The following is a 112,735-nucleotide window of genomic DNA, read 5'->3' on the forward strand; positions in this document are numbered from 1 at the left end:
GAGGAAGGTGATCCAGCCGAGCGTTGACTGGCCGAGCACGGAGTCGGTGTCCAGGGACTTCAGGCCCGGGAACATCGTCATGACGAGGGTGCTCAGGACCGAGGACGCGAGATACGTCTGGATACCGAACCAGGCGATGGCGACGGCGCCGCGCACCACGGCCGGTATCTTCGCCCCCCTGATGCCGAAGGCGATACGGCTCATGACCGGGAAGGGGACTCCGGTCTTGTGCCCCATGAAGCCGGAGAGGGTCAGCAGGAGGAACAGCAGGAGGGACGCGAGCGCGAAGGCGGCAAGGATGCCCCACACGTTCAGCCCGAGCGCGAAGAGCCCGGTGGCGAACGCGTAATTCCCCAGGCTGTGTACATCGTTGGCCCAGAGTGTGAAGACGTTGTAGGCGCCCCAGCGGCGCCCTTCCTTCTTCGTCGGGGCGAGATCGTACGTGTACAAACCAGAGCTGGCTGTGCCGTTGGTTTCCACGCTCGATCGGTCATCCACGGCAGTCATATGGAGCTCCGGGGAGTGGCGAAAGGGAACGTTCTAAAGTTTCCGCATAATGGAAGTGAACTTCCGTGGATCAAAACGTAGTTTTCGCCAACTCCACCGTCAAGGGCTTGGAGCTGTCTACTTGAGTGTGTTGTGGTTCTTCGCGTGTGGATGTGGTGAAGGCGCTCGATGGGGCTACGCGGCGGTCGGTGCGCCGGGGACGCGGCGGCTGCCGCCGTTGTGCTCCTGCCACAGCCGATAGACGTCGACGGCGGCGTCGCGCGGCTCGTGGCGCATGGGCAGGCGGCGCTCGGTGTAGTCCTTGGCGAACTCGCCGTAGAACGTGTCGAGTTCGAAGTACTTGCGGTCGTCCACGTAGTGCGGCTCGTAGGCGTCGCGGGTGGTGAGGAAGACGACCTCGTCGGGGGAGCAGTAGTACAGCGAACCCAGACACATCGGGCAGGGGTGGGCGAGTACGTAGATGGTCGCGCCGACCAGATGCTCCGTGCCGAGCTTCCGGCAGGCGTCCCGGATGGCGAGGATCTCGGCGTGGGCGGTGGGGTCATTGGTCTGGGCGACCCGGTTGGGGCTCTCGGCGAGGATCTCGCCGTCCTTGACGATGACGGTGGCGAAGGGGCGTCCCCCCTCCTCGACGTTCTTGCGGGCGATGTCGATGGTGTGCTGGGCGAAGTCCATGGGGTCCTCCGGGGTGGGGCGGTCGGTGCCGGACGGGCGGGGGGCCGGGGCGGGCCGGACTCGGCCGTACGGCCTCGCCCGGGCCCGCCGTGTTGTGTTGCGTGCGGGGTCAGAACGGCTTGGTGGGGAGGTACTTGCCGTCCAGGGTGATGACGGCGCGCTCGCCGCCCTCGGGGTCGGCGACCTTCTTCACGTCGAGCTTGAAGTTGATCGCGGAGATGATGCCGTCGCCGAACTGCTCGTGGACCAGGGCCTTGAGGGTGGTGCCGTAGACCTGGAGCATCTCGTAGAAGCGGTAGATGGTCGGGTCGGTGGGAATGCCGCCGGGGATCGAACCGCGGGTCGGGATGGTCTGGAGCAGCATCGCCGCGTCCTCGTCGAGGCCGAGGAGCTCGGCGACGGCGTTGGCGGAGTTCTCCGGCAGGGCGTGCTGGCCGAGCACGGCGGCGGTGACGAAGGCTACCGACAGCCCGGCGGCGTCGGCGATCTGCTCCCAGGTGAGGTCCTTGCGGGTCTTGGCCTCGACGGCGGCGCGAGCGAGGGTCTCGCGGGCGGTGGGGTCGAACTGGGCGTGTGCCATGACGGGGTTTTCCTTTCGGGGGACCGGCCTTCAGGTACGGCCGGTGGTCATTGGGGGGTGGGGGAGGGCGGTCAGGCCGCGACCCGGGCGGTGTCGACCGGCTCGACGGTCCCGGTGGGGATGTCGAACACCCAGCCGTGCAGCGTGAGTGTCCGGTCGGCCAGGGCGCGGGCCACGGAGGGGTGGGTGGCCAGGTTCTGCAGCTGCGCGGCCACGTTCGCGCGCACCAGCGTGGCCACCTTGGCCGGTCCGGAGGCGGCCGGCGCCGCGGCGGCCCGGGCCCGAGCGGCGTCCGCGTGCCGCAGCCAGCCGGCGACGACCGGTGCGGCGCTGAGGTCGTGCTCCTCCGCCAGGGCGGTCATCGCGCCGCACGAGGAATGGCCGCAGATGACGACGTCGGTCACATGCAGCACGGCGACGGCGTACTCGATGCTCGCCGCGATGCCGTCCGGGCCGGACGCGTACGCCGGGACGAGGTTGCCCGCCGTACGGATGACGAACAGCTCGCCCGGATCGCTCTGCGTGATCAGTTCGGGGACCACGCGGGCGTCGGAGCAGCCGATGAACAGCGTCTTCGGTCGGTGGGTCGTGGCCAGACTGGCGAAGAGCCCCGCCTTGGCGGGAAAGACGTCGCGGCGAAAACGTGCAAGGCCGTCCGTGAGGTCATGCATCGGTCACTCCTTTCGGTGAATGCCGCCCCGAGGGGCTGACGGAATCCACCATGCATGACCTCCATCTATAGTGTCCAAGACTTGCTATCCATGATCCCTATAGATCACATCAATAGTCTGGGTTATGCTGTGTGCATGGGTCCGGAACTACGTCACCTCCGCTATCTGATCGCGGTGGCCGAGCACGGCAATTTCACGCGCGCCGCCGAGGAGCTGCGCATCTCGCAGCCGACACTGTCGCAGCAGATCAAGCAACTGGAGCGGGCCGTCGGTGTCCAGTTGCTGGACCGAAGCGGTCGCGGCGTCCGTCCCACCGACGCGGGCGAGGCCTATGTGCACTACGCGCAGCGAGCACTGCGGGAACTGGCGGCCGCCGACCGCGCCGTCCTCGATGTGGCGGACCTCTCCCGGGGGCACCTGCGGCTGGCGGTGACGCCGACCTTCACCGCGTACCTCGTCGGCCCGCTCGTGGAGGCGCTGCACACCCACCATCCCGGCATCATGCTGGAGCTGCGGGAGATGACCCAGGACCGCATCGAGGCCGGTCTGCTGGCCGACGAGATCGACCTCGGGATCGCCTTCGAGGGATCCCATCCGCCCGGGATCGGCGCCACCGCGCTGTTCACCGAGACCCTCAGCCTCGTCGTCACCACGGACCGTGCCGAGAGCCGGGGCGACCGGCCGCTGCCGGTGAGCGACCTGGCCGTCCAGCAACTCGCACTACTCAGTGCGGACTTCGCCACGCGGAACCACATCGACAGCTATTTCGCCCGGCACCGTGTCAGCCCGCCGATCGCCGTGGAGGCCAACACCATCCAGGCCCTCACCGAAATCGTCCGGCGCACCGGCCTGCTGGCCACCGTGCTGCCCGACGCGATCGCGGACGATCACGTCCATCTCGCGCCGATTCCGCTCGACCCCCCGCTGCCCGCCCGCGTGGCGAGCCTGCTGCGCCGGGAGAACGCCTACGAGAGCGCCGCCGCGCGCGCCTTCTCCCGGCTCGCCCACGACCTGGTCCGTGTGCGCGGCTACGCACCGGCCTGAGAACCCCGTGCCGCCGAAGGCACACCCAATGCGGACGTCGAGTGATGAGAGAATTGAGGACATGACAGGGTCTGGGGACTTCGAGCCCGAGTCGGAGCGGGTCACGCGCCGGCTGCGTGACGAAATCATCGACGGCGTGCGTGAGCCGGGCAGCAAGCTCGTCGAGCGCGAGCTCGCCGCGGAGCTCGGTGTGAGCAGGCTGCCCGTCCGGGAGGCTCTGAAGGCGCTGGTAGCCGAGGGACTGGTCACGCCCAGGCCGCGTACCTGGGCCGTCGTGCGGGAGTTCACACCGGCGGACATCGAGGACCTCGACGAGGTCCGCGCGGCGCTGGAGACGCTGACCTTCCGTCTCGCCGCCCAACGGCGCACCCGAGCGGGCCTGGAGAAGCTCCGCGCGGATCTCGACGCCGAACTGAAGGCGGCGGAGAAGGGCGATGCCGTACGGGCCCACCGGGCCGCCGCGGACTTCCACGAGACGGTCACCGCGCTGGCCGACAACGAACTCCTGAACGAACTCCAGGCCGCCCTCCGCAGCAGGATGCGCTGGCTGCTGGGGCAGCACGACGACTTGTCGGGCGTCGCGAAGGAGCACGAGGGCCTGTACAGGGCGATTGCGGAGCGTGATGTCGCGCGGGTCGAAAAGCTGGCCGACGAACACCTGGTGACGGGTCGCAACGCGGCAGCGGCACGACGCAGGCACCAGGGCTGAGCGGTCCTGTTCCGCCGTTCCTCCAAGCGCCGGTGGGGGCGGCCCGCCGACGTGCGGGCCGCCCCCACCGGCGTCAGGCATAGACGATCCCGTCCGGGACATCCGGGCGGATCTCCGTACCGACGGTCCGGCCGAGAAGGTCGTCGAGCCGTTCCGGCGGACCGATGAGCGCCCGCCCGCCCGCCTCGGCGACCCGCACGGCGGCGTCGACCTTCGGCTTCATCGACCCTTCGGCGAAGGCCAGCCGGGAGATCGCCTCCGGTGACGCGGTGAGAATGTCCCGCTGTTCGGGCGTCCCCCAGTTCTCGCTGACGAAGTCACCGTCCGTGAGCATCACCAGCATGTCCGCCTCGAGTTCCGCCGCCAGCGCCGCGGAGGCGAGGTCCTTGTCGACGACCGCCTGAAGGCCCGTCTGCCGCCCCTTGCTGTCGGTCCGCACGGGCACGCCGCCACCGCCGACGCAGACGACGAGGTGACGGTTCTCCAGCAGGGTGCGTACCAGCGGCGCCTGGACGATGCGCAGGGGCGAGGGGGAGGGCACGACCCGGCGGAAGGCCGCCCCGTCGCGCGCGATGGTCCAGCGGTACTCGGCCGCGGCTTCGGCCGCGTCCTGCGCCGAGTACTGGGGGCCGATCAGCTTCGTGGGGTGCTCGAACGCGGGGTCGTTCTCGTCGACCTCGGTGGTGGTGAGCACCGCGGCGACCTCGCGTTCACCGGCGAGCGCGTTCGACAGCTCCTGCTGGATGACGTATCCGATCATGCCCTGCGTCTCTGCCCCGAGTATGTCGAGAGGGTAGGCCGCGACGTCCTGATAGGCGAGGTTCTGCAGGGCGAGGAGTCCCACCTGAGGCCCGTTGCCGTGGGTGATGACGACCTCGTGTTCGCGGGCCAGGCCGGCGAGGGCCTCGCAGGAAGTCCTGACATTCGCCCGCAACCGGTCGGCCGTCATCGGCTCCCCCCGCCGGGCCAGCGCGTTGCCACCGAGAGCCACCACGATGCGCATGGAATTCCTCCTCAGACATGTAGGCCTCTCCATCGCCAAATGGTATACCAGATGCATCACATAGCCGGGGCTGATCGTGTGCCGGCGGGCCGGGACGAGGAGGAGCCCATGACGTCCACCCGATGCGCCTCCGCGCTGCGGGCGGGCTCCGGGGACGCGGCGCTCCTGGCCCTTCTGCGCACGCCCCGGGGCGAAGGCCGTGTCGACTCCGTCTTCAGGCATGTCGTCAACGTGCTGACGCCGGAAGGGAGGCTTGTCGCACTGGCCTCCCGGTCGAGCGGCGACGCTCCGTGGACCCTCGTCGTCGACATCGAGGACTGGAGCGGCTGCGCCCTCCGGCCCGGGCAGGCCGTGCACTTCTGCGCCGACGCGGTGCTCCTTCGGGCCGCCTCGGGGGAACTCCGGATCGAAACCCGGACGGCCCGTGAATGGAATCCCATTCACGCCTCGCTGGAACACCTCGGGGCGGACCACCTGGCCGTGGCCACCCGCGCCCTCGGCCGGCTGCTGCGCGCCCACGGAGTGCCCGGCGGCATGCTCGCCGGCCCGCCGGACGCCCCGGCGATGGACGCGGCCGTCGGCCGAGCACTCGCCGCGGGACGAGCGGCACTCGTACACGCGGTGCGGACCCGGGACGAGGACGGCACACACCGCGCCGTCCTCGGCCTGCTGGGACTGGGGCCGGGCCTCACCCCGGCGGGCGACGACTTCCTCACCGGTCCGGCCCTGCTCTCGTCACTGACCGGCAGCCGCCTGCGCCCCTTCGCCCGCACCCTCACCGGGGTGCTGAGCCGATACGCCGGACGGACGACGCCGCTGAGCCTGACAACCCTGGCCGAGGCCCTGTCCGGACGCGTACGCGAACCCTGGCCCGCGGTACTGCGCGCGCTGTCCGACACCGCCGGTCAGGGCGAGACACAGGTCGTCGCAACCCTCCGCGACCCGGTCCGCCGCGCGCTGGCCATCGGCCACACCTCCGGAACCGACACCCTGTCCGGTCTGCTGACCGGACTCCACCTGGAAAGAGAACTGCGAGGTTCGCTGTGAGCATCACAGCAGTCGTCAAGAAGAACACCTACTTCGACTCGGTGTCCCTGATGTCCATCTCCACCAGGGCCAACAACCTGGAGGGGGTGAACCAGGCATTCGTGGCCATGGGCACCGAGATGAACAAGGGCGTGCTGAACGACCTCGGCCTCCTCACCACCGATCTCGAAGCCGCCACCAACGGCGACCTCATGATCGTGCTGGAGACCCGCGAGGACGTCGACACCCGGGAAGTGCTGGCCGCGGTCGGAGACCTCCTCGTGCACAAGAAGCCGGCCGGCGGGAGCGGCACGGTCACCCACCGGACGGTCGCGGCCGCCGCAGCGCACAACCCCGACGCCAACCTCGCGGTGATCGCGGTCAACGGCGCCTACGCCGGACGCGAGGCCCGCAAAGCGCTGGAGAACGGCCTGCACGTGATGCTCTTCAGCGACAACGTGCCCGTCGAGGAGGAGATCGCCCTCAAGCGATACGCGCACGACCACGGGCTGCTCATGATGGGACCGGACTGCGGCACCGCCGTCATCAACAACGTCGCCCTGTGCTTCGGCAACGCCGTGCGCCCCGGCAACGTCGGAGTCGTCGCGGCATCGGGCACCGGCGCGCAGGAGGTCAGCGTGCGCATCCACGCCCTGGGCGCCGGGATCTCCCAGCTCATCGGCACCGGTGGCCGCGACCTGAGCGAGCAGGTCGGCGGCATCATGATGATCGACGCGATCCGCGCACTGGCAGCCGACCCGGCCACCGGCGTCATCGTGCTCGTCTCCAAGCCGCCGGCCCCGGCCGTGGAGAAGAAGGTCCTCGCGGAGATCGCCACCGCCGGCAAGCCCGTCGTCGTCTACTTCGTCGGCGGCTCCCGGGACGCCGTCACCGACGCCGGCGGACATTACGCCGCGAGCAGCCAGGACGCCGCGCTCCAGGCCGTCCGCCTCGGCGGCGACCCCCACGCGGACGTCGAACCGCTCGATAGCCGACGGGTGGACGAGGTCTGCTCCCGTCTCGCTCCGCAGCAGCAGTTCGTCCGCGGCCTGTTCTGCGGCGGCACCCTGTGCGACGAGGCGATGTACTCGCTGCTCGGGGTCGGCGACAACGTATGGAGCAACATCCAGAAGGACCCCGGCCGCCGCCTCGCCGCCGACAGCCCCAGCACCGGTCACACCTTCCTCGACTTCGGCGACGACGACTTCACCAACGGCCGCCCGCACCCGATGATCGACCCCTCCCTGCGCCTGGCCCGCCTGGTCGAGGAGGCCGAGGACCCGCAAGTCGCCGTCGTCGTCATGGACTTCGTCCTCGGCTTCGGCGCCCACGAGGACCCGGTCGGCGTCACCCTCCCGGCGATCGGACAGGCCCAGCGGATCGCGGCGGAGGCCGGCCGCCACCTGGAGATCGTCGGCTACGTCCTCGGCACCGACCTCGACACCCCGGCGCTCGACGAGCAGGTCGCGGCCCTGGAGGCCGCGGGAGTGACCGTGACCCGCAGCAGCACCGAGACGGGCGAGTACGCCCGTGAGATCGCCAGGAAGGCACAGACCGCATGAGCAGCCCCGTCAACAACCTCTTCGCAGCCGACCTCGACGTCATCAACGTCGGACTGGCGATGTTCGCGGAGGACATCGCCGCCCAGGGCGCGAACGTCACCACGCTCGACTGGACCCCGCCCGGCGGCGGCAACCCCCAGATCCTCGCCGTCCTGGACAGCCTGGAAGCCTCCGACACCGCGGCACGCATCGAGGCGGCCAACGCCGAGGCCGTCGAGCGCATCACCGGCTCCCGGCCCATGCTGGCCGGCTTCGGCCGCGCCCTGGACGTCGTACCCGGGATGACACCGACCACGATCCTGCACGCGGGTCCGCCCATCACCTGGGAGTGCATGGCCGGCGCGATGAAGGGCGCCGTCACCGGAGCCCTGGTCTTCGAGGGCCTGGCCCGCGACCTCGACGAGGCGGCCGCCCTCGCTGCCTCCGGCGAGATCACCTTCTCGCCCTGCCACGAACACGACTGCGTCGGCTCGATGGCCGGTGTCACCTCCGCCTCCATGTACATGCACATCGTCCACAACGAGACCTACGGCAACACCGCGTACACCAACCTGTCCGAGCAGATGGCGAAGATCCTCCGGATGGGAGCCAACGACGAGTCGGTCATCGACCGCCTCGAATGGATGCGTGATGTCCTGGGCCCCATGCTCAAGGAGGCCATGGAGATCGGCGGCCCCATCGACCTGCGCCTGCTGCTCTCCCAGGCCCTGCACATGGGCGACGAGTGCCACAACCGCAACAACGCCGGCACCCTCCTGCTCATGCAGGCGCTCGCGCCGTCGCTCCTGCAGACCGCCTTCACGACCGGGCAGAAGAAGGACGTCCTCGACTTCATCGCCGGCTCGGACTACTTCTCCGGACCCACCTGGCTGGCCATGGCCAAGGCGGCCATGGACGCCGCCCACGGCATCGAGGGCTCGACGATCGTCACCACCATGGCCCGCAACGGCGTCGAATTCGGCATCCGGGTCAGCGGACTTCCCGGAAACCAGTGGTTCACCGGCCCCGCCCAGCCCGTCGTCGGACCCATGTTCGCCGGTTACCGGCCCGAGGACTCCGGCCTCGACATCGGTGACAGCGCAATCAGCGAGACGTACGGCTTCGGCGGCTTCGCCATGGCCACCGCACCGGCCATCGTGCCGCTCGTCGGAGGCACCGTGCAGGAAGCCATCGGATTCACCCGCGACATGGGCGAGATCACGACGGCGCGGAACCCCAACGTCACCATCCCCATGCTCGACTTCCAGGGCATTCCCACAGGCATCGACATCCGCAAGGTGCTGTCCACCGGCATCCTCCCGGTCATCAACACCGCCATCGCCCACAAGGAAGCCGGCATCGGCATGATCGGCGCCGGCATCACCCACCCGCCCGTCGAGGTCTTCGACCAGGCCCTGGTGGCCTTCGCAGCGACACTCGTCTGACCCCGCGCCGGCCCACCCAGGAGACCAGCCATGAGCAGTCGTCAACCCGCAGCGCAGGACGCCGCGCACACGGACGTCGCACCCGACTCCGAGTACGAGCACACTCCCGTTCCCACGGAGCACCGCAAGTCCCTGCTGACCGTGTCGGCCGTCTGGTTCGGATTCCCCATGATCCTGACCAACGCCGTCCCCGGAGGAGTGGTCGTCGCCGTCCTGGGCTTCTGGCGTGGGCTGGCCGCCATCCTCGCCGCCAACCTCGTCATGCTCGTCTACGTCGGGCTGCTGAGCCACCGGGCCGGCAGTACCGGCGAGAACTTCGCCCTCCAGGCCACCAGGACCTTCGGCAGGATCGGCTACGTCATCGCCTCCGGCTTCCTCGCCACGATCGTCGTCGGCTGGTTCGCCTTCAACACCGGCGCCACCGGCGCCACCCTCCACCAGGCCTTCGGCTGGCACGAACAACTCGTCGCCGTGCTGGCCGGGGCCGCCTTCATCGCGATCACCTACCTCGGCATCCGCGCCCTGTCGTGGCTGGGCGCCGTCGCCGCACCCCTGTTCATCGTCGTCGGTGTGATCGCCCTCGTCATCGTGGCCCGGGACCACGACCTCGGCGCCGTACTCGACTACCGGGGTGCCCCGGGGAACAGCACACTGACCTTCGGCGCCGCGGTCTCCCTCATCATGGCCACCTTCGCCGACTCCGGCACCATGACCGCCGACTTCACCCGCTGGTCCAGGAACGGCCGGGAAGCCGTCCTCGCCACCGCGACCGCCTTCCCCATAGCCAGCCTCGTCGCCCAGATCACCGGCGGGGTGGTCGTGGCGGCGGGGGCCATCGCCTCGGCCCGGACCGTCGGCGGAAACTTCCTGCCCATCCTCACCAGCGGTCACGGAGCGGTCCTCAGCGCCCTCGCCGCGGTCTTCGTCTTCGTCAATCTCGGCTCCGTCTGCAGCCACTGCCTCTACAACGGCGCCCTGAGCTGGTCGCACCTGACCCACACCCGGATGCGCCCGATGACCCTCGTCCTGGGCGTCATCGGCACCGCTGCCGCCCTCGCCGGGGTCTGGAACCACTTCCTGGACTGGCTGGTCGTCCTCAGTGTGTTCGTACCACCCCTCGGAGGAGTGCTGATAGCCGATCAGGTGGTTCTGCGCCGCGGCCTGGCAGACCGCCCGGAGGCCGCGGTGCGCCCCACCGCCTTCACCGCCTGGGCGGTGGGCGCCGCCACGGGCGGACTCGTCCACTGGTTCGCACCGGAGTTCTCCGACGCGGTGAGCGGGCTCGTCGTGGCCCTGGCCGTCTACGTCGTGATCGAGCGGGCCGCCGCCCGGCCCGCGGTGGTGCGGACGGCGTAGGGCCCGGGTGGGGGCGATCAACGACATCATCGACGACTCCGACCGTCCCACCGTGCTGGTCGGAGACCTCAACGCGACCCCGGACACCCCCGAGGTCGCCCAGGTGACCGAGCACCTGGACGACACCTGGCTCACGGCCGGTCAGGGCCCCGGTCACACATACGACGCACTCGACCCGCACGAGCGGATCGACTACGTGCTCGCCTCGCCCGGCATCGACGCGCACCGCGCCCGAGTCCTCGGCGCCCAGGGATCCGATCACCTGCCGGTGAGCGTCGGCATCACCCTGCCGTAGGACCGGGCCACGAGCTCGGCCGACCTGCTGAAGTCCGCGCTCACCGCGAATGCGGAGCCCTTCGCCGACCGCCGGCGGTTCTGGCTCGCCGCTATCTCCTCGCGCTGACCCATGTTCGTTCTCCCGGCCCCGCGGGATTCGCGGGGCTGCTGGTGCCGGACCGGGCGCACCGTACGGCGCGCAGGGCGCGTGAGGAGCGAGCAGCGGACGAGCAGCCTTCCACGCGCGAGGCACGGCAGCGCCGACCTCCGGCGGCCATCGCCCCACCGGCCACGTATTTGAGGAACATCGGTCACCGACCCGTGCCCGCGCGCGGGTGTCCCGGCGTCACGCCGCCCCGGCACACCGGGTCGCCACCTGGCCGATGCCCGATCATGGCCGGACAGTAGAGTTCGGCTGCGTCATCCCCTGAACACCGAGGTACCGGCCGTGACTCTCGCACCACCCGAACAACCCGTCCCACCTGCGGTGACCATCGTGGGAATCGGCGCCGACGGATGGGCGGGACTGACCGACGCGGCGCGCGCGGAGCTCGTCGGAGCACAGGTCCTCATCGGCGGTGCGCGGCAGCTGGCCCTGCTCCCGCCGTCCTGCCGTGGCCACCGGGTGCCGTGGCCCTCGCCGTTGCGGCCCGCCGTCCCGGGCCTGCTCGCCGCACACGCCGGCAGCAGGATCGCCGTACTCGCCAGCGGCGACCCGATGTTCTACGGCATCGGCCGGGCCCTCACCGAGGTGCTGGGCGCCGGTGCGCCGAGGATCCTGCCCCACCCGTCGTCCGTGTCCTACGCCTGTGCCCGGATCGGCTGGCCCCTGGAGGACACCGAGGTCGTCACCCTGGTCGGCCGCCCCGCCGCCCGGCTGGCCGCCGCGCTGCACGACGGCCGGCGGGTAATGGTCCTCAGCGCGGACGCCGGCACCCCGGCCGCGGTCGCCGGACTGCTGCGCGAACAGGGCTTCGGCCCGAGCCGGCTGCGCGTGCTCGAACAGCTCGGCGGAGCGGACGAGGCCTGCGTGGAGGGCACCGCGGACCACTGGCCGCACCCACCGGGCGACCCGCTGAACGTCATCGCGATCGACTGCCGGCGCACGCCCGGAGCACTGCGCCTCGGCGCCGTCCCGGGCCTCCCCGACGAGGCGTACGAACACGACGGCCAGCTCACCAAGCGGCACATCCGGGCCGCGACCCTCGGGGTGCTCGCACCCGCACCCGGCGAACTCCTCTGGGACATCGGCGGAGGCTCGGGATCCATCGCGATCGAATGGATGCGCAGCCACCCGTCCTGCCGCGCGATCACCGTGGAACGCGACCCGGAGCGGGCCGGACGCATCGAGCGCAACGCCGGCCGCCTCGGCGTACCGGCCCTGCGTGTGGTCACCGGCAGGGCCCCCGACGGCCTGGCCGAACTGCCCGCGCCCGACGCCGTGTTCATCGGCGGCGGACTGACCGCGCCCGGCCTCCTCGACACCTGCTGGGACGCCCTGCCGCCCGGTGGACGCCTGGTCGCCAACACGGTCACGCTGGAGTCCGAGGCGCTGCTCGCCGCAGCACACCGCGGGTACGGCGGCGAACTGGTCCGGCTCGCCGTCGCGCACGCCGTACCGGTCGGGGGCTTCACCGGCTGGCGGCAGGCCATGCCGGTCACCCAGTGGTCCGTACGCAAACCCTCGATCAGTACCGCTGCGGAAAGCTCAGCAGAAGAGCCCGCGCAACACCCAGGAGACAACAGATGACCGTGTACTTCATCGGCGCGGGCCCCGGGGCCGCCGACCTGATCACCGTGCGCGGCGCCCGCACGCTCGCCTCCTGCCGGGTGTGCCTGTACGCGGGCAGCCTGGTGCCCCGGGAACTGCTCGCCGAATGCCCCCCGGACGCCCGACTGGTGGACACCGCGCAGCTCGACATCGACCGGATCACCGCCGAGCTGACGGCCGCGCACCGGGCCGGCCACGACGTGGCCCGGCTGCACTCGGGCGACCCCTCGGTGTTCAGCGCGGTCAACGAGCAGATGCGCCGGCTCGACGAGGCCGGGGTGCCCTACGAAGTGGTGCCCGGCGTACCCGCGTTCGCGGCCGCCGCGGCGGCGCTCAAGCGGGAACTGACCGTGCCGACCGTCGGCCAGACCGTCATCCTGACCCGGATCGCCCACCGCGCGACCGCGATGCCGGAGGGCGAGGACCTGGCCACGCTGGGTCGCAGCGGCGCCCTGATCGTGCTGCACCTCGCCGCCCGGTACGCGGACCGCGTCGTCGAGGAACTCGTGCCGCACTACGGGACCGACTGCCCGGCCGCCGTCGTGGCGATGGCCTCACGCCCGGACGAAATCGTCCTGCGCGGAACCCTCGGTACCATCGCCGGGCAGGTGAAGGCGGCGGGTGTGATCCGTACCGCCGTCATCATGGTCGGCCGCACCCTGGGAGCCGAGCAGTTCCGCGACAGCCACCTCTACTCGCCCGGGCGCGAACGCCACGTCTGCTGACGGAGCCATCGCATCGGCCGGGCGGCCGGTCAGCGCACGCCACTGCGCCCGACGACCACGCCCGCCCGGTCGATGCAGATGACGTCGACGGCGACCGGCGCACCCCGCAGCACCGACAGCGCCTGGTCCCGCGCCGTCACGGCCACCAGGTCCCCGAGCGGAACACCCCGCGCGAGACACAGCCGGAGTGCCGCGAGCCCCGTGTTCGCGACCGCGACCTCGGCCGCCAGGGCCTCGTCCGCACCGCCCCGCCGGGCCAGTTCGGCCAGGAAGGGCTTGTCGACCTGGGACCGCGCGGAGTGCAGATCGAGGTGTCCGACGGCGAGCTTCGACAGTTTCGCGAACCCGCCGCAGACCGTCAGCCGGTCCACCGGGTGACGGCGTACGTACTTCAGCACCGCGCCCGCGAAGTCCCCCATGTCGAGCAGCGCGAGCTCCGGCAGCCCGTACTCGGACACCACGGTCCTCTCCGAGGTGGACCCCGTGCACCCGGCCACGTGCGTGTGCCCGGCGGCACGGGCCACGTCCACACCGCGTCGGATCGAGTCGATCCACGCCGAGCAGGAGTACGGCACCACGACACCGGTCGTGCCGAGGATCGACAGACCGCCCAGGATGCCGAGGCGCGGGTTCCAGGTGGAGCGGGCGATCTCCTCGCCGTCGTCCACCGAAACGGTCACCTCGACGTCCCCCGAACCCCGGTGCTCCGCGGCGACCCGCGCGATGTGGTCACGGAGCATCTGCCGCGGCACAGGGTTGATCGCGGGTTCCCCGATGTCGAGCGGCAGCCCGGGAAGAGTGACGGTGCCCACGCCGGGCCCGGCCCGGAACACCACACCCGAGCCCGGCGGCAGCCGACGTACGGTCACCCGGATCAGAGCGCCGTGCGTCACATCCGGGTCGTCGCCCGCGTCCTTGACCACCCCGGCCGTCGCCCGCCCCTCGGCCAGCTCCTCCACCGCCAGCGCGAAAGCGGGTGTCTGCCCCTTGGGTAGGGTGATCGTCACCGGGTCGGGGAAGTCGCCCGTCAGCAGGGCCGTGTACGCGGCGGTCGCCGCCGCGGTCGCACAGGCGCCGGTGGTCCAGCCGGACCGCAGTCCGGTGTGCTTCAGCTGGGCGCTGCGCCCGCCCTCAGTCTCACCCATGGATGGATCCGATGCATGTACTCGTACTCGGCGGCACCACGGAGGCCCGTCGTCTCGCCGAGTTGCTGGTGGAAGTGCTCCCGGCCGGTGCCGGGCTGACGAGTTCGCTCGCCGGACGCGTCTCCGGCCCGAGGCTCCCGCCGGGCGAGGTCCGCATCGGTGGCTTCGGCGGAGCCGACGGGCTCGGCGCATGGCTGCGCACGCACCAGGTGGACGCGCTCATCGACGCCACCCATCCTTTCGCCGGGACGATCAGTTTCAACGCGGCCGCGGCCGCCGCTGCCGCCCATGTTCCCCTGCTCGCCGTGCGCCGTCCCGGGTGGGTGCCCGGCGTGGGCGACGACTGGCATCCGGCCGGTTCCCTCGCCGAGGCGGCGGCGGCCCTGCCCGCGCTGGGGCGGCGCGTGTTCCTCACGACGGGGCGGATGGGGCTGGCCGCCTTCGCCGGCCTGGACGAGCTGTGGTTCCTGATGCGTTCGGTGGACGCCCCCGAACCGCCGTACCCCGCCAGGATGGAAGTCCTGCTCGACCGGGGCCCGTTCACCCTGGACGGAGAGCGCGAGCTGATCCGCCGTCATCGCATCGACGTCGTCGTCACGAAGGACAGCGGAGGCGCCGCCACAGCACCGAAACTCACCGCCGCCCGCGAGGCGCGGATCCCGGTGGTGGTGGTGCGGCGGCCGCCCGTGCCCGAGGGCATCGAGGTCGTCGAAGGCCCGGAACCCGCCGTGGAGTGGCTCCGCGAACACGTCCTCCACCGCGGGTAGCACCGGCCGTCCCGGCTCAGGCCTCCGGATAGCGGCGCGGCGTCCAGACGATCTGCTGCCCGTCACCGCGCCGCACCCAGCGGGTCTGCGAGGACCCGACGAGCAGGATCGTGCGCATGTCGACCTCGGCCGGGTCGAGATCGCCCAGCCGTACGGTCCGTACCTGCTCGGCGGGCCCGCCCACGTCGCGGCCGAGAACCACGGGGGTGTCCGGCGAGCGGTGTTCGAGCAGCAGGTCACGGGCCTTGCCGACCTGCCAGGTACGACTGCGTGACCCGGGGTTGTACAGCGCGAGCACCAGATCCGCCGTCGCCGCCGCGCGCAGCCGCTCCGCGATCACCTCCCACGGCTTGAGCCGGTCCGAGAGCGATATCGTCGCGTAGTCGTGGCCCAGCGGCGCACCCGCCCGGGCCGCGGCGGCGTTGGCGGCCGTCACCCCCGGCAGTACCCGCACCGGCACCTGCGCGTACTCGTCCTGCGAGGCCACCTCCAGGACGGCCGTCGCCATGGCGAAGACCCCGGGGTCGCCGCCGGACACCACGGCCACCCGCCGCCCGCGCCGGGCCAGGTCGAGGGCGAACTCGGCACGCTCCGACTCCACCTTGTTGTCCGAGCCGTGGCGCACCTGCCCCGGCCGGACCGGCACCCGGTCCAGATAGGTGGTGTAGCCGACCAGGTCGTCGGCTGCGGCCAGCGCCCCACGCGTCTCGGGGGTCAGCCACAGCGGCCCGGCCGGTCCGGTGCCGACCACGGTCACCTCGCCGCCCTCCGGGGCACGCTCGGGGCGCGCCGCCCCCACCCTGCTGGGCAGGACCGCGACCGCGAAGTACGGCACCGAATCGGCGTCGACCCCGGTCAGTTCGCCCACGCGTTCCCCGGCCATCGTGGCGCGCTCCACGTAACGCGCCTCGGGCAGCCGCCCGGACGTCTCGAAGGCGCGGCGCACGGCGGGGAACGTACGTCCCAGCTTCATGACCACGGCGGCGTCGGTGGCGGCGAGACGGGCGGTCAGCTCCTCCTCGGGCAGGGTGCCGGGCAGGATGGTCAGCACCTCCTCGCCCTCGACGAGCGGGGTCCCGAGCCGCGCGGCGGCCGCGCTCACCGAGGTGACGCCCGGGATCACCTCGGTCGGGTAGCGGTCGGCGAGCCGCTTGTGCATGTGCATGTACGAGCCGTAGAAGAGCGGGTCGCCCTCGGCCAGCACCGCGACCGTGCGGCCGGCGTCCAGATGCGCCGCCAGACGGGCCGCCGCCTCGGCGTAGAACTCCTCCATCGCCCCCCGGTACCCGCCGGGGTGGTCCGTGGTCTCCGTCGTGACGGGGTAGACCAGCTGCTCCTCGACATGGTCGGCACGGATGTGCTTCGCCGCGATGGACCGGGCGATGGACCGTCCGTGCCGGGCGCTGTGGTACGCGACGACATCGGCCTCGGCGATGATCTCCACCGCGCGTACGGTCATCAGGGCCGGATCGCCGGGGCCGAGCCCGACCCCGTACAGCCGGCCCGTCTTCTGCTCGCTCACGTCTACTCCTCCTCGCTGGCGATCGCGTTGAGGGCGGCTGCCGCGATGGCGCTGCCGCCGCGACGGCCCCGGACGATCAGGTGCTCCAGTCCGGAGGGGTGCGCGGCCAGGGCGTCCTTGGACTCGGCGGCACCGATGAAGCCGACCGGCACACCGATGACCGCGGCGGGGCGCGGCGCGCCCTCCTCGATCATCTCCAGCAGCCGGAACAGCGCGGTCGGTGCGTTCCCGACGGCGACGACCGCGCCTTCCATCCGGTCGCGCCACAGCTCCAGGGCGGCTGCGCTGCGCGTGGTGCCCAACTCCTTCGCGAGCCCGGGCACCGCCGGGTCGGACAGGGTGCACACCACCTCGTTGTCCGCGGGCAGCCGCTTGCGGGTGACACCGCTGGCGACCATGGCCACATCGCACAGGATGGGCGCGCCGGCCCGCAGAGCGGCGCGGGCGCGGGCGACCGCGTCCGGAGTGAAAGCGAGATCACGGACGAGATCGACCATCCCGCAGGCGTGGATCATGCGGACCGCGACCTGGCTCACATCGGCGGGCAGGCCTGCGAGATCCGCCTCCGCGCGGATCGTGGCGAAGGACTGGCGATAGATCGCCGGTCCGTCCTTCTCGTACTGGTGCACAGTGCTTTCGCTCTCTTCCTCGGGCGTGCAACGTCGGGTACAGGGGAGTGGGCGTACGGGGGTCAGCCGCGCCCGCGGCGGGCCGCGGCCACCGCCGCGGCGAGACCGCCGGGGCTGTCGGGGACGCTCACGGGAGCGCCCCGCTCCTCGCCCCGCACAAGGGAGATCCGGTGCCCGTCAGGGGTGGCGACGACATCGACCCACTCGCCGCGGGGGTGCCCGCAGCGGCGTTCGCACCCGGACCAGTACACCGGCAGCAGCCCCGCGCCCCCCACCGAGGCCGCCGCCCGGGCCCGCACATCGGCCAGCGACTTCGCACAGCCGGGCCGGCCGATACAGGCACCCACCCCGGTCCAGGGGGAGTCGGGGCCGACGACGAGACCGGTGGCCCCCAACTCGTCCAGCGACCGGGCGGCCTGCCGCCGCTCCACCCCCGGTACGACGACCCCGCGCCACGGCGTCAGCCTCAACTCACCGGCGCCCCGGTGACGGGCCGTCTCCGTCAGCGACCGCCACTGCGCCGGGGCGATGCGCCCCAGGGGGATGCCGACCGACAGGGCGGTTCCGTCCCGTGGGCCGGTCACGACGCCGGGGGCGGGGCCGTCAGAGTTCGACGGACAGGCGCGGTCCTCGGTGGATTCGGTGCCGGGCCCTGCCTCCCGCAACCGTCGTACGACCTCTTCGAGGAGGGATCCGGCGCCGCCGGGCAGATCCGGTACACGCCAGGCGCCGGTGCCCGACGCCTGCTCCAGGAAGGTCTCGGCCGCCAGGAGGGCGGCCCGCGGCGCCCGTGCGCCCGGTATCCGTGCGGTGGCCGGGGCCGTGCCGATCCGCAGCAGCGCCGTCCCGTCGTCCTGCGCCAGCAGCGTCACATCGCCGCCCAGCGCGTCCACATCGCCACGGCCGTCGTCGAGTACGAACAGGAACCTGCCCGACAGACCCGCCGTCCCTCCGCCCGCGCACAGCAGCGCGTCCAGTTCGGAAAGCCAGGGGCCGACGTCCCGCGCGCCCCGGCCGTCGAGTCCCGAGAGCGGTGAAGCCACGATGTTGCGTATCCGCTCGTGCCGAGCGGAGGGCAACAGCCCCGCCTCTCCCAGCCGGTCGGCCAGTTCGGCTCCGCAGTCCGGACCCAGCCCGCGCAACTGGACGTTGCCGCGCGATGTGAGATGCAACTCACCATCGCCCAGACTCTCCGACAGCGCCCCCAGGGCTTCTGCCTGCACCGCCGTCAGCAGACCGCCGGGAACCCGGACACGGGCCAGCCGGCCGTCGTCCGCCCGGTGCAGCCGAAGCGTGCCGGGGCAGGCGTCACCGCGGTCCCGGGCAGAGGCGTCTCCCGGCGGTGAAGGCGAAGTGGCAGGTCGGGGCATGGCGGCGAGCATACCGACCATCCGACCGGATCCGTATGTCCTCCATCGGTTGACCGGCCCTTACTATGCCTACTGACGAGCCATCCGGCACGTCGTCGCCACAGACGGCGACAGGGGAGGAAGTCCGGTGCGATTCCGGCACGGTCCCGCCACTGTGAGCCCGGCCACGGCCTGGCAAGTCAGGAACTCCCTTCCCCGAACACTCGAACCCGTTCGAGCAGGGGAGCCTCATTCCGACACCGCCCGGGGCGTGGACACCCCGAGGAAGGCCCGACGCTGCATGATCCTGCTCCTGTCGACGTCCGACACCGACCTGCTCAGTGCCCGCGCCTCGGACGGCCCGGTCCCCTACCGCTACGCCAACCCCTCCCGGCTCCCGCTCCAGGACCTGCCCGAGCTGCTCGACGGCGTCGACCTCGTCGTCGTACGCCTCCTCGGCGGCGTACGCGCCTGGCAGGACGGCCTCGACCAAGTCCTCGCCACCGGACGCCCCGTCGTCGTCCTCACCGGCGAACAGGCCCCCGACGCCCAGCTGATGGCCGCCTCCACGGTCCCCATCGGCATCGCCGCCGAGGCCCACGCCTACCTGGCCCACGGCGGCCCCGCCAACCTGGACCAGCTCGCCCGCTTCCTCTCCGACACCGTGCTGCTCACCGGCCACGGCTTCGCACCGCCCGCCCCGGCACCCTCCTGGGGCCCGCTGGAGCGCACCCCCCGGCGCACCGACGGCCCGGTCGTCGCCGTGCTCTACTACCGCGCCCACCACATGAGCGGCAACACCGCGTTCGTCGAGGCGCTCTGCCGTGCCGTCGAGGACGCCGGCGCCCGCGCGCTGCCGCTGTACGTCGCCTCGCTGCGCACCCCCGAGGCCGAACTCATCGAAGAGCTGCGCGCCGCCGACGCGATCGTGACCACCGTCCTCGCCGCGGGCGGCACCCGGCCCGCCGAGGCCTCGGCAGGCGGCGACGACGAGTCCTGGGACGCGGGCGTCCTCAGCGGCCTCGACGTACCCATCCTGCAGGCCCTCTGCCTCACCGGTTCACGCACCGACTGGGAGGACAACGACGAGGGCGTCTCCCCGCTCGACGCCGCCAGCCAGATCGCGGTCCCCGAGTTCGACGGCCGCCTGATCACCGTGCCGTTCTCGTTCAAGGAGATCGACGAGGACGGCCTGCCCGCGTACGTCGCCGACACCGAGCGCGCCGCCCGCGTCGCCGGGATCGCCGTGCGCCACGCCCGGCTGCGCCACATCCCGGCCGCCGAGAAGCGGATCGCGCTCGTCCTGTCCGCGTACCCGACCAAGCACTCCCGGATCGGCAACGCCGTCGGCCTCGACACCCCGGCCAGCGCCGTCGCCCTGCTGCGCCGACTCCGCGCCGAGGGATACGACTTCGGCACGCGGGAAGTCCCCGGCCTCGTGTCGGGCGACGGCGACGAGCTGATCCGCGCGCTGATCGAGGCGGGCGGCCACGACCAGGAGTGGCTCACCGAGGAGCAGCTGGCCCGCAACCCGGTCCGCATCCCGGCCGCCGACTACCGGCGCTGGTACGCGACCCTCCCGGCCGAGCTCCGCGAAGCCGTCGAGCGGCACTGGGGCCCCGCCCCGGGCGAGATGTTCGTGGACCGGTCGGCCAACCCGGACGGCGACATCGTGCTCGCCGCCCTGCGCCACGGCAATCTGCTCATCCTCATCCAGCCGCCGCGCGGCTTCGGCGAGAACCCGATCGCGATCTACCACGACCCCGATCTGCCGCCCTCGCACCACTACCTGGCCGCCTACCGCTGGATCGCCGCCCGGGCCGACGACAACGGCTTCGGCGCCGACGCGATGATCCACCTCGGCAAGCACGGCAACCTGGAGTGGCTGCCCGGCAAGAACGCAGGCCTCTCCGCCGCCTGCGGCCCCGACGCCGCCCTCGGCGACCTCCCGCTGGTCTACCCGTTCCTGGTCAACGACCCGGGCGAGGGGACACAGGCCAAGCGGCGCGTCCACGCCACCCTCGTGGACCACCTGGTACCGCCGATGGCACGCGCCGACAGCTACGGGGACATCGCCCGCCTCGAACAACTCCTGGACGAGCACGCCCAGATCGCGGCGATGGACCCGGCGAAGCTCCCGGCGATCCGCGCACAGATCTGGACCCTGATCCAGGCCGCCAAGCTCGACCACGACCTGGGACTCGAGGACCGTCCGGAGGACGAGGGCTTCGACGAGTTCATCATGCATCTCGACGGCTGGCTCTGTGAGATCAAGGACGCCCAGATCCGCGACGGCCTGCACGTCCTGGGCGGCGCCCCGGCAGGTGCCGACCGGGTCAACCTCGTCCTCGCGATCCTGCGCGCCCGCCAGATCTGGGGCGGCACGGCCTCCCTGCCGGGCCTGCGCGAGGCATTGGGACTCGACGAGTCCGCCGCGACCCGCGTCACCGCCGACGAGGCCGAGGAGCGGGCCCGCGCCCTGGTCCAGGCGATGGAGGACGCGGACTGGTCCCCGGACGCCGTCGCCGAGGTGGCCGCCGGCCACCCGCGGGCGGTCGCCGACATCCTCGGCTTCGCGGCCCGCGAGGTGGTGCCGAGGCTGGCCGCCACGACCGACGAACTCGACCACACCCTGCACGCGCTGGACGGCGGATTCGTCCCCGCCGGACCCTCCGGCTCCCCGCTCCGCGGCCTGGTCAACGTCCTGCCGACCGGCCGCAACTTCTACTCCGTCGATCCCAAGGCCGTGCCCTCACGTCTCGCCTGGGAGACCGGCCAGGCCCTGGCCGACTCGCTCCTGGAGCGCTACCGCACCGACAACGGCGACTGGCCCACCTCGGTCGGCCTGTCCCTGTGGGGCACCAGCGCGATGCGCACCGCCGGTGACGACGTCGCCGAAGCCTTCGCCCTGCTCGGCGTCCGCCCGGTCTGGGACGACGCCTCGCGCCGCGTCACCGGCCTGGAGGCGATCCCGCCGGCCGAACTCGGCCGCCCGCGCATCGACGTCACCCTGCGCATCAGTGGTTTCTTCCGCGACGCCTTCCCGCACACCATCGGCCTGCTCGACGACGCGGTCCGCCTCGTCGCCTCCCTGGACGAGCCCGCCGAGCAGAACCACGTACGCGCCCACACCCAGGCCGACCTGGCCGCCCACGGCGACGAACGCCGCGCCACCACCCGTATCTTCGGCTCCCGCCCCGGTACGTACGGCGCCGGACTGCTCCAGCTCATCGACTCCCGCGACTGGCGCACCGACGCGGACCTCGCCGAGGTGTACACGGTGTGGGGCGGCTACGCCTACGGACGCGAACTCGACGGCCGCCCGGCCCGGGAGGAGATGGAGACGGCGTACAAGCGGATCGCGGTCGCGGCCAAGAACACCGACACCCGTGAACACGACATCGCCGACTCGGACGACTACTTCCAGTACCACGGCGGCATGGTGGCCACCGTCCGCGCCCTGCGCGGCACGGCCCCGGAGGCGTACATCGGCGACTCCACCCGCCCCGAGACGGTCCGCACCCGCACCCTGGTGGAGGAGACCTCACGGGTCTTCCGCGCCCGGGTCGTGAACCCCAAGTGGATCGAGGCGATGCGCCGGCACGGCTACAAGGGCGCCTTCGAGCTGGCCGCCACCGTCGACTACCTCTTCGGCTACGACGCGACGACGGGCGTGGTCGCCGACTGGATGTACGACAAGCTCACCGAGACGTACGTCCTGGACCCGGTCAACCGCGAGTTCCTCCAGCAGGCCAACCCCTGGGCCCTGCACGGCATCGCGGAACGCCTCCTGGAGGCGGAGTCCCGCGGCATGTGGGCCAAGTCCGACCCGGCGGTCCTCGAAGCGCTGCGCCAGGCATACCTGGAGACGGAGGGCAACCTGGAGGGCGAGGACTGACCCCCGGGACCCGGCCATCCGGCAGCGACTTACGACCGGGCCCCGGCCGCAGCAGCGGCCGGGGCCCGGTCCGCCGTCCGGCTGTTCTCCGTGCCGGCCCGCGTCCCCGTGCCCCGGATGGCGGTGATCGCCGCACTCGGCTGTTTCCCGCCACCGCCCGGGAAAGCGTGTGTACGAGTGACATGGCGCCGAGGACACCGCCGCCGGGCATAGTGTCGCCGGTGACGTGGAAGCGATCTACGCATGACCGAAAGTGACAGTCCTCATATCTCGATGCCCAGGATCACCGTGCTGGGAGTGCAGCCCGGTGATCCGCCCTTCCGTCTGGTGGAGGTCGACGGGGAGGTTGTCAGCGCCGCGACATCGATGATGGATGTGCTCAGTGCCGCCTCGGCCGCAGGAATCAAGGTCCACGACCTCGACGACCCCGACGTGGTGCGGTGGGTGGGCGGCGGCAAGTACGTCTGGAGGCCGCACTGACAGTTCTTCCGTAGCCGACCGTGCGCGACACGGCCGAGTGGCCCGGACACCGTCGAGCCGGGCCACCGGTCAGCCCCGGTACAGCTCGCAGCCGTCCGACCGGGCACCGCCGCCCGACTCGCACAGGCTCGCGTGGGCCGGTACGGCCGCCACGGCGATTCCCGCCACGGCAGCGGCCGCGACGACGGTGGCCTTGAGCTTCCGCAGGCCGATGACCGACTCCTTCGGTGTTGCGTCGATGGCCGACCCGCTGGGACGCGCGAACACACCGACGTACGACAACACCGACGTACGACAACACCGCACACGCACACACCGACAGACGAACACACCGACACGCGAACCCCGGCGAGCCGTCACGAGCCGGTGCCGACGGCCCGGCAGGCCCCGAACTCTCGCGCCCCGCGCTGACGTTCCGCACACGTTTCGCTGACGTTTCGCTGATGTCGCAGGTGTGGCCCCGCCGCACCGGGGCCGGACCTGCGACGACGGCCTGCGTGGCCTCAGGCCAGTGATGCCGCGCGGGCGGGGTCTATGGCGTACTGGAGAGGCTCGTCATGTATAAAGCGTCGGAGTTCGTCGAGCACAAGCTCTCCGAGACGATGACGTTCGGCCCCGAGGGCGCCGCCGAGGTGGGGTGTCAGGACCACGTTGGGAAGGGTGAAGAGTGGCGAGTCATGGGCGGGAGGCTCCGGGTGCGTGACATCGAGTACGGCGGTGAGATCGGGTCTGGCGCGCAGGACCTCCGCCGCGGCGGCCTCGTCGACGAGCGCGCCACGGGCGGTGTTGATCAGCGTCGCGCCCGGCCCCAGGGAGTTCAGCAGTCGTGCCCCGATCGTGCCGCGGGTCTCGGGCAGGAGCGGGGCGTGGAGACTGACGACGTGGCTGGTGGCGAACAGTTCCTCGATGCCGACGAGCCGGACGCCCGTCCGGCGGGCGGTGTCCTGGGAGGCGAGGGGGTCCGTGGCGAGGACCTCGATGTCGAAACGCCCGAGGTGGGACGCGACGAGACGGCCGATGTGCCCGAGCCCCAGCAGGCCCACACGTGACCGGTAGGCCCCCGGCACCTGGGGGTTGTGGGGGAAGCGGCGACTGCTCGCCACCTCGCGGGTGATGCGGTGTACCTGCTTCAGCCCGAGGAGGACCTGGGCAAGGGTGAACTCGGCCACCGGGATCGCGTTGGCCGGGGCGGCGGAGACGATCGGGATGCCGCGCTCCCAGAAGGCGGGTGTGGTCAGGTGCCGCACGGAACCCGCGGCGACGAGGACCGCCCGCAGCCGGGGGGCGTGCGAGAGGAGGGCGGCATCGAGTACGGGCGCGCCCCAGCCCGTGAGCAGGACGTCCACGCGCCGCAACACCGCGGGGTCCGCGTCGAGTTGCTCCCGTGTGAGGGGCGGGCCCTGCAGATGTACGAGACGTTCGACTTCGGCCAGGACCTCAGGGGGGTAGACGTCCGCCCTGCGTTCTTCCTCCATGACCAACAGCGCTGTCGGCCTGTGTGCCGGCTCGTTCATGACGTAACGCTCCTCAGCTCCTCGCTGACAGACCATCAGCGAATCGACCCGTGGGCCCTGATCGGGCGCGTGGGGAAATGTCTGACCGGATGTTGAAGATTGGCGTGGCTTGTTCGTTGCCTTGGTCGGCGCGCTTGCAGCACGATACATCGGATGATTGAAAGGCCATCGGATGGACCTCGGTCATTCGGTGCTTGCCGCCCCGGCCGCTCTCGCGTCCGGGTGTGCTCGGCGCCCGGGTGGTTAATCACCTCTCCGGGCGGCTGAACTACCGGTTCACCAGGTAATTTAACGGGGCGTTCGATGGTGTTCGACCCTGTTGGGGAGGTGTCGGGTGGCGGGGGTCCAGCGCGGCCATGTGTCCGGCGGGGTTCTTGTGGGTTGGCGTGAGACTTTTGCATTCATCGGACTATTGACCGAAGGATTCGGACGCGGTTAGCGTCCCAGCAAGCGCTTTCCAGGCCAGCTGTGATGCGGCGAAAACAGGAGTTGTCATGCAGAGATCGCGGTGGATCGGTGCGGGTGTTCTCGCTTCCGCACTGGTCCTCACCAGCTGTACATCGGGGCCTGCGGGAGTGGATGCCAAGCAGAACTCGAAGGCACCGCTCGAACTGTGGACCCGGACGACACCGGGCGGACCGGGAGAGCAGGGAGCGATCAAACTCGCTGCCGCCTTCGAGAAGGCCACGGGCTACAAGGTCAAGGTCACCGCGATCTTCGACGACTTCGAGACCAAGCTGCAGCAGCGCGCCGCGCAGAAGAACCTGCCCGACATCGTCATGAACGATGTGACGCAACTCGGGGCCATGCACAGCCAGGGCCTGCTCCGGGAGATCGACCTGGACAAGATCAAGAACGCCGCGCAGGCCGTCGGTCAGGGGCTGGACTCCGGCAAGAGCGTGGACGGGAAGCAGTTCGGCCTGCCGTACTCGGCGCAGGCGTCCGCACTGCTCATCCGCAAGGACTGGCGGGAGAAGCTGAAGCTCGAAGTCCCCAGGAGCTGGGACGACTTCGCCGCGATGGCCGAGGCGTTCACCACCAAGGACCCCGACGGCGACGGCAAGAAGAACACGTACGGCCTCGCCGCCCCGCTGTCCACCAAGCGCGGATACGCCTCCTGGTACTTCTCCAACTTCCTCTGGGCCGCGGGCGGGGACTTCATCACCGAGACCGGGGACAGCAGGTACAAACCCGCGATGAGCACGGAGGAATCGGTCCGGGCCGTGCAGTGGTTCCGTGACCTCGGCTGCAAGTCCAAGGTCGTCCAGCCGGGCGCCGTCACCATGGAGACCCCGCCCACCAACGAGACCTTCGAGGCCGGCCGGACCGGCATGTTCGTCGTCGGCCCGTATCTGCTGCCCCGCTTCGACGAGACCCTCGGCAAGGACAAGTACGAGGTGGTGCCGATGCCCAAGGGGCCGAAGGACGCCACCGTGCTCGCCGAGGGAGGGTCCGTCTACCTCATGGCCGGCTCCGAGAACATGGCGGGCCAGGACGCCTTCGCCGACTTCGCCATCTCCGCCGAGGGCCAGAAGACCGGGATGGCGGGCGACACCGGCTTCACCGTGCAGCTGCCCGTCAACAAGACGGTGGACATCACCAAGGTCCGTCCCGACCCGCGCTGGAAGACCTACGCCGAGATCTACCAGGAATCCGGCCGGTACGCGCCGTCCATCCCCAACTGGACCCCGGTGCGGCAGACGACCGCCGAGACCGTCAACGCGCTGATGGCCGACTGCGGCCTGGACACCCGGACCAAGCTGAAGGAGCTCGACAAGCAGCTCGCCGACATCCTCAAGGAACAGGGAATCGCCGCGTCATGAGTCTTGACCAGGCGGATCCGGCCGCCCTCCCGGCGGCCGGGCCCGCCACCCGGAAAACGGGCCGCGCGGCCGGCGGGGCCGCCGGCCGCCGGGGGCACGACCGCCGGTCGGGCCGGTGGTGGACGCCGTGGCTGTTCCTCGCCCCGGCACTGCTCCTCTTCCTGTACTTCAAGTTCATCCCCATGGTCAGCGCGCTGACCATGTCCTTCCAGGACGTCCAGCCCTACCTCGGCAACAAGTGGGTCGGCACCGAGAACTACGCCACGGTCCTCCAGTCCGACGGCTTCCGCGAGGCCGCCTGGCACACCGTGGTCCTCGCCGCCGGGCAGACGGCCGGTTCGATGGCTCTCGGCCTCGCGCTCGCGCTGCTGATGGAGGGCCAGGGACGCCGACTGGGATTCGTGCGCTCCGCGGCGTTCCTGCCGGTCGTGGTGCCGATCGCGGTCGTCGCCGAACTGTGGCGGATCATGTACCACCCGACCTCGGACGGCATGCTCAACTCCATCCTCGGTCTGGTGGGACTGGGCCCCTCGGGGTTCATCAACGACCCCGACACATCGATGGCCTCCATCATGCTCACCGGCATCTGGCGGGGCGCCCCCTACGACATGATGATCTTCCTCGCCGGCCTCACCAGTGTGGACCGCGGTCTGTACGAGGCCGCGAAGGTCGACGGCGCCTCCAGACGGCAACGGGTCTGGCACGTGACGGTGCCCGGACTGCGGTCGGTGTTCTCGATCCTGTTCATCCTCGCCGCGATCCGCGGACTGCGCGTGTTCACCGAGGTGTTCCTGCTCACCAACGGTGGGCCCGACGGCTCCACCGAGGTCGTGATGACCCTGATCTACAAGCTCGGACTGGAGCAGAACAGACTCGGCGTCGGCGCTGCGGGAGCCGTCCTGCTGTTCATCGCGACGCTGATCCTCACAGTCGTCGTCCATCTGCTGCGACGGAGAGAGAGCAAATGAACGCGCCGACCGAGACCGCGCTGGGCCTGACGGAGAGCAGGAGTCCGGGCGGGCGGATCCTGAAGGCCGTCACCTATCTGCTGGTCCTGATCGTCTTCGCCGGGCCCCTGCTGGCCCTGCTGGTCAGCGCCTTCAGCCAGGTCAAGGACCCGACTCAGCTGAGCGTCATCCCCTCGGGTGCCACCCTGGACAACTTCAGGATCGCCTTCGACCAGGGCGTGCTCGCGTACCTGCTGAACTCCTTCTTCGTGGTCGGCTTCGGCCTGCTGCTCCAGGTGGCCGTCTCCGTACTGGCCGGATACGCCCTGGCCAGGAAGGTCTTCCCGGGGATGACGCTGGTGCTCGTCGCCATCCTGGCGACGCTGATGCTGCCCGAGGAGATCCTCGCCCTCCCGCTGTCCGTGATCCTCTCCGACCTGCCGGTCGTCCACTTCAACCTCATCGGCACCCTGGCCGGAATGATCGTTCCGCTGGGGGCCTGGGGATTCTCCATCCTCGTGATGACCGAGTTCATGAAGGACGTGCCCCGGGAACTCGAAGAGGCCGCCCGCATCGACGGCGCCGGGGACCTGCGCATCTTCGCCCAGATCATCCTGCCGATGTGCAAGCCCGCACTCGGGGTCATCGGAGTCTTCGGCTTCACCATGATCTGGGACCAGTACCTGCTGCCCCTCCTGGTCTCCACGGACTCCTCCTCGTACACGCTCCCGCTGGCGCTGCGGACCCTGCGGATCGACCCCGCCGTCACTCCCGGAGTGGTGATGGCCGCCTCCCTGCTGGCCCTGCTCCCCTCCGTGATCGTCTTCCTGTTCTTCCAGCGGTCCTTCGTGCACGGCCTGTCCTCCGGCGCCCTGAAGGGCTGACCGGCAGGCCGCCCGCACACGCCCCGTACCACCAGCCCTCCGGCGGCGCACCGCACACGCCGCCGGACGCCGACGACAAGGAACGATGCCCCATGACCCCGAGCGCCGAAACCCCGGCTCCCGCGCCCGCCCCGGACACGACCTGGTTCACCACCGACCGGTTCGGCATGTTCGTCCACTGGGGCCTGTACTCGCTTCCCGCACGGCACGAGTGGGTCAAGAACCGCGAGAAGCTGACCGACGAGCAGTACCAGGTCTACTTCGACCACTTCGACCCCGACCGCTACGACCCGGTCCAGTGGGCCAGGGCGGCGAGGGCGGCGGGCATGCGGTACGTCGTCCTGACCACCAAGCACCACGACGGCTTCTGCCTGTGGGACAGCGCCCTCACCGAGTACAAGGTCACCAACACCCCGCACGGCCGCGACCTCGTCGGGCCGTTCGTCGAGGCATGCCGCGCCGAAGGGCTCAAGGTCGGCCTCTACTACTCCCTCATCGACTGGCACCACCCGTCGTTCCCGGTGGACGGAATCCATCCGCAGCGCGACGACGAGGAGTTCAAGGCCGCGGCCGCCGGCCGGGACATCCGCGAGTACCGGCGTTATCTGCACGGCCAGGTCCGCGAGCTGCTGACGTCCTTCGGCCGCGTGGACTACCTGTTCTTCGACTTCTCGTACGCGGGCCGGATCTGGTGGGGCGGCAAGGGGCCGGACGACTGGGACTCCCCGAAGCTGCTGTCGATGGTCCGCGAACTCCAGCCGCACGTCCTCGTCAACGACCGGACCGGCCTGCCCGGCGACTTCATCACCCCCGAGCAGTACCAGCCCTCGGGCCCCATGACCAAGGACGGCCGGCCCGTGCTGTGGGAGGCGTGCCAGACGCTCAACGGGAGCTGGGGCTACGACCGCGACAACCTGGACCACAAGAGCGCCGACCTGCTGATCCGCATGCTGGTCGACGGGGTGTCCAAGGGCGGCAATCTGCTGCTCAATGTCGGCCCGACGGGCCGCGGCGACCTCGAACCGCGTGCCGTCGCCGTCCTCGGGGAGATCGGCCGGTGGATGGACCTGCACGAGCGGTCGGTCCGCGGCTGCGGCCCGTCCCCGTACACCGCACCCGCCGAATGCCGGTACACCCAGCGCGGCGACCGGCTCTACGTCCATCTGTTCGCCTGGCCGCTGCGCCATCTGCACCTGCCGGGGCTCGCCGGCCGGGTGCGCTACGCCCAGTTGCTGAACGACGCCTCCGAGATCACCCAGGTCCACATCGACCCGGACCGGGCCGCGCTCAACACCGAGATGGGCGGCCAGCCCGCCGGAACGCTCACGCTGGAGATCCCGGTCCAGCGCCCCGACACCGCCGTGCCCGTCATCGAGCTGTTCCTGGACGCTCCGGCCGACCCGGCCGACGGCTGAGCCCACCGACCACCGACGGCCTGCACGGCCGACGGCTGATGCGGCCGACCGCCGGACGGGCCCGGCCCACGATCCACCACCACACTCACGGAGGCATCATGCAACGCCGCACGTTCCTCATGGCCACCGCGGCAGGGGCGGCGCTGACCGTCGTCCCCACCGGCGGTCTGCCGACCGCGAGCGCGACGGCCCCGGCCACCGTCGGCTCGCTGGACGAGCTCCAGGCCGCGATCGACCGGGCACGACCGGGCGACCGCATCGTCGTGGCCGACGGCGGATACACCGTCCCGTCGGGCCGCCCCCTGACCATCCGGAACAAGCAGGGAACCGAGCGCGCGCCCATCACCGTCGTCGCCCGGACCCCCGGCGGCGTCGTCCTCGACGGTGAACAGAGCTTCGTCCTCGACGCGTCCAGCCACATCACCATCAGCGGCTTCTCCTTCCGCCAGAGCAGCACCCTGGACATCCCGCCGAACTGCTCGCACATCAGGCTGACCCGCAACGACTTCCAGCTCGCCGACATCGAGGGCCTGCACTGGGTGATGGTGCGCGCGGACGACAGCAAGGTCGACCACAACCACTTCCACGGCAAGTCCACGCTCGGCATCTACCTCGGCATCGAGGGCGCGGGTACGGAGGAGATGGCACAGCGCGTCCATGTGTTCAGGAACTACTTCTCCGACCACACCTTCGCCGGGGACAACGGCGGGGAGCCGATCCGGCTCGGCGTGAGCCCCCGGGCACTGTCCAGCGCCCACGCGGTCGTGGAGCACAACCTGTTCGAGCGCGCCAACGGCGACCCCGAGGCCATCTCCGTCAAGAGCTCGGACAACATCATCCGGCACAACACCATCCGCGACAGCCTCGGCGGGATCGTCCTGAGGCACGGCAACCGCAACCGGGTGGAGGCCAACCATCTCGTCGCCGGCACGGAAGGCGTACGGATCTACGGCAACGACCATGTGATCGTCAACAACCACCTCGCGGGTCTGTCCGGCCGGGCCCTGGTGATCGGCAGCGGTTCGGAGCGCGACCACCTGCCCGGCGAGACACCCGAAGCGCGCCGCGGCAACGACGCACCCGACCGGGTCCTCATCGCCCACAACACCCTGGTGAACAACAAGGGCACACTCTCCGGCGAGAGCCAGCGCCCCCACGAGCCGCGCGATGTGACCGTCGCGGACAATCTGTTCGTCGGGGACTCGGGCGAGCTGGTCGCGATGGCGAACACCGTACGGTTCACCTGGTCCGGCAACATCCTGTGGGGTGCCGCCGCCGACGGCAACATCCCCGCCGACGGCTGCACCCGCGTCGACCCGAAGCTGGTCACGGGCCCGGACGGGGTGGCCCGGCTGGCCGCTGACAGCCCGGCGATCGGCGCGGGCACACTGAGGCGGTCACCGGTCACCCACGACATCGACGGGGACCCGCGCGGCCGGCACCAGGACGTGGGCGCCGACGAGTACGCGAAACGGGCACCCAGGCACCGGCCGCTGACCCCGGCCGACGTCGGTCCGCACGCCCGCTGACCACCCGCCCGAACGGGACAGCCGGCCCGGTCCGCCACCGGCTGTCCCCACCATCACCGGTCGGCCGGCGACGTCCAGCGCGGGGGCTGTACGGACCGGCCCGTCACGTACTTGTCGCCACAGGAGGCATCATGCAACGACGCACGTTCCTCAGGGGCACCGCGGTGGCAGCACTCGCCGCTGTGCCCCTCAGCACCTCGATGTCGGTCGACGCTTCGGCGGCCGACACACCGGTCAGCACCCTGGCCGCACTCCAGAGCGCGATCAACAGCGCCGCACCCGGCGACCGGATCATCATGGCCGACGGCACATACACCGTCCCGTCGGGGGGTGCGATCAACGTCTCCGGCAAGAACGGCACCAGCGCCGCGCCGATCACCATCGTGTCCAAGACCCGCGGCGGCGTGGTGCTCAAGGGCGAGCGCAGCTTCGTCTTCGCCGATTCGAGCAACATCACCGTCAGTGGCTTCGCCTTCCGGCAGAGCACCACGATGGAGATCCCGGCGAACTGTTCGTCGATCCGGCTGACCCGCAACGACTTCCAGCACGCGGACGCCGGCGACCCGTACTGGCTCGTCGTGCGGGCGAACGACACGAAGATCGACCGGAACCACTTCCACGACAAGACCACCACCGGCATCTTCCTCGTCGTCGACGGCCCCGGCTCGACCGACATGGCCCAGAACATCCACATCTTCCGGAACTACTTCTCCGACCACTCCTTCGCCGGGGACAACGGCGGTGAGTCGATCCGCCTCGGCGTCAGCGGGCGGGCGCTGTCCGCCGCCCACGCGGTCGTGGAGTACAACCTGTTCGAGCGTGCCAACGGCGACCCCGAGGCCATCTCGGTGAAGTCCTCCGACAACATCATCCGGTACAACACCATCCGCAACAGCCGCGGCGGGATCGTGCTCCGCCACGGCAACCGCTCCCGGGTGGAGAGCAACTACCTGATCGGTGGAGAGGAGGGAGTGCGGCTCTACGGCAACGACCATCTGATCGTCAACAACTACCTCGCTGGACTCTCGAAGCGGGCCCTGGTCGTCGGCAGCGGCACCACCCGCGACCACAACTCGGGCGAGACGCAGGACGAGCGGCGGGGCAACGACGCCTGCGACCGCGCGGTGATCGTGCACAACACCCTGTTCGGAAACTCCAGCATGCTCTCGGGCGAGAGCCGGGCGTACGAGCCCCGGGACGTGGTCATCGCCGACAACCTGCTCGTCGGTGACTCGGGAAGCCTGGTCGCGATGGGGACGACCACCGACTTCACCTGGCAGAGCAACATCCTGTGGGGTGCGGCGTCCAACGGCAACATCCCGTCCGGTGGTTACACCCGTGTGGACCCGAAACTGGTGACGGGCACGGACGGTGTGGCCCGGCTGTCCGCCGGCAGCCCGGCGATCGGCGCGGCCACGCTGCCCGACCCGGGCGTGACCGACGACATCGACGGCGATTCGCGGGGCAGCACGCGCGACATCGGCGCCGACGAGTACGCGACCGCGGCCGCGCTCCGTCGCCCCCTCACGACCGCGGACGTGGGCCCGAACGCATCGTGAGAACTCACCGCTGATCCGGTCCGCCCGCCCGCTCGCCCGGGCGGGCGGACCGAAACCGCCCGGCACGGGCGGAGGAAGAGCCGCCGCAGGACGGCCGGAGGAAGGAAACGCCGTGACAGGCAGGGAGAGCCAGGACCGCGAGGAGCGGGGGCGCGGCACGGTGGACGGCGCTCCGGGCGGTCCACCGGCCGGGCCGGGTACGCCCGTGATCAGGCCGGGGCTGTGCTCGGTCACCTTCCGGCGGCTGCCCGCGCCCGAACTCGCACGCCGCGCCGCCGACGCGGGCCTGGAGGCGGTCGAGTGGGGAGCGGACGTGCACGCGCCGCCGGGGGACCCTGACGCCGTCCGCGTGGCCCGCGAGGCCTCGGACGGACACGGGCTCACCTGCTGCTCGTACGGTTCATACTTCCGCGCCACACCGGACGAGGCCGCCGGGTTCCCCGCGATCGCCCGCGCCGCGGTGCTCCTCGGGGCGCCGCGGGTGCGGGTCTGGGCGGGCGGAGCCGGCTCGCGGGACGCCACACCCGAGGAGCGGAGCGGGACCGTCGCCCGCCTGCGGGAGGCGGCCCGGACCGCCGCCGACCACGGGCTGGAGCTCGCGCTGGAGTTCCACTCGAAGACCCTCACCGACACTGTCGAATCGACCGTCCGACTGCTGGACGAGGTGGGCGCGGACAACCTCCGTACCTACTGGCAGCCACCGCAGGACGCTCCCGACGAGGAGGCACTGGCGGGCCTCACCGCGCTGGTCGACCGGGTCAGCGCGGTGCACGTCTTCTCCTGGTGGCCGGGCAACCACCGACTTCGGCTGGAAGACCGCGAGGCCCTGTGGGCCCGGGTCTTCGGCCTCCTGGACGAACGGCGCGTCCCCATGGACGCGCTCCTGGAGTTCGTGCCCGGCGACGACCCGGCCGTGCTCTCTCGCGAGGCCGGTACGCTGCGGCGCGTCGCGGCTCAGCGCTGAGCGGCGCCCCTACCGACACCCGACATCAGGACGGCACACATGCACATCAAGGAAACCGGCACACTCCTCTTCGTCGGTGACTCCATCACCGACGCGGGCCGCGACCGCGGTGACTCCGCGTCGCTCGGCGGCGGCTACGTCAACGAGATCGCCCGGACCCTGCGTGCCAGGGCGGGCGACGGACCCGTCCCCGCTGTCATCAACCGGGGCATCAGCGGCAACCGCGTGTACGATCTCGAAGCCCGCTGGACCACCGACGTCATCGACCACCGGCCCGACGTGGTCACCGTCAAGATCGGCATCAACGACACCTGGCGGCTCTACGACAGCCAACTCGCCAGCCCCGTCGACAGGTTCGAGGCATGCCTGGACGGCCTCCTCGCGGACACCGTGCGGAAGCTGTCCGCTCGACTGGTCGTCATCACCCCCTTCCTGCTTCCGGTCACCCCGGATCAGGAAAGCTGGTTCGAGGACCTGACGCCCCGTACCGAAGCGGTCCTGCGCGCCGCGGCGGCCAACGGAGCCACGGTGGTCCGCGCGGACCTCGCACTGCGCCGCGCCGCGGAGACGAAGGAAGCCGCGGAGCTGGCCCGGGACGGGGTCCATCCGACCCCCCTCGGCCACCGGATCATCGCCGACGCCTGGCTCGCCGCCGTGGACTCGCGCCTGTTCGGGGAGTAGCAGGGGGAGGTCCACCTGAACATCGATGCGGCAGGCCGTGTTCCGGCGTGCGCGGTGTGACCAGGAGCATCCGGGCGGCCGCGATGCCGCGCCGGCCGAATTCCGGGGACGGCCGGGTGCGACGGCAGGGCCCGGCCGGGACACGCGGGCATCGGCGCGGTTCACCCGCGGCTGCGCGGATCCGGGTCGTACGGTGGCGCGGCCCCACGAAGCGGCGTGAGGCGGGTCACTTTCCGTCGTGATCAGGGCATGGTTCTTCGGACCCGGGGCAGGCGGCCAGCTCGCCGGGGTGTGACCGGCGCGCAGAGCGAACCGGAACCGAAGGGCCAAATACGACGTGTCGGCAGCACAGCAGACCATCCACGTGGGCGGGGAGTGGCGTTCGGCCGTCTCCGGTGCCACGCGCGAGATCATCGACCCCGCCGACGCAGACGTCTTCGCCGTGGTGTCAGAGGGCGGCGTCACCGACACCGATGACGCCGTCGCCGCGGCGCGGGCCGCCTTCGACGACGGCTCCTGGCCGCGTACACCCGTTGCGGAGCGGGCCGCGCTGCTGCGCCGCGTCGCGGCACTGCTGGAGCGGGACCGGGAGAGGATCGGCGTCCTGGAGAGCCAGGACGCGGGCAAGACCCTCGAAGAGGGGCGCGTCGACGTGGACTGTGTGCGCGACGCCTTCGTCTACTTCGCCGACCTCGTCATGAACGAGAGCGGCGGACGCGTCGTCGACGCGGGGTCCGACGAGATCCACAGCGTCGTCGTCCACGAGCCGGTGGGCGTGTGCGCGCTCATCACCCCATGGAACTATCCACTGCTCCAGGCAAGTTGGAAGATCGCCCCGGCGCTCGCCGCCGGTAACACCTTCGTGGTCAAGCCCAGTGAGATCACCCCGCTCACCACGGTCGCGCTGATCGGACTCCTGATGGAGGCCGGACTGCCCCAGGGCGTCGCCAACATCGTCACCGGTGCCGGTGACACCGTCGGCGCCCGTCTCGCCGAACACCCGGACGTCGATCTCGTGTCGTTCACCGGCGGTCTGGCCAGTGGTACGAAGGTGGCCCGCGCCGCCGCCGACACCGTCAAGAAGGTCGCCCTCGAACTCGGCGGGAAGAACCCCAACATCGTCTTCGCCGACGTCTGCGCCACCGACGCGGGCTTCGACACCGCCGTCGACCAGGCGCTCAACGCCGCCTTCATCCACAGCGGCCAGGTCTGTTCCGCCGGTTCCCGCCTCATCGTCGAGGAGCCGCTGCGCGAGCGTTTCGTCGCCGAACTCGCCCGCCGCGCCGGGAGGATCCGCCTCGGCCGCGGCACCGACCCGGGCGTCGAGTGCGGGCCGCTCGTCTCCGCACAACAGCTCGCGAAGACCGAGGACTTCGTCGCATCCGCCCTCGCGGAGGGCGCCGTGCTCCGGGCAGGTGGCTCACGGCCCGAGGGACCCGGCTACTTCTACCGCCCCACCGTCCTCGACCGGTGCGACCGCCGGATGCGCGTCGTCCGCGAGGAGGTCTTCGGCCCCGTGCTGACCGTAGAGACCTTCCGCACCGAGGACGAGGCCGTCACCCTCGCCAACGACACCGAGTACGGGCTCGCGGGCGCCGTGTGGACCGCCGACGCGGGCCGCGCCCGGCGCGTCGCGGGACGGTTGCGCCACGGCACCGTCTGGATCAACGACTTCCACCCCTACCTCCCGCAGGCCGAATGGGGTGGCTTCGGGAAGTCCGGCATCGGCCGCGAACTGGGCCCCACCGGACTCGCCGAGTACCGCGAGGCCAAGCACATCTACCAGAACCTCGCTCCGCGCCCCGTGCGCTGGTTCGCGGGCTGAGACGCGGGCGACAGACGCCACGCACATGCCGCACGTGACGCGAGGCGCACGGGCATGGGACGCGACAGACGCGACAGACGCGACGGACACCAGGCGGGCAACCGGTGCGATCCGGCGAACAGGCGCACCCCGCACGATCGAAGCAACGCACGCAACCGAAGCAACCGCGCCCAACGGAGCAGAGGGAAACGAGCACATGACCGAGAACCACGTCTACGACTACGTCTACGACTACGTCGTCATCGGCGGCGGCACCGCCGGATCGGTGATCGCCTCCCGGCTCACCGAGAACCCGGACACCACCGTCGCCGTCATCGAGGGCGGCCCCACCGATGTCGGACGGGACGACGTCCTCACCCTGCGCCGCTGGATGGGCCTCCTCGGCGGTGAACTGGACTACGACTACCCGACGACCGAGCAGCCGCGCGGCAACTCGCACATCCGCCACAGCCGCGCCCGGGTGCTCGGCGGCTGTTCGTCCCACAACACCCTCATCGCCTTCAAGCCCCTGCCGGCCGACTGGGACGAGTGGGCCGACGCGGGCGCCGAGGGATGGGACGCGGCGTCGATGGACCCGTACTTCGCCAGGCTCCGCAACAACATCGTTCCCGTCGGCGAGGCCGACCGGAACGCCATCGCCCGCGACTTCGTCGACGCCGCACAGGCCGCGCTGGGCGTGCCGCGCGTCGAGGGTTTCAACAAGCGGCCGTTCCACGAGGGCGTCGGTTTCTTCGACCTCGCCTACCACCCGGAGAACAACAAGCGCTCCTCGGCCTCCGTGGCGTATCTGCACCCGTTCCTGGACCGGCCCAACCTCCATATCGCCCTGGAGACCTGGGCGTTCGGACTTGAGCTGGAAGGGACCAGGGCCACCGGTGTGCGGGTGCGCACCGAGGACGGCGCGGAACACCTCGTACGGGCCCGGCGCGAGGTGCTGGTGTGCGCGGGCGCCGTGGACACGCCCCGGCTGCTGCTGCACTCCGGCATCGGGCCCCGCGCCGATCTGGAGAAGCTGGGCATCCCCGTCGTGCACGACCTGCCGGGCGTCGGCGAGAACCTCCTCGACCACCCCGAGTCGGTCATCGTCTGGGAGACCGACGGGCCGATTCCGGAGAACTCCGCGATGGACAGCGACGCGGGTCTGTTCGTACGCAGGGACCCGGAGGCCGACGGGCCGGACCTGATGTTCCACTTCTACCAGATCCCGTTCACCGACAACCCCGAACGGCTGGGCTATCGGCGGCCGCCGCACGGAGTGTCGATGACCCCCAACATCCCCAAGCCGCGCAGTCGCGGACGCCTGTATCTGACCAGCGCCGACCCCGAGGTCAAGCCCGCCCTCGACTTCCGGTACTTCACCGACGAGGACGACTACGACGGCCGCACCCTCGTCGACGGCATCCGCATCGCCCGCCGCATCGCGGCCCAGGAACCGCTCGCCGGCTGGCTCGGGCGCGAGGTCTGTCCGGGGCCGGAGCTCACCTCCGACGAGGAGCTCGGCGAGTACGCGCGCAAGGTCGCGCACACCGTCTACCACCCGGCCGGGACCTGCCGGATGGGCGCCGCTGACGACGAACTCGCCGTGGTGTCACCCGATCTGAGGATCCGTGGCCTGGACGGCATCCGGATCGCCGACGCCTCCGTCTTCCCGACGATGACGACCGTCAATCCGATGATCGGCGTGCTGATGATCGGGGAGAAATGCGTGGACCTGCTGGGAGGCAACGCCTGATGACCACCGAGCCGCCCGTCCTGTCCGGGCAGTCCGTTCCTTCCGGGCCGCCCGTGTTCTCCGTACGCGAGCTGTGGAAGGTCTTCGGCCCGAAGGCCGGCCGCGTGCCGGCGGATCCGGATCTCGCCGCGCTCGGCACGGCCGCCCTGCGTGAACGAACCGGCTGTACCGCTGCCGTGCGCGATGTCTCGTTCGACGTCCGCAAGGGGGAGGTCTTCGTCGTCATGGGTCTGTCCGGCTCCGGGAAGTCGACGCTGGTGCGCTGCCTGACCCGGCTGATCGAGCCCACCTCAGGCTCGATCGCGATCGACGGCGAGGACGTGCTGTCGATGGACGCCTCCCGGCTGCGCCGGCTGCGCCGCCACCGGGCCGCGATGGTCTTCCAGCACTTCGGGCTGCTGCCGCACCGGACGGTCCTGGACAACGTCGCGTACGGACTGGAGATCCAGGGAGTAGCGCGCGCCGAACGGCGGGAACGGGCAGCGGAGTTCGTCACCAAGGTCGGCCTCGAAGGCATGGAGCACCGCCGGCCCGCCCAGCTCTCCGGCGGCCAGCAACAACGGGTCGGGCTGGCCCGGGCCCTGGCCGTGGACCCCGAAGTGCTGCTGTTCGACGAGCCGTTCAGCGCACTGGACCCATTGATCAGACGCGACATGCAGGAGGAAGTCGTACGGCTGCACGGCGAGGAGGGCCGCACGATGGTCTTCATCACGCACGACCTCGGGGAGGCGCTGAAACTCGGCGACCGGATCGCGCTGATGCGGGACGGCCGGATCGTGCAGCTCGGCACACCCGAGGAGATCGTGGGCGCGCCCGCGGACGACTACGTACGCGACTTCGTCCGCGACGTGCCGCGCGAACAGGTCATGACCGTGCGCTCGGCGATGCGCCCGGCCGGGACCGCCGAGACGGACAACGGGCCGGCGCTGGCTCCCGACGCGACGGTCCACGAGGCCATCGAGGCCGTCGTCCGCAGCGGCGGGACCGCCCGCGTCGTCGAGGACGGCCACTGCCTGGGCGTGGTCGGCCACGCGGACCTGCTCGGCGTGGTCGCGGGAATCGCCCCGCGGAAGGAGGCGGCCTGATGCCCGCGCACACCACCTGGGGCCCGCCGGGCCCGCGCCCCGCGCGCGCGGCCGCGACCGCGCGTGCGGCGGACACGACGGGGAGGCGGACCCGATGAGCACCACCGCCACCCCCGCCGGGACCGGCGCACCGCTGACCGCCGTCGTCGCCCGGCACCGCAGCGCACTCGTCGCGGGCACGGCCCTCGTCGCGCTCCTCCTGGGCGCCGTACTCCTGGACGGCGGCGGCTGGCCCGCACGCCTCGGCGTCGACCTGTCCGGGCCGCTCGGCGACGCCAGCGACTGGATCATCGACAACCGGGACAGCCACCCGCTCTTCCTGTACTTCTTCGGCCACATCAGCAACGCCGTGGTGCTCTCCGTGCGCGCCGTCTACCTGGTGCTCCTCGCCGCAGGCTGGGCGGGGGTCACGGCCGGGGCCGGCCTCGTCGCCTGGCGCCTCGCAGGCCTCCGCCCTGCGCTCACCGCCGTCGCCGCGTTCGCCGTGTGCGGGCTGCTCGGCATGTGGGTCCCCACCATGCAGACCCTCGCGCTGATGGCCGTCGCCGTGGCCGCGTCCGTGCTGCTCGGCGCGGCGCTCGGGCTCGCCGCCGGACTCTCCGACCGTGTGCACCGGTCACTGCGCCCGGTGCTCGACACCATGCAGGTGCTGCCCGCCTTCGCGTATCTGCTCCCGGTCGTGCTGGTCTTCGGCATCGGCGTGCCGGCCGCGGTGCTCGCCACCGTCGTCTACGCGGCCCCGCCCATGGCCCGGCTGACCGCGCTCGGCCTGCGCGGCGCGGACGCCGGGGTGATGGAGGCCGCCGCCTCGCTCGGCGCGACCGGCCGGCAGCGGCTGCTGACCGCCCGGCTCCCGCTGGCCCGCAAGGAACTCCTGCTCGGCGTCAACCAGTCGATCATGATGGCGCTCTCGATGGCCGTGATCGCGTCCGTGATCGGCGCGGGCGGTCTCGGTGACCGGGTGTACCAGGCCCTCGCCTCCGTCGATGTGGGTGCGGCGCTCGCCGCCGGTGTGCCGGTCGTCCTGCTCGCCGTCGTCCTCGACCGTGTCACCGGCGCGGCGGGGGAGCGGATCGGTGCCGGGCCCGCCCGGGGCACCGGCCTCGGCCGGGCCGTCGCGGCGGCCGGCACGGTCGCCGCCGCGCTCGTCGGCCGCCTCACCGGACGGCTGTCGTGGCCGGACGCCTGGACGGTGGACATCGCGGATTCGGTCAACCGCGCCGTCGACTGGATGACCGCGCACCTGTACTCCGGGATCCCCGTGATCGGCGGCACCGCCGACTGGGCCGCCCGCTTCACCACCTGGGTCCTCGACCCGGTGCGCGACGGCCTGCAATGGCTGCCGTGGTGGGCCGTACTGGTCCTGGTGGGGCTCGTCGCGCAGCTCATCGGCACCTGGCGCACCGCGCTGACCGCCGTGCTCGCGATGGCCGCGATCGGGGTGCTCGGGGTGTGGGACCCGGCGCTGGACACCCTCTCGCAGGTGCTGGCCGCGGTCGCCGTCACACTCCTCGCCGGAGTCGCCACCGGTGTCACCGCGGCCCGCATCCCCCGTCTGGAGCGGCTGTTGCGGCCCGTGCTCGACGTCTTCCAGACGATGCCGCAGTTCGTGTACCTCATCCCGGTGGTCGCGCTGTTCGGTGTCGGCCGGGCACCCGCCACCGCCGCGGCCGTGGTGTACGCGCTGCCCGCCGTCGTCCGCATCACCACACAGGGCATGCGTGCCGTGGACCCGGTCGCGCTGGAGTCGTCCCGCTCGCTCGGGGCGACAGGCTGGCAGCAGCTGCGACAGGTCCAACTCCCCCTGGCACGACCGGCGTTGCTGCTGGCCGTCAATCAGGGTGTGGTCCTCGTCCTCGCCGTCGTCATCATCGGAGGCCTGGTCGGCGGCGGTGCGCTCGGCTACGAGGTGGTGTTCGGGCTGGCCCAGGGCGACCTGGCGACCGGTCTCGTCGCGGGCGCGGCGATCGTATGCCTCGGGCTGATGCTGGACCGGGTCACACAGCCCGCCGGGAGGGAGAGCCGGAATGCGTAGACGCACCATCGCCGCCGCCACCGCGTTCGGGCTGCTGGCCCTGACGGGCTGCGGTGCCGCGGACATGACCAAGCAGTCGTCCCCGTACGCCGACGCGCACGGCGCGAGGACCGTGACCCTCTCCGTCCAGTCGTGGGTGGGCGCGCAGGCCAACACGGCCGTCGCCGGATACCTGCTGGAGCACGAGTTGGGATACCGCGTCGACACCGTCCAGATCGACGAGGTCCCGGCCTGGGACGCGCTCAGCCAGGGCCGCGTCGACGCGATCCTGGAGGACTGGGGCCACCCGGAGCAGGAACAGCGGTACGTCGCCGACAAGAAGACCATCGCGCCGGGCGGCGAACTCGGGGTGACCGGCCACATCGGCTGGTTCGTACCGAAGTACTTCGCCGAGGCCAATCCGGACGTGACGGACTGGAAGAACCTCGACAAGTACGCCGGCCGGCTCCGCACCGCGGAGAGCGGCGGCAAGGGCCAGCTCCTGGACGGCTCGCCCTCCTACGTCACCAACGACAAGGCACTGGTGCGGAATCTGGACCTGGACTACCAGGTGGTGTTCTCCGGCTCCGAGGCGGCGCAGATCACGCAGATCAAGCAGTTCGCCAAGGAGAAGAAGCCGTTCCTCACCTACTGGTACAAGCCGCAGTGGCTGTTCGAGCAGGTCCCGATGACGGAGGTGAAGCTGCCCGCGTACACGGAGGGTTGCGACGCCGACCCGGAGAAGGTGGCGTGCGCGTACCCGCACACTCCGCTGCGGAAGTTCCTCAACGCCCGGTTCGCGGACGGGGGCGGCGGGGCCGCCGAGTTCCTGAAGAAGTTCCGCTGGACGACACGGGCACAGAACGAGGTGGCGCTGATGATTGCCGATCAGAAGCTGTCGCCCGAGGAAGCCGCGCAACGGTGGGTGAGGAGGAACGAGTCCGTCTGGCGGGCGTGGCTGCCCCGCTGAGCACCGGGTTCCGGGCACCCGGACGGATGCCGGGCCGGTCGTCGGCCCGGCATCCGCCCAACGGCGCGTCGGGCCCGATGCCCGGATCAGGTGCTGGTGTGCAGCGGAACCGTCAGCTGCTTGAGCCAGGTTCCGGTGGTGAAGTCACGGGCCTTGATGACGACGGAGTGGGGACCGACCTCGACCTGGAGCCCCTGGTTGAACGCATCGCCGAGGGAGACCTCGCCGCCCTTGCCGTCGTCCATCCAGCCCACCTGGACGGCCGAGGTGTTCACCACGGTGAACCCTTCGAGGTTGCCGGTGCCCGGGACGACCCGGCGCACCACCCAGTCGGACAGGTTGAGGTCCCAGTGGGTGTGCCCGGAGAAGAGGAACACGTCCTTGTGGCGGCCCAGGACCGACAGCAGCCGGTCGGGCTGGAGGTAGTCGTTGAGGTAGAGCTTGTTGTGCGTGCCCGACACCGTGTTGGGCAGCGGGTGGTGGGTCAGCACCATGACGGGCCTGCGGCGGCGCGCCCAGTACGCGAGCCGGTCCTCCAGCCACGTGAACTGCTCGTCGCTGATCCACACCTCGTCCCACAGCTTCGCGTCGTGGTAGTGGGAGTAGCGCTCGGTGCCCAGGCTGAGCACGGGGATGCTGCCGAACGACGTCTCCGCGTACACCTTGTTGCGCTCCGCGAAGCTGTAGAAGCTGCGGAAGAGGGAGTCCTCGGTGGTGCCGTTGGGCCAGGTCGCCTGGGCGAGCGTGTTGGGGTCGCTGTACTTCGGAACGTAGAACTCGTGGTTGCCGATGGCCCACGCGATGTTCTTGGGGTGCGGGTGCCGGCCGAGGGTCTGACGGACCGCCGCGTACTCGAAGTCGTAGCCGCGAGGTGTGATGTCGCCGGCTATACCGAGGCCGGCGCTGTCGGGGTTGATGCGGTGCAGATCGTCCAGGGCCTTGCCGAAGTCGGCGAGATCGCCCTGGATGTCACTGATGATGTTGAACCGAACCGTCCGGCCCCTGTCGGGCCGGTGCTCGGCGGCCTCGGCCGCCGGCGCCGTGAGCCCCGCGCCGGCGGCGAGCGCACCGCCCACCAGCGACGCGGTGCCTGTGGTGGCCATGAACGATCTGCGATCCATCGGTACTTCCTTCGTCTGTGCGCCCCCGTGCGAATGGGACGCGGGGAGTGTCGCCGCTCAGGATGGCCCGATGGGATACCGCGGATGGCCGTGGCCTGAACTGTCCGGCCCGGCGATGGTCAGCCCTTGACGGGCCTCAGTCAAGATCCTCCGGCGATGGAGTCATTCCGTGCGGTACGCGTCGACGACGGTCTGGGTGAGGGTGCGTCCGCCGGTGTCGGTCAGTTCCGCGCGCAGCGAGACGCCGGTGCCCGCGCCGGGGTTGTGGACGATGACGGCGCCGCGCTCGACCGGCACCCGGGTCCACGAGGAGCCGCCGTCCACGGAGACCGACACGGCCAGCGAGCGGACGTTCCCGTTCGCGGCGGCGCCCTGCACGGCGACCGGGACACGGAGCGCCGCGCCGGCCGCGGCGGTGCCGGTGGGGCTGAGCGAGGGGGAGAACCGAACGGCGCTCACCGGGACCGGGGCCGGACCGGTGGTCGTTGCCGAGGCGAAGGTCCACGAAGCGGTCACACGGGTGGCGGCGCCGGGCGCACCGGTGCGCTTCACCGTGCTGGTGAGCCGGTACGCCGCCTGCCCGGGCGGCACGGTGAAGTCGGCCCGCCCGGGCGCACCGGCCTGCGTGCCCACGAGCACGCCGTCGCGGTGCAGTGTGGTCGAGGCAGTGGCGTACGGCGGCGACGACGGCACATGGCCGCCGCCGTCCATGAGCAGTGGAACGTCCAGGGTCAGCCTGTCGCCGTCGCGCACGACGGCGGGGCGGCCGGTGAGGCCGGGGCCGAAGACGGCGTTGTCGAAGACGTGGGTGGTGGTGCTTCCGGCCCGCACCACGATGTCCTCCGCGGAGTAGCGGTTCGTCGCCGCGCCGGGTGCGCGGGGAGCCATGTAGGTGATGTCCCAGGCGCCGCGTTCGGGGGTTACGAGATAGGTGGCGGTGCCGGGAGTGACCAGGGCCCGGGAGGCCCCGACGGTCAGTCCGGTACTCGGCTGGAGGTCGACGGAGCCGGTTCCCGCGGTGCCCGGCCGGGCACCGCCGAGGACCTTCACGGTGGCGAGGTCCTCGGCGCAGGGGTGCCGGGTGAGCCCGGTGAGGGCGCGGGTGCCGGTGAAGATGTACCCGAGCCCGTAGTCGGCGCCCGCGGACGTCCAGTACGCGTCGAACCACTGCTTCACCGATCCGGCCTCGGCGTCGGGGCCCAGGTGGGCGACGCGGAGATTCGCCGTGGAGGAGATCAGGTTGACGAGCCGTTCGGCGCCCTGGTGCCCGACCTCGACGACCATCGCGCTGTGCAGGAAGCGCGCCGAGGGATCGGGCGGCCGCACGTCGACGGGGGCGGTGGTCCGCGCGTCGACGGTGACGGTGGTGTCGCGGTCCAGGTCCAGACGCGGCTGAACGATCCAGTCCGTGCCGCCCGCGCCGTCGCCGGAGGTCAGCGAACTGCTCAGCAGATAACGGCCCTTGGGCAGGCGAACGGTGACGGTGCCGGAGGCGTCGTACGGCTGGACGGCCTCGTCGGCACCCGCACCGGAGATCCCCGTCACGGTGGTCTCGTACGTACCCGTCGGCCGGCCGGTGCGGTCGAGGTGCTTGATCGTGAGGGTGTAGGTCTGCGGTTCCGCGGCGAAAGCGGCGGTGTCCAGAGCGGGCGTCGCGCTGCCGACCACGGCCACGGCGACAGCCATGGTCCGCAGCACACTGCGGCGGGGCAGGGAGGAATTGTTCATGACCTGCACTGCTCCGCCGGGGCGCGGAGTTCCCGTGAGCCGTGTCACACCGGACGAGACGTCACGGATCCGGGGCAGCGCGTGTGGTGCACGTCACGGGAACCTGCGCAACGGACGTGGCAGAGCAGAGTGTGGAATCACTCATGAGGAATCGCTTCCGCCGCGGGGACCGCAGCGCCTTGGGAGAGCTGTACGACGAGCACTCCCAGGTGCTGTACCGCTATGCCCTTCGCGTGACCGGCGACTGGGCGGAGGCCGAGGACGTCGTCTCGGCGACCTTCCTGGAGGCCTGGCGCAGCCGGGAGAAGCTGCACCCCGAGGGGGACAGCCTGCGCCCCTGGCTGCTGGGCATCGCCACCAACATCATGCGCCGCAGCGCACGCTCACGCCGGCTCCGGGACATCGCACTCGCCCGCGTCCCGGAACGCGGCTCCGTGCCGGACTTCGTCGACGACCTCGTCACACACCTCGCGAATTCCGAGCAACTGCTCGCGGCCCACACCGCGCTTGCCCGGCTGCGCCGCCACGACCGGGAGGTCTTCACCCTCGTGGTGTGGGAGGGCCTGGAGTACGCGGCCGCCGCCGAGGCACTCGGCGTACCGGTCGGCACCGTCCGCTCGCGTCTGTCCCGCGCCCGCACCCGACTGCGTGAACTCGCCGACGCCGAGGCCCGGTCCGCACGTGCGCGCTCCCGGCGGTCCGAAGCCGGTCGCCCGGCCACGGAGGCGGGCGGCGAAGCCGGTGCCACCCCCGACAAGCCCGCACCGGGCCGCATCCCCGCGGCCCGCTCGTTTCGCCAGGAGAACCACGGATGAACGCCACCCCGCGGCACCCCACGGACCACCCGTCCGAGGAGAACGAACGCCTCGCCCTCACCGGTCTGCTGCCCCCGCCGCAGGTCCCCGGTCTGACTCCCGACCGTGAACTGCTGCTGAAGCGGGCACTGCTGGCCGAGGCCGCCGGCCCGGCCCGCCGCCCCGCGCGCCCGCGCCGACCATTGCTCCGGGTCCTGGCACCGGTCGTCGTCTGCGCCCTGGTGGCCGGCGTCGTCGTGGTGGTGAACCTCCCGGACGCGCCCCGACGGGGCCCCGCCACGGTCGCGGGCGGCGGCGCCTCCCGTGCGACCGAAGCGACACGCCTCCTCGACCGCATCGCACTCGCCGCCGCCACCGAGCAGCGGACGGCGGTCCGTGCCGATCAGTTCGTGTACATCGAGAGCAAGGTCGCCTACGCGGCGCAGAGCGCCGGGGGAGGCCCCGTGACGATGCCTCCCGTGCACACACGGCAGGTGTGGCTCTCCGCCGACGGCAGCCGCCCCGGCCTGCTGCGCGAGGCGGGCGAGCCCGACACCCGGCTCGGCGCCGACGGACCGGTCGGCACGGTCGACGGCCCGGGGGCAACGCCCCGTCCCGGCACCCTGCACGCTTCGGGCCCGTCGGTCGGCAACCCCACCCACACCTACGTCGCGACCCTGCCCACCGACCCCGACGCCCTGCTGGAACTGATCCGGGACGAGACCCGGGGACAGGGCCAGGACCCGGACCAGCGGGCGTTCACCGCGATCGGTGACCTGCTGGCCGAGACCTGGGCACCACCGAGGGTCGGCGCCGCGCTCTACCGGGCCGCCGCGAAGATCCCCGGGGTCACGGTCGTCCGCGCCGCCGGCGACGCCGCGGGACGCGAAGGCGTCGCCGTCGCCCGTACGGCACAGGGGCGGCAGACGCAGTGGGTCTTCGACCGGACCACGTACGCGTTCCTCGGGGAACGCACGGTCCTCGCCGAAGCCGGTGACGCCGGTCCGGCCGGAACCGTCCTCGGCACCTCCGCGGTCCTCACCGCGGCCGCCGTCGACCGCGCGGGCGAGACACCCTAGCGGTCGAGCGCCAGGGACCCCGAGGCCCGGCCGGCCGACCGGTGCGGCCGGCCGGCCGGAAGGGACGGCGTACGGAATCCGGCCGTCTCAGGACTCCTCGTCCTCCGCGCGGCGCTCGCCCTCCGCCTGGGACGGCTGGGTGCGCATGGTGGCGGGGTGTCGCTCATCTGCGGGATCCCGGTCCTCGTCCAGCCTCTCGCCCTCGGCCTGGGACGGGGTCGGGTACTCGATGTTCTCCCTCATGGCAGCCTCCGCGATCGGAACGCGTGCCTACACAACGAGCGTATCGCTTACCTCCGGCCGGCGGCCCGCGAGGCGGCCGCGGCAAGGCGGCGGCGCATCGGAACCGCGTGGACGGCGGCGGCGACCACCATGCCGACGGGGGCGCGAGCCCGGTTCCGCCCGCCGCACGCGCGCCGGCGGGCCCACGTGGTGCCGAGTGCTGACACACCGGACGGCCGCTGCGGGACCGGTCGCCGACGCCATGAGCTTGTTGAACGACAACGGGCCGAGGCGATGAGGGCGAAGCCGCCGAGGACCGCAGCCCACAGCGCGCCGCCGATGACCAGGCAGAGATCGTTGACGTTCGCCGGGGCCCGGACGGAGAACAGCTCGCGGGGGCGTCCATGACGTTCCCGTTCGGGAACGTGGTCGATGCCATGGGCCTCGATGCGTTTGGCCTGGTCGGACGCCGGATGCGGATCAGGGGCATCTGTCCGGGGATTGTGGAAGTCGTGTACGCCTCCGCGTGGTGGGCGGGCCCACCCACGTAGTTGCCTATTGGTCGGCCGCTCAATAATATCGGTTCCATGACGTCAAGGGCTGCAGGGCATCACCCTGCGCCGGATCGGGGAGCGCCTCGGTGCAGGCCCGGCGGGGTGCAGGACGCCGCCGTCGAACGCCTCTCACACCTCTCCGTCACCCACTGACCCGTCCTCAAGGAGTCCGCCCGTGCACCCCGGCCTCGTCCTTCTCTCCGCCCGTCTCCTCGATGTCGTCACCGGGAAGCTGCTCCCGCAGACCGCCCTGGCCGTGTCCGGCGGCCGGATCTCCGCACTCGACGACGACGCGCGCATCCGCGCCCTCGCGGGCCCGGCGACCACGGTGATCGACCTCAAGGGCGCCGTGGTGACACCCGGGCTCGTCGACGGCCACATCCACCCCGTCATGGGCGCCGAACTCACCCGAGGCCTGGACCTGTCCGGGTGCACCACCCTCGACGAGGTACGCCAGGCCCTGGCGCGGGAGGTCCGTTCGCCGGCGCCCGGGGCGTGGCTGCACGGCTGGGGCCTGGACCCGAACGTCTTCGGCGACCGGCCCGTCGCCTCCGACGCCCTCGGACCGGTACTGGACGGCGTCCCGGCGCTCCTGCTGCTCTTCGACGCCCACTCCATGCTCGCCAGCCCCCGCGCGCTGGAACTCGCCGGTGTCGACGGGCCCCGCCGGTTCGAGCAGAACGCCGAGATCGTGTGCGACGAGGCGGGCCGCCCCACCGGGCTGCTGCTGGAGGACGCCGCCTGCGAACTCGTCGAGCGGGCGGCACCGCAGATCGACCCCGCAGAGCGCCGCGCCCGCCTCGCCTCGGCGCTGCGCGACGTGGCCGCCTCCGGGCTCACCGGCGGCCACGTCATGGACGCCAACGGCGAGAGCCTGTCGCTGTACGCCGAGCTCGAAGAGGCGGGCGAACTGCCGCTGCGTCTGCGGGTCGCCCCCTGGTGCCGGCCCGGGGCCGACAGCCGCACCGTGTCGGAGCTGATCGCACAGCAGGGCACGGGCGGCCGGCTGTGGGAGGTGGCCGGCGTCAAGCTCTTCATGGACGGCACCGTCGACAACGGCACCGCCTGGCTGGAGCGGCCCGACTGCCACGGCGAGTCGACCCACTCCTTCTGGCCCGACCCCGTGTCCTTCACCGAGATCATCGGCGAGTTCCACCGGGCCGGTGTGCCCACCGCCACCCACGCCATCGGCGACGCGGCGGTGCGCCATGTCCTGGACGCCGTGGAGAAGGCGACGACCGACGAGTACCGCGGAGTCCGGCACCGGATCGAGCACATCGAAACCGTCCCCGACGACACCGTGCGCCGCTTCGCCGGACTCGGTGTCATCGCATCCATGCAGCCCACGCACTGCTGTGACTTCACCCGCGCCGACCACACCGACAACTGGTCCCGGCGGCTCGGCGAGGAGCGCGCCGCGCGCGCCTGGCGCTGCCGCGACCTGTGGGACGCGGGCGCCGCCGTCGTCCTCGGCTCCGACTGGCCCGTCGCCCCCTACCCCCCGCTCACGGTGATGGCCGGAGCACGCCACCGCCGCCCCACCCGCGACCTCACCCAGCCCCCGCACGGCCCCGACCAGGCCCTCACCGCCCTCGAAGCGCTCCAGGCCATGACCCTCAACCCGGCCTGCGCGGCGGGCGAGGAACACGAGGCGGGACGCCTGGCCATCGGCCACCGCGCGGACCTCACCGTGTTCGCGGACAATCCGCTCACCACGCCCGCCGCCGATCTGGCCGGTCTTCCCGTCGTGTTCACCGTGGTCGACGGCCGCGCCACCCACCGCGACACCGCACTGTGAGGAAGTGAGGGGCGAGGCATCCCGGCGGACGGCCCTCGCCCCTCGCCCCCGCTCACGGCTCTCTCCTCACTCCTGGGCCGGGGCCCCGAAGACGCGCTGACCGCCGACGTACGTGGCCTCGATGCGCAGCGAAGCGAGTTCGGCCGGGGCCACGGCGTAGGGGTCGCGGTCGAGAACGATCAGGTCCGCGAGGTGGCCGGCCCGCAGAACGCCGGTGTCGTCGAGCCGGTTGACGTACGCGGAGCCCGCTGTGTACGCGCGCAGGGCTGTCGTCAGGTCGAGCCGCTGAGCGGGGAGGAACGGCGGCCGGTCCCCGCCGGGAACGATCCGGTTGACCGCCACATGGATGCCTTCCAGCGGGTCGGCGGAGCTGACGGGCCAGTCGCTGCCGGCGGCCAGCGGCGCGCCGGTGCGGTGCAGGTCGCCGAACGGGTACTGCCAGGAGGCGAGTTCGCCGCCGAGGAACGGGATGGTGAGCTCGTCCATCTGCGGTTCGTGGGCCGCCCACAGCGGCTGCAGGTTGGCGACCGCACCGAGCCGCGCGAAGCGCGGCACGTCGTCGGGGTGCACGACCTGGAGGTGAGCCAGGTGGTGGCGGTTGCCGCGCGGCCCGTTGGTCTCCAGCGCGAACTCGACCGCGTCGAGCGCCTCACGGACGGCCCGGTCGCCCAGCGCGTGGAAGTGGACCTGGAAGTCCAGGGAGTCGAGCTCGGCGACGTACCCGCGCAGCGCCTCGGGGTCGACGAAACTGAGGCCCGAATCGGCCGTGGCGCAACCGCAGGAGTCCTTGTACGGGGCGGTCATGGCGGCGGTGTGGTTCTCGGCGATGCCGTCCTGCATGATCTTGACCGTGCCGGCGCGGAACCGGCCCTCGCGCAGGGCCTCGCGGCGCTCGACGAGACGGGGGATCTGCTCGGCGCCGGCGTCCCTGTCCCACCACAGGGAGCCGTTGACCCGGGCGGTCAGCAGACCGCGCCCGGCCGCTGTGGAATAGGCGGCCGAGACATCGGGGTGCCCGCCGTACTCGCCGAGCAGGGCGTCCTGCCAGGCGGTGATGCCGTACGAGTGCAGCAGCCGCTGGGCCCGCAGCAGACCGTCGACCAGGTCGTCCGAGGTGGGCCGGGGCGCGGCGCGCCCGACGAGCTCGACCGCGCCCTCCTGGAGCATGCCCGACGGAGAACCGTCGGCTTCGCGTTCGACGCGTCCGTCCGAGGGGTCCGCGGTCGAGGCGGTCACACCGGCCAGCTCCAGTGCCAGGGTGTTGGCCCAGGCCCCGTGATGGTCCCGGTTGACCAGCAGCACGGGCCGGTCGGGCACGATCTCGTCGAGCATGTGCCGGCTCGGCAGGCCGCCGGGGAAACTCTCCATCGACCAGCCGCCACCGGTGATCCAGGGCCGATCGGGGTGGGCGGCCGCGTACTCCGCGATCCGGCGGCGGTACTCGGCCGGGTCCGTCGTCCCCGTCAGATCGCACGTTCCCAGCTCCAGGCCGCCGAACACGGCGTGGACATGGGCATCCTGGAAGCCCGGCAGCGGCGCCCGCCCCGCCAGGTCGACGACCCGGGTGTCCGGGCCGATCAACTCGCGCACCTCCGCACCGCCGACCGCGCTGATCCGCTCCCCGGTCACCGCCAGAGCCGTGGCGCCGGTGCACGAACGATCCATGGTGATCACGGAGCCTGAGGTGAAGACGAGATCTGCGTGGCTCATCGAGGGGTACTCCTTGCGGTGCTGGTTCGACGGGGCGGCTGCGGTCGCGGTGCCGGGCGCGGTGCGGGTGGCGGCAGCGTGGCAGGGGAGCGAAGGCAAAGTCAACGGCGATGACAACGAGGTTGACCCACGCGTGCCGGGGGTTTGGCGCGCCGGGGTGCGACGGGCGGCAGAATGGGCCCGGGGCCGACCGGAGCGAGGGGCGTGCGCAGTGGAGTCAGACACGGGGAAACGGGCCGCGGGGAAGCGCGCCGGCTCCGGCCGTCCGCGGCCGTCGCTCAGCCCTCGGCTGATCGTGGAGGCGTGCCTCGGACTGATGGACACCGAGGGTGCCGAAGCCCTGACGTTCCGCCGGATCGGCGCCCAGCTGGGCGCCGACCCCACGGCCCTCTACCGGCACTTCCGCAACAAGGACGATCTGCTGCTCGCGGTGGCGGACCATCTGCTGGAGGAGGGCCTCGAAGGGTTCGAACCCTCCGACGACTGGCGGCAGACGCTGCGCGGCCTGTTCATCCGCATCCACAAGGTCTATCTCTCGCACCCGCGGGCCGCCGTGCTCGCCACGGTACGCATCACGCGGCGACCGGCCGAGATGAGGGTCATCGAGATGACCCTCACCGCGCTGTCCGGCGCCGGATTTCCGCCCGAGGAGGCGGTGCGCCACTACCGTGCGCTGGTGGACTCCGTTCTGGCCTGGTCGTGCATGGGCGCCACGTACTGCACGCTCGACGCGCACACCCGCCGCGGCGACGAGTCCGCGTGGTCCGGCGAGTACGCGGCCGTGCCCGCCGCCACCCACCCCCGTATCGCGGCGGCGGCACCCTACTTGGCCTCGGTGGAGGACGACGCCAACTTCCGTTTCGCGCTGGACCTGATGCTGGACGCCATCGCCGCCCGCGCCCCCTCGAACCCGGCCTGAGTCGTCAGGCGGGTCGCCGTACGCCGATCCGGTCGATGGCACATGACCCGGGTGCGCCGGTGCTGTCGGGGTGCTGTCCGAGGTGGGTCAGGCGGAGCGTGTTGGTTCCCGCGGCGGCGGCGATCGTTAACCTGTTCCATCCCGCCACGAGGCGGGACGCAACAGGGGTGGGACATGGACAGAAGAATCGCCGCGCTCGCCGCGGTGGGAGCGGTCGCCGCAGCCGTCATGGTGGCGCCGGCCGCACACGCGGAGGGGCGCGGTGACATCCGGGTCACCAGGACCGTCGTGAATGACGGCGGCAACGTGATCGTCGGGATCCAGAACGTCAAGCGATTCCTGATCACCATGACGATCAAGGACGACTCGGGGGTGAAGAAGGTCAGCTCGGTGTCCGCGTTCAACCGGACCAATGGCTACGGACCGGTGGACCACCTCGGTACGACATGCAGGAAGACCAGCGCGACGACCTCCGTGTGCACCGCGACGATGCAGATCGACCCGTCGTGGATCGACTTCTACGGAAGCGGCAACAAGGGCTGGGATGCCAATGCGGTCGCGGGCGACTGGCGGGTCGATGCCACGGTCCACGCCAATGACGGGGACTACTGGATCTCGGACGGCATCGCCACGTTCAAGGTGAAGCGCGCCGCGACCCTGACCACCGACGCCGCGCCCGAGCCCGTGCGGAAGGGGGGCACGCTCACCGTCACCGGAAAGCTGTCACGGGCCAACTGGACGGACCTGAAGTACCACGCGTTCACCAAGCAGGTGGTGAAGCTTCAGTACAAGAAGCCGGGCGGCAGGTACAGCACGGTGAAGACCGCGACCACGGACAGCAAGGGCCACCTGCGCGCGACGGTGAAGGCCGTCGCTTCGGGCAGTTGGCGCTGGGCGTTCCTCGGTACGAACACGACCATGAAGGTCGTCTCGACCGGTGACGCAGTCGCGGTGAAGTGATTGCGCGGCGGGCCGGGGGACCGGCCCGCCGACGGACCGGCCGACGCCACCGGCCTCGGCCGGTCCGGGGACGCAGAGCGGTGCCGGCCACGGCGGACCGGCGTCCACCACCTGGGCGGTGCGGAAACCCCCGGCCCCGCGGGCCTCCTGCGCGGCCTGTGCGAGCCGGCTCGCGGTCAGGGCTCGATCGTCAGCACCTCGGCCACGGGGCGGCGCGGCGTACCCGGCCCGTCGGGCCCGTATCCGAGACGCACGATCATCTGCGGGTGCCCCGTGCCCAGGGCCGGATCGCGCAGGAGGTGCCGGAGCTCCGGCCATTCGAGGGGCTGGGTCGCGAAGGAGGCGACGAGTCCGTGCAGTACGGCGGTGAGCAGGACACGTTCCAGGGCCTGACCGGCTCGCAGCCAGTCGGCCGGGCGGTCGCGCGTGGTGCGGAGCAGGGCGAGCTGCGGCCGGTCCTCGAACCGGACGCGAGGCCGGTCCGGGATGATGTCCGTGCCCGCGAAGTCCCGGTTGAGCGCTCTGTCCGACGCGTCGGTGGGGCCGAAGGCGTAGTCCGGGACGCCGTCGACCGGTGCTTCCTCCCGCGTGTTCCGGGTCCAGTAGCGCTGCTCCGCCTCCCGCGCCGGGTCGTGCAGGTCGAAATCCTCGGCGTTCCGGATCAGTACGAGCACACGCTCCAGGTGCTTCGGCGGCAGAAACGCGAAATCGGCCCCCTCGGCACCGGCCGCCCCGGCGAGGAGCGCGCGGACGTCATCGGGGATCGGCCGGTCGTCGAACGGATACCGGCTGGTGTGACGGCGCCGGATCGCGGGGTACAGAGCGGCGAGGCCCGCATCCGTGGGCTGCACGGGGTCTCCGGAGCGCTCCTCCAGGCGGACCGTCGCCACGACGCCGGGATCGACGGGAACCGGAATCAGCGCGGTCACCGCATCGAGGCCCCGGTACGCGGCCGACACCCGCAGATTCAGCAGTGCCGCACCGCACCCCAGATGCAGGGCGCGAGTGGAGGGATCGGCCTCGGGCATCTCACGCTCGAACTCCGCCCGGAGCGTGAGAGTCCTGCCGGCGGGCCGGTACCGGAACCGCCAGGGCTGAGCGTTGTGCATGGACGGGGCGGCGGTGGCATCGGCGACCAGTTCCTCCAGCGTCGTCCCGTCGAGCGGCCGTACAGGCATCCGGCACCTCCCGCATCGGAACGCACGGTGTCCTTCCACGGTCGCACGTCCGGCAGGACCGGGCGTGACGGATCCGGTCGCCGGTCGCAGGGGCGGGTGGGCCTCCCTTACGGCCGAATGGGCAGCAGAATACGCCTCCGCACAGCGCAATGTCCGAATAGCGCCGGATCCGATGCCCGGGAACGGCAAGCATCGATCACAAGAGCCAGGACCCGGAACCAGGAATCAGGAACCAGCCCCATGATCGGCACGACACCCCCGGCCGGAACCGTGCGCGACCTGGTCGACGCCACCGACTGGACCGCCCTGACGGACGAGCTCGCCGTATACGGCAGCGCGTCGACGGGGCGGCTGCTCACCCCCGCCCAGTGCCGGGAGACCGCCGCTCTGTACGACGAGACCGAGCGCTTCCGCTCCACCGTCGACATGGCCCGACACCGGTTCGGCTCCGGCCAGTACCGCTACTTCACCCATGATCTGCCCGCAGTGGTAAGGGAGTTGCGTGCGGCGTTCTACCCGCACCTGCTGCACATCGCCCGTGACTGGTCCGCGAAGCTCGGCACATCCGCGCCGTGGCCCGACGAACTGGACGAGTGGCTCGCCATGTGCCACGCGGCGGGTCAGTCCAAGTCCGCCCAGATCCTGCTGCGTTACGGTGCCGGCGACTGGAACGCCCTGCACCGCGACGTGTTCGGTGACATGCTCTTCCCGCTCCAGGTCGTCATCGGACTCGATGTCCCCGGCACCGACTACACCGGGGGCGAGTTCCTGATGACCGAACAGCGCCCCCGCGCACAGTCGCGTGGGTCGGCCACCACTCTGCTCCAGGGCCACGGGCTGGTCTTCACCACCCGTGACAGGCCGGTCGCGAGTAGGCGCGGCTGGTCGAAGGCGCCCATGCGGCACGGCGTCAGCACCGTGCGCTCCGGTCGGCGCCGCACTCTCGGTCTCGTCTTCCACGATGCCCGGTGAAGGACGCTCATGGACGACGCCCGGCGAGCGGCACGTCGGTGCGGGCGGCGGTCAGCGCGGCGTCCGGAGCCGGTGCGAGCGGGCTCGTGGCATAGGCGTCGTGGCCTCGGGAGGCTCGTCGCCGCAGGTCACGGGGTGGCGGCCCCGCCCCTTTCCCTCGCCGTCGCGCTGCCGGGCACGGCCGGATTCCGGCTCTCCTCGCCCCGCCTGGTCCACCGCACCGAGGTGCTCCATCCCCGGGCCCCGGCGGCCGTCGCGCAGGAGTTCGTCGCCGGGCTCACCGGCTGAGCAGGCGACGGAACCGGCGGCCGGGACCGGGACGGCGGGGTCAGCGGGTGCGGTCGACGAGGAACGGGAGCAGCGCGAGGATTTCGCCGAGCGCGGCCGGGGCGAGCGGAACGCCCTCCAGGCAGCGCCGGGCGCTGTCCAGCTGCAGATGGGCCTCGGTCAGGGTGGCGGATCGTCCGCCGGCCTCCTCGACGAGCTCGGCCGCGCGTCGGGCGTCGGTGTCGTCGAGCGGGTTCCCGGTGCCGAGCAGCGCGGCGAGCCGCTGTGCGGCGGGACTGTCCGTGGCCAGGGCCGAGAGGACGGGATACGTCTTCTTCAGCCGGCGCAGATCGCTGTGCACGGGCTTGCCCGTGACCTCGGGGTCGCCCCAGATCCCCAGGAGATCGTCCACCGCCTGGAACGCCACCCCGAGGTGCCGGCCCGCCCGGGCGAGCGCGTCGACGCTCGGGGCCGGGGCACCCGCGAGCACCGCGCCCAGACCCGTCGCACAGCCGAGCAGCGCACCGGTCTTGTGTTCGGCCATCCACCGGTACTCGTGCGGCTCCACCGCGTCGGGCCCGTTCCACGGCCGGGACTCGAAGAGCAGGTCCTCGGCCTGACCGCGGACCAGGTCGGCAAGTGTCCCGGCGAGATGGCGGACCGCCGTCGCGCTGTACCTCCCGGGCGAGTCGGCCAGGGTCTGCACGGCCAGCGCGAACAGCGCGTCGCCCGCGAGGATCGCCGGGCCGGTGCCGTACGCCTTCCACACGGTGGCGCGCTGTCTGCGGGTCTCGTCGCCGTCCATGATGTCGTCATGGAGGAGGGAGAAGACATGGATCAGCTCCACGGCGACCGCTCCCACCACCGCGTCCTGCGCCGGTGCCCCGGCGGCCTCGGCGCTGAGCAGGGTGAGGGCCTGGCGGATCCCCTTGCCCTGTGAGCCCGGGGCGGGGCTGCCGTCCGCCGCATCCCACCCGAGGGAGAAGGCGGCCATCTCCGCGTGCCACGGATGCAGGCGTCCTACGGCCTGTGCGAGCGCCGGGCGCACGAGGTCGCGGCAGCGGGCGAGCACGTCCGGCGCCGAGGTCCGCTGGGTTGCGGTCGGTGGTGTCATCGTCGTCAGCTCTCCCCGCCCGTGTCGCCGTCGACCGGCGCCACACCGAGTTCGGCGTACGCCTTGTCCACCATGTCCCGGGCGTTGAGCAGGCCGATCCGGTTGAGGGTGCGGCGCAACTCGTGCAGATCGGCCGCGGTTTCGCCCCGGTCGCGGCCCAGCCGGGCGAGCGACTTGACGAGGCCGAGCCGGGCCAGGGCCTCGCCCCGGGGTTCGGTCATGGCGCGGAACTCCGCGAGCGCTTCCTCGTACATCGCGCGTGCCTCCTCGTACCGGTGGGCGCGGAAGAGGACATTGGCACGCATCTTGTGGTTGTAGGCGAGTGCGCTGGACAAGTTCATCTCGCGGCAGGTGAGTTCGGCCTCCGCGAGCAGGGCGAGGGCGCGCTCCGGATCGCCGTCCCGCAGGGAGATGATGTCGGCCATGCCGCGCAGGGCCCACGCCCGGCCCCGCCGGTCGTCCGCGTTGCCGGCCAGCTCGGCCGCCTCCTCGAACATGGCCAGGGCCGTGTCGAGCGAGCCGGTGTTGCGGTGGATCTGCGCGATTCCCTCCAGCGCCCACACGGTGTGACGTGCCTCGCCACGTGCGCGTGCTTCGGCGAGGAGCTGTTCGTGGAGCGTGGCGACGGTCTCGTAGTCGCCCTGTATTCGGCCGGTCTCGGCAAGGCCGGCCAGGGAGTAGCCGCGGGCGACGATGTCCCCGCCACGCTTGCCCATGTCGGCCGCGAGCCCCAACAGCCTGAAGGCGAGCCTGAGTTCCCCGCGCTGCCTGGCCAGCGTCCCGCCGCTCCACAGCGCCCAGGCCATCGCCCCGAGGTCACCGGCCGAGCGGGCGGACCGGTAGCTGGCCTTCCAGGCCCGATCGGCCTCCGCCACGTTGCCGAGCCGGCGGTGCGCCTCGGCGACGGCGAGCCCGCACCGGGCCACCTCCTGTGGTGAGCCGGAGAGCTCCGCCTCCCTCAAGTGACGTATCCCTTCCGCCAGTACGTCTGTGAGAGAGGAGTTCACCGACATCTTGGTGAGGGCGCCTTGGTACTCGGGCGCCAGTGCCTTGCTGTGCATGGGGGCCTTTCGTGCGCGGCCGGATCGGATCGACCGGTACGGGAACGACTATGCACTCAATGTATACATATGGTGCATAGTTACCTGGTGGACGGACCCGGGTTGCTCGTGAGGGGACGGACGTGGCTTGTCGCTCGCGGTGAACCGCTTCGCTGTGGATCAAGACGACGGTCGCGCGTCCGAGGTTGCTCCACGATCAACGGAAGTCGACATTTCCGGTACGGCGACACTGCGGTCCGGTGACCAATCCGTCGCCATCCGGCCAAAACCGCTCCGGCGTCACCAACTCCACCCGTAATACCGGGGAGTGTGAGCGGTTACTGTCCCCATCGCGTGCCCTGGCCATAGTAAAAGACAGAAACATTTGAGCTCCTCTTGCACCCCATGGCAATCGCTTACATGCTGGCGCGCAGCCCACGCCACCCACAGCGAACCCCCGATTCCGTTGATCCTCACAGGAGTTGCCGGATGCGCCCTGCCCGAACACCGTCCACCACGCCGGCGGCCCGCCCCGCCGTCGCCCTGTCGCTGCCCCCGTACGGCGGCGGCCCGGCCTCCGACGCGCCGGACGGCTCCGCGTTCAGCGCCATGAGCCGCCGTACGGTCCTCGGCGCCCTGGCCGGTGCGGGTGCGGCGACCCTGCTGGGCGCGGGTTCCGCCGCCGCTCAACAGGTGGGGTACGGAGCCGGAGCGAGGGCCGGGCACAGCTCCGGGGACACGCTCCTGATCAAGGCGTTTCCGGATGCCGAGAAGGAGCGCATGCGACTGGCCCGCGCCCTTCGGTCCAGCGACTTCATTCCGACCGGCCGATACGCCCCGGCGGGCGAGCCCGTCTCCGTGACGGTCCGTCCGGCGGGCGGCCGCGTCCCGACGCTGCACATCGGCACCTTCGACTACTACAACACGGAGACCGCGCTCCAGGAGCCGCGCGCCATCCCGCTGCGCCCGGGGCGCAACACCGTCGGCGACGCCCACGGGGGCCCGATCTACCTGAGCTTCGCGGGTCGGGGGGAGCGCACCGCGGTCACGTTCGGCCCCGGCACTCCGCGCATGGCGGTCTTCGAACTCGGCCGCACCGATGAAGCCGCCTTCCAGGAGCAGCTCGACGAGAAGACCGGCATCCCCTGGGTCGAGTTGATCACCGATCGGGCGATTCTCACCCTCACCCGGGAGGGTGCGCTGCTCTATCGCGGCGAGGACCACGCCCGGCTGATGGGGCTGTTCGACACCGTCATCGACAGCCATGCCCGGATCAGCGGTCTGGACGGCAGGGGACGGGTCAACCGCCCCAAGGCGGGCCGATACCACTTCAACGAGGTCAGCGTCGTGCCCAGTGGGGTGGGCGCCTACGCCTGGCACGGATACAACGGCTTTCCGCGCGCCTACATGGACCGGCTGTGCACCGTGTCGGGTCTCGGCACGCGGGGCTGGGGGCTGTACCACGAGCTCGGCCACCTCCACCAGCAAGCCGCCTACCAGGCGGACCAGTTGACCGAGGTCACCGTCAACGTCTACTCACTGGCCGCGCAGCGCACCCTCGGGCAGACCTCCAACCTGCTGACGGTCGACCCGAAGACGGGACTGAACCCCTACCGGACCGCGCTGCCGAAGCTGGGCACCAGCGGAATCAGCTACGAGAAGTCCTTCGGGGCGTACGAGAAGCTCATTCCGCTCCGGCAGCTGGAGCTGGCGTTCGGCGAGGACTTCTGGCCGAGGCTGCACCGGCTCGTGCGCAGTGAGCACCAGCACGACGCCCCGGTCGACGACTACACGCACGACCCGGTCGTCAACGCCCGCCAGTACCTGGCCCTGGCGTCCTATGCCGGCCGAACCGCCGGATACGACCTCACCGACTTCTTCGTCCACCAGTGGGGGCTGCCGATCGACTCCGCGGGCGTTGCCGCACTGGCCGCGCTGGGGCTGTCGAAGCCGTCCGTCGATCCCAGCACGCTCACCGACTGATCGGTGCGGACCGAAGCAGGAGCAGACCCGTCACAAGGAGATGACATGAGCATTGTAAGCGCAATCCGCTCCGGGACTCCCGCCCGCAGGCAGCTGCGCCGCGTCGTGCGGTCCGGTACGGTCCTCGCGGCCACCGCACTGCTCGCGGTCGGCGCGGCGGGGCAGTCGTGGGCGTCGACGCCGATACTCCGCTGGACCACGAACGCACCCACCCCCGTGACCACGCTGACGCTCCCGATGGCCGTGGACTCGGCGCCCGACGCGTCCGGCGTCTACTTCGCCTACTACACCACCCTGGAGAGCGGCACACGCCCCTATGCCGGCTTCCAGCCGAAGCCCGTCGACGCGGACGGCAACCACGTGCTCCAGGCGATCTTCAGCTCCTTCAACGCCGACGCCACGACAACGGACGACCACTGCGGCTACGGAGCCGACGGCGGCGCCGGAGTGAGCTGCGCGGTCCGGTTCCGCTACACCCCGGGGACCATGTACTCCCTCGTGCTCGAGCGGGCCTCCGTGAGCGGGGCGACACAGCTGATGACCGGGGACGTCGTCGAGACGGCGACCGGAGCGCCGGTGGCACACATCGGCAGTTTCGGGCTTCCGTCCGCCTCCGGCCGGTTCAAGAACGCAGATCAGGGATTCATCGAGCCCTACCTGTCGGCGGGCTGTGGCCAGCGGATCACGGTGACGTACGGCAGACCGGTCGGCACCGAGGCGGGCGTGGCCCATACGGGGAGCCTTCCCACGGTCACCGACCCGGCGTCCGGAAGCTGCCTGAGCACCACCTCGCAGGCGACGAGCAGGGGGCAGCAGGTCACGGTGGTGGGCAACGCGGCCGCGGCGGAAGCGCACTCTGCGAACTGAATCATTCAATCCGGAACCATTGCTCGTCCGACGCCCTGGACCAGGCCCGAGCGCCTGCTCCAGGGCGCGTCCGGCGGACGGGGCGACGCCGGGCCCGTGGCCGGGGCGACGCCGTGCGCCCCATCTCTTGTGAAGCGCCACCGGCACCTACTGGCTAAGCTCGACGGGGGGCCCAGTACGGGACGGAGGCTCCCATGACGACTCTCGAACCGCGTGATGTGCCCCCTCGCCTCGCCATCGGGGCGTTCATCCTGAACTCCGGTCTGGGCAAACTGAAGGCCGACGCGGAGACGGCCGAGGGCCTGCACGGCATGGCCTGTGTCGCCTACCCCTTCCTGAAGAAGATCGAACCCGAGCGGTTCACCCGGCTGCTCGCCTGGTCGGAGATCACGGTCGGCGGAACGCTGCTCGCCCCTTTCGTGCCGACCCGACTGGCCGGGCTGGCGCTGACCGGGTTCTCCGGGGGCCTGATCGGTCTGTATCTGAGGGTTCCCGGAATGCGGAAGCCCGGAAGCCTCCGGCCCACCGAGGCCGGCACCCCGCTGGCCAAGGACTTCTGGATGATGGGCATCGGTCTCGGCTTCCTGAGCGCCAGGACCAGCTGGTCACGCGCGGAGGCGTCCAGGTGCCCATGGCACCGGTCCCGGAGCTGACCCACCGGCCGGGGACCGGACGGGCGGGGACCGGACCCGTGCGGGGTCCCGCACACACAAGGAGTGATCATGAGTGATTCGGACGAACTCAGCAGTCGAGTCCAGCAGATGCGGGCCAAGGCGAAGGACCTGAAGGACGAAGCCGAGCGCGCCACCGACCCCGAGGAACGCCGGCGCCTGAAGGAGAAGGCCCGCCGGATCGAATCGGAGAGCGAGCAGGTCAGCGGCATGGCGAGTGGGGACATCTACCCCTTGAAATGAGCCCGCGAAGGCCCTTGAAGTGAGTCCGCGAAGGCCCGCTTCCGTTCCCCCGGCTCCCGTACCGGCAGCACACGGTACGGGAGCCGGGGGAATCCTGACGTGCTCCGGGCGTTGAACAGGGGTGTGAGCTCAGTGATCGCATCCACCCGGTTCTCCGTACTCGACCGTTCCCGCATCCGCGAGGGACACGACGGCCCGGAGGCGCTGCGCGACTCGGTGCGCCTCGCGCAGGAGGCCGAGGCGCTCGGCTACCACCGGTTCTGGGTCTCCGAGCACCACGGCGTGCCGGGCGTCGCCGGTTCGGCACCGACCGTGCTGGCCGCAGCCGTCGCGGCCGCCACATCCACCATCAGGGTCGGGACCGGCGGTGTGATGTTGCCCAATCATCAACCACTGCTGGTGGCCGAGCAGTTCGGTGTGCTGGAGTCCCTGTTCCCCGGCCGGATCGACATGGGCCTCGGCCGCTCGGTGGGCTTCACCGACGGCATCCGCAGGGCGCTCGGCCGGGACAAGTCGGCCGCCGAGGACTTCGCCGGGCAGCTCACCGAACTGCTCGGCTGGCTGGACGGCACACAGCGGGTCCACCCCCAGGTCCACGCCCTGCCCGCCGAAGGCTTGCGCATACCCCCGTTCCTGCTCGCCACCGGCGAGGGCGCGGGCATCGCCGCCGAAGCGGGCCTGCCGCTGGTGGTCGGAGACCTCCGCGGCCGGGAGAAGCTGCTGCGCGCCGTCGAGCGCTACCGCCAGGGATTCCGGCCCTCCACCTGGGCCGCGGAACCCTATGTCGTCGTGGCCGGCACGATCGCGCTCGCCGGGAGCACCGAGGAGGCCCGCCGGATCCTGATCCCGGAAGCGTGGTCCATGGCCCACTCCCGGACCCACGGCGTCTTCCCGCCGCTCGCCCCCGCCGAGCGGATCGAGGCACGGACCATGACGGAGAAGGAGCGCCGCTTCTACGAGAACGGGCTGAGCGGCCACCTCCACGGCACCGAGGACGAAGTCGTCACGCAGCTCGAAACGGTCATCGAGGAGACCGGCGCCGACGAGGTGCTCGTCACGACCAGTACGTACGACCGTGCGGCGCTGGTCGACTCGTTGCGCCGACTGGCCCGGATCGCGCGACCGACCCCTGTGCCTACCGATTCAACAGGATTGTAACGATGGCGACTTGAGTGGGGTCGAGGACGGTTTTCCCGTCCTCGATGTCCCAGAGCGCGTTCTGCAGAACACGGCCCAGGGTCCAGCCGGTCGCCCGCTGCCGGTCCAGGTCGAGCACCTCGGTCAACTGGTCGAAACGGCGGAGCACCGTGCCCGGCACATCACCGGTCGCCACGACCTCGGCCCAGCGGTTGTGCATCGCCGGCAACAGCTCGAACCCGGGGTCACCGGCCAGGGGTTCGGGATCGATGGCCAGCCACGGCTCCCGTTGTCCGGCGAGGACGTTGTCGTAGTGCAGGTCCCAGTGCAGCAGTCGGTCGCCCGGTTCGCCGATGAGTTCGGTCACCGCGGACGCGCAGATGCGCACCAGTCGCCGTTCGGCCGGGTCGTGGAGCATCGGCACGGCGCGCGGTACCTCGTCGAGCATGGCCGCGGCGATGTCGGCCAGCTGCCGGAAGCCCGCCGGCGCGGGCACCGCGACCAGGCGGGCCAGCAGCTCGGCGAGGATCTGCACGGCGGCCGTGTCGTCGGCCACCACCGACAGCGGCCGCGCCTCGTCCAGCCGTTCGAGCAGCATGGTGCCGGTGCGCGGATCGTGGTCGAGCAGGTGCACCACGCCGTCGCCGTTCCACAACCGCAGGCCCGGCGCGGCGTCGATGTTGTCCTTGGTGACCTGCTGGAGCTTCAGTACCGCGGGCGTCCCGTCCGCGCGGCTCACCGGCAGCACCAGCGAAGCCATGCCGTGTGCCGCGGTGCCGTCCAGCCGCAGGCTCCAGCGGTCCAGGAAGTCCGCGGCCAGTCCGGGCAGCGCGGCGATCCAGGCACGCGCCGACGCACCACCGTTCTCGCCGTAGGACGCGGCGAACGCGTCGGGGACCTCGATGGGGCGGGAGGTGTTCATGGGTCTCTCCTTCGTCGGTTCCGGAATGGTTCGGGTACGAAGGAGCCACGGCGGGGCCCGGCTTCCGGGCAGGTGTCAAAGCATGTGGCCACCCTACGCGGATGGCGGCGCGCGGTGCGTGTCGATGGCGCGGGAGAGGGCCGGAAGCGGTGATGGTGAGGGCATGAACAGTGCTGACCTTTTGACCGACGCCTTCACCCGCGTCCGCGAGACGGTGCACTCGGCGGTCGAGGGCCTTTCGCGCGCCGACCTCCATGCCCGTCTCGACGACGGTGCGAACTCGATCGGCTGGCTCGTATGGCATCTCACCCGGATCCAGGACGACCACGTCTCGGACGCGGCCGGTGTCGAGCAGGTCTGGTTCTCCGAGGACTGGGCCTCCCGCTTCGATCTGCCCTTCGCGAAGGATGCCACCGGGTACGGACACAGCAGCGCCGACGTCGCGGCGGTGCAGGTGCGCTCGGCGGAGCTGCTGCTCGGATACCACGACGCGGTACACGACCGGACCGTCGAGTTCGTGCGGGGGCTCGACGACGGGGCCCTGGACCGTATCGTCGACGAGGCATGGTCGCCGCCGGTCAGTCTCGGGGTGCGTCTGATCAGCGTCATCTCGGACGATCTGCAGCACGCGGGCCAGGCCGCCTTCGTCCGGGGAGCACTGGAGCGCCGGTAGTCGTCGGGGCCGACAGGCGTCCCCTCCGGGCTCCGGCACGTGATCGATAGGTTGATCCGTACGGCTCGGCCGGAGCCGTGGACCCCGACGACCGGAGGACACGCATGGGAAGTGACGTACGTTCACGCATATCGGCGTATGCGATCGCCGTCGTGGAGCATCAGCTGCTGCTCACCCGGCTCTCGGACAGCTCACCGGTCTTCGAGCCCGGGCTGTGGCACCTGCCCGGCGGGGGCATCGATCCCGGTGAGCAGCCGCGTCAGGCGCTGGCACGTGAACTGTACGAGGAGACCGGCCTCGAACTCCTGGACGCCCGGCTGGTGGACGCCCGCTCGTACAGAGCGCACCGGCTCGGGGTGAACTGGCACCTCGTGGGGCTCTTCTACCTGGTCGACCTCGAACCGGGACCGCTCGCGGTCACCAAGTGCGACGACTCCACCTCCGCCGTCAGCTGGATGGCCTTGTCGGGCCTGGAGGAGTCACTGCTGTCCCCGGCGGCGATCGACGGTCTCGCGATGATCGGCGCGCAGGAGACGCAGTAGTGGGTGCGGCGGAGGGCCGGCTGCCCACCGCCCCGCCGCGCACCACCGCCGGAAACCCGGATGCAGGCCGGACCGGCCTGGTGGTGGGATGGCGCGATGCGCGATGACACGGCGGTGGTGGACCGAGGGCAGTACCCGGACGCGGTGACGCCCTGGGAGCGGGAGGACTGGCGGGCGGACGCCCTCGGATGGGCGGAGCGCGGGCTCGCCGCGCGGGGGCTGAGCGAAACCGGTCCAAGGAAGGTGAGACTGAGGCCGTGGTCCGTGCTGGTGCGGATGTCCGTCGCGGGCGGCGAAACCGTGTGGTTCAAGGCCAATCCGCCCGCCAGCGCCTTCGAGGCGGGGCTGACCGAGGCACTGGACCGCTGGGTGCCCGGGTACGTACTGCGGACGCTCGCCGTCGACACGGACCGGGGCTGGTCGCTGCTGCCGGACGGCGGCACGCTCTTCCGGGACGCACTCGACTCGGCGGCAGCCCGTGCCGCGGTCGATCCGCGTGCCTGGGAGGAGCCGCTTCGGCAGTACGCCGGGATGCAACGCGCCCTCATCCCGTACGCCGACGAGATCGAACGGCTCGGTGTCCCCGGCGCGCGCACCGCCGTACTCCCGGAGACCTTCGACCGGACCGTGGCCGGGAACACCGCACTGGAGCCCACCGACCGCCGGGCCCTGGGCGAGCTGCGTCCCAGGTTCGCCGAGTGGTGCGAGGAGCTCGCGGAAGTGGGCGTCGCGGACACGCTCGACCACTCCGACCTGCACGACGGCCAGCTCTTCGCGCCGGAGCCGGGCCGTTTCACGTTCTTCGACTGGGGCGACGCGGCCGTGTCCCACCCCTTCTGCAGCTTCCTCGTACCCGCCCTCGCGGCCCGCGAGCGGTTCGGGCCCGAGGTGCTGCCCCGGCTGCGCGACGCCTACCTCGAACCGTGGACGGGCGACGGCCGCACCGCGGCCGGGCTGCGGCGTGGACTGAGCCTGGCCTGGCGGCTCGGGGCGATCGGCCGGGCGCGCTCCTGGGAACGGCTCTTCCCCGGCACGGCCGGCGCCGGCCGTGGGGCGGGCGACGCGCAGGGCGCGCGCCGGCTGCTCGAACTCTTCGCCGAGCCGCCGCTGTAGGGGCATCCGGCGAGAGGCCGACGAGCGCCTGCGGATGCCCGTACCGGGGCGTCGCGGTCTCAGGCGTCGATACGGAGGTTCTTCGCCACGGCCGGGGGCACCGGGTAGATCCGCTCCGGCGGAAGCAGCCGCTGGGCCTGCGCGGACCGGCCGTCCTGCCTGAGCGCCGCGATCTTGTGGACCCGGGGTGTCACGTCGGTGAGACCGACGACCCACTCCTCGGCGAACGTACGGATCAGACCGCGTCCCACCCCGACCTGGATGCTGTAGTGGTTGAGCGCGGCTCCCCGCAGCGAGCGCTCGGGATCCCACTGGACGTGCACGGGAGACTTGGCGACAACTGACGGATCGGCCGTCGTCAGCACGGCCCGGGAGAGCGCCTCCTCCCATCCGGCCCGGGTGATCCGTACCGCGAGAATCCGCTCCTGGCCCGGCTTCTGTGCCCAGTTGCTGCGGTGCATGAGCCAGAGGAACGACGGCTTGATCCAGGTCATCCGGTTGAACGAGAACGGCGGGACGAACCTGTTCGCCCGCAGGGCCGGTCCGGCGACCGCCGGAGAGTACGCCTGGTAGAGGACGATCGTCCGGGCGTCGTGGTCGGCCCGGATCCGGTGCTGCGCAGTCATGGGCCACAGATTTTCACCTGACGGATCTTCGCCGCGATCGGTTTTCCCGCCGCGGGAACCTCTCGTCCGCGATCACCGGGTCCTCGTGACCGTCTTCGGTGCGGCGCACCGTCAAAGGGCCCGTTTTTCGTGCGGCGCCACCACTCGGAGCCGGTCCGGCGCTGCCTAGTGTTCCCTCACTCGGCGGCGGAGTGCCGCTCCCTCGGAGGTGACCATGGCCAGCACCGCAGGCACGGAGACCAGGAACAGAAGGGCCCGCAGGACCCGGGCGGCGGCCGCGGTGGTCACGGCGCTCGGCCTGGTCGGCACCGCGACCGCGTGCGGCGCCGGCACCTCCGCAGGCGGCGCCGGCGATTCGACGGTCGTGGTCGCCGTCTCCGGTGATCCCGGCAGCCTCAGCCCCACCACGGCACTGGTCAGCACCGCACTGGCGATGAACTCCTTCGCGTACGACACCCTCGTGCACTTCGACGCCGACGGCTCGCCGGTTCCCGGAGTGGCCGAGAAATGGTCCGCCACGACCACCTCGGCGACGTTCACCATCCGCCCCGAAGTCACCTGCGAGGACGGCTCGCCGCTCACCGCCGAGGACGTGGCCGCCGAGTACAACCACATCGCCGACCCGAAGAACCAGTCGCCGATGCTCGGCCTCTCCGTCCCCGTCACCGCCGTGGCCAAGGCCGACAAGGCGGCCCGCACGGTCACCGTCACCACCAAGAAGCCCGCCCCGTTCATCGTGCAGATGTCGCGGCTGCTGCCCCTGCTGTGCAAGAAGAGCCTGGCGGTGCCCACCGCTCTGGCCAGGACCACCAACGCGAGCGGCCCCTACCGGCTGACCGAAGCGGTCCCCGGCGACCACTACACCTACGTCAAGCGGGACGGCTACAGCTGGGGCCCCCGCGGATCCACCGGCGCCGGACTTCCCGGCAAGGTGGTGGTCAAGGTCGTCGCCAACGAGTCGACCGCGGCCAACCTCCTCATGACCGGGCAGATCAACATCGCCCTCATCAACGGTGCCGACCAGGACCGGCTCGACGCGGCCGGGGTGAAGTACCGGAGCCTGGAGGCGCTGTTCGGACAGTTGCTGTTCAACCAGGCCGCCGGCCGCCCGACCGCCGACCTCGCGGTACGCAAGGCCCTGGTCTCCGTACTCGACCTCGAGCAGCTGGGGAACGTCGCCACCGGCGGCAAGGGCAGGCCGGCGACCCGCATAGGCGAGATCGCCCCCACTCCCTGCTCCGGCGACACGGTCAAGGGCAACCTCCCCGCCCACGACACGGCGAAGGCAACCGCCGCACTCACCGAGGCCGGCTGGACGAAGAGCGGCGGCACCTGGACCAAGGACGGCAGACCCCTCGCCGTCGGGCTCAGTTACACGACCAACCAGGGCCCGCAGGTCGCCTCGGCGGTCGAACTGGCCGTCCAGCAGTGGACCGCCTTCGGTGTGAGGGCGACGGCGAAGCCCAGGGGCTCCGGCAGCATCGTCAGCACCCTCGGCGGCGGCGACTGGGACATCGCCTGGGCGCCCATCGGAGTCACTCTCCCCGACCAGCTGACCCAGTTCTACGACGGTCCACCACCGCCGAAGGGCAACAACTTCGGCTCCGTCGCCAACCCCGAGTACCACCGGCTCGCCGTCCAGGCCTCGGCCAAGGCCGGCGCCTCCGGCTGCGCCCTGTGGGACGCCGCCGACGCCGCCCTGGTCAAGAACGTCGACATCGCGCCGGTCGTCAGCAAGGCCAACCGGTACTACGGCAAGGGTGTCACCTTCGAGGTGGACGGCAGCGGCATCGTCCCCAGTACCCTGCGCCGGAGCGCCGGCTGATGGCGACGGTCACCCTGAACTCCCTGGGGACGAAGGCCCGCAGCCCCTGGACCGGGTTCGTCCTGCGCCGCACCTGGCGGCTGCTGGTCTCGCTCGCGGCACTGGTCACGGCCGCCTTCGCGATGATCCACCTGATCCCCGGCGACCCGGTCCGGGCGGCGCTCGGCACCAACGCCGACCCGGCCCTGGTCGCCGCCCGCAGAGAGTCGCTCGGCCTGGACCAGCCGCTGCCGAAGCAGTACGGCGACTTCGTCGGAAACCTCCTCCAGGGCAGGCTCGGCGAGTCGATCGGCACCCAGATGCCGGTGTCCGACATCATCTCCGGCCGGCTCCCGGCCACCCTGCAGATCGCCGTCCCCGCGTTCGTACTGATCCTGCTGATCGCCGTCCCCGTCGGGATGACGGCCGCGGTGCTGACCAAGGACGGCCGCAGGCGGCGCGGCGAACTCGCCTTCACCGGGGTCACCGGATTCCTGGGGGCGGTGCCCGAGTTCCTGCTCGCGGTGGGCCTGATCACGACGTTCGCCGTGGCGTGGCCGCTCTTCCCGGTCGCCTCGCGGGGCGGCGCCGACTCCTACGTACTGCCGGTGCTGGCCCTGACCGTCGTACCGGCGGCGACGCTGTCGCGCATCGTCCGGGTGGAGACGCTGCGGGTGCTCGGAGAGGACTACATGCGCACCGCACGGGCGAAGCGGCTCCCGGCCCGGCTGCGTTATCTGCGGCACGCGCTGCCCAATCTGCTGACCTCCTCGCTCACCCTGGGCGGCCTGCTGTTCACCTCGCTGCTCGCCGGCACCGTACTGGTCGAGAACGTCTTCGCCTGGCCCGGTCTCGGCACCACGATCGTGCAGGCGATCACCGAGAAGGACTATCCGCTGGTCCAGGGTGTCGTGCTGGTCTACGGGGCCGCCGCACTGCTGATCACCTTCGCCGTCGACGTGGCCGTGGCCGTCGCCGACCCCCAGTCCACCGTCCGCGGGAGTTGACGATGCCTCACCAGGACCATGACAGCTCGCTGCGGCACCGGCTCGGGCGCACCCTCCGCACACCGGTCGGCGTCACCGCGGTCACCGCCTGCCTGCTGGTCGCACTCGTCGCCGTCCTCGGCCCCGTGCTGCTCGGCGACCGCGCCGCCCAGGTCGACACGGACGCGATCAACCAGGGCAGCAGCGCCGCCCATCTGCTCGGCACGGACCAGCTCGGCCGGGACATCGCCGCCCGCGTCGTGGTGGCGACCCGGCTGACCCTGCGACTCACCCTGCTGGCCGCCCTGATCGGCGTCGGCGGCGGGCTGCTCCTCGGTGTCGCCCCGGCCGTCGTGGGCCGGCGCGCGGGCCGGCTGATCACCGCGACCGTCGGCGTACTGGTGGCCTTTCCCGGGCTGCTGTTCCTGCTCTTCCTCGCCACGATCTTCGGGGTCGGCACCACCGGAGCGGTGTTCGCCGTGGGGCTGGCCATGGTCCCGCCCATGGCGCGACTGGTGCAGAACCTGACGGCGTCGGTCGCGGGCTCCGACTACGTGGCGGCGGCCCGGATCCTCGGCGTGGGCCGGTTCCGGCTGGTGGTACGTCATCTGCTGCCCAACATCGCCGAACCCTCGGTGCTGTTCGCCACCCAGGCCACCGGCGGCATCCTGGTCGCCTTCTCCGGCCTCTCGTTCCTCGGACTCGGCGTACAGCCTCCGCAGTACGACTGGGGGCGGCTGCTCAACGAACAGCTGAATCGCATCTTCGTGAACCCGGCGGCCGCCCTGGCGCCCGGCGCGGCGATCGTCCTGACCGGGCTGATGTTCGGCCTGGCCGGTGAGGTGCTCGCGCAGGCCGGTGGCCGGCGGGCGGCGCGGAAACCGGAACCGGCACCCCGGCAGCCGCCGAGGACACCCGGCGGGACCGCCGCCGACGCCGACGACGGCGGGGCCCTGGTCCGGGCGCGCGATCTGCGGGTGACCTTCCCCGGCGGACGGCAGGCCGTACGAGGGATCTCGCTGGACATCGGCGCGGGCGAGGCCGTCGGACTGGTCGGCGAATCGGGATCCGGCAAGAGCCTGAGCGCGCTGGCACTCGCGGATCTCGTTCCGCACCCGGGCGGCGTCTCGGCCGGCATCCTCCGCTTCGACGGGCACGACCTGCGGGCGGACCCGCGGCTCGGCACCGAACTGGCCATGGTCTTCCAGGACCCGATGGCCTCGCTCAACCCCGCCCTGCGCGTGGGCCGGCAGCTCGCCGAGGTGGCCGAGGTCCACCTGGGAGCGGGCCGCGCACAGGCCGCGGCGCGCGCGGTCGACCGGCTCGGCGCCGTCCGGATCCCCACGCCGGAACGCCGTGCCCGGCAGCGGCCGCACGAGTACTCCGGCGGAATGCGGCAGCGGGCCGTCATCGCGATGGGACTGATGGGGAAACCGAAACTGATCATCGCGGACGAGCCCACCACGGCGCTCGACGTGGCGGTCCAGCAACAGGTCCTCGACCTGCTCGCCGAGGTGCGCGAGGAGTCCGGCGCCGCGCTGCTGCTGATCTCCCACGACCTCGCCGTCGTCGCCCAGGTCTGCGAACGGGTCCTGGTGATGTACGCGGGTCTGATCGTCGAGGACCTCCCGGTCACCGAACTGCTCGGCGGCGCCTCCCACCCGTACACCCGGGCCCTGGTCGGGGCGGTCCCGACCATGACCACCGACCCCGGAAGGGAACTTGCCACCATCCCCGGCCGGCCGCCGGAGCCGGGGGAGACCGGCGGGGGATGCCCGTTCGCACCGCGCTGCGAACGCGCCCGGGAACGCTGTCACGAAGCCGCCCCCGGACTGACCGGCTTCGGACCGGGCCGGCAGGTCGCCTGCTGGTACCCGGTCGGGACGGCGGCGGCCGGTGGACCCGTCGAGGCCACGTCGTACGCAGCGGAGGCAACGTCATGAGCTCACTCGAACTGTGCGGGATCACGGTGCGCTACGGCCGGTTCACCGCCGTGGAGAACGTCGGCCTGCTGGTGCCGGAAGGAACGGTGACCGGCCTGGTGGGCGGGTCCGGGTCGGGAAAATCCACCCTCGGCAAGGCCGTCGTGGGACTGGCGCCGACGCAGTCGGGCCGGGTACTGGTCGACGGGACCGAAGTCACGCGCCGGCGCGGGCGCAGCCCCGTGCAGCTGGTCTTCCAGAACCCGTACGCCTCGCTCGACCCGCGCATGACCGTCGGCGCATCCGTGGCCGAGGCGCTGTCCGGCGAGGCGGCCGGGCGCCGGGCACCGGCCCGCGAACGCCGCGCCGCACGCGACGCGGAGGTGGCACGCCTCCTCGAACTGGTCGGCATCGACCCCGTCCGTGCCGCGCTCACCCCGGACGCCCTCTCCGGCGGCCAGCGCCAACGGGTGGCCCTGGCCAGGGCCCTTGCCGCCCGGCCCGCCGTGCTGATCGCGGACGAGATCACCTCGGCCCTGGACGTCTCCGTACAGGGCGCGGTGCTCAATCTGCTGCGCCGCCTCCAACGCGAACTGGGCTTCGCGATGCTCTTCATCTCCCACAACCTCGCGGTCGTCCGCTATCTCTGCGACCAGGTCGCCGTGATGGACGGCGGACACCTCGTCGAATGCGGCCCGGCCGAACGGGTGCTGGAGCACCCGGAGCACCCGACGACCCGCGAACTCATCTCCTGCGTACCCGACCTTGCCCTCGCCGAGGAGGCGTCATGACCCGACCGCTGACGATCGACGACCTGTACCGGTTCGAGATCCCGGCCGACCCCGCGCTGTCGCCCGACGGCGAACGCGTCGCGTACACCCTGACCACCCAGGACGCCGGGAACGACCGGGTGATCCGCTCGATCTGGGAGGTACGCGCCGGGGGCGGCCCGGCCCGGCGCCTCACCCACGGCCCGGCGGACACCGCACCGCGCTGGTCCCCGGACGGGACGCGGCTGGCCTTCCTGCGCGCGGGGCAGCTCCATCTGCTGCCCGCCGACGGGGGAGAGGCCGTGCCGCTGACCACGCCCGCCGGCCGCCCGGCCGGGGCGGGCACACCGGTCTGGAGCCCGGACGGCTCACGCATCGCCTTCGCCGCCCCCGAGGCGTACCGCGCGGACAGCGCACCGGTGGTCATCGACGCCCTCGGCTGGAAGGCGGACGGGGCGGGCCTGATCGGCTCGCTCCGGACACAACTGTTCGTGGTGGAGGTGGACTCGGGCGAGGTCGAACAGCTCACGGAGGGCGACCGGCACGTCGGCCCGCCCAGCTGGTCGCCCGACGGCACACGGCTCGCCTACCCGGCGCAGACCACCCCGGACGCAGCCGTCTTCGGTCCCTCGGCGGCCCATGTCGTGGGGGTCGGGGAGAACGCGCCCGGGCCCCGCCGGGTCGGGCCCGCCGACGGTCTCGCCGGTCCGGTGAGCTGGTTCCCCGACGGGTCCGCGCTGCTCGTCGTGGGCCGGGCCTCGTTCGGCGTCGGCCACTCGGAGCTGTTGCGCCAGCCGCTGGACGGCTCCGCCCCGGTGTCCCTCAGCGCCGCCCTGGACCGCAACGTCATGGGCGGCGGCCCCGGATACCCGGGCGCGCTCCCGCAGTTCCACGGCGACGACATCGTGTTCTGCGCCCGGGACCGGGGCGCCACCCGGCTGTACCGGGTGGGCGCGGACGGGATCAGCGCCTCCCCGCTCCCCGCCGGCACCGGCGTCAGCGGATGCTCGGTCGTCAGCAAGGCCGGGCGGGCGGCGGTCGTGGTCTGTGACGCGACGCGTTTCGCCGAGGTCGTGCTGCTCGACCTGGACGCCTGGACGTCGGGGCAGCAGCCCGCGCGGCTCACCGACCACATGGCCGGATCGCTGCCCGGTATCGCCCTCCACCCGGTCACCGAACGCGAGTTCACCATCGCGGACGGCACGGTCGTGCACGGCATGATCACCCGTGCCGCGGACACACCCCCGGGCGGCCCGCTCCTGGTCGACGTGCACGGCGGCCCTCACAACGCCTGGGCCCCGCACTCCGACCCGGTCCACCTCTACCACCAGGAACTGGCCTCGCGCGGCTGGACGATCCTGACCCTGAACGTCCGCGCCAGCGACGGCTACGGCGAGGCGTTCTACACGGCCGCCGTCGGCGCCTGGGGCGAGACGGATGAACAGGACATCCTGCAACCGGTCGCCGCCCTCGTCGACGAGGGGCTCGTCGACCCGGCACGGATGGCACTCACCGGCTACAGCTACGGCGGCTATCTGACCTGCTGGCTCTCCACCCGCACCGACCTGTTCGCCGCCGTCGTGCCGGGCGGTGTCCTGGTCGATCTGAAGAGCATGGCCGGCACCTCCGAGGAGGGCCATCTGATCGCCGGTCACGAGATCGGCGATCCGGCACGGATGACGGAACTCTCGCCGCTCAGCCATGCCGACGCGGTACGCGCCCCCACCCTGATCCTGCACGGCGGTGCGGACGACACCTGCCCGGTGGGCCAGGCCGAACAGTGGTTCCACGCGCTGCGCACCCGGGACGTACCGGCCCGGCTGGTCGTCTACCCCGGCAGCTCCCACCTCTTCCTCCTGGACGGCCGGCCCTCGCACCGGGAGGACTACTCCCGCAGGCTGGTCGAATGGGTCACCACGCACACCAACCGCTGAACGAAACGGAATCGGAGCACGTCATGACCGACACCACCGAGCTGTCAGCCCGCTGGACCACCCGGCTCACCGAACTCGCCGCCCGTCACTCCGTCCCCGGCGCCTCTCTCGCGGTCCTGCACCGCGGCGAGATCGTCGCCGAGGCCGCCGTCGGCCTGGCCAACACCGAGGCCGGGATCGCGACGACCACCGACACCCTCTTCCAGATCGGCTCGATCTCCAAGGTCTGGACCACCACGGTGGCCATGGCCCTGGTCGACGAGGGCGTGCTCGAACTGGACGCCCCCCTCGTCTCCGTACTCCCCGAACTGCGGCTCGCGAACGAGGAGCTGACCCAGGGCGTGACGCTCCGTCATCTCCTGACGCACACCAGCGGCATCGACGGAGACCTCTTCACCGACACGGGCCGGGGCGACGACTGCCTGGAGAAGTACGTCGCCCTGCTCGGCGACGTCCCCGCAAACCACCCGCTCGGCGCCACCATGTCGTACTGCAACGCGGGCTTCACCCTCCTCGGCCGGGTGCTGGAGGTCGTCACCGGCGTCCAGTGGGACGAGCTGATGCGCGAGCGCCTGTACCGGCCGCTCGGCCTGACGCACACCGCGACCCTGCCGGAGGAGGTGCTGCGTTTCCGCGCCGCCATCGGGCACCTGGGGAGCCCGCCGGCACAGGCCCCGATGTGGGGGCTGATGCGCTCGGCCGGACCGGCCGGACTGATCTGCTCCACACCGCGCGAGGTACTGGAGTTCGCCCGGCTGCACCTCGACAAGGGCGTCACCGGCGACGGCACCAAGCTCCTCTCGGAGGAGTCCGTCGCCGCCATGCAGACCCCGCAGGTCGAGATCCCCGACCCGCACATCCTGGGCGATGCCTGGGGACTCGGCTGGTTCCTCGACACCTGGGACGGACACCGGGTGTACGGACACGACGGCGGCACGATCGGACAGAACGCCTACCTGCGGGTCCTGCCCGAGGCCGAGCTGGCGATCTGCCTGCTCACCAATGGCGGCGACACCTCGGGCCTCTACCGGGACGTGTACGCGCAGATCGTCCGGGAGCTGGCCGGAGTGACGATGCGCACCACCATCGAGCCCGCGACGGAACCGGTGGCGGTGGACCCCGCCGACTACGTCGGCGTGTACCAGCGGCTCTCCAGCCGGGTGGAGATCGTGGAGCGGGACGGCGGTCTGGTGATGGTGGACCGGATCACCGGCCCCCTGGCCGAGCTGGCCCCCGACACGGAGAAGGAGTACGAGCTGCACCCCGTCGAGCCGGGCCTGTTCGTCGTGCAGCGGCCGGGGTTCGAGCTCTGGGTCCCGGTCGTCTTCTACACACTCGACGACGGCACTCCGTACCTCCACCACGGTGGCCGCGCCACTCCCAAGGCGGGCTGACGTGACCGCGATCGTCTCCGCCCTGGAGGCCGGGCTGCCGGGCCTGCTGGCCGACATCGAGGAGCTGGTCCGCACCGAGTCGCCCAGCGAGGACCTGGCCGCGGTCACCGGGTGCGCCCGCGTCGCCGCCGGGATCGGCACCCGGCTGACCGGCGCGGCGCCCGAGTGGATCGACGGTTCGGGACGGCCCGTCCTGCGCTGGCGCTTCGGCTCCGGCGACCGGGTGCTGCTGCTCGGCCACTTCGACACGGTCTGGCCGGTGGGTTCCCTGGCCGGCCACCCCTTCGAGGTCGCCGGGGGCCGGCTCACGGGCCCCGGCTGCTTCGACATGAAGGCCGGTGTGGCGCAGCTGTTCCACGCCCTGTCGGTCCTGGACGACCTGGACGGGGTCTCGGTGCTGCTGACCGGAGACGAGGAGATCGGCGCTCCCACCTCGCGCGCTCTGATCGAGGCCGAGGCCCGCCGTACCCGGGCCGTGCTCGTGCTGGAGGCGAGCGAGGGCGGCGCGCTGAAGACCGAGCGCAAGGGGATGTCCGGCTACGGGCTGACCATCGCCGGACGCGCCGCGCACGCCGGTCTGGAGCCCCACAAGGGCGTCAACACGACCACCGAACTGGCGCATCAGGTCCTCGCGTTGTCCGCCCTCGCCGACCCTGCGGCCGGCACCACCGTGACACCGACCGTGGCCTCCTCGGGCACCACGCGCAACACGGTGCCCGACGCGGCCCGGCTGATGGTCGACGTACGCGTGGCGACGCCCGCGGAGCAGGACCGGGTGGACCGTGCCGTGCACGCCCTCCGGCCGGTGCTCGACGGCGCCTCGCTGACATTCTCCGGCGGGCCGGACCGGCCGCCGCTGCCCGCGACCGCCTCGGCCGAACTGTTCGGACTCGCCCGCGACCACTACGCGGAGCTGGGCTTCGGCACCCTGCGCGGCGTGGCGGTCGGCGGGGGCTCCGACGGCAACCTCACCGCCGGAGCGGGCACGCCCACGCTCGACGGCCTGGGGGCGGTGGGCGGCGGGGCACACGCCGACGACGAGCACGTGATCGTCGCCGAACTGCCCCGCCGCGCCGCACTGGTGGCCTCCCTGGTGGCCTCGCTGCTGCGCAAGTCACCGGCCGGCCCCGGCAAGGTGGGGCCGTGAACGCCGCGCAGGCGGCCGCCGCGACGGCCGCCGCGGACCTGGCCGCCGAGCGCGCGGGCGTCACCATCTCAGAGCTGCACGGCCTGGACGAGATGCACGAGGCCTGTCGGGTACTGGACCGGATCTGGCGCCCCGACCCCGGAAACCCGCTGATCACCCCGGAATTGCTGCGGGTCTTCGCCCACTCCGGCAGCTATGTCGTCGGGGTCGGCCGGGGCGGCCGGATGATCGGATTCTGCCTCGGCTTCCTGGCCAGCGCCGGACTCCACTCGCACATCGCCGGGGTGGACGACAGCGTCCGGGGCCGCAACGTCGGCTTCGCGGTCAAACAGCATCAGCGCGCCTGGGCCCTGGACCGCTCCATCACCACCATCACCTGGACCTTCGACCCGCTGATCAGCCGCAACGCCTACTTCAACCTGGCCAAACTGGGCGCTTCACCCAGCGAGTACCTCGCCGACTTCTACGGAGCCATGCACGACGAGGTCAACGCCGGGACCGAGACGGACCGGCTGATGGTGCGCTGGGAGCTGACCGGCGAGCACGCCGTCGGATCCGCGGCGGGCACACCCCGCATCGTCACCGTCGACGGCGCGGGTGCCCGCGCCGTGGTCGGACTGGACGCCAAACCCGACGGCAGCCCCGTCGTCGGGCGGCAGGACGGCGACACCGTCCTGGTCCGGATCCCCGCCGAGGCCGAGGAGCTGCGCCGGACCGACCCGCCCCTGGCCCGCGAATGGCGGTACGCGCTGCGCGAGGTACTCGGCGGCCTGATGGCCGAGGGGCACACCGTCACCGGATTCACCCGGGACGGCTGGTACGTGATCGACAAAAATCAGGAGAGTCAGCCATGAAACTCGTCGGTGTGGAACTGCGCCGGATCGCGATGCCGCTGGTCGCACCGTTCCGGACCTCGTTCGCCACGATGACCACCCGGGAGATCCTGCTGGTCAGGGTCGAGACCGAGGACCACGAGGGTTACGGCGAATGCGTCACCATGGCCGATCCGCTGTACTCCTCGGAGTACACCGCGGGCGCCGCGGACATGCTGCGCAGCTACCTCGTCCCCGCGCTCACCGCCCTGCCGGAACTCGACCCCTGGGCGGTCGCCCCGGCACTGGCCGCGTTCAAGGGCCACCGGATGGCCAAGGCCGCCCTGGAGACCGCGGTCCTCGACGCCTGGCTGCGCTCCCACGGCCTGTCGATGGGCCAGTGGCTGGGCGCGACGGCCGAACGGGTGCCGGCCGGGGTGTCGGTCGGCATCATGGATTCGGTCCCGGCGCTGCTCGACGCCGTCGACGGCTACCTCTCCGAAGGCTATCTGCGGATCAAGCTGAAGATCGAGCCCGGCTGGGACGTGGCCCCCGTGCGCGCCGTCCGCGAACGCTTCGGCGACGACGTACTGCTCCAGGTGGACGCCAACACCGCCTACACCCTCGCCGACGCCGCACAACTGGCCCGGCTCGACCCGTACGGGCTGCTGCTGATCGAACAGCCCCTGGACGAGGAGGACATCAGGGGCCACGCGGAACTCGCCCGGCAGCTCCGTACCCCGGTCTGCCTGGACGAGTCGATCGTGTCCGCCCGTTCGGCGGCCGACGCCATCGCGATGGGCGCGTGCTCGGTCGTCAACATCAAGCCGGGGCGGGTCGGCGGCTATCTGGAGGCCCGGCGGATCCACGACGTGTGTGCCGCGAACGGAGTCCCCGTCTGGTGCGGAGGAATGCTGGAGACCGGCCTCGGCCGGGCCGCCAACGTCGCCCTCGCCGCACTGCCCGGCTTCACCCTGCCCGGCGACACCTCGGCGTCCGACCGGTACTACCGGACCGACATCACCGAGCCTTTCGTGCTGCGGGACGGCCATCTCGACGTGCCGCGAGGACCCGGCCTCGGAATCTCCCCGGTCCCCGGACAACTGGCCGAGGTGACCGCGTCGACGGAATGGATCGGCCGATGACCGGCCCCGGCCCCCGGCCGGCCGCCCCCGCCGTCCACGGACTCCGACCAACTACCTTGTGAAGATGACGGAGCAGCCACGGGCCGTGCTCGGCCGGATCCTCAACGATCTCGGGTCGACATTGATCGAAGTGGTGGCCGGGGAGGCCGACCCGGCCCGCACCGTCAGCGGGGTGCTGATCCAGGACCCCCTGGACGAACCGGCGCGGCTGCCCGGAGCGGTGGTGCTCGGCGTCGGTGTGTACGGCGCCGGGCCGGTCGCCGCCCTGGTCGACACGGCCGCCGGGCTCGGCGCGGCGGCCGTGGTGGTCCGCTCCCCGGTCCCGGTGGACGGACCCGTGTCCGAGGCGGCCGCCCGCACCGGCCTGACCGTGCTCGGCCTGACGCCCGGCGCGTCCTGGGCCCAGGTGGCCGCGCTGCTGCGGTCGCTGCTCGCGGTCGACGAACTGGGCACGGTGGGAGGCCCCGACGAGGCCGACGGTGCCGAGCCGCTCGCCGGGGACCTGTTCGCCCTGGCCAACGCGACGGCCGGGCTGCTGGACGGCCCGGTCACCGTGGAGGACCGGAGCGGGCGGGTGCTGGCCTTCTCCAGCCGGCAGGACGAGGGCGACAACGACCGGATCGCGACCGTCCTCGACCGTCAGGTGCCCGCCGAGAAGCTGCGCGCCCTGGAGGCACGCGGCGCCTTCCAGGCCCTCTACCGGACGGAGGAGCCCGTCTACGTCGACGGCATCTCGGACAAGCCCCGGGTCGCGATCGCCGTCCGCGCGGGCGGCGAGATCCTGGGCTCGATCTGGGTCGTGGTCGACGGACCGCTGAGCGCGGACCGGACGCAGGCCCTCCAGGAGGCGGCGAAGGTGGCGGCCCTGCACCTGCTGCGCCGCCGCACGGGCGAGGACGCCGAACGCCGGCTGCGCGCGGATCTGCTCGCGACGGTCCTGGAGGGCGGTACGCACGCACCGCAGGCCGCCGTGCGGCTCGGCCTGGCCGCGCAGCCCGCCTGCGTGCTGGCGCTCGCGGTGACCGGCGAGCCGTACGCACCCGACCGGGTGGCCGCGGGCCACCGCGTGGCCGAGGCGCTCACCCTGCACCTGGCCGCGATCCACCCCCGTACCGCCGCCGCCACGCTCGGCCCGGTCACCTACGCGGTCCTGCCGGCCGGTTCGGACGAACAGGGGCTGCGGGTGGCCGAGGCGTTCATCGGCCGCATCGGGGCCCGGGTGCCCGCCGTCATAGGGATCGGCCGGCTCGCCGCCCGCCCCGTGGAGCTGCGCCGCTCGCGCGCCGACGCGGACCGTGCGCTGCGGGTCCTCTGCTCCGGCCGTACCCAGCGCAGGGCGGCCCGGCTGTCGGACGTCTACGCCGCCTCGCTGCTGGAGGAGCTGACGGACCGGATGGCCGCCGAGGACGATCTGCCGGACGGTCCCGTCGTACGGCTGCGCGCCTACGACGCCCGGCACAACACGGCGCTCACGGACACCCTGGACGCCTGGCTGAGCACCTTCGGCGACGTGGCCGCCGCCGCAGCCGCCGTGCACATCCACCCCAACACCTTCCGCTACCGGCTCAAGCGGCTGGCCGTGGTCGCGGGCATCGATCTCAACGACCCGGAGGCACGGTTCGAGGCCATGCTGCAACTGCGGCTGCGTCCGCCGCACCCCTGAGACGCCACCTCGTCGCCGCGGCACGCGGGCCCGTATCGGGCGCCTTCCGGCCGGAATGGTGCGAGAGTTGCCGCAGCAGCGGGACACGCGGGTGTCCGCAGGCGCACGCCCGCGTGTCCGAACGTCGACGATGGGACAGATTCCATGCCTCTCCAGGGAGAGTACGAGCCGAGCCCCCAGCAGTGGGTCCGCGATCAGGTCGAGCTGTTCGAGAGCTCCGGAGGGACGGAGGGGACCATGATGAGGGGCATGCCCGTCATCATCCTCACCACTCGCGGGGCCAAGAGCGGAAAGATCCGCAAGACCCCGCTGATGCGGGTCGAGCACGACGGCGCGTACGCCGTCGTCGCCTCGCAGGGCGGCGCCCCCAAGCACCCCGTCTGGTACCACAACATCGTGGCCGACCCCCGGGTGGAACTCCAGGACGGCCCGGACCGCCGGGACATGAACGCCCGTGAGGCCACGGGCGAGGAGAAGGCCCTGTGGTGGCAGCGGGCGGTCGAGGCGTTCCCCGACTACGCCGACTACCAACGCAAGACCGACCGTCAGATCCCGGTCTTCGTCCTCGAACCGGCGGCCGCGGCGCACTGACGGCTGTCCACCGCCCACACGAGGAGCGCGAGCGCGCTGATCGCGGCGCCGAGCAGGCACACCGCGCCCCAGCCGGCCATCGCGTGGACGGCCGTCGAGGCGAGGGCTCCTGTGGCGCTGCCGACCGAGTAGAAGACCATGTACCCCCCGATCAGGCGGCTTCCGGCATCGGGACGGACCGCGTAGATCAGGCTCTGATTGGTGACGTGGACGGCCTGCACGGCCAGATCGAGAACGACCGCGCCGATCGCCAGTGCCCACAGCGACTGCCGGGTGAGGGCGAGCGGGAGCCATGACACGGTCAGCAGGACCAGCGCGGTGCCGGTCGTCCACCCGGAAAGACCCCGGTCGTGCAGGCGTCCGGCCGGCGCGGCCGCCAGCGCGCCCGCGGCTCCCACGAGGCCGAACGCCCCGATCGCGGTGTGCGACAACGAGAGCGGGGGTTCGCTCAGCGGGAGTGCGACGCAGCTCCACAGGGTGCTGAACGCGGCGAAGACGAGCAGGGCGAGCAGGGCGCGGACCCGCAGCACGCGTTCCTCGGCGAACAACGTGAGCGTCGAACGCAGCAGTCGTACGTACCGCATGGAGACCGGGGGTGTCGACCGGCGCGGCAGTACGCGGTACAGGGCCAGGGTGAGCGCGAGGGTCAGTGCGGCCGAGGCGAGGTAGACCGTTCGCCAGCCCGCGAGGTCGGCCAGCACGCCGGAGACCGTGCGGGCGAGCAGGATCCCGATGACGATTCCGCTGGTGACCAGGCCGACCGCGCGGCCACGCCGGTCCGGGGCGGACAGCGACGCCGCGAAGGCCACGAGCGTCTGGGTCACCACGGCGAGGAAGCCCACGGCGGCCAGGGCCGTGAGCAGGACCGGTGCGGTGGCAGCCGTACCGACGGCTACGAGCGCTGCCGCGAGCAGCGCCAGCTGGGCCACGACGAGGGTCCGCCGGTCGACCAGATCGCCCAGCGGCACCAGCAGGAACAGGCCGAGGCCGTAGCCGATCTGGGTGAGGGTCACGACGATGCCGATGGCGGCCGCACCGATCCGGAAGTCCTGGCTCAGGGTGACCAGGAGGGGCTGCGCGAAGTAGACGTTGGCCACCGCCGCTCCGGAGGCGACCGCGAAGAGCGCGGTGGTGCGTCCGGACAGGGCGGACGGTGGTGTCCCGCCGCTCGTGTCCGAGGTCATGGTCGTTGTCTCGTCGTCGGTCACGGGTGCCTCTCGATCGATTCGGTTGCAAGTTGCTACCGAATGGACGTTAGCGCCAGCTGGTAGCATGTTGCAACCGATGAGGTGAAGGGGAACGGCATGGTGAAGCGGACGCGTCTCGACGACAGCGACTGCCCGGTGGCCCGCTCGGTCGACGCGATCGGCGACTGGTGGTCGCTGCTGATCGTCCGTGACGCGTTCGACGGCAGCCGCCGCTTCGGGGAGTTCCAGCGCAGCCTGGGCGTCGCGAAGAACATCCTCTCGGCGCGGTTGCGCGAGCTGGTCGGGGGCGGGATTCTCGACATGGTTCCGGCGGCGGACGGCGGCGCCCGCCACGAGTACGTGCTGACGGCCAGGGGCAGGGACCTCTTCCCGGTCATCGTGGCGCTGAGACAGTGGGGCGAGGGCCACTACTTCGAGCCCGGTGAACCGCACTCGGAGATGGTCGACCTGCGCCACGGCCGTGCGCCCAGAGCGCTGGAGGTCCACGCGGACGACGGGCGGCCGCTCGGACCGGACGACGTCACCGTGCGGAAGGTGGAGCGGCCCGGAGCGCCGGGGGCGGCGTAGCCCCGGACGGGCGATCACGACGCGCGTCCACCCGGCCTCCCGCGCTCCAATGGACGGGTGACCGCGCCCCCGGACGACTGCCTAGCGCGCAACGAGTGGCTCTGTGGGGCCTATCTCTCCAGTCGCCGTGAGATCCTCTGGGACGCCGTCGTGCAGCACCTCCAGCTCACCGCGGTCTCCGTGCTCATCGGCCTGGCCCTCGCCGTTCCGCTCGCCCTCGCGGCGCGGCACCGGCGCTGGGCGGCGGGCCCGGTGCTCGCCGTGACGACCGTCCTCTACACCGTGCCGTCGCTCGCCATGTTCTCGCTGCTGCTGCCGGTGTACGGGCTCTCCGCCTCGCTCGTCGTCGCCGGTCTCGTGCTGTACTCGCTCACCCTCCTCGTCCGGAACATCCTGGCCGGACTGCGCGCGGTGCCCGAGGAGACCCGGCAGGCGGCGCGCGGCATGGGGTACGGGCCCCTGCGGCTGCTGCTCGCCGTGGAGCTGCCCCTCGCGCTGCCCGCCGCCATGGCCGGACTGCGGATCGCGACGGTCTCCGCGGTCTCCCTGGTCACGGTCGGCGCGATCGTCGGCTACGGCGGACTCGGCAACCTCATCTACGCCGGGATGAACACCTACTTCAAGGCCCAGGTGCTCACCGCCTCCGTCCTCTGCGTCGTCATCGCCGTCGCCGCCGACCTGCTGCTCCTGCTCGCCCAGCGACTGCTGACCCCATGGACCCGGAGACAGCCGTGAACACCCTCGCCGACGCCTGGTCCTGGCTCACCACCTCCGCGAACTGGTCCGGTGACGGCGGCATCCGGCAGCGGCTGGGCCAGCATCTGTTCCTCACCGTCGTCTGCCTGCTGATCAGCTGCCTGATCGCACTGCCCGTCGCGGTGGTCCTCGGTCATCTCGGCAAGGGCGGCGCACTCGCCGTCAACATCTCCAACATCGGCCGGGCCGTGCCCACCTTCGCCGTACTGGTGCTGCTGCTCCTCACCCCGATCGGGGGGCACGGCGAGTGGCCGACCGTCATCGCCCTCGTGCTCTTCGCCGTACCGCCGCTGCTCACCAACGCCTACGTCGGCATGCGGGAGGTCGACCGGGACGTCGTGCGCGCCGCCAGGGGAATGGGCATGACAGGCAGACAGCTGATGCTGGGCGTCGAGGTGCCGCTCGCGCTCCCGCTGATCCTCACCGGGGTACGGATCGCCGCCGTCCAGCTCGTCGCCACCGCCACCCTCGCGGCGCTGGCGGGCGGCGGGGGCCTCGGCCGCATCATCACCGCGGGCTTCAACCTCGCCTCCACAGCCCAGGTGGTCGCCGGGGCTGTCCTCGTCGCGGTCTTCGCGCTGATCGTCGAAGGACTCTTCGAGGCGGGCCGGCTGCTCGTGCCCGGCCGGTTCCGCGGCGGGGGATCCGGATGAGGCCGTGGACCGTCGTCCCCGCACTGCTGGTGCTGCTCGTGGCGGCCGCGTGCGTCACCGGCCCCTCCCTGGAGAAGCGGGGCGAGGTCACCGCACCGCCCGGCGACAGCGAACACCTCACCATCGGCTCCGCGGGCTTCACCGAGAGCGATCTGCTCGCCCAGATGTACGCGCTGCTGCTGGACCGGGCCGGCTACTCCACGAAGATCATCTCGGTCACCAACCGGGAGATCTACGAACCGGCGCTGGAGAGCGGCCAGATCGACGTCGTGCCGGAGTACGCCGCCACCTTCGCCGACTGGCTGAACGCCAAGGAGAACGGCGCCGACGCCGCCCCGGCCGGTTCACCCGACCTCGCCGCCACCATGAAGGCCCTGCGCGCGCTGGCCGCGCCCCGCGGCCTCACCGTCCTCGACCCCGGGCGCGCCGTCGACCAGAACGCCTTCGCCGTCGCCGCCCCGTACGCCGCCGGGCATCACCTCCGGACCCTCAGCGACCTCGGCAGGTCCGGCCTGCCCGTACGGCTGGCGGCCGGTGACGAATGCGTGCAGCGCCCCTACTGCGCACCCGGCCTGAAGAAGACGTACGGCATCCGCGTCACCGCCGTGGATCCCAAGGGCGTCGGTACCACCCAGGCCAAACAGGCTGTCCAGAGGGGGCAGGACCAGATGGTGCTGACCACCACGACCGATGCCACGCTCGACAGCTTCGGCCTCGTCCTGCTCGCCGACGACAAGCACCTCCAGAACGCCGACTACCTCGTCCCCGTCGTCAACCGGTCCCGGGCCGGCAGCGTCGGCGTACGCAACGCGCTGGGCAGGCTCAACACCGTGCTGACCACCGCCGACCTGGCCCGGCTCGACGAGCAGGTCGACAGCTGGCGGCGGCTGCCCGAGGACGTCGCGCGCAATTATCTGGAGTCGAAGAACCTCGTCCCGCGCGGCTGACCGCCGCCTCGCACAGTCAGGCCGTCAGCTTCCCGGGCAGCCAGTCCAGCTGCACGGCCTGCTGGAACGGTCCGCCGCCCTCGTGGTCGTTGAAGTCGTACACCTCGATGGTCTTGTCCTGGTGCGCGTAGGCGTTGAAGGCGGCGAAGACGGTCGAGGGCGGGCAGGTCATGTCCTCCAGGGCGGTCGAGAACAGCGCCGGCGCACGCCCGCGTGCGGCGAAGTGCACCCCGTCGAAGTAGGACAGCGTGGCCCGTGCCCGCTCGGCCCGGCCGCGGTGCGTCTTGAGGTAGTTGCCCACCTCGCGGTACGGGGTCCGGTCGGTGACCGTGAGGGCGCGGGGGAAGTCGCACAGGAAGGGGACGTCCGGCGCGATCGCCACGAGGTCGGGTATCAGCCCGCCCACGGCGAGCGTGATGCCGCCGCCCTGGCTCTCGCCGATGGCCGCGGTGCGCGCCGCGTCGGCCAGTGGGTGCGAGCGCGCCGCCTCCACCGCACGCACGGCGTCGGTGAACACCCGCCGGTAGTAGTACGACTCGGGGTCCTCGATGCCACGGGTCATGAAGCCGGGGTACGCGGGGGCGCTGCCCACCGGGTCCGGGGTGTCGCCGACGAGCCAGCCGCTGCCCTGGCCGCGGGTGTCCATCACGAAGTGGGCGAAACCGGCCGACGCCCAGAGCAGATGGGTGTGCGCCAGCCCCCGCCCGCCGCCGTAACCGATGAACTCGACCACCACCGGCAGCGGCTGTGCGGTGCCCGCCGGGACGACGAACCAGCCCTTGACCGGGTGACCGCCGAAGCCCGCGAAGGTCACGTCGTACACATCGACGGTCCGCAGTCCCGTGCCGGAGCGCAGTTCGAAACGGGCGTCGAGGTCGTGGGACCGGGCCTCGTCGAGCGTCTTCGACCAGAACGCGTCGAAGTCCTCCGGCTCCACCGACCCGCTGCGGTAGTCGCGCAGCCGGTCGAGCGGCAGATCGAACAGGGACATGTGGGACCGCCTTCTCCGCGGGAATGGTTGATCACACCGTACGGGGGGCGGTGAAGAAGTTGTGCGCGGCCTCTGGACCGGCGCCCGGCCGGCCTTCACAGTGCTCGTCCACGCGGATTCTCATGCGCATCAATCGATGTGAGGAGCCATGGTGGAGGAACCCGGGAAGCGGGCCGGGCCCGGCCGCGCACCCGCACCGGCAGGCCGCACGGCCCGCCCGCGCCAGGTGGAGGTCGCACGGCTCGCCGGGGTCTCGCAGGCCACGGTCTCGCTGGTGCTCGCGGACAAGAGACAGGGCCCCGCGATCTCGGAGGAGACCCGGCGACGGGTCCTGGAGGCGGCCGGCCCGGCCGGCGGTCCCGGGGCCGTCTTCCGTCCCGCGGACCCGGAACGAGACCTCACCCCCGAGCGGCTGCGGAGCTGGCTCGCCGACGGCGTCACCGCGTTCGTCGCCGAGGAGACCGGCACCGGGGCTGCCTGGCGCGCCCTGCGCCGCGCCGTCGCGGAGGCCGGGACCGACTGCCCGCGCGAGGCGTCCTTGGCGCTGCTCGGTAGTCCGCCCGCCGACCTGGCGGACGGGCCCGAACCCACCGGTTTCGACACCCCCCGCACCCGGCTCGGCGCCGCCGCCGTACGCATGCTCGCCACCCTGGTCGCGGGGGAGGAGGCCACCGAACCCCTGGTCGGCTGCACCTTCCGGCCCGGCGCGACCTCGGGCCCACCGCCCGCCGACCACCGACCGACCGCACCACCCGTACGCGCAGTTCAAGGAGACCGGTGATACCCGAACCGGACGTCCTCGTCGCGGGCGCCCCGCTCACCGGCGAGTACAGCGTCCTGGACACGGTCCTCCAAGAAGGCGCGCAGGCTCTCGCCGCCACCATGATCGCCACCCTGCTCCTGGCTCGGCAAGCTGCTGAACGAGACCGGCATCGCGGGCACCCTCGTCCGGGCCATCGCCGCGGCCCGAGAGGTGCAGGGGCTCCCGCCCGCGCCGGGAGGCGGGAGTCCGCGACCCTAGGCGTCCGCGACCGAGTCGAAGGGCACCTCGGCCCGGCCCACGCCCCGCGCGTCCGCGTCGACCGAGCGGCGCAGCGCCTCGTGGAGCTTGGCCGGGGTCAGCACGCCGAGGAACCGGGACCCGTCCAGTACCGCGACCCACCCCGCGTCATGCTGGAGCATCTCGCTGAACGCCTGCTTCAGCGGGGCCCCGACCGGCACCCAGGCATCCATCCTGCGGGCCAGTTCGCCGACCGTGCCGTGCCCGCCCGCGCTCCGCAGCGCGTCAGCCGCCACCCAGCCGTGCAGATCGCCCTCGGCGTTCAGCACCACCGCCCAGCGGGCGCCCGCGCCGCCCAGCCGTGCCGCCGCCGCGCCGGCCGGCTCGTCCAGCCGGGCGACCGGCGGCTTCTCCAGGTCCGCAGGCTCGATCGTGGTCACCGAGAGCCGCTTCAGCCCCCGGTCGGCGCCGACGAACCGTGCCACGTACGGGGTGGCGGGAGCCCCGAGCACGGCGCCGGGGGTGTCGAACTGCTCGATGCGCCCCGCCCCGTACACCGCGATCCGGTCGCCCATCCGGACCGCCTCCTCGATGTCATGGGTGACCATCAGGACCGTCTTGCGGACCGTCGCCTGGAGGCTCAGGAATTCGTTCTGCAGCCGCTCGCGCACCACCGGGTCGACCGCGCCGAACGGCTCGTCCATCAACAGCACCGGCGGATCCGCGGCCAACGCCCTGGCCACGCCGACCCGTTGGCGCTGACCGCCGGAGAGCTGCGCGGGGTAGCGGGCGCCGTACGTCTTCGGGTCGAGGCCCACCAGATCCAGCAGCTCGGCCGCCCGCTCCCGGGCCCTGGCCCGTTTCCAGCCGATCAGCGCGGGCACGGTCGCGGTGTTGTCGAGGACGGTGCGGTGCGGGAAGAGGCCGACCTGCTGGATGACGTAGCCGATCCGGCGACGCAATTGCACCGGGTCGACACCGGAGACGTCCTCGCCGCCGACGAGGATCCGGCCCGACGAGGGCTCGATCAGCCGGTTCACCATCATCATCGTGGTGGTCTTGCCGCAGCCGGACGGTCCGACGAGGGTGACCAGTTCCCCCTCGGCGACTTCGAAGGAGAGACCGTCGACCGCGGCCGTGCCGTCCGGATACACCTTGCCGACCTGCTCGAACCGGATCATGCCTGCACGGTAGGAGGCACCCGGGCGCCCCGCACACGGGCCGCGACCGACCGGGTCACCGCCGTGTGCTGAACTGTCCGTGGCACATCTGATTCAGGAGCACCTTGTGAGCAGCTACCGGCAGCCCGGCATCGTCTTCACCGACCGCTTTTTCACGGTCCCGCTCGACCACAGCGATCCGGGCGGCGAGCAGATCGAAGTCTTCGGCAGACAGGCCGTGGCGAGCGGCGGGGCCGGCGAGGAGCTGCCCTGGCTGGTGTACCTGGAGGGCGGCCCCGGCTTCGGCGCCCGGCGTTTCGTCGGCGCGGAGGCCTGGCTGGGGCGGGCCGTGCGGGAATTCCGGGTACTGCTGCTCGACCAGCGCGGCACGGGTCTCTCCACCCCGGCCAACCGCCAGACCCTGCCGCTGCGCGGCGGCCCGCGCGAGCAGGCCGACTACCTCGCCCACTTCCGGTCCGACAACATCGTGCGCGACTGCGAGCTGATCCGCCCGCAGCTGACCGGCGGCGAACCGTGGACGGTCCTCGGCCAGTCCTTCGGCGGCTTCTGCGCGGTCCGCTATCTGTCGGCCGCCCCCGAAGGGCTCAAGGCCGTCCTCATCACCGGTGGACTGCCCTCCCTCGACGCGCACGCCGACGACGTGTACCGGGCCGCCTACCCCCGGATCGAGCGCAAGGTCGCCGCCCACTACGCCCGCTACCCGCAGGACGTCGAGCGCGCCCGGGAGATCACCGCCCATCTGCTGGAGCACCCCACCGACGGTGCCGGACACCGGCTGACGCCCGAGGGGTTCCAGTCCCTCGGCATCATGCTGGGCGGCGGCAGCGGCAGCCACCAGCTGCACTACCTGCTGGAGAACGCCTTCGTCCGTACACCGCACGGCACCGAGCTCTCCGACACCTTCCAGGAGGCCGTGCGGACCGCCACCTCGTTCGCCGGGCACCCGCTGTACGCGCTGATGCACGAGGCGATCTACGGCCAGGGCGAGCAGCCCACCGGCTGGGCGGCCGAGCGGGTCCGGGCCGAGTTCCCGCAGTTCGACGCCGCCGGGGCGCTCAAGGGCGACGGTCCGGTGCTCTTCACCGGTGAGAGCATCCACCCCTGGCACTTCGAGGTGGACCCGGCGTTGCGCCCGCTGCGCGAGACCGCCGAACTGCTGGCCGCCCGCACCGACTGGGCGCCGCTGTACGACACCGGGCGCCTGGCGGCCAATCAGGTGCCGGTCGCGGCCGCCGTCTACCACGACGACATGTACGTGGACACGGAACACGCGCTGCGCACCGCGGCGGCGATCCGGGGCCTGCGCACCTGGGTGACCAATGAGTACGAGCACGACGGCCTGCGCGCGGGCGGGGAGCGGGTGCTGGACCGGCTCCTCGCCCTGGTCCGGGACGAGGTCTGACCGTGCCGTGAGCGGGGTGGAGCCGGCCGTCCGGCTCCACCCCGCTCACGGGACCCCGGATGTCAGCCCTGCAGGGCGTGCAGCGTGGCGTCCAGGCTGGTGGCCGAGCGGGGGGCCCGGTTGTACGGAAGCCTCGACAGGGCCGCCGCCATGCCGCAGGTGTTGGTCACGGCGGAGAACACGAGACCGGAGCCGACACCGGCGGAGATCCAGCGCGCCGCGGGGAAACGCACCCCGGCGAGCAGACCGGCCACCACGAGCGAACCGGCGGCGAACCGGACCTGACGCTCCATCGGCCAGGTCGTGCGCGCCCCGGCCGGGTGGTCGAGATCGCGGCCCTCGCCCTCCCAGGCCGAGGTTCCGCCGGAGAGCGTCGTGGCCTCGATGTCGGCGGCGGCGAGGATGTCGCAGGCCCGGGTGGAGCGGACGCCGGAGGCGCACACCATGAGCAGCGAGCCGCGGGCCGCTGCGGACTTCAGGGCGGGCACGGCCTCGGAGAGGCGGTCCAGCGGGATGTTCAGCGCACCGGGGACATGTCCGGAGGCGTACTCGCCGGGAGCGCGCACATCGATCACGGTGAACTCCGCGAGTCGGGCCGCGGCCTGGGCGGGGGAGAGGGAGACGGGGCTGGTCACGAGCAGTGTTTCCTTTCGTTCACCGGGGCTCGGGAGGGATGCGGTCCCCCCTTCCCCGGTCAGGCTAGAATACCCCTTGGGGTATCAGGAGGAGGATGTTGTGGAACTGGACATGGCGGCCGACGAACTGAAATCGGTCCTCAACCGCCTTCGCCGCGCGCAGGGCCAGCTCGCCGGGATCATCAGGATGATCGAGGAGGGCCGGGACTGCGAGGACGTGATCACGCAGATGGCGGCCGTGTCCCGGGCGCTCGACCGGGCCGGTTTCGCGATCATCGCGACGGGTCTGCAGCACTGCATGGCCGACGGCGGCCATGAGCCCGAGGACCGCGACCAGATGCGGGCACGGCTGGAGAAGCTCTTTCTCTCACTGGCCTGAGCACGCGCCGGGCGGCCGGGGGCGTCGCGGATACCGTGGTTCATGTCACGGCGGCTCATGCGTCTCATGCCGGCGTCTCATGTCACGGCGTCGACGAGCATGAACGCCGCCACGGCCAGCAGCACCGCGCCGAAGATCCGTTGCAGGGCGGCCGTGGACACCTTCGCGGCGAGCCGCTGCCCGTCCCAGGCGCCCAGCACCGCCGTCGCCGTGAACGGGGCGATCGTCGCCCAGTCCAGTGCGGTGGGCGTGGCGAGCCGGGTGACCAGCGCGGCCATGGAGTTCACCGTGATCACCAGCAGACTGGTGCCGACCGCCGCGGTCATCGGGACGGCGACCACGGTGACCAGCGCGGGCACCACGAGGAACCCGCCGCCCACGCCGAGGAACCCGGTCACCGCGCCGAGCCCGGCACCGGTCCGCGCGACCCGTCCGGCGGGCGGGGCGCCCGCACCGTCCGGGGCCTGCGGTGACGGGCCGCCCTTCGGGCGGAGCATCCGTACCGAGGCGACCAGCGCGAGCACGGCGAACCCCGCGGTCAGCACCCCGGCCGGTACCCGCACCGACAGCGCTCCGGCGACGGCGGCCGGAATGATCCCTGCTGCCGCGAAGAGCCCTCCCGTACGCCAGCGGACCCGGCCCTCCCGGGCATGGGCGACCAGGCCGGTGAGGGATGTCGCGATGACGATGAGAAGCCCGGCGGTGGTGGCCGCGGCCGGATCGAAACCGAGCAGGTAGATCAGTGCGGGGACCGCGAGCACGCTTCCGCCGCCGCCCAGTCCGCCGAGTGCCAGGCCGACCACCGCACCGGCGGCCAGCGCCACGACCAGCGCGGTCACGGGGCCGGCGCAGGGGTGCTGACGGGCAGGCCGGCCTCCGCCGCAGCGCCGAAACCGTCGTCCACGGCCACCACCTCGCGCCCCGCCGCGTCGAGCATCGACGCGGCGATGGCCGCCCGCGTCCCGCCCGCGCAGTGCACCCACACGACGCCCGGCTCCACCTCGCCGAGCCGCTTCGGCAGCTCGTGCAGGGGAATGTGCACCGCCCCCGCGATCGCACCCGTGCGGTGTTCGGAGTTCCTGCGCACATCGAGCACGACCGGGTCCTCGCCCCGCTCCCGGGCCGCCGCCAGGCCCGCGAAGTCGGACCTGCGCGACGAGCGCAGCGCCGTCGCCGTGCCCGCCCAGTCCTCGGGACCGCCGGTGGCGGCCGCGGCCGGACGGCTCATGCCGACGCGGGACAGTTCCCGCTGGGCATCGGCGATGCCGGCGGCGGTGCTCGCCAGCAGGGTGACCGGCTTGCCCCACGGGATCAGCCAGGCCAGATAGGTCGCGAGGGCGCCGTCGCCCTCGAAGTTGAACGATCCGGCGACATGCCCCTCGGCGAACGCGACCCTGCTGCGCAGATCCACCACCCACTCTCCCGCGGCGAGCCGCCGGGAGATCTCCTCGGCGTCGGCCGGGCCGGGCGGGGTCAGATCCAGGGGAGCAGGTCCCGCGGCATTGGCCGGGCCCATGTGCGCGTAGTAGGCGGGGATGTCGTCCAGGGCGGTGAGCAGCTCCGCGACAAAGGTGTCCACGTCCTTGACCAGCGCGTCGTTGTGCCTGCGCTCGTCGCCGATCGTCGTGGCCGACCCCTCGGCCTGCGAGGACGAACAGAAGCTGCCGAAGCCGTGGGTGGGCAGCACGGGCACGGAGTCCGCGAGCTCGTCGGCGAGCCGGTGCGCGGAGGCGTGCTGGGCGCGGGCCAGTTCGGCGGTGAGCCGGGGCTCCACCAGATCGGGCCGGCCCACACTGCCGATCAGCAGCGAGCCGCCGGTGAAGACGGCCGCGTCGCGGCCTTCTTCCGTCAGTACGTAGGACGTGTGGTGCGGGGTGTGCCCGGGGGTGGCCAGCGCACGGAGCGCGAGGCCGTCGTCGACCGGGGTGATGTCACCGTCCGAGACCGGGACGCGGGCGAAGGCGACCTGCGCGGCGGCGGGCACCAGGTACCGCGCCCCGGTGACGCGCGCCAGCTCCAGGCCGCCCGTCACGTAGTCGTTGTGCAGATGCGTCTCGACCACCAGGGCGATCCGCACGCCGCGCAGAGCGGCAGCGGTGATGACCCGGTCGATGTCGCGCGGCGGGTCCACGACCACGGCGGACCGCTGCCCGCCTGCCAGATAACTGCGGTTTCCGAGGCCCGCTGTCTCGATGGTGTCGACGAAGAACACGACACGGCTCCTTCCCTGATGCTTTACCCCGGGGGGTATCTCTCATTCAGGCTAACACTCATACCCCCAGGGGTATTCACGGGCTGGGTGAGACATGCGCTACGGCGGGGAAGGTGTCCACGCGGGGCCGGGCGCGGGCCGCTAGCCTGCCGACATGACGGAGCAGCTCACGCCCATGCCCACGGACTGGCGGCGCGCCCTCGCCGTGGTCGCGCACCCCGACGACCTGGAGTACGGCTGTGCGGCGGCGATCGCCGGGTGGACCGACGAAGGCCGCGAGGTCTTCTACCTCCTCGCCACCCGCGGCGAGGCCGGCATCGACACGCTGACGCCGGAAGCGGCCGCTGCGCTGCGTGAACGGGAGCAGCGGGCGAGCGCCGCGGTCGTCGGCGTGTCCACCGTGGAGTTCCTCGGCCACCGCGACGGCATGATCGAGTACGGCCTCCCGCTGCGCCGCGACATCGCCGCGGCCATCCGCAGGCACCGCCCCGAGCTGGTCGTGACGCTCAACCACCGGGACACCTGGGGCGGCGTCGCCTGGAACACCCCGGACCACCGGGCGGTCGGCCGCGCCACCCTGGACGCCGCGGGCGACGCGGGCAACCGCTGGATCTTCCCGGAGCTGGCCGAGGCGGGTCTCCAGCCGTGGAACGGGGTGCGGTGGGTCGCGGTCGCCGGGTCGAGCGCCCCCACCCATGCCGTCGACGCGACGGTCGGGCTGGAGCGCTCGGTGAAGTCGCTGCTGGCCCACCGTACGTACATCGAGGGGCTGACGGACGAGGACCCCGAGGCGTACTGCCGCACCTTCCTGGCCGACCACGCGCGAGCCGAGGGGGAGCGGTTCGGCGGACGCCCGGCCGTCACGTTCGAACTCTTCACCCGCTGAGCCCGGTCCGGGGCCGGTCCGGGCGCCATCCGGCGTTCCGGCTCGGAATTCCGGGATTGCATGTTCGGCGTCGTGCTCGCACGGGTACGGCTTCTGGAGGCAAAACCGCAGGTCCGCGTGTTGATGTTGTCCAGACCATTGACATGTAAGCGCCACGCTGTTGAATTCGGTGTTGTTGTGTTGCGCGACTCTGGTGACTTGAGTGATCAATGGAGGACTAGTGACGCCTCGCCCACCCCGTCTCACCGCGCTCGGTACGGCGGCGACCCTGCTCGTCGGAGGTCTGCTGACCGCAGTGCCGTCCGCCCAGGCGGCAGGCAGTGCCCGCACCGACACCCCGGCGAAGGCCGCGGCCGCCCGGCCGGCCCCCGCCATCACGCCGACCCCGCAGTCCGTGAAGGCCCGGGCCGACCGGATCACCATCAGTCCGACCGTCACCGTGGTGGCGGGCGGAACCTCCGACGAATCCGCCCTCAAAGTCGTGGAGGGTGCGCTGCGCCGGGCCGGCGCCCAGCGCGTCGTCCGCAGCGACGGACCCGCCCGGAGCGGGCTCACCGTCCATGTCGGTGATGCCGCCGCGCTCGCCGCGCAAGGGATCGAGGGCCCGTCCGCGCTGCCCGCCGAGGGGTATGTGCTCGGTGTCGGCGCCGGTCGCATCGTTCTCGCGGGCAAGGACACCACGGGCACGTACTACGCCGCGCAGACACTGCGTCAGATCCTGCCGCAGGTGAAGCATCCGGGTGCCCGGGTCGACGGGCTCGCGGTGCGTGACTGGCCCGGCACCGCGCTGCGCGGCGTCATCGAAGGCTTCTACGGCACTCCGTGGTCGCACGAAGCCCGGCTCGACCAGCTCGACTACTACGGCGAGCACAAGATGAACATCTATGTGTACTCGCCGAAGGACGACGCGTACCTCCGCGCGAAGTGGCGCGACGCCTACCCGGCCGACCAGCTGGGCCGGATCGAGGAGCTCGCCGACCGGGCCGCGCAGCGGCACGTGGAGTTCACCTACGCGCTCTCGCCCGGCCTCTCCGTCTGCTACAGCTCGGACGCGGACGCCAAGGCGCTGGTCGAGAAGTTCCAGACGATCTGGGACATCGGCGTACGCACCTTCGCCGTACCGCTCGACGACATCAGCTACACCGACTGGAACTGTGCCGAGGACAAGGCGAAGTGGGGGACCGGCGGCGGCGCCGCGGGCGCGGCGCAGGCGTATCTGCTCAACCGGGTCAACAAGGAGTTCATCGCCACCCACCCGGGCGCCCAGCCGCTCCAGATGGTCCCGACCGAGTACTACAACGTCTCCGCGTCCCCGTACAAGAAGGCGCTGTCCGAGCAGCTCGACCCCAATGTCCTGGTCGAGTGGACGGGTGTCGGCGTCGTCGCGCCGACCATGACCGTCGCGCAGGCGCAGGCCGCCCGCACGGTCTTCGGCCATCCGATCCTGACCTGGGACAACTACCCGGTCAACGACTACGCGACGAACCGGCTGCTGCTCGGCCCGTTCAGCGGGCGGGAGAAGGGGCTGCCCGGCGAGCTGGCCGGGATCACGGCGAACCCCATGATCCAGCCGTACGCCTCGAAGATCGCCCTGTACACCGTCGCCGACTACGCGTGGAACGACGCCGCGTACGACCCCCGCACCTCATGGGGCGAGGGCCTGAAGGAGTACGCGGGCGACGACCCCCGCACCCAGCAGGCGCTGCGGGCCTTCGCCGACGTGAACTACAGCTCGGCCCTCAACAAGGACCAGGCCCCCGAGCTCGCGGCGGAGTTCGCCCGCTACTGGAAGTCCGGGGACGCCGCCCGGCTCACCTCCGTGCTCGGCGTACTCGGCTCGGCACCCGGCAGGCTGCGCGCCGGCCTCCCGGACCGCGGCTTCGTCGCCGACGCCGCCCCCTGGCTGGACGCGACCGGGGCCTGGGCCACCGCCGCCCGCACCGCCCTGCGCATGGTCGAGGCGGCCCGCGCCGGAAAGGGCGCCCAGGCCTGGGAGCTGCGCCAGCAGCTGCCCGCACAGCTCAGCGCGGCGAAGTCCTTCACGTACACCGGGCTCGACGGACGCGCGGTGCCGGTCCTCATCGGTGACGGCGTCCTGGACCGGTTCGTCGACGCGGCCGAGGCCGAGCACGACCGGATCCTCGGCGTGAGCGGCAGGTCCACGGCCTCGACGAACCTGGGCACGTACCAGAGCAACACCGCGGCCCGGATGCTGGACGGCGACGACTCCACCTACTTCTGGAGCGACGGGGCGCCCGCCGTGGGCGACACGGTGACCGTGGACCTCGGCCGGGTCCGGGACATCGGCTCCGTCACCCTCGCGATGGCCAAGCCCGGCAGCACCGAGGACTACCTCCACCAGGGGGTGCTGGAGTACTCGGCCGACGGGCAGAACTGGCAGCAGCTCACCGCCTTCTCCGCGAAGCCGGACGTCACCGCGACCGCACCCGCCGGAACCAAGGCACGCTACGTGCGGGCACGGGCGACCGCCGGCCAGGACAACTGGCTGGTGGTGCGGGAGTTCAGCATCCCGACGGACGAGGGCGCGGTGACCGGAGGGCCGCCCGCCGCGGCCGGATCCTCGCTGCGCGCTGCATTCGACGGGGACCCGGGCACCGTCTACCGGGCGGCCCGTGCCCCGGAGGCCGGGGAGGCGTTGGAGCTGGGGCTCCTCGCCGCGCGGGCCGTGCCCTCCGTCACCGTTCTCCGGCCGGCCGGGTCCGAGGGCCGCGCCGACATCCAGCTGCGGGGGACCGACGGAGCCTGGCGGACCGTCGGCGCGCTCGACGGCCCGTACACCCGGGTCGACACGGCGGGCCGTACGGCCGACGCGGTGCGGCTCGTCTGGCGCGCCGGGCAGGCGGCACCGCAGATCGCCGATGTGGTGGTGGCCGGCCAGGACTGAGGTCCGTACCCGCGCCCGGTCCGGCCCGAAGCCCCTTCGGGCCGGACCGGGCGTACCCATGTCCGGCTCCGGCCGGAACCGGGACCGGCGAGTTGTTCCCAGAGAGGCAAGCGACCGCTTAGTATGCGCCGGAGCAGTGGTAATGCCGACAGTGTTGTGGAGGCCCCTCATGCAGGCATGGCGAGTGCACCGGAACGGCGAGCCGAGCGAGGTGATGCGGCTGGAGGAGACGGACCGGCCCACGCCCGGCGACGGGCAGGTGCTCGTCGAGGTGCTCGCGGCGAACATCAACTTCCCCGACGCGCTGCTCTGCCGGGGTCAGTACCAGGTGCGGCCGCCGCTGCCCTTCACCCCCGGTGTGGAGATCTGCGGCAGGACGGCGGACGGGCGGCGGGTGCTCGCGAACCCCGCCCTGCCGTACGGCGGGTTCGCCGAGTACGTGGTCGCGGACGAGGCGGCGCTGCTGCCCGCACCGGACACCCTGGACGACGCCGAGGCCGCCGCCCTGCACATCGGCTACCAGACGGGGTGGTTCGGCCTGCACCGCAGGGCGCACCTCCGGGCGGGCGAGACCCTCCTGGTCCACGCGGCGGCCGGCGGGGTCGGCAGCGCCGCCGTCCAGCTCGGCAAGGCCGCCGGAGCCACCGTCATCGGTGTGGTCGGCGGTCCCGAGAAGGCGAAGACCGCCACCGGGCTCGGCTGCGACCTGGTCATCGACCGCCACAGCGAGGACATCGTCGCCGCGGTCAAGGAAGCCACCAACGGACGCGGTGCCGACGTGGTCTACGACCCGGTCGGCGGCGACGCCTACGCCAAGTCCGTGAAGTGCGTCGCCTTCGAGGGCCGGGTCCTCGTCGTCGGCTTCGCGAGCGGCGTCATCCCCTCCCCGGCGCTGAACCACGCACTCGTCAAGAACTACTCGATCGTCGGACTCCACTGGGGTCTGTACAACAGCAAGGACCCGGCCGCCGTACGCGCCTGCCACGACGAGCTCACCCGGCTCGCCGCGCAGGGCGCCATCAAGCCGCTGATCAGTGAGCGCGTCGGGCTGCCCGGGGCCGCCGACGCGGTCCAGCGGGTCGCCGGCGGCACCAGCACCGGCCGGATCGTCGTCCTCCCGGCAGGAGCCGCCCGATGACCGCGCCCGACGCGGCCCAGCTCCGCCGCCGCGCCCAGGACCTGCTCGCCGCGCACCCCCCGGCCACCACCGGCCGCACCGACTTCCTCAAGGCCCGTTTCGACGCCGGGCTGGCCTGGGTGCACTACCCCGTCGGACTCGGCGGCCTCGCCGCGCCACGCTCCCTGCAGCCCGTCGTCGACGCCGAACTCGCCGCGGCCGGCGCCCCCGACAACGACCCGCGCCGGATCGGGATCGGTCTCGGCATGGCCGCCCCCACCATCCTCGGCTTCGGCACCGACGAGCAGAAACAGCGCTTCCTGCGGCCGCTGTGGGTCGGCGAGGAGGTCTGGTGCCAGCTCTTCAGCGAACCGGGCGCCGGCTCCGACCTCGCCGCCCTCGGCACCCGCGCCGTCCGCGACGGCGAGGACTGGGTGGTCGACGGGCAGAAGGTCTGGACATCCAGCGCCCATCTGGCCCGCTGGGCGATCCTCATCGCCCGCACCGACCCGGACCTGCCCAAGCACCGCGGCATCAGCTACTTCATCTGCGACATGACCGACCCCGGCGTCGAGGTGCGGCCGTTGCGCCAGATCACCGGCGAGGCCGAGTTCAACGAGGTCTTCCTGACCGGCGTACGCATCCCCGACAGCAGGCGCCTCGGCCCCGTCGGCGAGGGCTGGAAGGTCGCGCAGACCACGCTGATGAACGAGCGGGTCTCCATCGGCGGGGCACGCGTCCCGCGCGAGGGCGGCATGATCGGCCCGATCGCCCGCACCTGGCGCGAACGCCCCGAACTGCGCACCCACGACCTACACCGGCGTCTGCTGACCCTCTGGGTCGAGGCCGAGGTGGCCAGGCTCACCGGCACCCGGCTGCGCCAGCAGCTCGTCGCCGGACAGCCCGGCCCCGAAGGCTCCGGAATGAAGCTCGCCTTCGCCCGGCTCAACCAGGAGATCAGCGGGCTGGAGGTCGAACTGCTCGGCGGGGAAGGGCTGTTGTACGACGACTGGACCATGCGCCGGCCGGAGCTGGTCGACTTCACCGGGCGGGACGCCGGCTACCGCTACCTCCGCTCCAAGGGCAACTCCATCGAGGGCGGCACCAGTGAGGTGCTGCTCAACATCGTTGCCGAGCGTGTCCTCGGTCTGCCCGCCGAGCCGCGCACCGACAAGGACGTCGCCTGGAAGGACCTGGCCCGATGACCGCACCGACCGAAGAGACCCAGACACCCGATCTGCTGTACTCGGAGGCCGAGGAGGATCTGCGGGCAGCGGTGCGTGCGCTGCTCGCCGACCGGGGCGACGCGGCGGCGGTGCTCGCTCGCGTCGAGTCCGGCACGCCGTACGACCCGCAGCTCTGGCGGGCCCTCGCCGCCGGCATCGGCGCCGCGGGGCTGCTGGTGCCGGAGGAGTTCGGCGGGCAGGGCGCGAGCCATCGCGAGGCCGCGGTGGTGCTGGAGGAGCTGGGCCGCGCGGTCACGCCCGCGCCCTATCTGACCGGTGCGGTCGTCGCCACGGAGACGCTCCTCGCACTGGGGGTGCCCGACGGACCGGTTGCCGCACTGCTCGGGGACCTGGCTGCCGGGCGCCGGGTCGCGGTCCTCGCGGTGCCGTTCGCGGCCCCGGCGCCCGACGCCGCTCAGCCGGCCGGTGTCGTGGCCGGGCGGGTGGAGGGGACGGTGGCCGGCGTCGCCGACGCGGCCGCCGCCGATGTGCTGCTGGTGCCGACCACCGACGGCCTGTACGCGGTCGAGACCGGTGCCGAAGGGGTCGCGGTGGAGCCCTTGGTGCCGCTCGACCTGACCCGCCCGCTCGCCACCGTCACCCTCGCCGGGGCCACCGGAACCCGCCTGGCCGATGGCGCGTCAGCGGTCGCCGCCGTGCGCCGGGGGCTGCTGGCCGGCGCCGGACTGCTCGCCTCCGAACAGCTCGGAATCGCCGAGTGGTGCCTGAGCGAAACGGTCCGCCACACCCGCGAACGGCACCAGTTCAACCGGCCGGTCGGCTCGTTCCAGGCACTCAAGCACCGCATGGCGCAGCTCTGGCTGGAGGTCGTGTCGGCCCGCGCCGCCGCGCGCAACGCGGCGGACGCCCTCGCGACCGGCAGCCCCGATACGGCGTTGGCCGTGGCCGTCGCGCAGGCGTACTGCTCGGGGGTCGCGGTGCACGCCGCGGAGGAGTGCGTCCAGTTGCACGGCGGGATCGGCATGACCTGGGAGCACCCGGCGCACCTGTATCTCAAACGGGCCAAGGCCGACTCGATCGCGTACGGCACGGCCGGGCGGCACCGCGAGACCATCGCGGGGCTCGTGGAACTGCCCGCGCCGTAGCGGGGGAGCGGGAACGGCCCGCTGAGTCGGGGGACTTGGGAGCGGAGGCGCGTGAACACGCGCCTCCGCTCCTGCGTTCCCGCGTCGGGTGGGGTATCGGGCACCCCTTTACCTGCTGTTTAATTGCGAGAGTTTCGCAATAACATCTGATCTTCAATAAAGGATGTGCAGAGTATGACGGCCCGATCGATACGGGGAGCGGTCGCCGGGGCACTGGCGACCGTGCTGTCGTTGACCGCGGCGGCCTGCTCCCGGCCGGGTGGCCCGGACGGCGGTGGCTCCGGGTCGGGTGCGGGGGACTCGGCGGTGGTCGGCATCGCCTACGAGCCCGACAGTCTCAGCCCGCTGCTCGGCTACGGCAAGGACGGCAACTCCAAGATCTTCGACGGGCTGCTCGCCCTCGACGACGGCATGAAGCTGCGGCCCGCACTCGCCACCGCCCTGCCCGAGGTGAGCGACGACGGACTGACCTACACCTACAGGCTCCGCAAGGGCGTGAAGTTCAGCGACGGCGAGCCGTTCGGCGCGAAGGACGTCGTCTTCACCTACCGGACCATCCTCGACGAGAAGACCAACAACGCCTCCCGCACCGAACTCGACGCGGTGAAGAGCGTCGAGGCGGACGGCGACGACACCGTCGTCTTCACACTCGATTACCCCTACGCGCCCTTCGCCCAGCGCACCGTCCTGCCCATCGCACCCGAACACATCGCGGGCAAGCAGGACGTCAACACCGGCGACTTCACCACCCACCCCATAGGCACCGGACCGTATCTGCTCACCAAGTGGTCCAAGGGCGAGAAGATCGCGTTCAAGGCCAACCCCGGCTACTGGGGCGGAGCGCCGAAGGTGAAGAAGTTCACCATGGCGATCATCAAGGACGACGACGTACGCGCCACCCGCCTGCGCTCCGGCGAACTCGACGGCGCGATCCTGCCGCCCAACCTCGCCAAGGGCTTCGCCCGCACCGGCGGCACCCGGACGTACGCCGCCACCACGTACGACTACCGCACCGTGACGCTGCCCACGCACAACGAGGTCACCGGCGACCTCGCCGTCCGGCGCGCCCTCGACATCGCCGTCGACCGGAAGGCCATGGTCGACTCCATCCTCAACGGCGAGGGCCGGCCCGCCTACGGCCCCGTGCCCACCGACAGCGAGTGGTTCACCAAGGGAACCGAACGCCCCCACGACCTCGCCGCCGCGAAGACGATCCTCGACGACGCCGGATGGAAGCCCGGCAAGGACGGCATCCGCACCAGGAACGGCGTACGCGCAGCCTTCCCGCTCTGGTACCTCACCGGCGACAAGCTGCGCCAGGACCACGCGCTCGCCTACGCCTCCGACGCCAAGAAGGCCGGCATCGACATCACCACCGAGGCCGGGACCTGGGAGGTCATCGAGCCCCGGATGAAGCGGGACGCGGTCCTCGCGGGCGGCGGATCGCCCGCCGACCCCGACTTCGACCAGTACGCCCTGCTGAAGTCCTCGCTCGCGGGCGACGGCTTCAACAACATGGCGTGGTACGACAACAAGGCCGTCGACCGGGCCCTCGAAGCGGGCCGCAGAAGCGGTGACGGCGCCGCACGCAAGGCCGCCTACGACACCGTCCAGCGCGAACTGGCGAAGAACCCCGGCTACACCTTCCTCACCCACATCGACCACCTCTACGTCGTCAAGGACCGCTTCGGCGCCCTCACCACCCAGGTCGAACCGCACGACCACGGACTGGCCTCCGGCCCGTGGTGGAACGTCGAGGACTGGACGCCGAAGAAGTGAGCCGGCGCCTCCCCTGGGGGCCGATGGGCAGGATGGCGGGACGGCGGGCGCTGTTCGCCGTCCCCGTCCTGGCCGTGGTGACGTTCGGCGTCTTCGCCGTCGCCGCCGCCTCCCCCTTCGACCCGGTCAAGGCATACGCGGGCACCGCCGGGCTCACCGCGTCGCAGGAGAACCTCGACCAGCTGCGGGCCAACCTCGGTGTCGACCAGCCGCTCGTCGGCCGCTGGTGGAACTGGCTGAGCTCCGCGCTCGGCGGCGACCTCGGCGACTCCGCAACGATGCGCCAGCCGGTCGCCGATGTCATCGGCGAACGCCTGGGCTGGTCCGTGCTGCTCGCCGCGACCGCCTTCGCCGTCGCCGTACTGCTCGGCACGGGCCTCGGCGTACTGGCCGCCCGCAGGCCCGGCCGCCTGCTCGACCGGTGCGTCAGCTCCGCCGCGTACACGCTCGAAGCCGCCCCGGCCTTCTGGCTCGGACTGCTGGCCATCTGGTTCTTCGCCCTGGAGCTCGACGTGCTCCCGGCCGGCGGTCTCACCGACGCGGCCAGCGACACCGTCACCTTCGGTCAGGTCGCCGTGCATCTGGTGCTCCCCGCGGCTGTGCTCGGCGTCTCCCAGCTGCCCTGGTTCTTCCTCTACGTGCGCCAGGGTGTCGCGGACGCGCTCGGCGAGGACCCGGTGCGCGGCGCCCGCGCCCGCGGACTGCGCGAACGCACCGTACTGCTCGGTCACGCGCTGCGCTCCGGGATGCTGCCGATGCTCACCCTGATCGGCTCCCGCGTCCCCGAACTCATCACCGGCGCCCTGCTCGTCGAGACGGTCTTCAGCTGGCCGGGCATCGCCGCCGCCACCGTGCAGGCCGCCACCTCCGTCGACTTCCCGCTGCTGGCCGCGCTCACGGTGCTGGCCACCGTGGCGGTCGTCCTCGGCAACCTCCTCTCCGACCTGCTGTACGCGATCGCCGACCCGAGAGTGGGCTTCGATGGCTGAAACCGTCCTTGGACCCACCCGTCGCACCACCCGTCGCATCCGGGTGATCGCTTGTGCCGGGATCGTCGCCGCGGTGCTGTTCGCGGTCCTGCTCGTGCCGCCACTGGTCCAGCTCGACCAGCAGGCCGTCGACCTCGCGGCGAGGCTCCGGCCACCGTCCTGGGAGCACCCGTTCGGCACCGACGACGTCGGACGCGATCTGCTGCTGCGCTGCGTCTACGGGCTCCGCGTCTCGCTGCTCGTCGGCGTCGTCGCCGGGCTCACCGCGACCGTGATCGGGACCGCGGTCGGCGCGCTGGCCGCGGCCTTCGGAGGATGGACCGACCGCGTCGTCATGCGGCTCGTGGACACCTTCTCCTCCGTACCGCATCTGCTGCTCGGCATCTTCATCGTGGCCATGTTCCGGCCCGGCGTGGGCCCGGTGATCGTCTCCGTCGCGCTCACCCACTGGCTGTCCACGGCCAGGATCGTCCGCTCCGAAGTACTGTCGCTGCGCTCGCGACCGTTCATCGACGCGGCGATCTCCGGCGGGGCCTCGCGCGGACGGGTCGTCGTCCGGCATCTGCTGCCCGCGGTGCTTCCACAGGCGGGCCTGGCGGCCGTGCTGATGGTGCCGCACGCCATGTGGCACGAGTCCGCGCTCTCCTTCCTGGGCCTCGGGCTGCCCACCCACCAGGCAAGCCTGGGCAACCTCGTGCAGACGGCGCGCGGTTCGCTCCTCGCCGGGGACTGGTGGCCCACGCTCTTCCCCGGCCTGTTCCTGGTGATACCGACCCTCGCGCTGGCGGGCCTCGCCGGTGCCTGGCGGGAGCGGATCAACCCGCGCCGCCGATCGGAGCTGATGCTGTGAAGAACGACCCCGGCCCGAAGGCGCCGGTCCTCTCCGTCCGCGGCCTTTCCGTGCGCTTCCGGATGCGGGGCGGCCGGCACATCGCCGCCGTCGCCGACGCGCACTTCGACCTCGCGGCGGGGGAGTGCCTGGCACTGGTCGGCGAGAGCGGCTGCGGCAAGTCTGTGCTGGCCTCGGCGCTGCTGGGACTGCTTCCCGGCAACGCGCGGACCTCGGGCTCGGCGCTGCTCGACGACGGCACCGATCTCCTGGGCCTGGATGAGAGGAGCCTCGCCCGTACGGTACGCGGCCGCCGCATCGGACTCGTACCGCAGAGCCCCGCCGCGCACCTCACCCCGGTCCGCACCGTGCGCGCCCAGCTGGAGGAGACCCTCCGCGAACTGACCGGCGCCCGCAGGCCCGCCCTGCGCCCGGCGGCCGAACAGGCCGCGGCACGCGCCTCGTTCCCGGCCGGGCACCTCGACCGCTACCCGCACGAACTCTCCGGCGGTCTGGCCCAGCGGGCCGCGACCGCGCTCGCCCTGATCGGCGACGCGCCCCTGCTCCTGGCCGACGAGCCCACCACCGGACTCGACCGCGAGCTGGTCGAGCGGACCGTCGACGAACTGCGCCGCCACACCGACGGGGGCCGGGCGCTGCTGATCATCACCCACGACCTCGCGGCGGCCGAGCGGATCGCCGACCGGGTCGCCGTGATGTACGCGGGCCGCATCGTCGAACTCGCCGACGCCGAAGGGTTCTTCGGGGAGCCCGGACCGCGCCACCCGTACGCGCGCGGCCTCCTCGACGCCCTGCCGGAGCGCGCCTTCGTACCGGTCCCCGGAATGCCGCCCGAGCTCGGGGCACTTCCCGAGGGGTGCGCGTTCGCGGCCCGCTGCGGCCGCGCGGACGACCGGTGTTCGGTACTGCCCCTGTTCGACGGCGCTCTCGCCTGCCACCACGGTGTGCGGGCGAGCGGGGAGGAGCCGGTCCGTGCTTGAACTCACCCGCATCACCGCCGGATACGACCGACGTGATCCCGTCGTCCGCGAGGTCTCGCTGAGCCTGGTGCCGGGGGAGTCCCTCGGACTGCTGGGCCCGAGCGGCTGTGGCAAGTCCACCCTGGCCAGGGTCGCGGCCCTGCTGCACCGCCCGTACACGGGCACGGTGGTGCTCGACGGCGAACCGGTACGCGGCTGGCGGCACCGGGCCCCGCGTGCGCAGCGCACCGCCGTCGGCGTCGTCTTCCAGCAGCCCCGGCTCTCCGCCGACCCCCGGCTCACCCTGCGCGAACTCATCGCCCAGCCGCTGCGGGCGACCGGACGACGCTCGGAGGTGGCGGACCGGGTGGCCGGGCTGGCACCGGCGGTCGGGCTCACACCGGAGCTGCTGGGCCGGCGCCCGCACGAGGTGAGCGACGGCCAGTTGCAGCGCGCCTGTCTGGCGAGGGCTCTGGTCCTGCGGCCGCGCTGGCTGATCTGCGACGAGATGACCGCGATGCTCGACGCGTCTACGACCGCCGCGCTGGTGGCGGTCGTCGAGTCCTACCGGCGGGAGACCGGGGCCGGACTGCTGGCCGTCGGCCACGACCGGGTGCTGCTGGAACGCTGGTGCGACCGCACGGTCGGCTGGCAGGAGTGCACCGGGCCGGGCGCACCGCAGGAGTCCATGAGCCCGACCGGATAAGTCCATGCCCCTGGTGCGTGGCACACCCCCACTCTTATTGACGAGTCCATGACCAAAGGGCGGTCGGATCCGTCCGGACAAGGAGTGGGACATGCGCAGTACACGCGCCATCGTCATGGTGGTGATCCTCGCCGTCGCCGCCTGCCTGGGGCTGGCGGGGCCGTCCGCCGCGGCCGGCCAGACCCCGGGTTCGTACAGCAACTACACCTTCCCGGCCGGGACCACCGCACTCGACGAGGTCACCTTCGGAACGACCGTCCAGTCCGACCCCGGCCGCGCGAACGTCTTCTGGTCCCACCAGTTCGGCTTCACCAACGGGGTCGGCGGCTACATCGGCATGCAGCGCAACCGCGCCGGTGGCGGCCTGTTCCTCTTCTCGCTCTGGGACTCCACCGGAGGCCGGCCGGGAAGCACGGGCACCTACTGCCAGACGTTCGCCGAGGGCGGCACCGGCTACACCTGCCGCCTGGCCGAACGGTTCACGGCCGGGCACCACTACCGCTTCCGTATCGCACCCGACACCACGGCCGACTGGTACCGGGCCACGATCACCGACGACACGGCCGGCACCTCGTTCGTCCTCGGCAGCCTCCGGACCGGCACCGGCGCGAAGATCGCCACCGGCGGAATGGTCGACTGGGTCGAGTACTTCGACTGGAACAACAACGCCGCGACCTGTGCCGACTCCCCGTACTCCCAGGCCCTCTTCGACCTGCCCGCCGGCACTGCGGGCAGCCAGGCCGTCACCGCCGCCCTCGGCTCCACCAGCGTCAGCAGCACCTGTTCCAGCGGTGCCGGGGTGAGCGGTCGGAGCGGCGGCAGCGTGCACGAGGACGGCATCGGCAACTCGTCGTCCGGATCCCTCACCGGCATCGGCGGCGCCTGCGTCGACATCCCGGGCGGCACCACCGGAACGCAGCTCAACCTCTGGGCCTGCAACGGCGGCGACAACCAGAACTGGGTACGGGCATCCGACGGCACGCTCCGCGCGCAGTTCCACTGCCTGACCGTGAGCGGCGCCACCGCAGGAACCGCGGTCTGCGACGGCTCGGCCGCCCAGCAGTGGCGGAGCGACGGAGCGGCCCTGGTGAATCCCGCCACCGGGAAGTGCCTCGACGCCTACGGGGGCGGCAGCGCCAACGGCACCCCGCTCGGCATCTACACCTGCACCGGCGGCGCCAACCAGCGCTGGACGCTTCCGGCCTGACCGGGGGAACGGCAGCCGACGGGCGGACGACGAACCGGTCAACTCTTGTGCGGCGAACGCCCGTTGCGGCGGGCTCCGCCGCATACTCGGTCGCGTCCGCCCGTCCGGTCCACCACTCGCCCCGGGAGAATCCATGGCGTTCCCGACCCGCCGAACCGTCGTCACCACCGCGCTCGCCACCGCGGCCGCGGGCGCCCTGCTGTCCCCGCAGACGGCCGTCGCGTCCGAAGCGGCCACCGCGTCCCCGGCCGCACGGCGCCACCGCACGCAGCCGCTGCGCCGGGCCCACGCGCACAACGACTACCTGCACACGCGCCCCCTGTACGACGCGCTCGGACACGGATTCACCAGTGTCGAGGCCGACATCTTCCTGGTGGACGGGGAACTGCTGGTCGCCCACGAGGCCACCGACCTCGACCCCGCCCGCACCCTCGCCTCGCTCTACCTCGACCCGCTGCTGGCCAGGGTCCGGGCCAATCACGGCACGGTCCACCCCGGCCACCACGAACCCGTGCAGCTGCTGATCGACATCAAGACGGACGGCGCCGCGGCCTACCTCGAACTCGACCGGCAACTGCGGCACTACCGGTCGATGCTGACGTCGTACCACCACGGCCGGGTACGCCCCGGCGCCGTCACCCCCGTGATCTCCGGCGACCGCGCCGCCCGCGCCCCGATGGAGGCGCAGCACACCCGCCACGCCTTCTACGACGGCCGCCCCGAGGACCTCGGGACCTCGGCCACCGCCTCGTTCATCCCGCTCATCAGCAGCAGCTGGACCGACGACTTCGGCTGGCTGGGCGCGGGACCCTTCCCCGCCGCGGAGCGGGACAAACTGCGCGCGCACGTCGCCCGGGCCCACCGCGATGGCCGGCGCGTCCGCTTCTGGGCAACGCCGGACGCGCCGGGACCCGAGCGGGAGGCGGTCTGGACGGAGCTGCTGGCCGCCGGGGTCGACCACCTCAACACCGATGACCTGGCAGGGCTCGAACGCTTCCTCCGTGCCCACGACCGCGACACCCGGACCGGGGCTGCCCGCCTCGGCGGCTGACCGGACGCGCGGCCCCGAGCGTGACAGCCAGTCAACACCCGGATGGCGGACACGCCAGTGCGCCGGACGGCTCCTTCGCTACGCCACACTGGCGGCCAAATGCCGCATTCCGGCGCGGCGGAGGAGGTTGGCCATGGCCATTTCGATCTCACTGGTGCTGCTTCTGCTGATCCTTGCGGTGATCTTCCTCCGCAATGGCGGGCTGAAGGTCTCGCATGCGCTGGTCTGCGCCATGCTCGGGTTCTTCCTCGCGGGTACGAGTATGGCGCCGACCATCCAGGACAGCCTGGCCGCCACGGCCGACGTCGTCAGCAACCTCACGCCCTGACCCCGGCGACCTGCCTGGCGACCGTGAGCGGCTGGTCAGCCCCCGTCCGGGCCGGCCAGCCGCGAACGGATCAGGAACCGCACCCCCTCAGGGGCCTCCAGCGAGAAGCCGCTGCCCCGCCCCTCCACCACGTCGACGATCAGCCGGGTGTGCGCCCACACGTCGAACTGGCTCCTCGACATCCAGAAGGGGATGCTCTCCGCCACCCCCTCGACGTCGAGCGAGGCGACCAGCACATCGGAGCCACCGGTGCGGAACTCGCCGTCCTGGTAGCACATGGGAGCGCTGCCGTCGCAGCAACCGCCCGACTGATGGAACATCAGCGGCCCATGGACCTCCCGCAGCCGCCGCAGCAACTCCGCGGCCGCGGGGGTGAGCTCCACCGGCGACGCGCCCGACGGGCTCATCGCAGCGGCTCCGGACGGAGGTCCGCCCACGCGTATCGGTGCTCGGGGCGGCCCGTGTCGCCGTATTTGAGGCTGAGACTGATCCGGCCCGCGCCCTCCAGATACTTCAGGTACCGCTGGGCGGTGGAGCGGCTGAGCCCCGCCCGCGCGGCCACCTCGTGCGCGGACAGAGGCCCCTCGGCGGCGGACAGGACATGGCGGATGACTTCCGCGGTCGGCGCGGTATGTCCCTTGGGCAGCCCACCGGCCGGGCCGGAATCCGTGGTGCGCAGGGCGCCGAAGATCCGGTCGACCTGCTCCTGCCCGGCCTCGCCGCGGCCGCCGCCCACGCCTTCGAGGGTCCGGCGCAGGGCCGCGTAGCTCTCCAGCTTGGACCGCAGCCCGCTGAAGCTGAACGGCTTGACCAGGTACTGCAGCGCCCCGTACCGCATGGCGGCCCGGACGGTCGACACGTCGCGGGCCGCGGTCACCATGATCACATCGGCCGGGTGGCCGAGCTGACGCAGCCGCCGCACCAGCGTCAGCCCCGTCTCGTCCGGCAGATAGTGATCGAGGAGTACGAGGTCGACATGGTCGCGCTCCAGGAAGGACAGCGCCTGAGCGGCGGTGTGCGCACGGGAGATGACCCGGAAGCCCGGGACCTTGGCCACGTACGCGGCATTGATCTCGGCGACCCGGAAATCGTCGTCCACCACCAGGACATCGATCATCGCGACTCTCCTACTTCTGTCAGCGGCCGGACGGTGAGTGCCTCGGGCAGGACGACGGTGAAGACCGCGCCGCCGCCGGCGCGGGCCGTGACGCGGGCCGCGCCACCGTAGCGCTCCGCCAGCCTGCGCACCAGCGCCAGACCGAGACCGCGCCCGCGGTGCGCGGGGGACTCCTTGGTGGACCAGCCCTCGGTGAAGATCTGCTCACGCATCGCGGGCGGCACACCGGGACCGTTGTCGCTGACCCGCAGGACCGCCGTGCTGCCCTCCGCGAGCAGCTCCACCTCGATGAGAGTGGCGACGTCCAGCGCGTTGTCGATGAGGTTGCCGAGAACGGTCACCAGATCGCGCGGGTCCACCACCACGTCCGGGAGCCGGGTGCCCGGCGAGATGCGCAGGGACGCGCCCCGTTCCGCCGCGATGGCCGACTTGCCCACCAGCAACGCCGACAGCAGGGGATCGTTGACGCGCTCGGCGACCTGCTCCGCCGAGGCCCGGTGACCGTCGGTCACCTCCGCGACGAACTCCACCGCGGCGTCGTGCCTGCCGAGCTCCAGCAGCCCGAGCAGGGTGTGCAGCCGGTTGGCGTGCTCGTGGTCCTGGGCGCGCAACGCGTCCAGCAGCCCATGGGTGGAGTCCAGTTCACGGCCCAGCAGTTCCAGCTCGGTACGGTCGCGCAGGGTGACCACGGCCCCGCCGTCCCCGGTCGGCATCCGGTTGGCGATCAGTACCCGGCCCCGGCAGACGGTGATCAGGTTGGCGCCGTCGACCCGCCCCGCCAGCACCTCCGTCGTACGGCCCGGCGGCAGCACCTCTCCCAGCGGGCTCCCGACGGCCCCCTGGTCCAGTTCCAGCAGCCGCTGTGCCTCGTCGTTGAGCAGCCGGATCCGGCCCCGTGCGTCGAGGGCGAGCACCGCCTCGCGGATGCTGTGCAGCATGGCCTCGCGCTCGTCCAGCAGCGCGGAGATGTCGGCGAAGGCGAGCCCGTGCGTGCCGCGCTGGAGCCGCCGTGAGACCGCCAGCGCGGCCAGCACGCCCACGGCGAGCGCCGCACCGGCGTAGAGCAGCAGTCCGGGAATCGTCCCCAGCAGCCGGTCGTGGACGCTGTCGTAGGCGATGCCCACCGACACGGCGCCCACGATGTCCTGGTGCCCGTCGCGGAGCGGAACCTTCGCCCGAGCCGACCGGCCCAGGGTCCCGTCGTCGATCTGCATGATCTCGCGGCCGCCCAGAGCGGTGCTGGGGTCGGTCGAGACATGCCTGCCGATCTGTGCGGTGTCGGTGTGCGACCAGCGCACCCCGCGGGTGTCCATGACGACGATGTACAGGGCTCCGGTGGCCCGCCGGATCCGCTCCGCCTCGGCCTGCACCGGGCCGCCGGGGCTGGGGTCGGTGCTCCTCAGATCGCGTACCAGTCCGGGCTCGGCGGCGGTGGTCTGGGCGATGGAGAGGGCCTGGTGCATCGCCTGGTTGTCGAGCTGGTGGCTGAGCGGGGCCAGGAAGAGCCCCGTGATGAGCATGATCACTCCGGTGGTGATGGCCACCTGGGTGAGGAGCACCTGGGCGAAGACACGGCGGGGCCAGTGAATGCGCATGTGCTCGCCCTCTGCCTTCCGCCGGCCAGGAACATGATGCTCCGTTTCGTCCTTGTGTGAACGCAACGTAAACGTCACGGTCGCCGATGGCCAGTCCCCGTGTCGCATTCGTTGCCGGAACGCGAGCAGAACGAGCAGAACCCCGCGTTATGAGCAGAACCAGGAGTTGTGGGCGCAAGGGCGCCCGCGTCCTCGGGGCGGCTCTAGCGTCCCGCCCCATGAACAGCGAAACGAGCCCCGCCATCGAGCTGCGGGGGGCGAGCAAAGCGTTCCGGACCCCGTCGGGGACGCTCCACACCGCCGTACGGGATCTGGACCTCACGATCGGACGCGGCGAGTTCGTCGCCGTGGTGGGTCCCACCGGATGCGGCAAGTCGACCACGCTGACCCTGGTCAGCGGCCTGGAGGAACCCACCGAGGGCGAGGTGCTGGTGGCCGGGGAGCCGGTGCGCGGCATCGGCGACAAGATCGGCTTCGTCTTCCAGCAGGACGCGGTCTTCCCGTGGCGGACCGTGCTGTCCAATGTGATGGCGGGTCCCCGCTTCCGCGGCGTGGCCAAGCCCGAGGCGAAGGAGCGGGCCCGGGAGTGGCTCGCCAGGGTCGGCCTCTCCTCCTTCGAGGACCGATACCCCCACCAGCTGTCCGGTGGTCAGCGCAAGCGTGTCGCGCTCGCGGCGACGTTCGTCAACGACCCCGAGATCCTGCTCATGGACGAGCCGTTCTCCGCGCTCGACGTGCAGACCAGGGCCCTGATGTCGGACGAACTGCTGGAGCTGTGGGCCGGCACCGGCGCCTCCGTCGTCTTCGTCACCCATGACCTGGAGGAGTCCATCGCGCTGGCCGACAAGGTCGTGGTCATGACCGCCGGGCCCGCCACGGTCAAGGAGGTCTTCGAGATCGATCTGCCCCGTCCCCGCAAGGTCGAACAGGTGCGGCTGGAACCGCGGTTCGTCGAGATCTACCGGGAGATCTGGTCCTCGCTCGGCGAAGAGGTCCGCATCACCCGCGAGAGGGGTGCCCTCGATGTCGCCTGACACCATCACCGCGAGCTCCGCCGTCACCAAGACCGAGCGGAGCCGGGCCAGGGCGCGGGCCGCCAGGAACCGCACGTACCTGGTGACGGGCAGCCGGATCGCGGTCCTCCTCGTGGTCGTCGGACTGTGGGAATGGCTGGCCCGCACCGCGGTCATCGATCCGTTCAACTTCTCCATGCCGTCGAAGATCTGGGACCAGATCCGCACCTGGGTCGTCGACGGAACCGCCCAGGGCTCCCTCTGGGAGCAGATCTGGTACACGCTCTACGAGGCACTGCTCGGCTGGGTCATCGGTGTGTTCGCCGGTGTGGTGCTGGGCATCGCGCTGGGCCGTGTCCGGTTCGCCGCCGACGTGCTCGGGCCGTACATCAAGGTGCTCAACGCACTGCCCCGTATCGTGCTCGCGCCGATCTTCCTCATCTGGTTCGGTCTCGGCCCGGCGTCGAAGGTCGCCTCCGCGGTCGTCCTGGTCTTCTTCCCCGTCTTCTTCAACGCCTTCCAGGGCGCACGGGAGGTCGACCGCAATCTCGTGGCCAACTCCCGCATCCTGGGTGCCAGCAACCGCCAGGTCACCCTCCAGGTGGTCATCCCCTCCGCCACGTCGTGGATCTTCACCAGCCTGCATGTGAGCTTCGGCTTCGCACTCATCGGCGCGATCGTCGGTGAGTACATCGGGGCCACCAAGGGACTCGGACTGCTGGTCGCCGCCTCCCAGGGCACGTTCAACGCCGCCGGTGTCTACGCCGCGATGGTCATCCTCGCGATCGTCGCGCTGCTGGCCGAAGGGCTGCTGACCTTCCTGGAGAAGCGGCTGTTCCGCTGGAAACCGGCCGAGGCCGACAGCGCCCGCTGACGCCCCGCGGCCCTCCGCACCCCCGCCCCATTCCTCACAAGGACGTGAATCAGATGCGTACATCCACCCGGATCCCGGCCCTCGCCGTCGTCGGCGTACTCGCCCTGACCAGCCTCACCGCCTGTGGCGGCGACTCGACCTCGGCCTCCGGCGGCAAGGACGACAAGGTCAAGATCATGGTCGGGGGCCTGGACAAGGTCATCTACCTGCCCGCGATGCTGACCGAACGGCTCGGCTACTTCAAGGAGGAGGGCGTGTCCGTCCAGCTCCTGACCGAGCCCGCCGGCGTCCAGGCCGAGACGGCGCTGGTCTCCGGCGACGTCCAGGGCACGGTGGGCTTCTACGACCACACCCTCGACCTCCAGGTGAAGGGCAAGCAGGTCGAGTCCGTCGTCCAGTTCTCCCACGCCCCCGGCGAGGTCGAGATCGTGTCCAACCAGGCGGCGGACGACATCAGGTCGGCGAAGGACTTCAAGGGCAAGAAGCTCGGAGTGACCGGCATCGGGTCCTCCACCGACTTCCTCACGAAATACCTCGCCGTCAACAGCGATGTGCAGACCAGCGAGTTCACGCCCGTCGCGGTGGGAGCCGGGCAGACGTTCATCTCCGCCCTCCAGCAGGGTTCCATCCAGGG

General features: G+C 71.8%; 102 protein-coding genes, 2 pseudogenes and 1 riboswitch (2 of these 105 only partly in view). Of the genes and pseudogenes, 75 read left to right on the forward strand and 29 right to left on the reverse strand.

The annotated features are described in order from the left end of the window. From ACWCPY_RS05615 to ACWCPY_RS05630, 4 genes and pseudogenes are all read right to left on the reverse strand, one after another. Positions 1-507: pseudogene (locus ACWCPY_RS05615) on the reverse strand (NCS1 family nucleobase:cation symporter-1); it reaches 975 nt to the left of the window's first position. Between the two features lie 174 nt (positions 508-681). Next, the gene (locus ACWCPY_RS05620; protein ID WP_451263035.1) at positions 682-1,182 is read right to left on the reverse strand and encodes a nucleoside deaminase; all 501 of its coding nucleotides are present in this window, start codon (positions 1,180-1,182) and stop codon (positions 682-684) included. A 109-nt stretch (positions 1,183-1,291) separates the two neighbouring features. Continuing rightward, complete coding sequence (gene cynS / locus ACWCPY_RS05625) at positions 1,292-1,762, reverse strand: cyanase (RefSeq protein ID WP_451263036.1); 471 nt, start codon at positions 1,760-1,762, stop codon at positions 1,292-1,294. A gap of 71 nt (positions 1,763-1,833) precedes the next feature. After that, positions 1,834-2,433: a carbonic anhydrase gene (locus ACWCPY_RS05630; protein ID WP_451263037.1), complete on the reverse strand. Its 600-nt coding sequence runs from the start codon at positions 2,431-2,433 to the stop codon at positions 1,834-1,836. A gap of 135 nt (positions 2,434-2,568) precedes the next feature. On the opposite strand from ACWCPY_RS05630, the gene cynR reads away from it, so the two are divergent. Next, the gene (gene cynR / locus ACWCPY_RS05635) at positions 2,569-3,477 is read left to right on the forward strand and encodes a transcriptional regulator CynR (protein ID WP_451263038.1); all 909 of its coding nucleotides are present in this window, start codon (positions 2,569-2,571) and stop codon (positions 3,475-3,477) included. A 61-nt stretch (positions 3,478-3,538) separates the two neighbouring features. Continuing rightward, the gene (locus ACWCPY_RS05640; RefSeq protein WP_451263039.1) at positions 3,539-4,186 is read left to right on the forward strand and encodes a GntR family transcriptional regulator; all 648 of its coding nucleotides are present in this window, start codon (positions 3,539-3,541) and stop codon (positions 4,184-4,186) included. Positions 4,187-4,259: 73 nt separating this feature from the next. On the opposite strand, the gene ACWCPY_RS05645 is transcribed toward ACWCPY_RS05640, so the two are convergent. Continuing rightward, positions 4,260-5,189 carry a carbamate kinase gene (locus ACWCPY_RS05645; protein WP_451263040.1) on the reverse strand — a complete coding sequence of 310 codons (930 nt, stop codon included), beginning with the start codon at positions 5,187-5,189 and terminating at the stop codon, positions 4,260-4,262. A gap of 108 nt (positions 5,190-5,297) precedes the next feature. Here ACWCPY_RS05645 and ACWCPY_RS05650 point away from each other — a divergent pair, with 108 nt between their 5' ends. The 7 genes from ACWCPY_RS05650 (at position 5,298) to cobM (ending at position 13,329) form a co-directional block, all read left to right on the forward strand. Beyond that, complete coding sequence (locus ACWCPY_RS05650; RefSeq protein ID WP_451263041.1) at positions 5,298-6,236, forward strand: oxamate carbamoyltransferase subunit AllH family protein; 939 nt, start codon at positions 5,298-5,300, stop codon at positions 6,234-6,236. Further along, complete coding sequence (fdrA, locus tag ACWCPY_RS05655) at positions 6,233-7,777, forward strand: acyl-CoA synthetase FdrA (RefSeq protein WP_451263042.1); 1,545 nt, start codon at positions 6,233-6,235, stop codon at positions 7,775-7,777. The genes ACWCPY_RS05650 and fdrA overlap by 4 nt, the downstream gene beginning before the upstream one ends. Continuing rightward, positions 7,774-9,201, forward strand: coding sequence for an oxamate carbamoyltransferase subunit AllG family protein (locus ACWCPY_RS05660; RefSeq protein WP_451263043.1), 1,428 nt, complete (start codon positions 7,774-7,776; stop codon positions 9,199-9,201). Before fdrA ends, ACWCPY_RS05660 begins: the two co-directional genes overlap by 4 nt. A gap of 30 nt (positions 9,202-9,231) precedes the next feature. Beyond that, positions 9,232-10,557: a cytosine permease gene (locus ACWCPY_RS05665; protein ID WP_451263044.1), complete on the forward strand. Its 1,326-nt coding sequence runs from the start codon at positions 9,232-9,234 to the stop codon at positions 10,555-10,557. A gap of 7 nt (positions 10,558-10,564) precedes the next feature. Next, a complete protein-coding gene (locus ACWCPY_RS05670; RefSeq protein WP_451263045.1) occupies positions 10,565-10,852 on the forward strand; it encodes an endonuclease/exonuclease/phosphatase family protein in 288 nt (95 codons plus the stop codon). A gap of 429 nt (positions 10,853-11,281) precedes the next feature. Next, complete coding sequence (gene cbiE / locus ACWCPY_RS05675) at positions 11,282-12,583, forward strand: precorrin-6y C5,15-methyltransferase (decarboxylating) subunit CbiE (RefSeq protein ID WP_451263046.1); 1,302 nt, start codon at positions 11,282-11,284, stop codon at positions 12,581-12,583. Next, positions 12,580-13,329 carry a precorrin-4 C(11)-methyltransferase gene (gene cobM, locus ACWCPY_RS05680; RefSeq protein WP_451263047.1) on the forward strand — a complete coding sequence of 250 codons (750 nt, stop codon included), beginning with the start codon at positions 12,580-12,582 and terminating at the stop codon, positions 13,327-13,329. The genes cbiE and cobM overlap by 4 nt, the downstream gene beginning before the upstream one ends. 29 nt (positions 13,330-13,358) lie before the next feature. Here cobM and ACWCPY_RS05685 read toward each other — a convergent pair whose 3' ends face one another. Next, a complete protein-coding gene (locus tag ACWCPY_RS05685; protein WP_451263048.1) occupies positions 13,359-14,474 on the reverse strand; it encodes a cobalt-precorrin-5B (C(1))-methyltransferase in 1,116 nt (371 codons plus the stop codon). A gap of 11 nt (positions 14,475-14,485) precedes the next feature. On the opposite strand from ACWCPY_RS05685, the gene ACWCPY_RS05690 reads away from it, so the two are divergent. Continuing rightward, the gene (locus ACWCPY_RS05690) at positions 14,486-15,241 is read left to right on the forward strand and encodes a cobalt-precorrin-6A reductase (protein ID WP_451263049.1); all 756 of its coding nucleotides are present in this window, start codon (positions 14,486-14,488) and stop codon (positions 15,239-15,241) included. Between the two features lie 16 nt (positions 15,242-15,257). Here ACWCPY_RS05690 and ACWCPY_RS05695 read toward each other — a convergent pair whose 3' ends face one another. The 3 genes from ACWCPY_RS05695 to cobG form a co-directional block, all read right to left on the reverse strand. Then, a complete protein-coding gene (locus ACWCPY_RS05695; RefSeq protein WP_451263050.1) occupies positions 15,258-16,763 on the reverse strand; it encodes a precorrin-2 C(20)-methyltransferase in 1,506 nt (501 codons plus the stop codon). A 2-nt stretch (positions 16,764-16,765) separates the two neighbouring features. Then, a complete protein-coding gene (locus ACWCPY_RS05700) occupies positions 16,766-17,392 on the reverse strand; it encodes a precorrin-8X methylmutase (protein WP_451263051.1) in 627 nt (208 codons plus the stop codon). 62 nt (positions 17,393-17,454) lie between these two features. Continuing rightward, positions 17,455-18,774: a precorrin-3B synthase gene (gene cobG, locus ACWCPY_RS05705; RefSeq protein ID WP_451263191.1), complete on the reverse strand. Its 1,320-nt coding sequence runs from the start codon at positions 18,772-18,774 to the stop codon at positions 17,455-17,457. A 100-nt stretch (positions 18,775-18,874) separates the two neighbouring features. Continuing rightward, a riboswitch (adenosylcobalamin (AdoCbl) riboswitch) is annotated at positions 18,875-18,955 on the forward strand. A gap of 87 nt (positions 18,956-19,042) precedes the next feature. Between cobG and cobN the strand changes: the two genes are divergently transcribed. Then, on the forward strand, positions 19,043-22,639 hold the full coding sequence (gene cobN, locus ACWCPY_RS05710; protein ID WP_451263052.1) for a cobaltochelatase subunit CobN: 3,597 nt from the start codon (positions 19,043-19,045) through the stop codon (positions 22,637-22,639). Between the two features lie 243 nt (positions 22,640-22,882). Further along, positions 22,883-23,119 (forward strand): hypothetical protein, encoded by a 237-nt coding sequence (locus ACWCPY_RS05715; RefSeq protein ID WP_451263053.1) that lies wholly within the window; start codon positions 22,883-22,885, stop codon positions 23,117-23,119. Positions 23,120-23,188: 69 nt separating this feature from the next. On the opposite strand, the gene ACWCPY_RS05720 is transcribed toward ACWCPY_RS05715, so the two are convergent. Continuing rightward, positions 23,189-23,404: a hypothetical protein gene (locus tag ACWCPY_RS05720; protein WP_451263054.1), complete on the reverse strand. Its 216-nt coding sequence runs from the start codon at positions 23,402-23,404 to the stop codon at positions 23,189-23,191. 218 nt (positions 23,405-23,622) lie between these two features. Further along, complete coding sequence (locus ACWCPY_RS05725; protein WP_451263055.1) at positions 23,623-24,633, reverse strand: hydroxyacid dehydrogenase; 1,011 nt, start codon at positions 24,631-24,633, stop codon at positions 23,623-23,625. A 494-nt stretch (positions 24,634-25,127) separates the two neighbouring features. Here ACWCPY_RS05725 and ACWCPY_RS05730 point away from each other — a divergent pair, with 494 nt between their 5' ends. From ACWCPY_RS05730 to ACWCPY_RS05790, 13 genes are all read left to right on the forward strand, one after another. Continuing rightward, positions 25,128-26,456, forward strand: a complete 1,329-nt coding sequence (locus ACWCPY_RS05730) for a sugar ABC transporter substrate-binding protein (RefSeq protein WP_451263056.1) — start codon at positions 25,128-25,130, stop codon at positions 26,454-26,456. Further along, complete coding sequence (locus ACWCPY_RS05735) at positions 26,453-27,424, forward strand: carbohydrate ABC transporter permease (RefSeq protein WP_451263057.1); 972 nt, start codon at positions 26,453-26,455, stop codon at positions 27,422-27,424. Before ACWCPY_RS05730 ends, ACWCPY_RS05735 begins: the two co-directional genes overlap by 4 nt. Continuing rightward, positions 27,421-28,287, forward strand: a complete 867-nt coding sequence (locus ACWCPY_RS05740; RefSeq protein ID WP_072488495.1) for a carbohydrate ABC transporter permease — start codon at positions 27,421-27,423, stop codon at positions 28,285-28,287. Before ACWCPY_RS05735 ends, ACWCPY_RS05740 begins: the two co-directional genes overlap by 4 nt. Before the next feature lie 92 nt (positions 28,288-28,379). Beyond that, entirely contained in the window at positions 28,380-29,702 is a 1,323-nt protein-coding gene (locus tag ACWCPY_RS05745) for an alpha-L-fucosidase (RefSeq protein ID WP_451263058.1), read from the forward strand. Positions 29,703-29,800: 98 nt separating this feature from the next. Then, positions 29,801-31,231: a polysaccharide lyase 6 family protein gene (locus ACWCPY_RS05750; protein WP_451263060.1), complete on the forward strand. Its 1,431-nt coding sequence runs from the start codon at positions 29,801-29,803 to the stop codon at positions 31,229-31,231. A 131-nt stretch (positions 31,232-31,362) separates the two neighbouring features. Beyond that, positions 31,363-32,790 carry a chondroitinase-B domain-containing protein gene (locus ACWCPY_RS05755; RefSeq protein ID WP_451263061.1) on the forward strand — a complete coding sequence of 476 codons (1,428 nt, stop codon included), beginning with the start codon at positions 31,363-31,365 and terminating at the stop codon, positions 32,788-32,790. A 112-nt stretch (positions 32,791-32,902) separates the two neighbouring features. After that, entirely contained in the window at positions 32,903-33,754 is an 852-nt protein-coding gene (locus tag ACWCPY_RS05760) for a sugar phosphate isomerase/epimerase family protein (protein WP_451263062.1), read from the forward strand. Between the two features lie 39 nt (positions 33,755-33,793). Beyond that, positions 33,794-34,435, forward strand: a complete 642-nt coding sequence (locus ACWCPY_RS05765) for an SGNH/GDSL hydrolase family protein (protein WP_451263063.1) — start codon at positions 33,794-33,796, stop codon at positions 34,433-34,435. Between the two features lie 337 nt (positions 34,436-34,772). Then, positions 34,773-36,260 (forward strand): aldehyde dehydrogenase family protein, encoded by a 1,488-nt coding sequence (locus tag ACWCPY_RS05770; RefSeq protein ID WP_451263064.1) that lies wholly within the window; start codon positions 34,773-34,775, stop codon positions 36,258-36,260. Positions 36,261-36,456: 196 nt separating this feature from the next. Continuing rightward, positions 36,457-37,992: a GMC family oxidoreductase gene (locus ACWCPY_RS05775; RefSeq protein ID WP_451263065.1), complete on the forward strand. Its 1,536-nt coding sequence runs from the start codon at positions 36,457-36,459 to the stop codon at positions 37,990-37,992. Beyond that, positions 37,992-39,077, forward strand: a complete 1,086-nt coding sequence (locus ACWCPY_RS05780; protein ID WP_451263066.1) for a quaternary amine ABC transporter ATP-binding protein — start codon at positions 37,992-37,994, stop codon at positions 39,075-39,077. Before ACWCPY_RS05775 ends, ACWCPY_RS05780 begins: the two co-directional genes overlap by 1 nt. Before the next feature lie 94 nt (positions 39,078-39,171). After that, a complete protein-coding gene (locus tag ACWCPY_RS05785) occupies positions 39,172-41,112 on the forward strand; it encodes an ABC transporter permease (RefSeq protein WP_451263067.1) in 1,941 nt (646 codons plus the stop codon). Continuing rightward, positions 41,105-42,061, forward strand: a complete 957-nt coding sequence (locus ACWCPY_RS05790) for an ABC transporter substrate-binding protein (protein ID WP_451263068.1) — start codon at positions 41,105-41,107, stop codon at positions 42,059-42,061. Before ACWCPY_RS05785 ends, ACWCPY_RS05790 begins: the two co-directional genes overlap by 8 nt. An 86-nt stretch (positions 42,062-42,147) precedes the next feature. Here ACWCPY_RS05790 and ACWCPY_RS05795 read toward each other — a convergent pair whose 3' ends face one another. Beyond that, the gene (locus tag ACWCPY_RS05795; protein ID WP_451263070.1) at positions 42,148-43,182 is read right to left on the reverse strand and encodes a metallophosphoesterase family protein; all 1,035 of its coding nucleotides are present in this window, start codon (positions 43,180-43,182) and stop codon (positions 42,148-42,150) included. Between the two features lie 162 nt (positions 43,183-43,344). Next, on the reverse strand, positions 43,345-44,910 hold the full coding sequence (locus tag ACWCPY_RS05800; RefSeq protein ID WP_451263071.1) for a serine protease: 1,566 nt from the start codon (positions 44,908-44,910) through the stop codon (positions 43,345-43,347). A gap of 143 nt (positions 44,911-45,053) precedes the next feature. Here ACWCPY_RS05800 and ACWCPY_RS05805 point away from each other — a divergent pair, with 143 nt between their 5' ends. Beyond that, entirely contained in the window at positions 45,054-45,725 is a 672-nt protein-coding gene (locus tag ACWCPY_RS05805) for an RNA polymerase sigma factor (protein ID WP_451263072.1), read from the forward strand. Continuing rightward, on the forward strand, positions 45,722-46,783 hold the full coding sequence (locus ACWCPY_RS05810; protein WP_451263073.1) for a CU044_5270 family protein: 1,062 nt from the start codon (positions 45,722-45,724) through the stop codon (positions 46,781-46,783). The genes ACWCPY_RS05805 and ACWCPY_RS05810 overlap by 4 nt, the downstream gene beginning before the upstream one ends. A gap of 87 nt (positions 46,784-46,870) precedes the next feature. On the opposite strand, the gene ACWCPY_RS05815 is transcribed toward ACWCPY_RS05810, so the two are convergent. After that, positions 46,871-47,026, reverse strand: a complete 156-nt coding sequence (locus tag ACWCPY_RS05815) for a hypothetical protein (protein ID WP_177328295.1) — start codon at positions 47,024-47,026, stop codon at positions 46,871-46,873. A 708-nt stretch (positions 47,027-47,734) separates the two neighbouring features. Between ACWCPY_RS05815 and ACWCPY_RS05820 the strand changes: the two genes are divergently transcribed. Continuing rightward, positions 47,735-49,357: an amidohydrolase gene (locus tag ACWCPY_RS05820; protein WP_451263074.1), complete on the forward strand. Its 1,623-nt coding sequence runs from the start codon at positions 47,735-47,737 to the stop codon at positions 49,355-49,357. A 66-nt stretch (positions 49,358-49,423) separates the two neighbouring features. Here ACWCPY_RS05820 and ACWCPY_RS05825 read toward each other — a convergent pair whose 3' ends face one another. Next, the gene (locus ACWCPY_RS05825; protein ID WP_451263075.1) at positions 49,424-51,067 is read right to left on the reverse strand and encodes an amidohydrolase; all 1,644 of its coding nucleotides are present in this window, start codon (positions 51,065-51,067) and stop codon (positions 49,424-49,426) included. Between the two features lie 211 nt (positions 51,068-51,278). On the opposite strand from ACWCPY_RS05825, the gene ACWCPY_RS05830 reads away from it, so the two are divergent. After that, on the forward strand, positions 51,279-51,986 hold the full coding sequence (locus ACWCPY_RS05830) for a TetR/AcrR family transcriptional regulator (protein WP_451263076.1): 708 nt from the start codon (positions 51,279-51,281) through the stop codon (positions 51,984-51,986). 174 nt (positions 51,987-52,160) lie between these two features. After that, positions 52,161-52,946 (forward strand): hypothetical protein, encoded by a 786-nt coding sequence (locus ACWCPY_RS05835; protein WP_451263077.1) that lies wholly within the window; start codon positions 52,161-52,163, stop codon positions 52,944-52,946. Positions 52,947-53,122: 176 nt separating this feature from the next. Here ACWCPY_RS05835 and ACWCPY_RS05840 read toward each other — a convergent pair whose 3' ends face one another. Then, positions 53,123-54,124: an Acg family FMN-binding oxidoreductase gene (locus ACWCPY_RS05840; RefSeq protein ID WP_451263078.1), complete on the reverse strand. Its 1,002-nt coding sequence runs from the start codon at positions 54,122-54,124 to the stop codon at positions 53,123-53,125. Between the two features lie 240 nt (positions 54,125-54,364). Between ACWCPY_RS05840 and ACWCPY_RS05845 the strand changes: the two genes are divergently transcribed. Together ACWCPY_RS05845 and ACWCPY_RS05850 are read left to right on the forward strand one after the other, a co-directional pair. Beyond that, positions 54,365-55,096, forward strand: a complete 732-nt coding sequence (locus ACWCPY_RS05845; RefSeq protein WP_451263079.1) for a 2OG-Fe(II) oxygenase — start codon at positions 54,365-54,367, stop codon at positions 55,094-55,096. Positions 55,097-55,231: 135 nt separating this feature from the next. Then, on the forward strand, positions 55,232-55,384 hold the full coding sequence (locus ACWCPY_RS05850; protein WP_451263080.1) for a hypothetical protein: 153 nt from the start codon (positions 55,232-55,234) through the stop codon (positions 55,382-55,384). 40 nt (positions 55,385-55,424) lie between these two features. Here the strand turns inward: ACWCPY_RS05850 and ACWCPY_RS05855 are convergent, their stop codons facing one another. Both ACWCPY_RS05855 and ACWCPY_RS05860 read right to left on the reverse strand, forming a co-directional pair. Beyond that, the gene (locus tag ACWCPY_RS05855) at positions 55,425-56,477 is read right to left on the reverse strand and encodes a polyprenyl synthetase family protein (RefSeq protein ID WP_451263081.1); all 1,053 of its coding nucleotides are present in this window, start codon (positions 56,475-56,477) and stop codon (positions 55,425-55,427) included. A 5-nt stretch (positions 56,478-56,482) separates the two neighbouring features. Further along, positions 56,483-57,538: a tetratricopeptide repeat protein gene (locus ACWCPY_RS05860; protein ID WP_451263082.1), complete on the reverse strand. Its 1,056-nt coding sequence runs from the start codon at positions 57,536-57,538 to the stop codon at positions 56,483-56,485. A 468-nt stretch (positions 57,539-58,006) separates the two neighbouring features. Between ACWCPY_RS05860 and ACWCPY_RS05865 the strand changes: the two genes are divergently transcribed. The 5 genes from ACWCPY_RS05865 to ACWCPY_RS05885 all read left to right on the forward strand — a co-directional run bounded on the left by ACWCPY_RS05865 (position 58,007) and on the right by ACWCPY_RS05885 (position 62,439). Next, positions 58,007-59,500 (forward strand): M60 family metallopeptidase, encoded by a 1,494-nt coding sequence (locus tag ACWCPY_RS05865; RefSeq protein ID WP_451263083.1) that lies wholly within the window; start codon positions 58,007-58,009, stop codon positions 59,498-59,500. Between the two features lie 45 nt (positions 59,501-59,545). After that, a complete protein-coding gene (locus ACWCPY_RS05870) occupies positions 59,546-60,367 on the forward strand; it encodes a hypothetical protein (RefSeq protein ID WP_451263084.1) in 822 nt (273 codons plus the stop codon). A gap of 194 nt (positions 60,368-60,561) precedes the next feature. Next, the gene (locus ACWCPY_RS05875; protein ID WP_451263086.1) at positions 60,562-61,020 is read left to right on the forward strand and encodes a hypothetical protein; all 459 of its coding nucleotides are present in this window, start codon (positions 60,562-60,564) and stop codon (positions 61,018-61,020) included. Positions 61,021-61,089: 69 nt separating this feature from the next. Continuing rightward, positions 61,090-61,281 (forward strand): DUF6381 family protein, encoded by a 192-nt coding sequence (locus ACWCPY_RS05880; RefSeq protein ID WP_329818872.1) that lies wholly within the window; start codon positions 61,090-61,092, stop codon positions 61,279-61,281. A gap of 132 nt (positions 61,282-61,413) precedes the next feature. Next, a complete protein-coding gene (locus tag ACWCPY_RS05885) occupies positions 61,414-62,439 on the forward strand; it encodes an LLM class flavin-dependent oxidoreductase (protein ID WP_451263087.1) in 1,026 nt (341 codons plus the stop codon). Here the strand turns inward: ACWCPY_RS05885 and ACWCPY_RS05890 are convergent. After that, on the reverse strand, positions 62,417-63,340 hold the full coding sequence (locus tag ACWCPY_RS05890) for an aminoglycoside phosphotransferase family protein (RefSeq protein ID WP_451263088.1): 924 nt from the start codon (positions 63,338-63,340) through the stop codon (positions 62,417-62,419). The genes ACWCPY_RS05885 and ACWCPY_RS05890 overlap by 23 nt on opposite strands. Positions 63,341-63,503: 163 nt before the next feature. Here ACWCPY_RS05890 and ACWCPY_RS05895 point away from each other — a divergent pair, with 163 nt between their 5' ends. From ACWCPY_RS05895 to ACWCPY_RS05905, 3 genes are all read left to right on the forward strand, one after another. Further along, positions 63,504-64,013, forward strand: coding sequence for a mycothiol transferase (locus tag ACWCPY_RS05895; RefSeq protein ID WP_451263089.1), 510 nt, complete (start codon positions 63,504-63,506; stop codon positions 64,011-64,013). 104 nt (positions 64,014-64,117) lie between these two features. Continuing rightward, positions 64,118-64,555, forward strand: coding sequence for an NUDIX hydrolase (locus ACWCPY_RS05900; RefSeq protein WP_451263090.1), 438 nt, complete (start codon positions 64,118-64,120; stop codon positions 64,553-64,555). A gap of 96 nt (positions 64,556-64,651) precedes the next feature. Next, positions 64,652-65,668 (forward strand): phosphotransferase, encoded by a 1,017-nt coding sequence (locus tag ACWCPY_RS05905; RefSeq protein WP_451263091.1) that lies wholly within the window; start codon positions 64,652-64,654, stop codon positions 65,666-65,668. Between the two features lie 59 nt (positions 65,669-65,727). Here the strand turns inward: ACWCPY_RS05905 and ACWCPY_RS05910 are convergent, their stop codons facing one another. Beyond that, positions 65,728-66,294: a DUF4291 domain-containing protein gene (locus ACWCPY_RS05910; protein WP_451263092.1), complete on the reverse strand. Its 567-nt coding sequence runs from the start codon at positions 66,292-66,294 to the stop codon at positions 65,728-65,730. A gap of 214 nt (positions 66,295-66,508) precedes the next feature. Here ACWCPY_RS05910 and ACWCPY_RS05915 point away from each other — a divergent pair, with 214 nt between their 5' ends. The 11 genes from ACWCPY_RS05915 to ACWCPY_RS05965 all read left to right on the forward strand — a co-directional run bounded on the left by ACWCPY_RS05915 (position 66,509) and on the right by ACWCPY_RS05965 (position 80,462). Beyond that, positions 66,509-68,119 (forward strand): ABC transporter substrate-binding protein, encoded by a 1,611-nt coding sequence (locus tag ACWCPY_RS05915; protein ID WP_451263093.1) that lies wholly within the window; start codon positions 66,509-66,511, stop codon positions 68,117-68,119. Beyond that, the gene (locus ACWCPY_RS05920; protein ID WP_451263094.1) at positions 68,119-69,105 is read left to right on the forward strand and encodes an ABC transporter permease; all 987 of its coding nucleotides are present in this window, start codon (positions 68,119-68,121) and stop codon (positions 69,103-69,105) included. The genes ACWCPY_RS05915 and ACWCPY_RS05920 overlap by 1 nt, the downstream gene beginning before the upstream one ends. A 2-nt stretch (positions 69,106-69,107) precedes the next feature. Next, a complete protein-coding gene (locus ACWCPY_RS05925) occupies positions 69,108-71,027 on the forward strand; it encodes a dipeptide/oligopeptide/nickel ABC transporter permease/ATP-binding protein (protein WP_451263096.1) in 1,920 nt (639 codons plus the stop codon). Continuing rightward, positions 71,024-71,797 carry an ABC transporter ATP-binding protein gene (locus ACWCPY_RS05930; protein ID WP_451263097.1) on the forward strand — a complete coding sequence of 258 codons (774 nt, stop codon included), beginning with the start codon at positions 71,024-71,026 and terminating at the stop codon, positions 71,795-71,797. Before ACWCPY_RS05925 ends, ACWCPY_RS05930 begins: the two co-directional genes overlap by 4 nt. After that, positions 71,794-73,710, forward strand: coding sequence for a S9 family peptidase (locus ACWCPY_RS05935; protein ID WP_451263098.1), 1,917 nt, complete (start codon positions 71,794-71,796; stop codon positions 73,708-73,710). The genes ACWCPY_RS05930 and ACWCPY_RS05935 overlap by 4 nt, the downstream gene beginning before the upstream one ends. Positions 73,711-73,733: 23 nt before the next feature. Then, positions 73,734-75,104, forward strand: coding sequence for a serine hydrolase domain-containing protein (locus tag ACWCPY_RS05940; protein WP_451263099.1), 1,371 nt, complete (start codon positions 73,734-73,736; stop codon positions 75,102-75,104). A gap of 1 nt (position 75,105) precedes the next feature. Beyond that, positions 75,106-76,251, forward strand: a complete 1,146-nt coding sequence (locus ACWCPY_RS05945) for a M20 family metallopeptidase (RefSeq protein WP_451263100.1) — start codon at positions 75,106-75,108, stop codon at positions 76,249-76,251. Then, positions 76,248-77,105 carry a GNAT family N-acetyltransferase gene (locus ACWCPY_RS05950; RefSeq protein ID WP_451263101.1) on the forward strand — a complete coding sequence of 286 codons (858 nt, stop codon included), beginning with the start codon at positions 76,248-76,250 and terminating at the stop codon, positions 77,103-77,105. Before ACWCPY_RS05945 ends, ACWCPY_RS05950 begins: the two co-directional genes overlap by 4 nt. Further along, a complete protein-coding gene (gene menC / locus ACWCPY_RS05955) occupies positions 77,102-78,208 on the forward strand; it encodes an o-succinylbenzoate synthase (RefSeq protein ID WP_451263102.1) in 1,107 nt (368 codons plus the stop codon). The genes ACWCPY_RS05950 and menC overlap by 4 nt, the downstream gene beginning before the upstream one ends. 64 nt (positions 78,209-78,272) lie before the next feature. Beyond that, positions 78,273-79,871 (forward strand): PucR family transcriptional regulator, encoded by a 1,599-nt coding sequence (locus ACWCPY_RS05960; RefSeq protein ID WP_451263103.1) that lies wholly within the window; start codon positions 78,273-78,275, stop codon positions 79,869-79,871. A 144-nt stretch (positions 79,872-80,015) separates the two neighbouring features. Next, the gene (locus ACWCPY_RS05965; protein ID WP_451263104.1) at positions 80,016-80,462 is read left to right on the forward strand and encodes a nitroreductase family deazaflavin-dependent oxidoreductase; all 447 of its coding nucleotides are present in this window, start codon (positions 80,016-80,018) and stop codon (positions 80,460-80,462) included. Here the strand turns inward: ACWCPY_RS05965 and ACWCPY_RS05970 are convergent. Beyond that, positions 80,417-81,646, reverse strand: coding sequence for an MFS transporter (locus tag ACWCPY_RS05970; RefSeq protein WP_451263105.1), 1,230 nt, complete (start codon positions 81,644-81,646; stop codon positions 80,417-80,419). The two genes, ACWCPY_RS05965 and ACWCPY_RS05970, sit on opposite strands and share 46 nt — an antisense overlap. A 120-nt stretch (positions 81,647-81,766) precedes the next feature. Between ACWCPY_RS05970 and ACWCPY_RS05975 the strand changes: the two genes are divergently transcribed. The 4 genes from ACWCPY_RS05975 to ACWCPY_RS05990 are packed head-to-tail and all read left to right on the forward strand — an operon-like array spanning position 81,767 to position 84,593. Beyond that, entirely contained in the window at positions 81,767-82,237 is a 471-nt protein-coding gene (locus ACWCPY_RS05975) for a winged helix-turn-helix transcriptional regulator (protein ID WP_451263106.1), read from the forward strand. 57 nt (positions 82,238-82,294) lie between these two features. After that, positions 82,295-82,972, forward strand: a complete 678-nt coding sequence (locus ACWCPY_RS05980; RefSeq protein WP_451263107.1) for an ABC transporter permease — start codon at positions 82,295-82,297, stop codon at positions 82,970-82,972. Beyond that, positions 82,969-83,646 (forward strand): ABC transporter permease, encoded by a 678-nt coding sequence (locus ACWCPY_RS05985; protein ID WP_072487017.1) that lies wholly within the window; start codon positions 82,969-82,971, stop codon positions 83,644-83,646. The genes ACWCPY_RS05980 and ACWCPY_RS05985 overlap by 4 nt, the downstream gene beginning before the upstream one ends. Next, positions 83,643-84,593: an ABC transporter substrate-binding protein gene (locus ACWCPY_RS05990; protein WP_451263108.1), complete on the forward strand. Its 951-nt coding sequence runs from the start codon at positions 83,643-83,645 to the stop codon at positions 84,591-84,593. Before ACWCPY_RS05985 ends, ACWCPY_RS05990 begins: the two co-directional genes overlap by 4 nt. Positions 84,594-84,609: 16 nt before the next feature. Here ACWCPY_RS05990 and ACWCPY_RS05995 read toward each other — a convergent pair whose 3' ends face one another. Further along, positions 84,610-85,584 carry an acetylxylan esterase gene (locus tag ACWCPY_RS05995; RefSeq protein ID WP_451263109.1) on the reverse strand — a complete coding sequence of 325 codons (975 nt, stop codon included), beginning with the start codon at positions 85,582-85,584 and terminating at the stop codon, positions 84,610-84,612. A gap of 148 nt (positions 85,585-85,732) precedes the next feature. On the opposite strand from ACWCPY_RS05995, the gene ACWCPY_RS06000 reads away from it, so the two are divergent. Together ACWCPY_RS06000 and ACWCPY_RS06005 are read left to right on the forward strand one after the other, a co-directional pair. After that, positions 85,733-86,365, forward strand: a complete 633-nt coding sequence (locus ACWCPY_RS06000; RefSeq protein WP_451263110.1) for a LacI family DNA-binding transcriptional regulator — start codon at positions 85,733-85,735, stop codon at positions 86,363-86,365. 20 nt (positions 86,366-86,385) lie between these two features. Beyond that, positions 86,386-86,542, forward strand: a pseudogene (locus ACWCPY_RS06005) (transporter); the annotation flags it as partial. Positions 86,543-86,601: 59 nt separating this feature from the next. Here the strand turns inward: ACWCPY_RS06005 and ACWCPY_RS06010 are convergent. Then, positions 86,602-87,765 (reverse strand): ABC transporter ATP-binding protein, encoded by a 1,164-nt coding sequence (locus ACWCPY_RS06010; RefSeq protein WP_451263111.1) that lies wholly within the window; start codon positions 87,763-87,765, stop codon positions 86,602-86,604. Between the two features lie 106 nt (positions 87,766-87,871). Between ACWCPY_RS06010 and ACWCPY_RS06015 the strand changes: the two genes are divergently transcribed. After that, entirely contained in the window at positions 87,872-89,167 is a 1,296-nt protein-coding gene (locus tag ACWCPY_RS06015; protein ID WP_451263112.1) for an alpha/beta fold hydrolase, read from the forward strand. A 62-nt stretch (positions 89,168-89,229) separates the two neighbouring features. Here ACWCPY_RS06015 and ACWCPY_RS06020 read toward each other — a convergent pair whose 3' ends face one another. Next, on the reverse strand, positions 89,230-89,802 hold the full coding sequence (locus ACWCPY_RS06020; RefSeq protein WP_451263113.1) for a rhodanese-like domain-containing protein: 573 nt from the start codon (positions 89,800-89,802) through the stop codon (positions 89,230-89,232). Positions 89,803-89,902: 100 nt separating this feature from the next. On the opposite strand from ACWCPY_RS06020, the gene ACWCPY_RS06025 reads away from it, so the two are divergent. Further along, the gene (locus ACWCPY_RS06025) at positions 89,903-90,181 is read left to right on the forward strand and encodes a metal-sensitive transcriptional regulator (protein WP_072487007.1); all 279 of its coding nucleotides are present in this window, start codon (positions 89,903-89,905) and stop codon (positions 90,179-90,181) included. Positions 90,182-90,258: 77 nt separating this feature from the next. On the opposite strand, the gene ACWCPY_RS06030 is transcribed toward ACWCPY_RS06025, so the two are convergent. Together ACWCPY_RS06030 and ACWCPY_RS06035 are read right to left on the reverse strand one after the other, a co-directional pair. Beyond that, positions 90,259-91,020: a sulfite exporter TauE/SafE family protein gene (locus ACWCPY_RS06030; protein WP_451263114.1), complete on the reverse strand. Its 762-nt coding sequence runs from the start codon at positions 91,018-91,020 to the stop codon at positions 90,259-90,261. Beyond that, a complete protein-coding gene (locus tag ACWCPY_RS06035) occupies positions 91,017-92,393 on the reverse strand; it encodes an MBL fold metallo-hydrolase (RefSeq protein WP_451263115.1) in 1,377 nt (458 codons plus the stop codon). Before ACWCPY_RS06035 ends, ACWCPY_RS06030 begins: the two co-directional genes overlap by 4 nt. Before the next feature lie 154 nt (positions 92,394-92,547). Between ACWCPY_RS06035 and ACWCPY_RS06040 the strand changes: the two genes are divergently transcribed. The 13 genes from ACWCPY_RS06040 (at position 92,548) to ACWCPY_RS06100 (ending at position 107,502) form a co-directional block, all read left to right on the forward strand. After that, on the forward strand, positions 92,548-93,279 hold the full coding sequence (locus ACWCPY_RS06040) for a PIG-L deacetylase family protein (protein WP_451263116.1): 732 nt from the start codon (positions 92,548-92,550) through the stop codon (positions 93,277-93,279). A gap of 220 nt (positions 93,280-93,499) precedes the next feature. Further along, positions 93,500-96,184 (forward strand): beta-N-acetylglucosaminidase domain-containing protein, encoded by a 2,685-nt coding sequence (locus ACWCPY_RS06045; protein WP_451263117.1) that lies wholly within the window; start codon positions 93,500-93,502, stop codon positions 96,182-96,184. Between the two features lie 169 nt (positions 96,185-96,353). Further along, entirely contained in the window at positions 96,354-97,322 is a 969-nt protein-coding gene (locus ACWCPY_RS06050; protein WP_451263118.1) for an NADPH:quinone oxidoreductase family protein, read from the forward strand. Then, positions 97,319-98,506: an acyl-CoA dehydrogenase family protein gene (locus tag ACWCPY_RS06055; protein WP_451263119.1), complete on the forward strand. Its 1,188-nt coding sequence runs from the start codon at positions 97,319-97,321 to the stop codon at positions 98,504-98,506. Before ACWCPY_RS06050 ends, ACWCPY_RS06055 begins: the two co-directional genes overlap by 4 nt. Next, positions 98,503-99,633 carry an acyl-CoA dehydrogenase family protein gene (locus ACWCPY_RS06060; RefSeq protein ID WP_451263120.1) on the forward strand — a complete coding sequence of 377 codons (1,131 nt, stop codon included), beginning with the start codon at positions 98,503-98,505 and terminating at the stop codon, positions 99,631-99,633. Before ACWCPY_RS06055 ends, ACWCPY_RS06060 begins: the two co-directional genes overlap by 4 nt. Positions 99,634-99,807: 174 nt before the next feature. Then, positions 99,808-101,412, forward strand: a complete 1,605-nt coding sequence (locus tag ACWCPY_RS06065; RefSeq protein WP_451263121.1) for an ABC transporter substrate-binding protein — start codon at positions 99,808-99,810, stop codon at positions 101,410-101,412. Positions 101,413-101,435: 23 nt separating this feature from the next. After that, positions 101,436-102,401 (forward strand): ABC transporter permease, encoded by a 966-nt coding sequence (locus ACWCPY_RS06070; RefSeq protein WP_451263192.1) that lies wholly within the window; start codon positions 101,436-101,438, stop codon positions 102,399-102,401. Beyond that, positions 102,394-103,251, forward strand: a complete 858-nt coding sequence (locus ACWCPY_RS06075) for an ABC transporter permease (protein WP_451263122.1) — start codon at positions 102,394-102,396, stop codon at positions 103,249-103,251. Before ACWCPY_RS06070 ends, ACWCPY_RS06075 begins: the two co-directional genes overlap by 8 nt. A gap of 62 nt (positions 103,252-103,313) precedes the next feature. Beyond that, the gene (locus tag ACWCPY_RS06080) at positions 103,314-104,231 is read left to right on the forward strand and encodes an ABC transporter ATP-binding protein (RefSeq protein ID WP_451263193.1); all 918 of its coding nucleotides are present in this window, start codon (positions 103,314-103,316) and stop codon (positions 104,229-104,231) included. Beyond that, a complete protein-coding gene (locus tag ACWCPY_RS06085) occupies positions 104,224-104,916 on the forward strand; it encodes an ABC transporter ATP-binding protein (protein ID WP_451263124.1) in 693 nt (230 codons plus the stop codon). Before ACWCPY_RS06080 ends, ACWCPY_RS06085 begins: the two co-directional genes overlap by 8 nt. A 91-nt stretch (positions 104,917-105,007) precedes the next feature. After that, positions 105,008-106,123, forward strand: a complete 1,116-nt coding sequence (locus ACWCPY_RS06090) for a ricin-type beta-trefoil lectin domain protein (RefSeq protein ID WP_451263125.1) — start codon at positions 105,008-105,010, stop codon at positions 106,121-106,123. A 133-nt stretch (positions 106,124-106,256) separates the two neighbouring features. After that, positions 106,257-107,174, forward strand: a complete 918-nt coding sequence (locus tag ACWCPY_RS06095) for a phosphatidylinositol-specific phospholipase C/glycerophosphodiester phosphodiesterase family protein (protein WP_451263126.1) — start codon at positions 106,257-106,259, stop codon at positions 107,172-107,174. Between the two features lie 133 nt (positions 107,175-107,307). Then, positions 107,308-107,502: a hypothetical protein gene (locus ACWCPY_RS06100; protein WP_451263127.1), complete on the forward strand. Its 195-nt coding sequence runs from the start codon at positions 107,308-107,310 to the stop codon at positions 107,500-107,502. A gap of 35 nt (positions 107,503-107,537) precedes the next feature. Here the strand turns inward: ACWCPY_RS06100 and ACWCPY_RS06105 are convergent, their stop codons facing one another. Genes ACWCPY_RS06105 through ACWCPY_RS06115 form a run of 3 tightly spaced genes read right to left on the reverse strand, consistent with a single transcriptional unit; the run spans position 107,538 to position 110,214 of the window. Further along, on the reverse strand, positions 107,538-107,909 hold the full coding sequence (locus ACWCPY_RS06105; RefSeq protein WP_451263128.1) for a DUF779 domain-containing protein: 372 nt from the start codon (positions 107,907-107,909) through the stop codon (positions 107,538-107,540). Then, positions 107,906-108,619 (reverse strand): response regulator, encoded by a 714-nt coding sequence (locus ACWCPY_RS06110; RefSeq protein ID WP_451263129.1) that lies wholly within the window; start codon positions 108,617-108,619, stop codon positions 107,906-107,908. The genes ACWCPY_RS06105 and ACWCPY_RS06110 overlap by 4 nt, the downstream gene beginning before the upstream one ends. Beyond that, a complete protein-coding gene (locus ACWCPY_RS06115; protein ID WP_451263130.1) occupies positions 108,616-110,214 on the reverse strand; it encodes a sensor histidine kinase in 1,599 nt (532 codons plus the stop codon). The genes ACWCPY_RS06110 and ACWCPY_RS06115 overlap by 4 nt, the downstream gene beginning before the upstream one ends. A gap of 218 nt (positions 110,215-110,432) precedes the next feature. On the opposite strand from ACWCPY_RS06115, the gene ACWCPY_RS06120 reads away from it, so the two are divergent. The 3 genes in view from ACWCPY_RS06120 to ACWCPY_RS06130 are tightly spaced (at most 53 nt apart) and all read left to right on the forward strand, a layout consistent with a single transcriptional unit that may run on beyond the window. After that, positions 110,433-111,248, forward strand: a complete 816-nt coding sequence (locus ACWCPY_RS06120) for an ABC transporter ATP-binding protein (RefSeq protein WP_451263131.1) — start codon at positions 110,433-110,435, stop codon at positions 111,246-111,248. Continuing rightward, the gene (locus ACWCPY_RS06125) at positions 111,238-112,101 is read left to right on the forward strand and encodes an ABC transporter permease (protein ID WP_451263132.1); all 864 of its coding nucleotides are present in this window, start codon (positions 111,238-111,240) and stop codon (positions 112,099-112,101) included. Before ACWCPY_RS06120 ends, ACWCPY_RS06125 begins: the two co-directional genes overlap by 11 nt. A gap of 53 nt (positions 112,102-112,154) precedes the next feature. Continuing rightward, positions 112,155-112,735: the 5' portion of an ABC transporter substrate-binding protein gene (locus ACWCPY_RS06130; protein WP_451263133.1), read on the forward strand. It continues 457 nt past the right edge of the window; 581 of the gene's 1,038 nt are visible here — the first part of the coding sequence; it begins with the start codon at positions 112,155-112,157; its stop codon lies beyond the right edge, outside the window.

Source organism: Streptomyces sp. NPDC002403, from assembly GCF_053593015.1.

What these genes read in the sequence shown, in the direction of transcription:
- ACWCPY_RS05620 (WP_451263035.1), bottom strand. Translation starts at nt 1,182, where the DNA reads ATGGACTTCGCCCAGCACACCATCGACATCGCCCGCAAGAACGTCGAG.
- cynS (WP_451263036.1), bottom strand. Translation starts at nt 1,762, where the DNA reads ATGGCACACGCCCAGTTCGACCCCACCGCCCGCGAGACCCTCGCTCGC.
- ACWCPY_RS05630 (WP_451263037.1), bottom strand. Translation starts at nt 2,433, where the DNA reads ATGCATGACCTCACGGACGGCCTTGCACGTTTTCGCCGCGACGTCTTT.
- cynR (WP_451263038.1), top strand. Translation starts at nt 2,569, where the DNA reads ATGGGTCCGGAACTACGTCACCTCCGCTATCTGATCGCGGTGGCCGAG.
- ACWCPY_RS05640 (WP_451263039.1), top strand. Translation starts at nt 3,539, where the DNA reads ATGACAGGGTCTGGGGACTTCGAGCCCGAGTCGGAGCGGGTCACGCGC.
- ACWCPY_RS05645 (WP_451263040.1), bottom strand. Translation starts at nt 5,189, where the DNA reads ATGCGCATCGTGGTGGCTCTCGGTGGCAACGCGCTGGCCCGGCGGGGG.
- ACWCPY_RS05650 (WP_451263041.1), top strand. Translation starts at nt 5,298, where the DNA reads ATGACGTCCACCCGATGCGCCTCCGCGCTGCGGGCGGGCTCCGGGGAC.
- ACWCPY_RS05660 (WP_451263043.1), top strand. Translation starts at nt 7,774, where the DNA reads ATGAGCAGCCCCGTCAACAACCTCTTCGCAGCCGACCTCGACGTCATC.
- ACWCPY_RS05665 (WP_451263044.1), top strand. Translation starts at nt 9,232, where the DNA reads ATGAGCAGTCGTCAACCCGCAGCGCAGGACGCCGCGCACACGGACGTC.
- cobM (WP_451263047.1), top strand. Translation starts at nt 12,580, where the DNA reads ATGACCGTGTACTTCATCGGCGCGGGCCCCGGGGCCGCCGACCTGATC.
- ACWCPY_RS05685 (WP_451263048.1), bottom strand. Translation starts at nt 14,474, where the DNA reads ATGGGTGAGACTGAGGGCGGGCGCAGCGCCCAGCTGAAGCACACCGGA.
- ACWCPY_RS05690 (WP_451263049.1), top strand. Translation starts at nt 14,486, where the DNA reads ATGCATGTACTCGTACTCGGCGGCACCACGGAGGCCCGTCGTCTCGCC.
- cobG (WP_451263191.1), bottom strand. Translation starts at nt 18,774, where the DNA reads ATGCTCGCCGCCATGCCCCGACCTGCCACTTCGCCTTCACCGCCGGGA.
- cobN (WP_451263052.1), top strand. Translation starts at nt 19,043, where the DNA reads ATGATCCTGCTCCTGTCGACGTCCGACACCGACCTGCTCAGTGCCCGC.
- ACWCPY_RS05715 (WP_451263053.1), top strand. Translation starts at nt 22,883, where the DNA reads ATGACCGAAAGTGACAGTCCTCATATCTCGATGCCCAGGATCACCGTG.
- ACWCPY_RS05725 (WP_451263055.1), bottom strand. Translation starts at nt 24,633, where the DNA reads ATGAACGAGCCGGCACACAGGCCGACAGCGCTGTTGGTCATGGAGGAA.
- ACWCPY_RS05730 (WP_451263056.1), top strand. Translation starts at nt 25,128, where the DNA reads ATGCAGAGATCGCGGTGGATCGGTGCGGGTGTTCTCGCTTCCGCACTG.
- ACWCPY_RS05735 (WP_451263057.1), top strand. Translation starts at nt 26,453, where the DNA reads ATGAGTCTTGACCAGGCGGATCCGGCCGCCCTCCCGGCGGCCGGGCCC.
- ACWCPY_RS05740 (WP_072488495.1), top strand. Translation starts at nt 27,421, where the DNA reads ATGAACGCGCCGACCGAGACCGCGCTGGGCCTGACGGAGAGCAGGAGT.
- ACWCPY_RS05745 (WP_451263058.1), top strand. Translation starts at nt 28,380, where the DNA reads ATGACCCCGAGCGCCGAAACCCCGGCTCCCGCGCCCGCCCCGGACACG.
- ACWCPY_RS05750 (WP_451263060.1), top strand. Translation starts at nt 29,801, where the DNA reads ATGCAACGCCGCACGTTCCTCATGGCCACCGCGGCAGGGGCGGCGCTG.
- ACWCPY_RS05755 (WP_451263061.1), top strand. Translation starts at nt 31,363, where the DNA reads ATGCAACGACGCACGTTCCTCAGGGGCACCGCGGTGGCAGCACTCGCC.
- ACWCPY_RS05765 (WP_451263063.1), top strand. Translation starts at nt 33,794, where the DNA reads ATGCACATCAAGGAAACCGGCACACTCCTCTTCGTCGGTGACTCCATC.
- ACWCPY_RS05775 (WP_451263065.1), top strand. Translation starts at nt 36,457, where the DNA reads ATGACCGAGAACCACGTCTACGACTACGTCTACGACTACGTCGTCATC.
- ACWCPY_RS05780 (WP_451263066.1), top strand. Translation starts at nt 37,992, where the DNA reads ATGACCACCGAGCCGCCCGTCCTGTCCGGGCAGTCCGTTCCTTCCGGG.
- ACWCPY_RS05785 (WP_451263067.1), top strand. Translation starts at nt 39,172, where the DNA reads ATGAGCACCACCGCCACCCCCGCCGGGACCGGCGCACCGCTGACCGCC.
- ACWCPY_RS05790 (WP_451263068.1), top strand. Translation starts at nt 41,105, where the DNA reads ATGCGTAGACGCACCATCGCCGCCGCCACCGCGTTCGGGCTGCTGGCC.
- ACWCPY_RS05795 (WP_451263070.1), bottom strand. Translation starts at nt 43,182, where the DNA reads ATGGATCGCAGATCGTTCATGGCCACCACAGGCACCGCGTCGCTGGTG.
- ACWCPY_RS05800 (WP_451263071.1), bottom strand. Translation starts at nt 44,910, where the DNA reads ATGAACAATTCCTCCCTGCCCCGCCGCAGTGTGCTGCGGACCATGGCT.
- ACWCPY_RS05805 (WP_451263072.1), top strand. Translation starts at nt 45,054, where the DNA reads ATGAGGAATCGCTTCCGCCGCGGGGACCGCAGCGCCTTGGGAGAGCTG.
- ACWCPY_RS05810 (WP_451263073.1), top strand. Translation starts at nt 45,722, where the DNA reads ATGAACGCCACCCCGCGGCACCCCACGGACCACCCGTCCGAGGAGAAC.
- ACWCPY_RS05815 (WP_177328295.1), bottom strand. Translation starts at nt 47,026, where the DNA reads ATGAGGGAGAACATCGAGTACCCGACCCCGTCCCAGGCCGAGGGCGAG.
- ACWCPY_RS05825 (WP_451263075.1), bottom strand. Translation starts at nt 51,067, where the DNA reads ATGAGCCACGCAGATCTCGTCTTCACCTCAGGCTCCGTGATCACCATG.
- ACWCPY_RS05835 (WP_451263077.1), top strand. Translation starts at nt 52,161, where the DNA reads ATGGACAGAAGAATCGCCGCGCTCGCCGCGGTGGGAGCGGTCGCCGCA.
- ACWCPY_RS05840 (WP_451263078.1), bottom strand. Translation starts at nt 54,124, where the DNA reads ATGCCTGTACGGCCGCTCGACGGGACGACGCTGGAGGAACTGGTCGCC.
- ACWCPY_RS05845 (WP_451263079.1), top strand. Translation starts at nt 54,365, where the DNA reads ATGATCGGCACGACACCCCCGGCCGGAACCGTGCGCGACCTGGTCGAC.
- ACWCPY_RS05855 (WP_451263081.1), bottom strand. Translation starts at nt 56,477, where the DNA reads ATGACACCACCGACCGCAACCCAGCGGACCTCGGCGCCGGACGTGCTC.
- ACWCPY_RS05860 (WP_451263082.1), bottom strand. Translation starts at nt 57,538, where the DNA reads ATGCACAGCAAGGCACTGGCGCCCGAGTACCAAGGCGCCCTCACCAAG.
- ACWCPY_RS05865 (WP_451263083.1), top strand. Translation starts at nt 58,007, where the DNA reads ATGCGCCCTGCCCGAACACCGTCCACCACGCCGGCGGCCCGCCCCGCC.
- ACWCPY_RS05870 (WP_451263084.1), top strand. Translation starts at nt 59,546, where the DNA reads ATGAGCATTGTAAGCGCAATCCGCTCCGGGACTCCCGCCCGCAGGCAG.
- ACWCPY_RS05875 (WP_451263086.1), top strand. Translation starts at nt 60,562, where the DNA reads ATGACGACTCTCGAACCGCGTGATGTGCCCCCTCGCCTCGCCATCGGG.
- ACWCPY_RS05880 (WP_329818872.1), top strand. Translation starts at nt 61,090, where the DNA reads ATGAGTGATTCGGACGAACTCAGCAGTCGAGTCCAGCAGATGCGGGCC.
- ACWCPY_RS05890 (WP_451263088.1), bottom strand. Translation starts at nt 63,340, where the DNA reads ATGAACACCTCCCGCCCCATCGAGGTCCCCGACGCGTTCGCCGCGTCC.
- ACWCPY_RS05895 (WP_451263089.1), top strand. Translation starts at nt 63,504, where the DNA reads ATGAACAGTGCTGACCTTTTGACCGACGCCTTCACCCGCGTCCGCGAG.
- ACWCPY_RS05900 (WP_451263090.1), top strand. Translation starts at nt 64,118, where the DNA reads ATGGGAAGTGACGTACGTTCACGCATATCGGCGTATGCGATCGCCGTC.
- ACWCPY_RS05905 (WP_451263091.1), top strand. Translation starts at nt 64,652, where the DNA reads ATGCGCGATGACACGGCGGTGGTGGACCGAGGGCAGTACCCGGACGCG.
- ACWCPY_RS05910 (WP_451263092.1), bottom strand. Translation starts at nt 66,294, where the DNA reads ATGACTGCGCAGCACCGGATCCGGGCCGACCACGACGCCCGGACGATC.
- ACWCPY_RS05915 (WP_451263093.1), top strand. Translation starts at nt 66,509, where the DNA reads ATGGCCAGCACCGCAGGCACGGAGACCAGGAACAGAAGGGCCCGCAGG.
- ACWCPY_RS05920 (WP_451263094.1), top strand. Translation starts at nt 68,119, where the DNA reads ATGGCGACGGTCACCCTGAACTCCCTGGGGACGAAGGCCCGCAGCCCC.
- ACWCPY_RS05925 (WP_451263096.1), top strand. Translation starts at nt 69,108, where the DNA reads ATGCCTCACCAGGACCATGACAGCTCGCTGCGGCACCGGCTCGGGCGC.
- ACWCPY_RS05930 (WP_451263097.1), top strand. Translation starts at nt 71,024, where the DNA reads ATGAGCTCACTCGAACTGTGCGGGATCACGGTGCGCTACGGCCGGTTC.
- ACWCPY_RS05935 (WP_451263098.1), top strand. Translation starts at nt 71,794, where the DNA reads ATGACCCGACCGCTGACGATCGACGACCTGTACCGGTTCGAGATCCCG.
- ACWCPY_RS05940 (WP_451263099.1), top strand. Translation starts at nt 73,734, where the DNA reads ATGACCGACACCACCGAGCTGTCAGCCCGCTGGACCACCCGGCTCACC.
- menC (WP_451263102.1), top strand. Translation starts at nt 77,102, where the DNA reads ATGAAACTCGTCGGTGTGGAACTGCGCCGGATCGCGATGCCGCTGGTC.
- ACWCPY_RS05960 (WP_451263103.1), top strand. Translation starts at nt 78,273, where the DNA reads ATGACGGAGCAGCCACGGGCCGTGCTCGGCCGGATCCTCAACGATCTC.
- ACWCPY_RS05965 (WP_451263104.1), top strand. Translation starts at nt 80,016, where the DNA reads ATGCCTCTCCAGGGAGAGTACGAGCCGAGCCCCCAGCAGTGGGTCCGC.
- ACWCPY_RS05970 (WP_451263105.1), bottom strand. Translation starts at nt 81,646, where the DNA reads ATGACCTCGGACACGAGCGGCGGGACACCACCGTCCGCCCTGTCCGGA.
- ACWCPY_RS05975 (WP_451263106.1), top strand. Translation starts at nt 81,767, where the DNA reads ATGGTGAAGCGGACGCGTCTCGACGACAGCGACTGCCCGGTGGCCCGC.
- ACWCPY_RS05990 (WP_451263108.1), top strand. Translation starts at nt 83,643, where the DNA reads ATGAGGCCGTGGACCGTCGTCCCCGCACTGCTGGTGCTGCTCGTGGCG.
- ACWCPY_RS05995 (WP_451263109.1), bottom strand. Translation starts at nt 85,584, where the DNA reads ATGTCCCTGTTCGATCTGCCGCTCGACCGGCTGCGCGACTACCGCAGC.
- ACWCPY_RS06000 (WP_451263110.1), top strand. Translation starts at nt 85,733, where the DNA reads ATGGTGGAGGAACCCGGGAAGCGGGCCGGGCCCGGCCGCGCACCCGCA.
- ACWCPY_RS06010 (WP_451263111.1), bottom strand. Translation starts at nt 87,765, where the DNA reads ATGATCCGGTTCGAGCAGGTCGGCAAGGTGTATCCGGACGGCACGGCC.
- ACWCPY_RS06040 (WP_451263116.1), top strand. Translation starts at nt 92,548, where the DNA reads ATGACGGAGCAGCTCACGCCCATGCCCACGGACTGGCGGCGCGCCCTC.
- ACWCPY_RS06050 (WP_451263118.1), top strand. Translation starts at nt 96,354, where the DNA reads ATGCAGGCATGGCGAGTGCACCGGAACGGCGAGCCGAGCGAGGTGATG.
- ACWCPY_RS06055 (WP_451263119.1), top strand. Translation starts at nt 97,319, where the DNA reads ATGACCGCGCCCGACGCGGCCCAGCTCCGCCGCCGCGCCCAGGACCTG.
- ACWCPY_RS06060 (WP_451263120.1), top strand. Translation starts at nt 98,503, where the DNA reads ATGACCGCACCGACCGAAGAGACCCAGACACCCGATCTGCTGTACTCG.
- ACWCPY_RS06065 (WP_451263121.1), top strand. Translation starts at nt 99,808, where the DNA reads ATGACGGCCCGATCGATACGGGGAGCGGTCGCCGGGGCACTGGCGACC.
- ACWCPY_RS06070 (WP_451263192.1), top strand. Translation starts at nt 101,436, where the DNA reads ATGGGCAGGATGGCGGGACGGCGGGCGCTGTTCGCCGTCCCCGTCCTG.
- ACWCPY_RS06075 (WP_451263122.1), top strand. Translation starts at nt 102,394, where the DNA reads ATGGCTGAAACCGTCCTTGGACCCACCCGTCGCACCACCCGTCGCATC.
- ACWCPY_RS06080 (WP_451263193.1), top strand. Translation starts at nt 103,314, where the DNA reads ATGCGGGGCGGCCGGCACATCGCCGCCGTCGCCGACGCGCACTTCGAC.
- ACWCPY_RS06090 (WP_451263125.1), top strand. Translation starts at nt 105,008, where the DNA reads ATGCGCAGTACACGCGCCATCGTCATGGTGGTGATCCTCGCCGTCGCC.
- ACWCPY_RS06095 (WP_451263126.1), top strand. Translation starts at nt 106,257, where the DNA reads ATGGCGTTCCCGACCCGCCGAACCGTCGTCACCACCGCGCTCGCCACC.
- ACWCPY_RS06100 (WP_451263127.1), top strand. Translation starts at nt 107,308, where the DNA reads ATGGCCATTTCGATCTCACTGGTGCTGCTTCTGCTGATCCTTGCGGTG.
- ACWCPY_RS06105 (WP_451263128.1), bottom strand. Translation starts at nt 107,909, where the DNA reads ATGAGCCCGTCGGGCGCGTCGCCGGTGGAGCTCACCCCCGCGGCCGCG.
- ACWCPY_RS06110 (WP_451263129.1), bottom strand. Translation starts at nt 108,619, where the DNA reads ATGATCGATGTCCTGGTGGTGGACGACGATTTCCGGGTCGCCGAGATC.
- ACWCPY_RS06115 (WP_451263130.1), bottom strand. Translation starts at nt 110,214, where the DNA reads ATGCGCATTCACTGGCCCCGCCGTGTCTTCGCCCAGGTGCTCCTCACC.
- ACWCPY_RS06120 (WP_451263131.1), top strand. Translation starts at nt 110,433, where the DNA reads ATGAACAGCGAAACGAGCCCCGCCATCGAGCTGCGGGGGGCGAGCAAA.
- ACWCPY_RS06125 (WP_451263132.1), top strand. Translation starts at nt 111,238, where the DNA reads ATGTCGCCTGACACCATCACCGCGAGCTCCGCCGTCACCAAGACCGAG.